The 115,343-nt window shown below is 74.0% G+C and carries 75 protein-coding genes (2 of these 75 cut by a window edge); 58 read left to right on the top strand and 17 right to left on the bottom strand.

Going from position 1 to position 115,343, the window contains the following annotated elements:
- The 7 genes from SVTN_RS03660 to SVTN_RS03630 form a co-directional block, all read left to right on the top strand.
- Positions 1-1,444, top strand: the 3' portion of a protein-coding gene (locus SVTN_RS03660) for an amidohydrolase (RefSeq protein WP_041127777.1). The gene continues 203 nt to the left of window position 1, outside the view; the window shows 1,444 of its 1,647 coding nt (coding positions 204-1,647); its start codon lies beyond the left edge, outside the window; it ends in the stop codon at positions 1,442-1,444.
- Entirely contained in the window at positions 1,441-2,475 is a 1,035-nt protein-coding gene (locus tag SVTN_RS03655; protein ID WP_245727432.1) for an ABC transporter permease, read from the top strand. The genes SVTN_RS03660 and SVTN_RS03655 overlap by 4 nt, the downstream gene beginning before the upstream one ends.
- Entirely contained in the window at positions 2,472-3,344 is an 873-nt protein-coding gene (locus tag SVTN_RS03650) for an ABC transporter permease (protein WP_041127776.1), read from the top strand. Before SVTN_RS03655 ends, SVTN_RS03650 begins: the two co-directional genes overlap by 4 nt.
- A complete protein-coding gene (locus SVTN_RS03645) occupies positions 3,341-4,363 on the top strand; it encodes an ABC transporter ATP-binding protein (RefSeq protein ID WP_041127775.1) in 1,023 nt (340 codons plus the stop codon). Before SVTN_RS03650 ends, SVTN_RS03645 begins: the two co-directional genes overlap by 4 nt.
- Entirely contained in the window at positions 4,360-5,166 is an 807-nt protein-coding gene (locus SVTN_RS03640) for an ABC transporter ATP-binding protein (RefSeq protein WP_041127774.1), read from the top strand. Before SVTN_RS03645 ends, SVTN_RS03640 begins: the two co-directional genes overlap by 4 nt.
- A 14-nt stretch (positions 5,167-5,180) precedes the next feature.
- The gene (locus SVTN_RS03635; protein WP_041127773.1) at positions 5,181-6,836 is read left to right on the top strand and encodes an ABC transporter substrate-binding protein; all 1,656 of its coding nucleotides are present in this window, start codon (positions 5,181-5,183) and stop codon (positions 6,834-6,836) included.
- A 327-nt stretch (positions 6,837-7,163) separates the two neighbouring features.
- On the top strand, positions 7,164-7,853 hold the full coding sequence (locus SVTN_RS03630) for a hypothetical protein (protein WP_041127772.1): 690 nt from the start codon (positions 7,164-7,166) through the stop codon (positions 7,851-7,853).
- An 84-nt stretch (positions 7,854-7,937) separates the two neighbouring features.
- Here SVTN_RS03630 and SVTN_RS03625 read toward each other — a convergent pair whose 3' ends face one another.
- Positions 7,938-8,513: a pyridoxamine 5'-phosphate oxidase family protein gene (locus SVTN_RS03625; RefSeq protein ID WP_041127771.1), complete on the bottom strand. Its 576-nt coding sequence runs from the start codon at positions 8,511-8,513 to the stop codon at positions 7,938-7,940.
- 559 nt (positions 8,514-9,072) lie between these two features.
- Here SVTN_RS03625 and SVTN_RS03620 point away from each other — a divergent pair.
- The 12 genes from SVTN_RS03620 to SVTN_RS03565 all read left to right on the top strand — a co-directional run bounded on the left by SVTN_RS03620 (position 9,073) and on the right by SVTN_RS03565 (position 22,660).
- Positions 9,073-10,743, top strand: coding sequence for a condensation domain-containing protein (locus SVTN_RS03620; RefSeq protein ID WP_041127770.1), 1,671 nt, complete (start codon positions 9,073-9,075; stop codon positions 10,741-10,743).
- 20 nt (positions 10,744-10,763) lie between these two features.
- Positions 10,764-11,636 carry a diiron oxygenase gene (locus SVTN_RS03615; protein ID WP_041127769.1) on the top strand — a complete coding sequence of 291 codons (873 nt, stop codon included), beginning with the start codon at positions 10,764-10,766 and terminating at the stop codon, positions 11,634-11,636.
- A 152-nt stretch (positions 11,637-11,788) separates the two neighbouring features.
- A complete protein-coding gene (locus SVTN_RS03610) occupies positions 11,789-12,652 on the top strand; it encodes a class-II aminoacyl-tRNA synthetase family protein (protein ID WP_041127768.1) in 864 nt (287 codons plus the stop codon).
- A 38-nt stretch (positions 12,653-12,690) separates the two neighbouring features.
- Positions 12,691-13,671 (top strand): NAD(P)H-dependent flavin oxidoreductase, encoded by a 981-nt coding sequence (locus tag SVTN_RS03605; RefSeq protein WP_052498930.1) that lies wholly within the window; start codon positions 12,691-12,693, stop codon positions 13,669-13,671.
- Positions 13,672-13,705: 34 nt separating this feature from the next.
- Positions 13,706-13,939 (top strand): hypothetical protein, encoded by a 234-nt coding sequence (locus SVTN_RS03600; RefSeq protein ID WP_041127767.1) that lies wholly within the window; start codon positions 13,706-13,708, stop codon positions 13,937-13,939.
- Between the two features lie 11 nt (positions 13,940-13,950).
- A complete protein-coding gene (locus SVTN_RS03595; protein WP_063782237.1) occupies positions 13,951-15,846 on the top strand; it encodes an ABC transporter ATP-binding protein in 1,896 nt (631 codons plus the stop codon).
- Positions 15,843-17,618 (top strand): ATP-binding cassette domain-containing protein, encoded by a 1,776-nt coding sequence (locus tag SVTN_RS03590; protein WP_041127766.1) that lies wholly within the window; start codon positions 15,843-15,845, stop codon positions 17,616-17,618. The genes SVTN_RS03595 and SVTN_RS03590 overlap by 4 nt, the downstream gene beginning before the upstream one ends.
- Positions 17,619-17,645: 27 nt before the next feature.
- Positions 17,646-17,906 (top strand): acyl carrier protein, encoded by a 261-nt coding sequence (locus SVTN_RS03585; protein WP_041127765.1) that lies wholly within the window; start codon positions 17,646-17,648, stop codon positions 17,904-17,906.
- 58 nt (positions 17,907-17,964) lie between these two features.
- Positions 17,965-19,113 carry an FAD-dependent oxidoreductase gene (locus tag SVTN_RS03580; protein WP_041127764.1) on the top strand — a complete coding sequence of 383 codons (1,149 nt, stop codon included), beginning with the start codon at positions 17,965-17,967 and terminating at the stop codon, positions 19,111-19,113.
- Positions 19,114-19,361: 248 nt separating this feature from the next.
- Entirely contained in the window at positions 19,362-20,936 is a 1,575-nt protein-coding gene (locus SVTN_RS03575) for an amino acid adenylation domain-containing protein (RefSeq protein WP_052498929.1), read from the top strand.
- Between the two features lie 87 nt (positions 20,937-21,023).
- Positions 21,024-21,938, top strand: a complete 915-nt coding sequence (locus SVTN_RS03570) for a beta-ketoacyl-[acyl-carrier-protein] synthase family protein (protein ID WP_041127763.1) — start codon at positions 21,024-21,026, stop codon at positions 21,936-21,938.
- Positions 21,935-22,660 carry a 4'-phosphopantetheinyl transferase family protein gene (locus tag SVTN_RS03565; RefSeq protein ID WP_041127762.1) on the top strand — a complete coding sequence of 242 codons (726 nt, stop codon included), beginning with the start codon at positions 21,935-21,937 and terminating at the stop codon, positions 22,658-22,660. The genes SVTN_RS03570 and SVTN_RS03565 overlap by 4 nt, the downstream gene beginning before the upstream one ends.
- On the opposite strand, the gene SVTN_RS03560 is transcribed toward SVTN_RS03565, so the two are convergent.
- Positions 22,585-23,451, bottom strand: coding sequence for an alpha/beta fold hydrolase (locus SVTN_RS03560; protein ID WP_041127761.1), 867 nt, complete (start codon positions 23,449-23,451; stop codon positions 22,585-22,587). The two genes, SVTN_RS03565 and SVTN_RS03560, sit on opposite strands and share 76 nt — an antisense overlap.
- A gap of 163 nt (positions 23,452-23,614) precedes the next feature.
- On the opposite strand from SVTN_RS03560, the gene corA reads away from it, so the two are divergent.
- Positions 23,615-24,697 carry a magnesium/cobalt transporter CorA gene (gene corA / locus SVTN_RS03555; protein WP_041133514.1) on the top strand — a complete coding sequence of 361 codons (1,083 nt, stop codon included), beginning with the start codon at positions 23,615-23,617 and terminating at the stop codon, positions 24,695-24,697.
- Positions 24,698-24,785: 88 nt separating this feature from the next.
- Here the strand turns inward: corA and SVTN_RS03550 are convergent, their stop codons facing one another.
- A complete protein-coding gene (locus SVTN_RS03550; RefSeq protein WP_041127760.1) occupies positions 24,786-25,349 on the bottom strand; it encodes a dihydrofolate reductase family protein in 564 nt (187 codons plus the stop codon).
- An 88-nt stretch (positions 25,350-25,437) separates the two neighbouring features.
- Positions 25,438-26,163, bottom strand: coding sequence for a DUF4097 family beta strand repeat-containing protein (locus SVTN_RS03545; protein WP_052498928.1), 726 nt, complete (start codon positions 26,161-26,163; stop codon positions 25,438-25,440).
- A gap of 227 nt (positions 26,164-26,390) precedes the next feature.
- Between SVTN_RS03545 and SVTN_RS44130 the strand changes: the two genes are divergently transcribed.
- Genes SVTN_RS44130 through SVTN_RS03505 form a run of 8 tightly spaced genes read left to right on the top strand, consistent with a single transcriptional unit; the run spans position 26,391 to position 37,295 of the window.
- Positions 26,391-28,220, top strand: a complete 1,830-nt coding sequence (locus tag SVTN_RS44130) for a fatty acyl-AMP ligase (RefSeq protein WP_041127759.1) — start codon at positions 26,391-26,393, stop codon at positions 28,218-28,220.
- Positions 28,214-29,944 (top strand): acyl-CoA dehydrogenase family protein, encoded by a 1,731-nt coding sequence (locus SVTN_RS44125; protein WP_052498927.1) that lies wholly within the window; start codon positions 28,214-28,216, stop codon positions 29,942-29,944. The genes SVTN_RS44130 and SVTN_RS44125 overlap by 7 nt, the downstream gene beginning before the upstream one ends.
- A 31-nt stretch (positions 29,945-29,975) precedes the next feature.
- The gene (locus SVTN_RS03530) at positions 29,976-30,254 is read left to right on the top strand and encodes an acyl carrier protein (protein WP_052498926.1); all 279 of its coding nucleotides are present in this window, start codon (positions 29,976-29,978) and stop codon (positions 30,252-30,254) included.
- Positions 30,254-33,232 (top strand): type I polyketide synthase, encoded by a 2,979-nt coding sequence (locus SVTN_RS03525; protein WP_041127758.1) that lies wholly within the window; start codon positions 30,254-30,256, stop codon positions 33,230-33,232. The genes SVTN_RS03530 and SVTN_RS03525 overlap by 1 nt, the downstream gene beginning before the upstream one ends.
- 22 nt (positions 33,233-33,254) lie before the next feature.
- Positions 33,255-34,316 (top strand): 3-oxoacyl-ACP synthase III family protein, encoded by a 1,062-nt coding sequence (locus tag SVTN_RS03520; RefSeq protein ID WP_245727431.1) that lies wholly within the window; start codon positions 33,255-33,257, stop codon positions 34,314-34,316.
- A 5-nt stretch (positions 34,317-34,321) separates the two neighbouring features.
- Positions 34,322-36,217 carry an HAD-IIIC family phosphatase gene (locus SVTN_RS03515; protein ID WP_041127757.1) on the top strand — a complete coding sequence of 632 codons (1,896 nt, stop codon included), beginning with the start codon at positions 34,322-34,324 and terminating at the stop codon, positions 36,215-36,217.
- Positions 36,214-36,450, top strand: coding sequence for a phosphopantetheine-binding protein (locus SVTN_RS03510; protein WP_041127756.1), 237 nt, complete (start codon positions 36,214-36,216; stop codon positions 36,448-36,450). Before SVTN_RS03515 ends, SVTN_RS03510 begins: the two co-directional genes overlap by 4 nt.
- The gene (locus SVTN_RS03505) at positions 36,447-37,295 is read left to right on the top strand and encodes a 4'-phosphopantetheinyl transferase family protein (RefSeq protein WP_041127755.1); all 849 of its coding nucleotides are present in this window, start codon (positions 36,447-36,449) and stop codon (positions 37,293-37,295) included. Before SVTN_RS03510 ends, SVTN_RS03505 begins: the two co-directional genes overlap by 4 nt.
- A 21-nt stretch (positions 37,296-37,316) precedes the next feature.
- Here SVTN_RS03505 and SVTN_RS03500 read toward each other — a convergent pair whose 3' ends face one another.
- On the bottom strand, positions 37,317-38,351 hold the full coding sequence (locus SVTN_RS03500) for a LuxR C-terminal-related transcriptional regulator (protein ID WP_041127754.1): 1,035 nt from the start codon (positions 38,349-38,351) through the stop codon (positions 37,317-37,319).
- A 186-nt stretch (positions 38,352-38,537) separates the two neighbouring features.
- On the opposite strand from SVTN_RS03500, the gene SVTN_RS03495 reads away from it, so the two are divergent.
- A complete protein-coding gene (locus SVTN_RS03495) occupies positions 38,538-38,747 on the top strand; it encodes a hypothetical protein (RefSeq protein WP_041127753.1) in 210 nt (69 codons plus the stop codon).
- A gap of 67 nt (positions 38,748-38,814) precedes the next feature.
- Here the strand turns inward: SVTN_RS03495 and SVTN_RS03490 are convergent, their stop codons facing one another.
- A complete protein-coding gene (locus SVTN_RS03490; RefSeq protein ID WP_041127752.1) occupies positions 38,815-39,486 on the bottom strand; it encodes a 4'-phosphopantetheinyl transferase family protein in 672 nt (223 codons plus the stop codon).
- A 409-nt stretch (positions 39,487-39,895) separates the two neighbouring features.
- Between SVTN_RS03490 and SVTN_RS03485 the strand changes: the two genes are divergently transcribed.
- Both SVTN_RS03485 and SVTN_RS03480 read left to right on the top strand, forming a co-directional pair.
- On the top strand, positions 39,896-42,634 hold the full coding sequence (locus SVTN_RS03485) for a helix-turn-helix transcriptional regulator (RefSeq protein ID WP_078908173.1): 2,739 nt from the start codon (positions 39,896-39,898) through the stop codon (positions 42,632-42,634).
- A 257-nt stretch (positions 42,635-42,891) separates the two neighbouring features.
- Positions 42,892-43,857 (top strand): polyprenyl synthetase family protein, encoded by a 966-nt coding sequence (locus SVTN_RS03480; RefSeq protein ID WP_245727430.1) that lies wholly within the window; start codon positions 42,892-42,894, stop codon positions 43,855-43,857.
- Positions 43,858-43,884: 27 nt separating this feature from the next.
- On the opposite strand, the gene SVTN_RS03475 is transcribed toward SVTN_RS03480, so the two are convergent.
- From SVTN_RS03475 to SVTN_RS03460, 4 genes are read right to left on the bottom strand one after another with little or no spacing between them, the layout of a single operon-like run.
- On the bottom strand, positions 43,885-45,723 hold the full coding sequence (locus SVTN_RS03475) for an AMP-binding protein (protein WP_245727429.1): 1,839 nt from the start codon (positions 45,721-45,723) through the stop codon (positions 43,885-43,887).
- Positions 45,720-48,011 carry an ATP-binding protein gene (locus SVTN_RS03470; RefSeq protein ID WP_245727428.1) on the bottom strand — a complete coding sequence of 764 codons (2,292 nt, stop codon included), beginning with the start codon at positions 48,009-48,011 and terminating at the stop codon, positions 45,720-45,722. The genes SVTN_RS03475 and SVTN_RS03470 overlap by 4 nt, the downstream gene beginning before the upstream one ends.
- Positions 48,008-50,704 (bottom strand): BTAD domain-containing putative transcriptional regulator, encoded by a 2,697-nt coding sequence (locus tag SVTN_RS03465; RefSeq protein WP_041127751.1) that lies wholly within the window; start codon positions 50,702-50,704, stop codon positions 48,008-48,010. Before SVTN_RS03465 ends, SVTN_RS03470 begins: the two co-directional genes overlap by 4 nt.
- Positions 50,705-50,714: 10 nt before the next feature.
- Positions 50,715-51,725: an AfsA-related hotdog domain-containing protein gene (locus SVTN_RS03460; protein ID WP_099055156.1), complete on the bottom strand. Its 1,011-nt coding sequence runs from the start codon at positions 51,723-51,725 to the stop codon at positions 50,715-50,717.
- A 244-nt stretch (positions 51,726-51,969) separates the two neighbouring features.
- Here SVTN_RS03460 and SVTN_RS03455 point away from each other — a divergent pair, with 244 nt between their 5' ends.
- Positions 51,970-53,355, top strand: coding sequence for an MFS transporter (locus tag SVTN_RS03455; RefSeq protein ID WP_078908172.1), 1,386 nt, complete (start codon positions 51,970-51,972; stop codon positions 53,353-53,355).
- 53 nt (positions 53,356-53,408) lie between these two features.
- On the opposite strand, the gene SVTN_RS03450 is transcribed toward SVTN_RS03455, so the two are convergent.
- Positions 53,409-54,398, bottom strand: a complete 990-nt coding sequence (locus tag SVTN_RS03450) for an AIR synthase-related protein (protein WP_052498925.1) — start codon at positions 54,396-54,398, stop codon at positions 53,409-53,411.
- A 187-nt stretch (positions 54,399-54,585) separates the two neighbouring features.
- Between SVTN_RS03450 and SVTN_RS03445 the strand changes: the two genes are divergently transcribed.
- From SVTN_RS03445 to SVTN_RS03330, 24 genes are all read left to right on the top strand, one after another.
- Positions 54,586-56,133: an MFS transporter gene (locus SVTN_RS03445; RefSeq protein WP_052498924.1), complete on the top strand. Its 1,548-nt coding sequence runs from the start codon at positions 54,586-54,588 to the stop codon at positions 56,131-56,133.
- 192 nt (positions 56,134-56,325) lie between these two features.
- Positions 56,326-56,754 carry an ester cyclase gene (locus SVTN_RS03440; RefSeq protein WP_041127750.1) on the top strand — a complete coding sequence of 143 codons (429 nt, stop codon included), beginning with the start codon at positions 56,326-56,328 and terminating at the stop codon, positions 56,752-56,754.
- Between the two features lie 17 nt (positions 56,755-56,771).
- Positions 56,772-59,012 (top strand): acyltransferase domain-containing protein, encoded by a 2,241-nt coding sequence (locus SVTN_RS03435; protein WP_159026411.1) that lies wholly within the window; start codon positions 56,772-56,774, stop codon positions 59,010-59,012.
- The gene (locus tag SVTN_RS03430) at positions 59,009-65,599 is read left to right on the top strand and encodes a non-ribosomal peptide synthetase (RefSeq protein WP_041127748.1); all 6,591 of its coding nucleotides are present in this window, start codon (positions 59,009-59,011) and stop codon (positions 65,597-65,599) included. The genes SVTN_RS03435 and SVTN_RS03430 overlap by 4 nt, the downstream gene beginning before the upstream one ends.
- Positions 65,592-68,645 (top strand): type I polyketide synthase, encoded by a 3,054-nt coding sequence (locus SVTN_RS03425; protein WP_078908168.1) that lies wholly within the window; start codon positions 65,592-65,594, stop codon positions 68,643-68,645. Before SVTN_RS03430 ends, SVTN_RS03425 begins: the two co-directional genes overlap by 8 nt.
- Positions 68,642-73,066 (top strand): non-ribosomal peptide synthetase, encoded by a 4,425-nt coding sequence (locus SVTN_RS03420; protein ID WP_052498922.1) that lies wholly within the window; start codon positions 68,642-68,644, stop codon positions 73,064-73,066. Before SVTN_RS03425 ends, SVTN_RS03420 begins: the two co-directional genes overlap by 4 nt.
- 51 nt (positions 73,067-73,117) lie before the next feature.
- Entirely contained in the window at positions 73,118-74,017 is a 900-nt protein-coding gene (locus SVTN_RS03415; protein WP_041127747.1) for a class I SAM-dependent methyltransferase, read from the top strand.
- Positions 74,014-74,220, top strand: a complete 207-nt coding sequence (locus SVTN_RS03410) for an MbtH family protein (RefSeq protein ID WP_041127746.1) — start codon at positions 74,014-74,016, stop codon at positions 74,218-74,220. The genes SVTN_RS03415 and SVTN_RS03410 overlap by 4 nt, the downstream gene beginning before the upstream one ends.
- 49 nt (positions 74,221-74,269) lie before the next feature.
- The gene (panD, locus tag SVTN_RS03405; RefSeq protein ID WP_041127745.1) at positions 74,270-74,686 is read left to right on the top strand and encodes an aspartate 1-decarboxylase; all 417 of its coding nucleotides are present in this window, start codon (positions 74,270-74,272) and stop codon (positions 74,684-74,686) included.
- Positions 74,683-75,489 carry a thioesterase II family protein gene (locus SVTN_RS03400; protein WP_078908167.1) on the top strand — a complete coding sequence of 269 codons (807 nt, stop codon included), beginning with the start codon at positions 74,683-74,685 and terminating at the stop codon, positions 75,487-75,489. The genes panD and SVTN_RS03400 overlap by 4 nt, the downstream gene beginning before the upstream one ends.
- A 104-nt stretch (positions 75,490-75,593) precedes the next feature.
- Complete coding sequence (locus SVTN_RS03395; RefSeq protein WP_052498921.1) at positions 75,594-76,436, top strand: 2OG-Fe(II) oxygenase family protein; 843 nt, start codon at positions 75,594-75,596, stop codon at positions 76,434-76,436.
- 2 nt (positions 76,437-76,438) lie between these two features.
- Positions 76,439-77,179 (top strand): SDR family NAD(P)-dependent oxidoreductase, encoded by a 741-nt coding sequence (locus SVTN_RS03390; RefSeq protein ID WP_041127744.1) that lies wholly within the window; start codon positions 76,439-76,441, stop codon positions 77,177-77,179.
- A gap of 89 nt (positions 77,180-77,268) precedes the next feature.
- A complete protein-coding gene (locus SVTN_RS03385; protein ID WP_041127743.1) occupies positions 77,269-78,081 on the top strand; it encodes a phytanoyl-CoA dioxygenase family protein in 813 nt (270 codons plus the stop codon).
- Complete coding sequence (locus SVTN_RS03380; protein ID WP_041127742.1) at positions 78,078-79,181, top strand: zinc-binding dehydrogenase; 1,104 nt, start codon at positions 78,078-78,080, stop codon at positions 79,179-79,181. The genes SVTN_RS03385 and SVTN_RS03380 overlap by 4 nt, the downstream gene beginning before the upstream one ends.
- 251 nt (positions 79,182-79,432) lie before the next feature.
- Positions 79,433-88,012 (top strand): type I polyketide synthase, encoded by an 8,580-nt coding sequence (locus tag SVTN_RS03375; protein WP_052498920.1) that lies wholly within the window; start codon positions 79,433-79,435, stop codon positions 88,010-88,012.
- Positions 88,013-88,026: 14 nt separating this feature from the next.
- Positions 88,027-94,617 carry an SDR family NAD(P)-dependent oxidoreductase gene (locus tag SVTN_RS03370; protein ID WP_342669645.1) on the top strand — a complete coding sequence of 2,197 codons (6,591 nt, stop codon included), beginning with the start codon at positions 88,027-88,029 and terminating at the stop codon, positions 94,615-94,617.
- 17 nt (positions 94,618-94,634) lie between these two features.
- Entirely contained in the window at positions 94,635-97,541 is a 2,907-nt protein-coding gene (locus SVTN_RS03365) for a type I polyketide synthase (protein ID WP_052498919.1), read from the top strand.
- Positions 97,538-97,786 (top strand): acyl-CoA carboxylase epsilon subunit, encoded by a 249-nt coding sequence (locus tag SVTN_RS03360; RefSeq protein ID WP_041127741.1) that lies wholly within the window; start codon positions 97,538-97,540, stop codon positions 97,784-97,786. The genes SVTN_RS03365 and SVTN_RS03360 overlap by 4 nt, the downstream gene beginning before the upstream one ends.
- Before the next feature lie 55 nt (positions 97,787-97,841).
- Positions 97,842-99,050, top strand: coding sequence for a methionine adenosyltransferase (gene metK, locus SVTN_RS03355; protein ID WP_041127740.1), 1,209 nt, complete (start codon positions 97,842-97,844; stop codon positions 99,048-99,050).
- 3 nt (positions 99,051-99,053) lie between these two features.
- Positions 99,054-100,037, top strand: coding sequence for a carbohydrate kinase family protein (locus SVTN_RS03350; protein ID WP_041127739.1), 984 nt, complete (start codon positions 99,054-99,056; stop codon positions 100,035-100,037).
- Entirely contained in the window at positions 100,034-103,534 is a 3,501-nt protein-coding gene (gene metH / locus SVTN_RS03345; RefSeq protein ID WP_041127738.1) for a methionine synthase, read from the top strand. Before SVTN_RS03350 ends, metH begins: the two co-directional genes overlap by 4 nt.
- Positions 103,531-104,418 (top strand): methylenetetrahydrofolate reductase [NAD(P)H], encoded by an 888-nt coding sequence (metF, locus tag SVTN_RS03340; RefSeq protein ID WP_041127737.1) that lies wholly within the window; start codon positions 103,531-103,533, stop codon positions 104,416-104,418. The genes metH and metF overlap by 4 nt, the downstream gene beginning before the upstream one ends.
- Positions 104,396-105,805 carry an adenosylhomocysteinase gene (gene ahcY / locus SVTN_RS03335; protein WP_041127736.1) on the top strand — a complete coding sequence of 470 codons (1,410 nt, stop codon included), beginning with the start codon at positions 104,396-104,398 and terminating at the stop codon, positions 105,803-105,805. The genes metF and ahcY overlap by 23 nt, the downstream gene beginning before the upstream one ends.
- A gap of 70 nt (positions 105,806-105,875) precedes the next feature.
- Positions 105,876-106,691, top strand: coding sequence for a methylmalonyl-CoA mutase family protein (locus SVTN_RS03330; protein ID WP_078908165.1), 816 nt, complete (start codon positions 105,876-105,878; stop codon positions 106,689-106,691).
- Positions 106,692-106,707: 16 nt separating this feature from the next.
- Here the strand turns inward: SVTN_RS03330 and SVTN_RS03325 are convergent, their stop codons facing one another.
- The 6 genes from SVTN_RS03325 to SVTN_RS03300 all read right to left on the bottom strand — a co-directional run bounded on the left by SVTN_RS03325 (position 106,708) and on the right by SVTN_RS03300 (position 113,354).
- Positions 106,708-107,994, bottom strand: a complete 1,287-nt coding sequence (locus SVTN_RS03325) for an MFS transporter (protein ID WP_041127734.1) — start codon at positions 107,992-107,994, stop codon at positions 106,708-106,710.
- The gene (locus SVTN_RS03320; protein WP_041133495.1) at positions 107,991-108,530 is read right to left on the bottom strand and encodes an ArsR/SmtB family transcription factor; all 540 of its coding nucleotides are present in this window, start codon (positions 108,528-108,530) and stop codon (positions 107,991-107,993) included. Before SVTN_RS03320 ends, SVTN_RS03325 begins: the two co-directional genes overlap by 4 nt.
- 112 nt (positions 108,531-108,642) lie before the next feature.
- Positions 108,643-109,593 carry a slipin family protein gene (locus tag SVTN_RS03315; protein WP_078908164.1) on the bottom strand — a complete coding sequence of 317 codons (951 nt, stop codon included), beginning with the start codon at positions 109,591-109,593 and terminating at the stop codon, positions 108,643-108,645.
- A 143-nt stretch (positions 109,594-109,736) separates the two neighbouring features.
- A complete protein-coding gene (locus SVTN_RS03310; RefSeq protein ID WP_041127733.1) occupies positions 109,737-111,125 on the bottom strand; it encodes an FAD-binding oxidoreductase in 1,389 nt (462 codons plus the stop codon).
- A gap of 97 nt (positions 111,126-111,222) precedes the next feature.
- On the bottom strand, positions 111,223-112,692 hold the full coding sequence (locus SVTN_RS03305; protein WP_041127732.1) for a multicopper oxidase family protein: 1,470 nt from the start codon (positions 112,690-112,692) through the stop codon (positions 111,223-111,225).
- A 227-nt stretch (positions 112,693-112,919) separates the two neighbouring features.
- On the bottom strand, positions 112,920-113,354 hold the full coding sequence (locus tag SVTN_RS03300; protein WP_052498918.1) for a hypothetical protein: 435 nt from the start codon (positions 113,352-113,354) through the stop codon (positions 112,920-112,922).
- Positions 113,355-113,504: 150 nt separating this feature from the next.
- On the opposite strand from SVTN_RS03300, the gene SVTN_RS03295 reads away from it, so the two are divergent.
- Positions 113,505-114,773, top strand: a complete 1,269-nt coding sequence (locus SVTN_RS03295; RefSeq protein WP_041127731.1) for a sensor histidine kinase — start codon at positions 113,505-113,507, stop codon at positions 114,771-114,773.
- Positions 114,758-115,343, top strand: partial view of a response regulator transcription factor gene (locus SVTN_RS03290; RefSeq protein WP_041127730.1) — the 5' portion only. The gene runs 62 nt beyond the window's last position; 586 of the gene's 648 nt are visible here — the first part of the coding sequence; it begins with the start codon at positions 114,758-114,760; its stop codon lies beyond the right edge, outside the window. The genes SVTN_RS03295 and SVTN_RS03290 overlap by 16 nt, the downstream gene beginning before the upstream one ends.

Below are 115,343 nucleotides of genomic sequence, written 5' to 3'. Positions count from 1 at the left end.
CGACGGCCACGCCCACGTGATCGGCACCGGCGAGGCCGCGGCCCGGGTCGACCTCTGGGCCGCCGACTCGGTGGAGGAGATCCAGCGCCGCATCGGCGAGTGGGCGCGCGAGAACCCGGACGCACCCCGCGTGCTCGCCACCGGATGGAAACACGGCGACATCCCGGGCGGCGCCCCCGACCGCGGCATGCTCGACGCCGTCGTCGCCGACCGGCCCGTCTACGCGCAGGCCTACGACTTCCACTCGATCTGGCTGAACACGGCGGCACTCGACGAGGTCGGCATCGACGACGCCACCGCCTCGCCGCCCGGCGGCACCGTCCACCGCGACGAGCGGGGCGCGGCCACCGGCCTGGTCGACGAGACCGCCATGCACCACCTCGTGTGGCCGGTGCTCGACGGCTTCACCACCGACGCCGACCGCGACGAGGCCCTCGCGGTCGCCCTCGCGGCGTACGCCGAGTCCGGGATCGTCGGCTCGACCGACATGGCGCTGGGCGAGGACGACTACGCGGCGATGCGCCGCGCCGACGCGGCGGGAGCCCTCACCACCCGCATCGGCGCGTTCTGGCGGGTCCAGCCCACCGGCGACGAGGCGAAGAACCTCGCCCAGGTGGAGCGCGTCGTCGAACTCGCCGCGCACCACTCGACCCCGTTCCTGCGCGTGACCGGCATCAAGGTCATGGTCGACGGCACCGTCGACGGGTGCACCGCGTCCCTCGGCAAGCCCTACGCGGACGGCACGAACGCCGACCCGATCTGGAGCCTCGCCGAACTCGCCCCCGTGGTGGCCGCGGCGGACGCGGCCGGCCTGCAGGTGGCCATGCACGCCATCGGCGACGAGGCGACCCGCGTCGCGATCGGCGCCGTCGAGCACGCCGTCACGGTCAACGGCCCCAAGGAGCGCCGCCACCGCATCGAGCACCTCGAAGTCGTCGACGCCGCGGACATCGACCGCCTGGCGGCCCTCGGCATCACGGCGAGCATGCAGCCCGTGCACGCCGATCCCGCCCTACAGGACAACTGGCGACGCGTGCTCGGCGACGAGCGGGTCGACCGGGGCTTCCCGTGGCCCGAGATGACCGACGCCGGAGCCACCCTCGTACTCGGCACCGACTCGCCGGCCTCGCCGCACGCCCCGCTGCCCAACATGTTCATCGCGGCGACCCGGCGCTCGGCCCTCGACCCGTCGCTGCCCGCCAACCTCGCGCACTACGCCCTGCCGCTGGCGGACGCCGTCGTGCACGCCACGCGCGACGCCGCCTGGGCCAGCCGCTCCGAGCACCTGCACGGACGGATCGCCGAAGGGCTCTACGCCGACTTCATCGTGCTCGACCGGGACATCTTCGCCCGGCCGCTCGAGGAACTGCTCGACACGCGCGTGCTGCGGACGGTCGTGGGCGGCCGCGTCGTCCATCACGCACAGCCGGAGGCGAACCGATGAGCGACGTGATCATGACGGCGCCCGTGCCGTCGGAGGAGACGGAGCCGGGGGAGACGAAGCCGAAGAAGCGGCCCGTCGGGGCGATCGTGCGGTTCGTCGCCGTGCGCGTCGCGGGGCTGGTGGCGACCCTGCTCATCGCGAGCCTGGTCGTCTTCGGAGCGCTCTACGCCGCACCGGGCAGCCCCCTCACCTATCTCACGCACGGTCGCACGATGAGCCCCGAGGCCATCGCCTCGATCAAGACCGAGTACCACCTCGACGACTCCGTCGGGCAGCAGTACCTGAGGTGGCTGGGCGGCGTGCTGCACGGCGACCTCGGCACCTCGATCATCTACAACCAGCCGGTGTCCTCGCTGGTCGGCAGCCGCACCTCGGTGACCACGCTGCTCGTCGTCATGGCCGCGGCGATCGTCCTCGTACTCGGTCTGCTCATCGGCACGCTCGCCGGCCTCAAGCCCGGCCGGCTGTCCCGGTCGGCCATGGCCGGCGCGACGGGCGTCATGGCGGTGCCCACCTTCGTCGGCGCGGTCGTGCTGATCGTCGTCTTCGCCGTCCAGCTGGAGTGGTTCCCGGTGTTCGGCGCCGGCAGCGGCGGATTCGACCGGATCCACCACCTGGTTCTCCCGTCGCTCGCCCTCGCGCTCGCGTCCGTCGCGTTCGTCGCACGCCTCGCCCAGACCGCGGTCCGTGCGGAGCTTTCCGCCGATCACGTGCAGACGGCGATCAGCCGCGGCCTGCCCCGCCGGACCGTCGTGCGCCGGCACGTGATGCGCAACGCCGCGATGCCGGTGCTCACCGTCGCCGGGCTCACGATCGCGGGCCTGATCGCCGGAAGCGTCGTCGTGGAACAGGTCTTCCAGCTCGGCGGACTCGGCCAGTTCCTCGTCGGATCGGTCCAGCAGAAGGACTTCCCCGTCGTCCAGGCGATCTGCCTGGTGTACGTCACCGCCTTCATCGTGCTGAACACCCTCATCGACATCGCCTACACACTGCTCGACCCGCGCGTGTCGATCGGGAAGAAGGACTCATGAGCGCAACAGCGGCGGTTCGCCGCATCGGAGCCCGCAAGGCCGGCCGGCGCGCACGCGGCACCCGGGGCATCGGCCTGTCCGGCTGGGTCGCGCTCGGGCTCCTCGGGCTCGTCGCCGTCTGCGCCCTGCTCGCGCCGGTCGTCTCGCCCCAGGCCCCGAACGCCGTCGACCTCTCCGGCGCGTACCAGGGTTCGAGCGGTGCGCATCTGCTGGGCACCGACGCGAGCGGACGCGATCTGCTCTCCCGGCTCGTCACCGGCTCGCGCACCGCGCTGATCGGACCGTTCCTCGTCGTGACGCTCTCGACGCTCCTCGGGACGGTCCTCGCGCTCGCGGCCGTGTGGTTCGGCGGCTGGTTCGACCAGATGGTGGTGCGCGTCGTCGACGCCGTGTTCGCCTTCCCCGGTCTGCTCCTCGCCATCCTCGCGACCGCCCTGTTCGGCTCCGGTCTGCCGGCCGCCGTCGTGGCGCTGTCCGTCGCCTACGTCCCGTACATCGCACGGATCGTGCGCAGCGCGGCGCTGCGGGAGCGGAACCTGCCCTACATCGCGGCGCTGCGGGTCCAGGGCGTGCACGGGCTGCGGATCGCGCTCGGGCACATCCTGCCCAACGTGAGCGGGCTGATCGTCGCCAACGCCACCCTCGCCTTCGGGTTCGCGCTCATGGACCTCGCCGGTCTCTCCTTCATCGGCCTCGGGGTGCAGCCGCCGACCTCGGACTGGGGCGCGATGGTCGGCACCGGCATGGCCGGGGTGCTCCAGCAGCACCCGCAGGAAGCGCTGTACGCCGGCGCGCTCGTCGTCCTCACGGTCGGAGCCGTCAACGTGCTCGGCGACCGGCTCACGGAGCGCTGGGAGGCACGCTCGTGAACGCACTTCTCGAAGTCGAGGGCCTGACGGTCCGGTTGCCGGTCGCGGGCGAGCCGCGCACCGTGCTGCGCGACGTCTCGTTCTCGCTCGACCGCGGCAGCACGCTCGGCCTGGTCGGCGAGTCCGGCTCCGGCAAGTCGATGACGGTGCGCACCCTCGCGCGCCTGCTCCCCGACGGCGCCGACGTACGGGGCGGTGTCCGCTTCGACGGCGCCGACGTGTTCGACCTGCGCGCCGAGGCCCTGCGGTCCTACCGGGCCGAGGACGTCGCGATGATCTTCCAGGACGCCCGGGCCCACACCAACCCCGTCCGCACGATCGGCGACTTCCTCACCGAGGCGATGCGCGTCAACGACAGGATGCCGAAGGCCGCCGCCCGCAAGCGCGCGCAGGAACTGCTCGCCGAGGTCGGGATCCCGGACCCGGAGCGCCGGCTGCGGCAGTATCCGCACGAGCTCTCCGGCGGTCTCCTGCAGCGCGTCATGATCGCCGCCGCGGTCGCCGCACGCCCCCGGCTCATCCTCGCGGACGAGCCGACGACCGCGCTCGACGTCACCACCCAGGCGGAGGTGATGGCGATCCTGCGGCGCATGCAGCGCGAGTACGGCATGGCGATGCTCTTCATCACGCACGACCTGGAGCTCGCCGGCGCCGTGTGCGACGAGACGATCGTCCTGTACGCGGGCCAGGTGATGGAGCGTCAGACGTCGAGGCGACTGCACGAGGACCCGCTCCACCCCTACACCGCCGCACTGGTGCAGGCGCGCCCCGAGATCGACCGGCGCGTCGAGCGGCTGCCCGCCATCGCCGGTCACCCCACCACCGCGTACGAGGCGCCGGACGGCTGCGCGTTCGCCCCGCGCTGCCGCTTCGCCGAGGAAGAGTGCACGGCGGGGGTGCCGCCCCTGCTGCAGATCGGCGAGGGACGGACCCGGTGCGTCCGGATGCCCGGGCTGCACGGCCGGATGACGCCGCCGGCGCCCGCCGTCACCGCTTCGAACGAGGAGGTCCAGCGATGACCGAACCCCTGCTCGTGGTCGAGCACCTGACCAAGACGTTCGGTCAGGGGCGTGCCCGGGCGACCGCGGTCGCCGACGTGAGCTTCTCCCTGGCCCCGGGCGGGTCCCTCGGCATCGTCGGCGAGTCAGGCTCCGGCAAGACGACCACGGCCCGGATGATCATCGGCCTCGAGCGTCCCTCCGGCGGCCGCATCACGGTCCGGGGCGAGGACCGCACCCGGCCGGCGCGTTCCGCCCGCAGCCGCCGCCGGCGGGGCCGGGACGTCCAGATCGTCTTCCAGGATCCGTACACCTCGCTCGACCGCCGCCAGCGCGTCGGCGACTGCCTCGCGGAAGTCGTCGGCGTGCACGCCCGGCTCGGCCGCGAGGAGACCAGGAAGCGGGTGAGCGAACTCGCCGGGCTCGTCGGACTCGACGACCGGCAGCTCGCGGCACTGCCGAGGGCACTGTCCGGAGGGCAGCGCCAGCGCGTCGCCATCGCCCGCGCGCTCGCCGCGGATCCGGACGTCCTCATCCTCGACGAGGCCGTGTCCGCCCTGGACGTCTCGATCCAGGCGCAGATCCTCAATCTGCTCTCGGACATCCGGCGCGAGCGTGGCGTGAGCTACCTGTTCATCAGCCACGATCTCGCCGTCATCCGCCAGGTCACCGACGACACGATCGTCATGCGTCATGGCGCCGTCGTCGAGCAAGGGCCCACCGCCGACGTGCTCGACAACCCCTCGCACCCCTACACCCGCCTGCTGCGCGACAGCGTCCCGCGCACCGGATGGGACCCCGAAACCCTCACCGCCCGACACTGACCAGGAGTCGCGCCATGAACGCACCCCGCCCGCGCAGACGGACAGTCGCACTCGCCGTCGTCGTCACCAGCGCCCTCGTACTGTCCGGCTGCTCCGGAGGAGGCGGCACCACCGGCACCGGGGGCACCGAGTCCTCCGACGCGCTGACCACCTTCACGCCGCAGGGCAAGGGCTCGGTGGACAAGATCACCTGGAACGTCTTCCAGGGCGAGCCGCAGACCGTCGACCCCTTCCACGCGGCCGACTACACGCCGAACATGATCAACTCGAACATGTGCGAGACCCTGTTCGTCCAGACGCCCGACTTCAGGATCAAGCCCAATCTGGCGACCTCGTACACGAACCCCGACCCGAAGACCTGGGTCTACGAGCTCCGCGACGGCGTCACCTTCTGGGACGGCTCGCCGATGACCGCCGACGACGTCGTGTGGAGCATGAACCACAACCTGACGGACAGGACGGGCTTCTACGGCTACCTGTACCGGAACGTCGCCTCGATCGCGAAGACGGGCGCCGCGGAGGTGACCGTCAGGCTCAAGCAGCCCGACCACCTCTTCAACGACGAACTGGCGAGCTACGCCGGTGTCGTCGTCCAGAAGAAGTTCTACGAGCAGCACGGCAAGAAGGTCGGCACGCCCGACGTCGGCGTCATGTGCACCGGCCCCTACAAGTTCGCCAAGTGGACGCGGGGTCAGTCGATCAGCGCGAGCCGCTACGACGGCTACTGGAACAAGGAGCTGCCGCTGAAGGTGAAGAACATCGACTTCACCTTCCTGACCGACGACTCCGCGATCACCTCCGGCCTGCTCTCCGGCCAGATCGACGGAACGTACCAGCCGCCGACGGCCGCGCTGGCGCAGCTGAAGGCATCCCCGGCGGGCAAGCTCCACTCGGGTCCCGCGCCGCTCGCCGTCACGCTCGTCGTCGCGAACACGAAGGGCGCGATGGGCAACGCCGACGTGCGCAAGGCGCTCCAGACGGCCATCGACTGGAAGGGCATCGGCAAGCAGGTCTACGGCGGTGAGGGCACCCCCGCCTCGCTGCAGACCGTCCCGGCCGTCTACGGCTTCGCGAAGGACGAGCTGACCACGTACGCCGACTCGGTCAGGACCGACGGCACCCCGAAGCTCGAGGAGGCGAAGAAGCTGCTCGCCGGCGTTCCGGCCGACGTGAAGGCGAAGCAGATCAGCCTCGTCGTTCCGCAGCAGGCGGAGACGCAGCAGCTCGGCGTCGGAATCAAGGACGCGGCCGACAGGATCGGCCTGAACTTCAAGCTGAACGTCGTCCCCGCGACCGGCTACTCGAACTACCTGTACGACCCGGCGACGCGCGGCGACACCGACCTGCTGTACACGCAGTTCTGGCCGAACATCCCCAACCCGCTCGACTGGCTGGGCATCACCGCGGTGTCCGGCGGCTCCTTCAACCAGTCGGGCTACAGCGGCATCGACGACCTCTACGCGAAGGCGGTCGCCGAGAAGGACGACAAGACCCGCGCCGGGCTGGTCGTGCGGATGGAGAAGAAGCTGCACGACGAGACGACCCCGATGTTCTCCGGCATCCAGCTGACGAACGACGTGTGGCTCGGCAACAGGATCACCGGCGCGCCGGCGGCGTTCGACTACGTCTACTACCCGTGGGCGGCGCACCTGGGAGGAACGGGCAAGTAGCCCCTCTCGACCGTCGTAGGAGTTTCGTCCGCCGTGGCCGTCCCGAGAGGGGACGGTCACGGCCTGCGGCGGCCCTCCGTGGCCGGTTCGGCGTGCTTCCTCCCTCCCTCGGCGCTAGCCTGAAGGAAGGACACATCCATGGCACAGAGCGAACCAGGAAAGAGCCCGTCGCGCGGGTGGAACGGGCGCGGCGTGGACCGGGCGCCCTGGTCGCCTTCTCCGCCCTCCCCGCCAGCTCGCCACAGGGCGCCGCGACTACGGACCGCACTCCACCGGGATCCTTGTTCGTCCTCACCAGCAGTGCTTTCCCGGCAAGGAGGGAAACGCATGAACCGGCACCTTCGCTACACACTCCTCACGCCCCTCGCGGTCGCCTCGGTGGCCCTGGCCCCGGCCCTGGCCCACGCCGCCTCGGCCGAACAGGTCTCCGACGCGCCGGCAGCGGCTCCGCTGGCTCCGGCCTGCAAGCTGGAGAACGGCTCGAGCGCCAGTGAGTACGACATCATCCTCACCGGGTTCACGCCGAACCAGAAGGTGAAGATTGTAGGTGCGGAGAACATCAACACCGCCGTCGACCAGCAGGGCGCGTTCACCGAACAGGACGTCAAGAAGGGTACGTACCACGTGGAGTTCGGCGGGGGAAAGAAGAACAAGAACCAGCAGTCGGTCAACTGCACCAAGCCGGCCCGCGTCACACCCGTCCACATTTCGGATGTGGACATCACGAGCGCGTCGACCACGCCCGCCGTGGACGTCGACTGTTCCGTGGCGCAGAGCGTCACGTTCAAGGCCACGCTCACCGGGACCGGAACCGGGGACACAACGGTCAGGTGGAGTTCCTCCACCAAGTCGAGCAACCCCGTGGTGAAGTTCACGGCCCCCACCACCGAGACGACATTCGTGGCGAAGTCCGCCCCGCGCGCGGCGGCCACCGCCCCCGCTCCGAAGGTGTTTGCGAGCGTGGTGGCGGGCGACGCCTCGGACACCATGACGTTCACGCTCAAGTGCAAGCCCTGACCTGTATTCGTTCGGCTCCCGCCGCCGTACCTTGTGCCCGACGCCCCGTCGGGCACAAGGTACGGCGGCGCCACCCGGCCCCGCTCAGGAGTGGACCGTCGCCGGGTCGGTCTCGCCCGCGGCGAGGCCGGGGATGCCGTCGATGCTGGTGCGGTTGTGCTTGGCCCGGTAGTCGCGCGTCTTCTGGACGTCCTGCCGCACGGCCCAGCGGTCGAGCGTGCTGCGCTCCTCGTCGAGGGACATCCGGGGGACGCCCCAGCCGCAGGAGTCGGAGATCCGCTCGCAGTCGACGACGATGACCGAGCGCACCCCGGGGTGGGGGCCGAACCGGGCGAGCAGGTCCGGGAATTCGGCGTCGTGCGGGGTGACCACGCGGCCGGTGCCGTAGAGCCGAAGGATCAGCGCGCGCCGGTCGAAGCTGCAGAACATCACGGTGATCCGGCCGTTCTCGCGCAGATGGGCGACCGTCTCGATGCCGCTGCCGTCGAGGTCGAGGTAGGCCACGGTGCGCTCGTCGAGGACGGCGAAGGTGTCGGAGTAGCCCTTGGGGGAGACGTTGACCCGGCCGCCCTCGGCCGGTGCGGTGGCCACGAAGAACATCGGCTGTTTCTCGATGAACGCACGCAGGTCGGAATCGATCTGTTCGTATACCTTGCCCATGGGATTCGTCCTCCGCGCGGCCTGCTGAAAAGGCCGGGAATGGCTGGGGAGAAGGGTGTGCCATTCCGCGGAAAGGGATGCCGCAGGTGCTGTGCGCACGACTCGGCGCCGCCCCCGTGGTCGGCCGGGTCAGCCTGCCAGTCGCTCCGGCGGCGGGGCAAGGGATCTCGGGAAGTGTTCGGATGATGAGACGTCAGTTCGCTTGATCGGGGCGAGGGATGGCTGATCAGGGATGATCGGCGACTCCAGATTGGTCTAGACAAAGCCGTGAGGGGCTTGCTAGCTTGCTCGCTGGAAGCTGATCATCCAACGGGGGCTGCTCGGCGATTTCCGTGAAACTCGACCGTCCGCCGGCAGGGAAGCGGACCCTGTGGTCGAAGGTGCCTTCGAGTCGTGCCGTACGGGCCTCATAAAGGCCGTTGCGACTCCGCACCGGAAGTCTCTCGCACTGCTCCACGATTCATTCCCGAAACTCCCCACGCCTCCCGGGTCCACCGCCCGGGAGGGGAATTCGTCGTGTCCATACGAGGTGCCGATGCCGAATTCATCCGAACAGCACGTGCGTACAGAAGGAGTACGTTTCCACGGTCTCCGCTCCGGAGCCACGCCCCTCACCTGGGGGCAGCACGCCATCTGGAAGTCCATCAAGTGGCTGGGCCCGGACGACCACTACTTCAACATCCCCCGGGCGATCCCCGTACCGGCCGGCCACACCACCGAGCAGGTGGTGGCCGTCATCAGCGCGCTGGTCCACCGGCACGAGGCACTGCGCACCACCTTCGCCGACGGTCCCCGGGGTCCGAGCCAGCGGGTCCACGGCGAGGGCGAGGTGTCGGTGGACGTGCGTCCTGCCGGAGGAGACCTGACGCATGCTCAAGCACTTGAGCAGGCCCAGGCGTTGGCCAATCGGTCGTTCGACCACGCGGCCGAATTCGGCATGCGGTACGCGGTCCTCGAACACGACGGCGGGCCGGCCTGGCTGCTCCTGGTGATCTCCCACCAGACCACCGACTTCTTCGGCATCCGCGTCCTCGAAAGGGAGTTGACCGAACTGTTCGCCGGCGGCCGGCTCGACCCGGTGGACTGGTTCCCGCTCGACCAGGCACGGTTCCAGCAGGAGGGCGAGGGCGCGGCCCGCGGCCGGGCCTCGCTCGACCACTGGCGGCGCACGCTCACCCAGGTGCCACGCTCGCACTTCGACTTCCCGCGGCGGCCCGGCGTCGAGGAGCAGGAGGACCCGGAGCGGTTCGTCCGGCTGCGCCTCGACTCCCCGGCCGCCGCGGTGGCGGCCGAGGCGCTCGCCACCCGCTGCGAGGTGAGCACCAGCACCGTGCTGCTCACCGCCGCCGCCGCGGTGATCGCCGCCCACTCCGGGCACGACACCGCCGTGCTCCAGCTGATCGCGGGCAACCGGAACGAACCCCGGCTGCGCGACATGCTGGGGGCGCAGACCGAGAACGCCCTGTTCGTCCTCGGCCTGGCCGGCGGCACCTTCGAGGAAGCCGTCCGCCGCTGCTTCCTGCCGAGCATGTCCGCCTACCGCTACGGCGAGTACCACCCGCCGTCGATGGACCAGGTGCACACCGAGGTGCAGCACGACCGCGGCGTGGCGCTCGACCTCTCCTCCTTCTTCAACGACGTGCGGATGAAGGACCGTTGGGAGGCCCTGCCGGAGACCGACGGATCACCGGAGCAGCTCCGCGAGCTGGCCCGGCGCAGCACGGTCGAGTTCATCGGGGCCTGGCCCCGGCAGGACGCCAAGTACTTCGTCCACGCCACCTACGCGCCGGACACCCTGCACCTCTACCTGATGGCGGACACCGCCTTCCTGCCCCGGCCGGTGATCGAGCGGCTGCTGCTCGCGATGGAGCACCTGCTGGTGGAGAGCGTGCACGGCGCGGTGGACGTGCGGGAGGCGGCCGAGGCGGTGGCCCGGCCCGAAGGCTGGACCTTCCTCGACGCCTGCTGGTTCGACCGGACCGCCGTCGTCGAGCTGGTGGCCCGGGCCGCCGGCGGCAAGGCGACGGTCACCGTCGCGGAGGAGGGGCAGGACGCCCCCCGTCTGCTCGCCGAGGTCGAGGTCGAGCCCGAGGCCGCCACCGCCGATCCGGCCGCCCTGCACCGTGCCGTGGTGGCCGCCCTGGCCGGCCGGACCGACGTCATCGCCCCGCACCACTACCGCATCCGTACCCCCGACGGTGACCTGCTCGCCGAGGGCACCGGTCGCTGACCACCGAGAGGAACTCGCGCATGTCGTCCGCCCTGCTCTGGGACCGTGAGGTCGAGGCCGCGGTCGAGCGGCTCACCGAAGCCGCCGAGAACGAGTACTACAACCCCTACAAGACCTTCGACTGGCCCGAGGCGATCGAGCCGGGCGCCAAGTGGATGAGCGACGAGCTGCTCAGCCTGCACGGCACCGGCCTGGCGGAGGAACTGACCGAGGACCAGCTGCGCGAGCTCGGCAGGTGGGAGAGCGTCAACTTCTACAGCCTGAACGTGCACGGCATCCGGGAACTGATCCTGGAGGTGGTCAACCGCATCCACCAGCCGGGCTTCGAGGTGCCGACCCGCTTCTTCCACCACTTCGTGGGGGAGGAGAACGAGCACATGTGGTTCTTCGCAGAGTTCTGCCTGCGCTACGGCGGCCGGATCTTCCCGGACCTGACCATGGCCTTCCCGCGCGGAGCGGAACTGTCCGCGGAGTTCGAGAACTTCATCGTCTTCAGCCGGATCCTGATCTTCGAGCAGATCGTCGACCACTTCAACGCCAGGATGGCGGCGGACGACTCGCTGCCCGAGACGATCCGGGCGATCAACCGCATCCACCACCAGGACGAGTCCCGGCACATCGCCTTCGGCTGCCAGCTGGTGCGGGCCTTCCACGACCGGCTGCTCGCCAACGGCGACCAGAAGGAGCTGACGGCCGCGGCCGAGTACGTCCAGGGGTACATCGACCTGACGCTCCAGCAGCTCTACAGCGTGGAGGCGTACCGCTCGGCCGGCGTCCCCGACCCGCTGGGCTTCCGGGCCCGGGTACTGGCCCACCCGTCCCGGGCCGAGGCACACGCGAAGATCGCCGGCCGCACCTACAGCTTCTACCGCCGGATCGGCGTCCTCGCCTGAGACCGCGCTGCCCGCTCGCCGACCTGCCGTTCTGAGACCGCGCCTCTCACTCGCCGACCTGCCGTCCTGAGACCGCGCCCCTCGCTCGCCGACCTGCCGTCCCGAGACCGCGCCTCCCGCTCGCCGACCCGCCGTCAGGAGACCCGTACACCATGACCACGACGCTTCCCACCCCCACCCTGCGCGACCCCGGCCCCGGCCTGGTGGTCCTCGACCCGGACCGGGCCCGGCTCTTCCAGGAGCTCGACCAGCTGTTCACCACGATCGCCGACGAGCTCTCCGGCCAGCCGGTGCTCGGCCCGCCGCTGCTGCCCGCCCAGGCACTGGCCCGGCTCGACTACTTCCGCAACTTCCCGCACCTGGGCATCGCGGCCGCCCGGTTCGACGACGCCGCGGTGACCGCGCTGTCCTCCGGCACCGACGTGGGGCAGCTGCCCGCCGACGCCACCCCGGCCACCGGCTACATGCTGCCCTCCGCCACCTGCTACGGCCTGCTGCTCTCCCTCGAGGGCGCCGAGGTCGGCGAGGGCCTGCGGCTGACCGCCGTGGGCCGGTGCTTCCGCAACGAGACCCACTACGAGGGCCTGCGCCGGCTCTGGGGCTTCCACATGCGCGAGGTGCTCTACGTCGGCACCCAGGAGGGCGCCCGTGAACACCTCGACCGTTCCAAGGAGCTGATCCTCGGCCTGGCCGGGCGGCTCGGCCTGGAGCTCGGCTTCGAACCGGCCAACGACCCCTTCTTCGACAAGGACGGCTCGCGGGCCAGGCTCACCCGGCTCGACCCCGTGAAGTACGAGTTCACCGCGCCGGACGGCACCGCGATCGCCTCGGTCAACCGGCACCGCAACTTCTTCGGCGAGCGCCTCGCGCTCACCTCGGCCGGAGCCACCGCGCACAGCGCCTGCACGGCCTTCGGGGTCGAGCGCTGGGTGCACGCCATGCTCCTCGCCCACGGCGACGCCGACCGCGCCCTCGAGCGGGTGCGCACCGTGCGGGCCGAGCACCCGGAGCGGTGAGCGGGGCCGCCGGAGCGGTGAGCCGAGCGCCCGGATCGATGAGCCGGGCGCCCGCCGCCCGGCTGGCCATCGGGGCCCGCGCACTCGGCGTGGACTTCCCGGTGGTGCAGGCCGGGATGGGCGGGGTGGCCGGGCCCGCGCTGGCCGCCGCGGTCAGCGAGGCCGGCGGCCTCGGCACCGTCGCCTGCTACCGCTCGGCACCCGGGCAGGTGGCCCGGCTGGTCCGGGAGACCGCACGGCGCACCCGGCGCCGGTACGCGGTCGGCCTGGTGCCCGAACTGATGGGCCCCCGGCTGGCCGGACAGCTCGCCGCCGCCCTCGGAGCGGCCGACCGGCCGCTGGTGGTGAACAGCTTCGGGCTCCCGCCGGCCGACGCGGCCGCCGCCGTCCGGGCCGCCGGGCACCTGCTGCTCGTCCAGGTCGGCAGCGCCGCCGAGGCGGCCGCCGCCGCCCGGCTCGGCGCCGACGTGCTCGCCCTGCAAGGGGTGGCCGCCGGTGGCCGCCACCTGGGCGGGACGACCACCCGCGACCTGCTCGCCCGGGTCCGTGCGGACGGTCCGTACCTGCCGCTGCTGGTGGCGGGCGGGGTGGCCGACGGCCGTCGGCTGCGCGAGGCGGCGGCGGCCGGTGCGCACGGCGCGCTGATCGGCACGCTGTTCGTGGCGGCCGCAGAGTCCGACGCCCACCCCGACTACCAGCGCGCCCTGGCCGCGGCCCGGGCCGAGGACACCCTCGTCACCGACCGGTTCGGCCTCGGCTGGCCCGGTCGCCCGCACCGGGTCCTCGCCGGACCGGTCACCTCGGCGGCCGACCCGCCGCCGAGGGCGGTGGTCGCCTGGCTGACCGAGGACGGCGTCCGCCACCCCGTGGTACGCGGCGCGGCCACCGCCCCGACCGTCCGGACCACCGGCGAGATCGGCCACCTGGCCCACTACGCCGGCACCGGCTGCGGGGCCGTCCGCGCGGTGCGGCCCGCCGCCGAGCTGCTGGCCCGCCTGCGCGCGGACGCCCAGTACTGACCCCACCTCAACACCCCGTCAACGGAGGAACACCATGCAGCGCATCGTCGAGTGGATCCGGCAGAAGAACCCCGAGCTCGACCAGGAGCTCCTGCCCGACACCGACCTGATCGAGGCCCGACTGATCAGCTCCCTCGACTTCCTGGAGTTCATCTACCTGCTGGAACAGGTCTCCGGCCGCCCGGTCGACCTCGACCAGGTGACGGTGGACGACTTCCGCACCCTGGCCCTGATCGAGCGCGGCTTCGCCCCGGCCACGGCCGCCTGAGGGGACCGGAGTTGACCACACCCCCGTCGGGACCCGCGTCGAGCGGCTTCCTCGGCCGGCGGGCCCACCGCTGGCTGCCGGTGCTCCGGCTGCTGCCCCGGGCCGGACTGCCGACCGTCACGCTCACCGTCCTGTTCAACGCCGCACTCGGCCTGCTCCCGCTCGGCTTCGTCTACGGCACCAGCCTCGCCCTGGACCGGCTCCCGGACGCGCTGGGCGCCGAGGGAGCCGGCTGGAACGGGGTCGCCGAGGCGTTCGCACTGGCCCTGGGCGCGTTCGTGCTCCAGCAGGTGCTGGCCCCCTTCCAGAAAGTACTGAGCGAGCTGATAGCCCGCCGCGTGGACGGCTACTGCGTCCGCCGCCTGATGGCCCGCTCGGTCACCGAGGCCCCGCTGGCCGCGCTGGAGGAGCAGCGGACGCTGAACCTGCTGAGCGACACCCGGACCGCCTTCGACCGGGTCACCTCCACCCCCGGCGACGCGGTGGCCGGCACCCTCTCGCTGCTCGCCCGCTACGCCCAACTGGCCGGGGCCGTCGCCCTGGTGGGCCTGGCCCTCGGCCCGGTCGCCGGGCTGCTCGCCGGGGTGACCGCGCTGGTCATCCGGTTCGGCCAGCGCGGTTCCCTCGGCCGGTTCGCCGGGCTGTGGAAGGGGCTGGCGGACAACCGCCGCGAACTGGCGTACCTGCGCACGGCCGCCTCCGGCCCGGCGATGGCCAAGGAGATCCGGGTGCTCGGCCTGATCGGCTGGTTCGTCCGGCGGCACGACGCGGAGAGCCGGGCCTACCTCGACCGGCTGTGGGAGGGGCGGCGGCGCATCCTGTTCTGGCCGTTCGTCGGCTTCACGCTGGCCGGTCTCGCCGGCGGCGCCGGGGTGTTCCTGATCCTGGCCGGGGCCGCCGGCGAAGGGCGGCTGAGCCTGCTCGGTCTCGCGCTCGCCGTCCAGGCGGTGCTGATCCCGATGCGGTTCGGCGTGTACTTCCCGGAGAGCGACACCCAGACCCAGTTCGGCGTCCAGGCGTACCACTCGATGCTGGAGTTCGAGCAGCTGGTCTCGGGACCGGCCGCACCGCCCGAGGGCGGCGAGGGGCCGGAGCCGACCGGGACGGTCCGCTTCGAGCAGGTCGACTTCCACTACGGCGAGGCCGGGCGGCCCGTGCTGCGCGGCCTGGACCTGGAGATACCGGCCGGCACCTCCACCGCCGTGGTGGGCTTCAACGGCGCCGGCAAGACCACCCTGGTCAAACTCCTCACCGGCCTCTACACCCCGGTCGGCGGCCGGATCACGGTCGGCGGCGTCGAGCCGACCGGTGGCCGGCGGAAGGCCTGGCAGCGCCGGATCGCGGCGATCTTCCAGGACTACGTACGGTACGAGCTGACCGCCCGCGACAACATCGTGCTCGGCGCCCCGGGCCGGCTCCACGGCGCCGAGGCCGCGGCCGCGGTCGAGCGCGCGGTCGACCGGGCCGGGGCCCGGGAGGTGGTGGACGCGCTGCCGGACGGCCTCGACACCGTGCTCAGCGGCCAGTACGAGGGCGGCCAGGACCTCTCCGGCGGCCAGTGGCAGCGCCTCGCGCTGGCCCGGGCGCTGTACGCGGTCGAGGCCGGGGCCGAGCTGCTGATCCTGGACGAGCCCACCGCCCAGCTCGACGTCCGGGCCGAGGTCGACTTCTTCGACCGCTTCCTCACCACCACCGCCGGACTGACCAGCGTGATCATCTCGCACCGCTTCTCCACCGTCCGGCGGGCCGACCGGATCGTGGTCCTCGAAGACGGCCGGGTGGCCGAACAGGGCAGCCACGACGAACTGCTGGCGGCCGGCGGCCGGTACGCCGAGCTGTTCCACCTGCAGGCCCGCAGGTTCGCGGACCGGGCCGAGGACGACACCCTGCTGGAGGCGACCGGATGAGATCCACCGCTGCCCTGCTGCTCGGCATGGCCCTGCGCGGCAGCCGGGGACGGCTGTTCGGCGCCATGGCCCTGCTCCTCGCCGGCTACCTGGCCACCCCCGCCGTGGCCCTGGTGCTGCGCGGCTTCACCGACGCCGCGCTCGGCCACGATCCCGGCACCGCCGCCCGGCTCGCCCTGGCGGCGATCGCCCTGCTCCTCGCCGAGCTGATGCTCGGCCACTTCGCCCACCTGCTCTACTTCGAGCTGGGCGAGCTGGAGGAGGCCGCGCTCCAGGCCGAACTGCTGAAGCTCTCCAACGGCACCCAGGGCCTCGAGACCTTCGACAGTCCGGAGTTCGCCGACACCCTGGTGCTCGTCCGGGAGGACCTGCCCCGCACCCGGGCCGCCCTGGAGGCCCTGCTCCAACTCGGCGGCCTGGCGGTGCAGACCGTGGTCACCACCGCCATCCTGGCCACCCTCGACCCGTGGCTGGTACTGCTCCCGCTGGCCGCGGTGGCCCCCGTGCTGCTCGGCCGCCGGGCCCAGGACCGGGTGGAGCGGGCCAAGGAGCGGACCGCCCCCCGGATCAGGTTGACCCGGCACCTGCTCACCCTCGGGACCACCGCCACCGCGGTCAAGGAGCTGCGCCTGTGCGGCACCGAGGAGGAACTCCTCGTCCGGCACCGGACCGCCTGGCAGGCCACCACCGCCGAGCTCCGGCGCGGCCACCTGAGCGGAGCGCTGCTGCGCGCCGCGGGCCAGCTGGTCTTCGCGGCCGCCTACGGCGGCGCCGTCCTGCTGGTCCTCCGGCAGGCCGTGGACGGCCGGGCCGGCGCCGGTGACGTGGTCCTGGTGATCACCCTGGCCGTGCAGGTGAGCGTCCAGGTGGCCAGCGCGCTCGGACTCCTCACGGTGCTCCAGGGGGCCGGACGGATGGCGGAACGGATGGCCGAACTGCGCGGCCGGTCGGCGGCCATGGTCCGCCCCGGCGGCGACGGGACGGTCCCGGCCCGCCTCGAACGGGGCATCCGCTTCGAGTCCGTCGGGTTCCGCTACCCCGGCAGCGACCGCCCGGTACTGGACGGGGTGGACCTGCTGCTTCCGCCCGGCGCCACCGTCGCCCTGGTCGGGGAGAACGGCGCCGGCAAGAGCACCCTGGTCAAGCTGCTGTGCGGGCTCTACCGGCCCACCAGCGGCCGGATCCTGGTGGACGGGGTGGACCTGCGGGAGCTCTCCGCCGAGCAGTGGTCCGCCCGGGTCGCCCCGCTCTTCCAGGACTTCGCCCGGCTGGAGCTGCTGCTGCGGGAGAACGTCGGGGTCGGTGCGCTCGCCGCGCTCCACGACGACGCCGCACTCACCGCCGCGCTGGCCAGGGCCCGGGCCGAGCGGATCGTCGAACAGGTGCCCGGCGGCCTGGACGGGCTGGTCGGCCGCAGCTACGGCGACGGCGCCGAACTCTCCGGCGGCCAGTGGCAGACCCTCGGTCTCGCCCGCTGCCTGGTCCGGCCGGAGCCGTTGCTCATGCTGCTCGACGAACCGGCGGCCGCCCTCGACGCCGCCGCCGAGGCCGCACTGTTCGAACGGTTCGGCGACTCCGCCGGACAGGCCGCGCGCGAGCGGGGAGCGGTCACGCTGTTCGTCTCGCACCGCTTCTCCACCGTGCGCTCGGCCGACCTGATCGTGGTCCTCGAACACGGCCGGGTCCTCGAGGCGGGCAGCCACACCGAACTGATGGCCGACCGGCGCACGTACCGCGAACTCTTCGAACTCCAGGCCCGCGCCTACCGCTGACACCACTTCACCCACGGAGGAAAACCCATGACCCGCGACGAGTTCTACACCCGGTTCACCGCCCTGCTCCAGGAGGTCAAGCCCTTCGAGGGGCCCGACCCGGAGCCCACCAGCCGGCTCTGGGAGGAGGGATACGTCGACTCCCTCGCGCTGCTCGACATCGTCAGCTTCCTGGAGGACCTGGCCGGCCACGAGATCGACCTCTCCGGCGACGCGATCACCCACTTCTACACCATGCGGGCCATGTACGACGGCTACCTGGCGGTGGCCGAGCCGGCCGCCGGCTGACCCCAGGCCCCCACCCGGCCGCCGGGCGGCATCGGACGGAACCACGAAGGAGAGAGCGATGGACGCGGACGTACTGGTGATCGGTGCCGGCATCGCCGGACTCACCACCGCCGCACGGCTGTTGGCCCAGGGCCTGCGGGTGACCGTGATGGAACGGGCCGAAGGGCTCCAGGCGGCCGGGGCGGGCATCATGCTGCACCCCAACGCGCTGGCCCACCTGGACCACCTCGGCCCGGAGCTGTACGCCACCGGCACCGGGATCGCCCGGCAGGTCACCACCGACCCGGACGGCACCGCCACCACCCTGGACTGGGCGGCGGTCTGGGGCGGCCCCCGGCTGCCCCTGGCCGTACAGCGCATCCGGCTGGCCGAGCTGATGCTCCGCCACCTCCCGGAGGGCACCGTCCGCTGGTCCACCGAACCGGTCGCGCTGCACCAGCGGCCCGACCACGTGGAGGTGGAGTTCGCGGGCGGCCGGCGGCACGAGCGGTACGGCGTGGTGATCGGGGCCGACGGGGTCAACTCCTGGGTCCGGCGGCAGTACGTGGACCCGGCGGCCGAGCCCCGCTACCTCGGGCACGTCTACTGGCGTACGACCGTGCCCTCGCAGGCCCCGTTCGACTTCACCGACTGGCGGATCTGGCGGGCCGGCGGACACTTCTTCGGCGGCATGCCGATCGGCGGCGGACGCCACCACGTCTTCCTCCAGGCCGACCTGGACCGCCCGGTCAGGGTCCCCGCCGACCGCGCCCACCCCGAACTGGTCGCGCTGGCCGCGGAGATGGGCCCGCGGGTGGGCGCCCTGGTCGCGGCCCTGGACCCGGCGGACAGCTACAACGTCCGCCCGGCGCTCGGCCTGAGCGTGCAGCGCTGGACGGCCGACCGGATCGCCCTGCTCGGCGACGCGGCACACTCCTTCTCCCCGGCCACCACCCAGGGCGGCGCCATGGCCGTCGAGGACAGCGCGGTGCTCGCCGAGGAGCTGGCCCGCTCCGGCGTGGGCCCGCGGGCCCTGGCCGACTACGAGGCCCGCCGGCTTCCCCGGGTCCGGGACTTCACCCGGCTGGCCCGGCTGCACGGAGTGCTGTCCTCCAGCATCCAGCACGGCCCGGCCCTCGCCGCCGCGCCCGGTGCCGCCCCACGGCCGGCGCCGAGCCCGACCGCGTGGTTCCGACGCCTGTACCGCCCGCTGATGGACGCGGCCTGACCGGGCCACGGCCCCGCCTGCCGGGCTTGCACGCGCCTGGCCCGCCCGGGCCACGGCCCCGCCCGCCCGGCTTGCACGCGCCTGGCCCGACCGGGCCACGGCCCCGCCCGGCTTGCCCGCACCCGGCCTGACCGGGTCCCGCCCGGCCACCCGGCTTGCCCGCGCCCGGCCTGGCCGGGTCCCGCCCCGATCGCCCAGCACGCCCGTACCCCCCTGTACGTCCCCACCCCTGCCCAGAGGAGAGCTCGATGACCGGCCAGACCGGCCAGCCCACCGGTGTCCTGGCGGGAGCGGTCCGCCCGCTCGACGCGCACAGCATCGTCGAACTGATCCGCCGTCAGTCCAGGCGCCGCCCCGACGCCACCGCCCTGGTGCACGGGGACCGCCGCTGGAGCTACGCCGAGCTGTGGCGCTGGAGCGCCGCGCTCGCCGACACCCTCGCGGAGGCCGGGGTCGGCCCCGGCGACAGGGTGCTGCTCTGGGCGGACCGCACCCCGGCCACGGTCGCCGCCGCACTCGCGGTGATGGCCCTGCGCGCCGCGTACGTCCCGCTCGACCCCGCCTTCCCCGTCCAGCGGGTGCGGGCCGTGGTGGAGGCCGCCGACCCGGTCCTGCTGCTGCACGACTCGGCGGCGGCGACCATCACCCCGCCCGAGGTCCGGGTGCCCGCCGTCGACCTGGCCGGACTGCCCGGGAGCGGCCCGGCGCCCCGCGAGCGGGAGCTCCCCGAGCCGACCGACCCGGCCTACGTGATCTTCACCTCCGGCTCCACCGGCACGCCCAAGGGCGTGGTGATCGAGCACGGCTCACTGGCCAACTACGTCCAGTGGTGCGGCGCGGTGACCGGCCTGGCGGCCGGGGCGGGCAGTCCGCTGTTCGGCAGCCTCGGCTTCGACCACGCGATCACCTCGCTCTGGCCGGCCCTGGCCCACGGCAGCCGGCTCACCCTGTTCGCCGGTGTCTGGGACCAGCAGGCACTTTTCGAGGGCCTGGAGCAGCCGTACGAGCTCCTCAAGGTGACGCCCTCCCACCTGCGGTTCTTCGAGCGCACCGCCCGGCCCGACTACCGCCGCACCACCCGGCTGCTGATGTTCGGCGGCGAGGCGCTGGACCCGGCGCTGATCGCCGGGATCGGCGAACGCCTGGAGGGGGTACGGATGATGAACCACTACGGCCCGACCGAGGCCACCGTCGGCTGCTGCCACCTGGAGTTCGACCCGGCCGCCGTCCAGGGCCTGCCCAGCGTCCCGATCGGCCGGCCGATCTGGAACACCCGGGCCTACCTGGTGGACGACCGGCTCCGCCCCGCCCGTCCCGGTGAGGCGGCCGAACTGGTCATCGCGGGCGCGGGCGTGGCGGCCGGCTACCTCGGCCGCCCCGAGGCCGGGAACAACTTCCTCGACGAGGCCGAGCTGGGCGGCCCGTCCGGCCGGGCCTACCGGACCGGGGACCGGGTGGAGCTGCTCGCCGACGGCACCCTGCTCTACCTCGGCCGAGGCGACAGCCAGTTCAAGGTCAGCGGCTACCGGATCGAGCTGGGGGAGCTGCGCAGGCACACGCTCGCGGTGCCCGGGGTGTCGGACGTCGCGTTCGACGTGCTGCCCGGGGCGGTGGAGAGCCTGGAGGCGCTGCTGGTGCTCGCCCCCGGTGCGGACGGCTCGGCCGAGCAGGAGCAGGACGCCGTCCGCGCGGTGCGTGCCGCACTGTCGGCGGCCCTGCCCGCCGCGCTGGTGCCCCGCCGGATGAAGGTCGTCCCCGAGCTGGTGTTCAACACCAACGGCAAGTGCGACCTGGCCGCCACCAGGGCGGCTGCGGGCCGCTGACCCACGCGGTCACGCGCCGCCGCCCCTCCGCCCTCACCGGCGGTAGGCCCACCCCCACCCCGACCACCCACCGAACCAGGACCCCCGATGCCCCCTCAGCTCCACCTCTCCGCCATCGCGGTCGAGCTCGGCGACGCCGTGCCGCTCGCCGACGTCGCCGGCGATCCCGAACTCGCCGCCCAGCTCCCGGCCCTGGCCGAGGGCGGCATGGCGCACTGCCGGGTCTCCGGCCGGCCGGTCACCGACCTGGCCGCCGCGGCCGCCCGGGCGGCGCTCGCCGTGGCCGGTGACCCGGCGGTGGACTCCGTCGTCTACGCCACCGACTCGCCGTACGAGCAGACCGCCACCAAGGACCTCTGGCAGCTGCTCACCGCGGCCGGTCTCCCGCAGGCGCCCGGGGTGGTGGTCGGCGGCAGTGCCTCGGCCAACCTCGCCCCGGCCCTGCGCACCGCTCACGGCCTGCTGGCCGCCGAGCGGTCGGAGGCCGTGCTGCTCGTCACCGCCGACCGGATCACCGACACCACCCGGTACCAGCCGGTGGGCGTCACGGTGCTCAGCGACGGCGCGGCGGCCTGTCTGGTCGGGCCCGAGCCGCGCGGGCCCGGGTACCGCCTGCTGGCCTCCGCGACCGTGGTCCGGGCCGACGCCACCGAGGTCAGCAACTCGATCAAGGCCGCCAGCCTGGTGAAGACGGGGGTGACCAGGGCGCGCGCCGAGCTCGACCGGCGACTCGCCGACCCCGGGCGGCCCTTCCGGCACCTGGTGACCGGCAACTACAGCCTCGCCACCCGGACCTTCCTGGCCCGGCTCTGCGGCTTGGACCTGACAGCCAACCACGCCCCCGACGTGGCCGGGACCGGGCACGCCTTCTCGGTGGACCTGCTGGCCGGTCTCGCCGACCTCCAGGAGCGGAAGCTGGTGGACCCGGGGGACCGGGTACTGGTGCTCGCGACCAGCCCGCGCTCCTGGTCGATGCTGGCCTTCGAGTACACCGAAGGATGACCGGCATCGTCCTGGTGCGCTACCTCGACCTGGACCGCTGCGGCGACGGCCCGGCCCAGCGCCGCCTGCTCGACGAGGACGAGCTGGCCCGGCTGGGCCGCATCGCCGTACCGCGCACGGCAGCGCGTTTCGTCGCCGCGCACGCTGCGCTCCGGCTGACCGTCGCCCGGTACTGCGGCGTACCGCCCGGCCGGGTGCGCTGGACCAGGACCCCGAACGGCATGCCGCTGGTGGCGGCCCCCGATCCGGAGGTCCGGGTGAGCCTCAGCCACACCGGCCGCCACGCCGCGGTCGCGGTCACCCGGGGCCGCGGCATCGGCATCGACCTGGAGGGGGCCGGCGAGCCGCGCCGACTCCCGTCCTCCGTCCGGGGGATGCCCGTGGGGCCGGGTGGTTTCCCGGCGGCCTGGACCAGGATGGAGGCCTGCGTGAAGGCGGTGGGCGGGCGGCTGACCGAGGGTCTTCCGCTGCTCACCGCCGCCCCCGGCGTGGTCCGGGCCGAGCACGGGGCTCTGGCCGGAACCACCTGGTACGTACGGCAGCTGGCCGCGCCACCGGGGTGCGCCGCCGCCCTCGCGGGGGTCGGCCCGGCGCCGGTGGCCGTGGACCTCGGGCGGTTCCGGCCGCCCGTCGCCTGGCGCTCCGGTCAGCCCGGGACGTCGGAGAGGAAGCCCGAGACCAGCTCGGTGAAGCGCTCCGGCTCCTCCACCCACGGCCGGTGACCGGACCGCTCCAGTACTTCGAGCCGGGCGTCCGGGTAGCAGGCCGCGGCCGCCCGGGCCGGGGCCGTCCCGATCATGCCGTCCGAGGCTCCGGCCAGCACCAGGACCGGTGCCTTCACCGAGGCCAGCCGGTCCAGCCGGGCGTCCCGCGTGGCCGGGCCGGCGGAACCGGCGTAGAACGCCTCGCGCAGCCAGGCGTGCGGCGAGGCGTGCTCGGGCCGGTGCTCGGCCCGCCGGGCGTCGTCCCAGTGGTGCCAGAAGAACGGCGTGATCCGCCGGTGCAGCGCGGCGAGCTCGGCCCCGGTGGCGCCGCCCGCCACGATCAGCCGGTACGCCTCGGCCGCGTCCGGGTACCACGCCTCAGCCGTGCGCCGGGCCCGCAGCTCCGCCAGCTCGCTCTCGTCCGGCTCCCGCGAGACCCGCCCCACCGGGGCGACCAGCACCAGCCGCCGTACCCGCCCCGGGTACGCCGCCGCGTACTCCTGCGCCGTCAGGCACCCGGCCGAGTGACCAAGCAGGTCGATCCGGTCGAGCCCCAGGTGCGCACGCACCGCCTCGATGTCCCGGGCCTGTTCGGTGAAGGCCACCGTCCTCCGGTCCTCCGGCACCCCGGAGCGCCCGGAGGCCCGGGCATCCACCACGACCAGCCGCGCCCTCCGGTCGAGTCCCCCCAGATCGGCCAGGTAGCGGAGGTCCATCCCCGGCCCGCCGGGCAGGACCACCAACGGCGGCCCTTCACCGAGGAGTTCGTACCAGATCGCGGTCCCGTCATACGAAGTGATCGTCGGCATCCCGACACCCTCACACAGGCGGCCACCGGTTGGCATTATTGGTCCAGACCTTGGACGTCCGGTCCCGGCCCGGCCACAAGTCGTCACCGGCGATTGCGCGGCCCGGTTCGGCCGGGCTGGTGGCAGACTGGCCGGCGGTCTGCCGAAGGAGCACCTCGTGTCGATGATCCACCGTCTGCGCAGCGCCGTCCGCCGGACGTACCGGCGTGCCGTGGACCTCAGCCACCCGGCGCGTTCGCCGCTCGGCAGCGCGGTGGTCAACTGCGTGGTCTACCGGGACGGCGTACGGCAGGACGGGGTCCGGTCGGTCGAGGAGGCCGTGCGGCGCGTGCGGAAGTCGGGCGACGGGTTCGTGTGGATCGGTCTGCACGAACCGGAGGAGAAGGAGTTCGCGGGTCTCGCGGAGCTGTTCGGGCTGCACCCGCTCGCGGTGGAGGACGCCGTCCACGCCCACCAGCGGCCGAAACTGGAGCAGTACGACGACGTGCTGTTCGCCGTCTTCAAGACGGTGCGTTACGTGGAGCACGACGAGCTCACCGCCACCAGCGAGGTGGTGGACACCGGCGAGCTGATGGCCTTCACCGGGCCCGACTTCGTCATCACCATCCGTCACGGGGGACACGGTTCGCTCGGTCCGCTCCGCGAGGCCCTGGAATCGGAGCCCGAGCAGCTCGCGAAGGGGCCCTCCGCGGTGCTGCACGCGATCGCCGACCACGTCGTCGACGACTACCTCGCCGTCACGGAGGCCGTGCAGGACGACCTGGACGCGATCGAGACCGCGGTCTTCTCCGAGCAGGGCCACCGCGACGACGTCGGCCGCATCTACCAGCTCAAGCGCGAGCTCCTCGAACTCAAGCGGGCCGTGGCGCCGCTGGGCCGGCCGCTCCAGCGGCTCGCGTCCGAGCCGGTGCCGACCGTCGCGGCCGAGATACGCGCGTACTTCCGTGACGTGGTCGACCACCTGGCGCGGGTCACCGAGCAGGTCGCCTCGTACGACACGCTCCTCGACTCGATCCTCCAGGCCCACCTCGCGCAGGTGACCGTCGCCCAGAACGAGGACATGCGCAAGATCACCGCCTGGGCCGCCATCATCGCGGTCCCGACGATGGTGTGCGGCGTCTACGGCATGAACTTCGAGCACATGCCCGAGCTGCGCTGGACCTACGGCTACCCCCTGGTCCTCGGCGTCATGGCCGTCGCCTGCTTCGTCATCCACCGCGGTTTCCGCCGCAACGGCTGGCTCTGATCCCCGGGAAAACACGACGGCCCCCGGGAGGGGTCCGCTCCTCCTCCGGCGCCGCGCACCCGTCCGAGAGCCTTTGCCGGGACACCCCCTAGCGCACCACGCGGTGGCGGAGGTAGACGACCTTCGAGCCGAAGGTGCGGGTCTCGACGAGTTCGAGGTCCACCCGGCGCTCGTCCCGGGGGAAGAAGGGAATGCCGCCGCCGACGAGCACCGGGTGGACCATCGTCCGGTACTCGTCGATCAGATCCGACGCGGCCGCCTCGGCGGCGAGCGTCGCGCCGCCGATCGCGATGTCGCCGTCGCCCGGCTCGGCCCGCAGCCGCTCGATCTCCTCCGCCAGGTTGCCGGAGGCCAGGCGGGCATGGCCCTGCACGGTCGACAGCGTGGTGGAGAAGACCACCTTGGGGAGCGGGTTCCAGAGCGAGATCCACTCGCGCGTGGAGTCGTCGAGCGAGGGGTCCTGGTCGGCGGTCTCCCAGTACAGCATCGTCTCGTACAGACGTCGGCCGAGGAGGTGGACGTCGACCCCCCGGATCTCGTCGATCCAGAAGCGGAAGACCTCCTCGTCGGGGACGGTCCAGTCGAAGTTTCCGTCCGGCCCGACGATGTAGCCGTCGAGCGAGACGCCCATCGAATAGGTCACGTCGCGCATCGGAACTCCTCCTCGGTCACGGGGTCGACGGTACGGCCGACGGGCGCCGGAGGGCGTGCGGCTCGCGGGGTTCCCCCGGACCGGATTCTCAGGCGACGGGAACCACCCGCACGTCCCCGCCCTTCGAGTACACCTTCACCTTGTGCGGCGAGGCGGGCGCGTGCGCGACGCCGACCGTGCGGGAGCCGGCCGCCGTCGCGACGTCGAGGGAGTACGGACCGCCGGGCAGACGGACCGAGACGTCCCCGCCGTCCGTCGTCGCCGAGAGGCGGTCGGGGGCCGTGGTCATGCGTGCCGCGATGTCGCCGCCGGAGGTGTGCGCGACCAGGCTGCGGGCGGAGCTGTCCTCGACGGTGACCGAACCGCCGCCCGTGGTGGCCTCCGTGGCCGCCGACAGCTTCCGTACGAGGATGTCGCCGCCGTCCGTGTCCAGCTTCACCGGCACGCCGTCCGGGACCTCGATGCGGAAGCGGACCCCGCACGCGCGCGCCCCGGTGTCCCCGCAGCCGGACGCGGTGATGTGCAGGTCGCCGGACACGAGCTCGTGGCCGGTCGTCGGCTTGTGGGCGGTGTAGTCCAGGATCTCGGTCACGCGGACGGCGGTGCCCGAGCCCGCGGACACCTCGATGTCGCCGCCGGCGTTGTGCACCGTCAGGTTCCGGACCTGCTCGGACACGGTGTACGAGCGGGTCTCCGTCCGGGGGTCCGCGGTCGCGGAACAGCCCATGAGCAGACCGGAGACCGTCACGAGCGAGGCGATCAGCGGCACGGGACGCAGGAGGGGTGCGGAGGACATGAGGGGTGCGGAGGACATGCGGGATTTCCTTCGGTCGGGGGGTGGGGTTTCCGACCGGGAGGCTAGGCAGTCCGGCGGGCCGCCATGCGCCGGCAGGGGCAAGTCAGGGGGTGGCAGGGGGGTGACAGGGGGGTGTGCGCCGCGACTTCAAGCGGATCTTTAGGGCCGCTGCCGAGGATGGGGTCCGGCCGGGGCCCGGATGCGCGGGGCCGTCGGCCGTTCGATCACCGGCGCGAGGGGGAACGATGCCGAACCCGTCCACATTCACCGATCTCGTACGCGAGCGCACCGAGGCGCTGGCGGAGGCCGACGCCCACATCGAGCTCCGCCACCGGGGCGCGGGCGTCTCCGCCCGGCACCTGACGTACGGGGAACTGGACCGGCGGGCCCGTCGCATCGCCTCGGTGCTCCAGGAGCGCGGGGCCGCCGGCGCGCCGGTGCTCCTGCTGTACTCCTCGACGGCCGACTTCCTCGCCGCGTACGTCGGCTGCCTGTACGCGGGAGCCCTGGCCGTGCCCGCCCCACTGCCCGGCGGCGGACACCGGGCCGGCCGGACCGACCGGGTGGCCTCCGTCCTGCGGGACACCGGCGCCCGGCTCGTCCTCACGGAGTCGGCGAACGCCCCGGAGGTCTCCCGCTGGCTCGCCGACGCCCTCGTCGACGGCGTCGCCTGCCTGGCGACGGACCTGCCCGGTCTCGGCGATCCGGACGCGTGGCGGCCGGTGCGGACCCGGCCCGACGACCTGGCGTTCCTCCAGTACACCTCGGGTTCGGTGGCGGACCCGCGCGGAGTCATGGTCTCCCACCGCAACCTGATGGCGAATCAGGAACTGCTGGGGCGGGTGCTCCGCACCACGCCGGAGGACCGGTTCGGCGGCTGGCTCCCGCACTTCCACGACATGGGTTTCATCGCACACCTCCTGCACCCGCTCTGGCTGGGCAGCCACTCCGTGCAGATGTCCCCGGTGTCCTTCGTCAAGCGACCGCTGCGCTGGCTGCGGGCCGTCCAGGAGTACGGCGTGACCGTCGGCGGCGGCCCCAACTTCTGCTACGACCTGTGCACCACCCGGATCACCGACGACGAGATCGCCGGACTCGACCTCTCCCGCTGGAGGCTCGCGCTCAACGGCGCCGAACCGGTGCGCCCCGCGACCCTGGAGGCGTTCGCGCGGCGGTTCGCCCCGGCCGGGCTGCGGCCCGAGGCGCTTTACCCCTGCTACGGCCTGGCCGAAGCCACCCTCCTCGTCTCCGCCGGCACCCCCGGCGCCCCGCACGCGACCACCACCGCCGACCCGGCGGCCCTGGAGCACGGCCTGCTCACACCGTCGCCGAGGACCTCCGCCGAGGGCAGGGTGCTCGCCGGCTGCGGCCCCGCCACCGGATACGACCTGCGGATCGTGGACCCGGAGAGCGGGCGGGAGCTGCCGCCGGGGGCCGTCGGCGAGATCTGGCTGCGCGGCGACAGCGTCGCCCAGGGCTACTGGCGCCGTCCCGCCGAGACCGAGGAGACCTTCCGGGCCACCCTGGACGACGGCGAGACCGGCTTCCTGCGGACCGGGGACCTGGGCGCGACCGAGGACGGGCACCTGTACGTGACCGGCCGGCTGAAGGAACTGATCATCCTCAACGGCCGCAACCTCTACCCGCAGGACGTCGAGTACGCCGTGCGCGGCCTCGCCCCCGCCCTGAACTCCGGTGTCGGCGCCGCCTTCTCGGTCGACGCCGGCGGACGCGAACAACTGGTCCTCGTGCAGGAGCTGAAGGACACGGACGGGGACCGCGACGACGAGACGGGCCGGCGCGCCCTGGTCCGCCGGATCCAGGAGACGGTCGGGGCCGAGTTCAACGTGCCGCTCGCCAACGTCCTGCTCGTTCCGGCCGGCACGGTGCGCCGCACCACCAGCGGCAAGATCCAGCGGTCCCTCATGCGCGCGCTGTTCGTGGAGGGCACCCTGCGGGCCCGCCACGAGGTGCTCGACCCCGCCGTCGAGGCCCTCGTCCGTTTCCGGGGCACCGCACTCGGCGACGACCTGCTGAGCCCGGAACCGGCCGGCGGGGGGAGCGGCCGGTGGTGACCGCGCTCGCCGCCCGCGGGACCCACGCCCGGGCGACCGAGCTGGAGTACGCGCTGGGCGACCCCGCGGACCCGGCCAACCCGGTCGGGTACGCCTCGCTGCTCGCCGCCGACCGGGCCGCCGAGCGCTTCACGGCGGGCGAGGAACTCCTCGACGACGAGCGGGTGTTCGCCGAGTTCGTGCCCACCGGACTCGGCGGGCGCCTGGACTCCTTCGAGGAGCTGGTCGCCGTCATGCGCCCCGTGTTCCGCCGGGACGTCGGCCTCGCCATGGGCTACGGCATGATGAGCTGGATGGCCGCGTCCGACGTGTGGACGACGGGCACGGGGGAGCAGCGGCGCCGGCTGGCCGGCATCCTGCTGTCGGGCGGCAAGGCCGCGATCGCCCAGCACGAGACGGCGCACAGCAACCAGTACGTACGCAGCCAGGTGACCGCCGGGACCGTCGGCGACCGGCTGCTCCTGAACGGCGCCAAGCCGCTGATCAACAACCTGGAACGGGCCCGCGCGCTCGTCCTGTTCTGCCGTACGGACGCCGACGCCGGCAGCCGCAGCCACTCGGCGCTGCTGCTCGACCCCCAGGCCCTGCCGGCGGACCGCGCGACGCTGCTGCCCCGCCACGTGTCGGTGGGGCTGCGCGGCTGCCGCTTCGCCGGGCTCGACTTCCGGGACTGTCCGGTGCCCGCCTCGGCCCTGCTCGGCCCGCTCGGCAGCGGGGTGACGACGGCCCTGAGGTCCTTCCAGATCAGCCGTACCGTCATCGCCGCGCTCGCGGTCGGAGCGGTGGACACCGTGCTGCGCACGGCCGTCGGGTTCGAACGGTCCGAGCGGTCGCACCCCCGGCACGTGTCGGACCCCGACACCGACCGCGCCTCGGCCGCGACCACCGGTGCCTTCGTCGACCTGCTGCTGTACGACAGCCTCGCCACGGTCGCCACCCGGGCCCTGCACCTGCTGCCCGAGCAGACCAGCGTGTACTCCGCCGCCCTCAAGTACCTGCTGCCGAAGGTGCTCACGGAGACGATGTACACCCTGTCGACGGTCCTCGGCTCCGGCATCTACCACCGCGAGGGCACCCTCGGCATCTTCCAGAAGCACATCCGCGACGTCCCCGTGCTCAGCCTCGGGCACGCCGGGTCCGCCGCCTGCCAGGCGACGATCCTGCCGCAGCTGCCCCGGCTCGCCCGGTCCTCGTGGTTCCTGGAGGAGGCACCGCCCGCCGCCCTGTTCCGCACCGGCGAGCCGCTGCCGCCGGCCGCCGCGGAGCGGCTGGACATCGCCTCGGGTCGCGACGCCCTGAGCGCCTGCCTTCCCCTCATCGCCTCGGACATCACGGGCGACGGACCCGGGGAACGGGCACTGGCGGCGATCGCCGCCGTGCTCGTGGACGAGTTCCGCGACCTGCGGGACCGGGTGCGGGCCCTGGAGCGCGCACAGCCCCACGACCTCTTCCCCGTGGCCGGATTCGCCCTGGTCGACCGCTACGCCCTGCTGCTCGCCGCCTCCGCGGTCCTCGGGGTGTGGCGCCACGCCGGGGACGGCGGCGACCCGTTCCTGGCCGACGCCTCCTGGGCGGCGGCCGCCCTGCACGTGGTGGCCCGCAGGCTCGGGGCCCGCCCGCCCGACCTGCCGCCCGAGTGCGCGCGGCGCGTCCGCCAGGAGATGCTGCTGCGCTTCGGCGCCCAGCTCGGCTTCGACCTCTACAACACCCCCGTGTGCGGCTGACCGCCGGCGGCGCACCGCGAAGGAGTTCCCCATGACCGCTCCCACGAGCAGCCACCCGTCCGACCCCGACGTCCCCCTCGACGTCTGGCTCCTGGACCGTGTCGCGGCGTATCTGCACCGACCGGCCGACACCATCGAGCCGGACGTGCCGCTCGCCGAGTACGGCATGGACTCCGTCATGGCCATGAGCCTGTGCGGAGACCTGGAGGACGAGCGGGGCCTCGAGGTCGAGCCCACCCTGCTGTGGGACCACCCCACGATGGACGCCCTGCGGTCCCATCTCGTACCGTCCGCCGGGAGGAGTCGCTGATGGGCGACATCGCGGTCGTCGGCATCGACTGCGTGTTCCCGGGCGCCCGTGGCGTGGACGCGTACTGGGACCTGCTGATGCGCACGCGCGACGCCGTCGGGGAGCTGCCCGACGGGCGCTGGGACCGCGCCGCGTTCCCCGGTGTCTCCCGGGGCGGGTTCGTCGAGGACATCGACGCCTTCGACCACGGCTTCTTCTCCGTGTCGCCCCGCGAGGCGGCGGCCATGGACCCGCACCAGCGGGTGCTGCTGCCCTGCGCCTGGCGGGCGATCGAGGACTCCGGGACGTCGCCCACCGCGCTGGCCGGCACGGACACCGGGGTGTTCGTCGGCGTGATGGGCGGCGAGTGGGGCCGGCTGACGCTGTCCGACCACGACGCGGTGACCCCCCAGCTCGGCGCGGGCAGCAGCGCCGGAATGATCGCCAACCGGGTCTCGTACCACCTCGACCTGCACGGACCGAGCCTCGCCGTCGACACGGCCTGCTCCTCCTCGCTCGTCGCGGTCCACCTCGCGGTCAACGCGCTGCTCGCGGGCGAGTGCGCGACGGCCCTCGCCGCGGGGGTGAACCTGGTGCTCTCCCCGACCCTCGGCCTGGTGTACCGGCAGCTCGGCCTCGCGGCCCCGGACGGCCGGTGCAAACCGTTCAGCCGGGAGGCCGACGGCATCGGACGGGCGGACGGCGTGGGCGTCGTCGTCCTGCGGCGCCTGGAGGACGCGCTCGCCGACGGCAGCAGGATCTACGCGGTGATCCGGGGCAGCGCCGTCAACCAGGACGGGCGCAGCAACGGCGTCACCGCCCCCAGCCGCTGGTCGCAGCAGAAGGTGCTGGAAGCCGCGTACCGCCGCGCCGGGGTGTCCCCGGACGAGGTGCGCTTCCTCGAGGCGCACGGCACGGGCACGGCGCTCGGCGACGCGATCGAGTGCGCGGCCCTGGGCTCCGTGCACGGGGTGCCCCGCGACGAGCCGTGCGCCATCGGATCGGTGAAGGGGAACCTCGGCCACACCGAGGGCGCGGCGGGCATCGCGGGGCTGATCAAGACCGCCCTCGCGCTGCACCACCGGATCGTGCCCGCGAGCCGCTTCGCCGACCGCGAGAACCCCCGGCTGCGTCTCGCGGAGCGCGGACTGCGGCTCCTCAAGTCCCCCCTCAGGCTGCCCCGCCACGGGACCGTGGCCGGGGTGAGCAGCTTCGGCATGGGCGGCACGAACGCGCACGTCGTGCTCGCCGGCGCACCGCGGCCCACCGCCCCACCCGCAGCGGCGGCCCGGGCACACGACCGACGGGCGCCCGCGGCGGGCGTGTTCACCCTCACCGCTGACTCGCCCGACGCACTGCGCCGCAACATCGCCGCGCAGGCGGAGGCGGCGGGCCGAGGGCCGCGCACCGGGGCGGCGGCCCTGTGCCGGAGCAGCAACCGCGTCAAGACCGGGCTGCCGTACCGCTTCGCCGTCACCGCCCGCGACACCCGGCAGCTCGCCGCGGCGCTGCGCGCGGCGGCCGAGGCCGAGCCGACGGCCCGTACGCCCCGCCGGCCGCGTTCGGAACCGGTCGTCGCCCTCCTCTTCACCGGCCAGGGCAGCCAGTTCGCCGGCATGACCGCGGGCCTCCACCGGGAGTCGCCCGCCTACCGGCGCCACCTCGACGAGGCCGACGCGGCACTCGCCCCGTACACCGGGACGTCCGTACGCGAACTCCTGCTGTCGGGCGACGAGCGGGTGCACGAGACGCGCCACGCACAGCCGGCGCTCTTCGCCGTGGGCTACGCGCTCGCCCGGACCCTGACCGACCTGGGCGTGCGGCCGGCGGCCGTACTCGGGCACAGCGTCGGCGAGTTCGCCGCCGCCGTGGTGGCGGGCGCCCTCGGACTCGCGGACGCGGCACGTCTGGTCGCGCGCCGGGGCACGCTGATGGGCGAGCTGCCTCCCGGCGGGGCGATGCTGTCCGTGCACGCCGGGCAGGACCGGATCACCGAGCTCCTCGCCGAACTCGACGGGGCGGCACCGGGAGTCTCGCTCGCCGCGGTGAACGGTCCCCGGGACGTGGTGCTCGCCGGTGACGCCGGGGAACTGCGGCGCCTCGACGGGACCCTGCGCGGACAGGGGCTGCGCACCCGGCTCCTCGACGTGTCCCACGCCTTCCACACCGCCGCGCTCCGCCCCGCCCTGGAGCGGTTCGGGACCGAGGCGGGCACCGTGCGCCCGGCACGGCCGCGGATCCCGTTCGCCTCCACCCGGTACGGCCGCATGCTGGGGAACGATCCCCTCGACGCCGCGTACTGGGTCGCGCAGGCCGCCGAGCCCGTACGGTTCGGGGCGGCGCTGGCCGCGCTCGTGGGCGACACGGCGCCGACGCATCTGATCGAACTCGGGCCCCGCCCCCAGTTGCTGCCGCTGGCCGGGCGGTCGGGACTCGCGGCCGGTGTCGACTTCCTGCACCCGGCACCCGGCGCCGACGCGGCGGGTGCCGAACTCGCCGAGACCGTCGCGGCGCTGTACCGGGCCGGCCTCGACCCGGACTGGGACGCCCTGTACGCGCCGGGGGACCGCAGGACCGAGCGCCTGGCCCCGTACGTCTTCGACGGGAGCAGCAGGTTCCCCCGCGGCCACCGGGACCCGGCGGCGGCCGTGCCGCCGGAGGAGGACCTCGTCCCCGCCCGTGGGACCGAGGCGGGCCCCGTCCCCGTCGCCGAGGCGGCCACGGCGACGGCGCGCCGTCCGGCGGGCTCCGTGCTCGCGGCCGTCGTCGACGCGGTGACCGAGGTCGGGGGCTATCCGCCGGGCGAGATCGTGCCGGAGGCCCGCTTCTACGAGGACCTCGGCTTCGACTCCGTCATGATCATGCAGCTCAAGGACCGGATCGAGGCGGGGCTCCCCTCCCTGGGGGAGCTCTCCGTCCCGCGCATGCTGCCGGCGCTGCGCTCGGTCGCGTCGCTGGCCGACCACCTGAACGACCTGCTCGTCGCCGAGGCGGCGTGAGAGCGGGATGAGGGAGACCACCATGGAACGCACCACCATGGAACGCACCACCATGGAACGCACCACCATGGAACGCACCGCGTTCATCGCCGCCACCGGAACGGCCCTGCCGGGCGAGCCGATCGGCAACACCGAACTCGGAGCCGCGCTGGGGGTGAGCGACGAGTGGATCGACGTGTTCGTCGGCACCAGGACCCGGTACTTCGGACGGGACCTCGTCACCGGGGAGATCCGCGACACGCTCGCCGACCTGTGCGCCGAGGCCGCAGCGGAGGCGCTGGAGCGCAGCGGCCTGGAGACCGGGGACATCGAGTTCCTCGTCCTGGCGACCGCGACCCCGGACCGGCTGCTGCCCACGACGGCGGCGCAGGTCGCCGACCGGCTCGGCCTCGACCACCTGCCGGTCTACCAGCTGCAGGCGGGCTGCTCCGGCGCCCTCCAGGCGGTGGAGCTCGGCCAGAAGCTGCTCGCCGCGGGCGCGGGCGCCGGACTCGTCGTCGGCGGTGACGTCACCCACCGGCACCTCGACCTGCGCGGCCGGGTGGCCCGGCTGCCCACCCAGGAGCTCGTCAACTACGTCCTCTTCGGCGACGGGGCCGGCGCCGCCGTCCTGACGGCGGAACCGGCCGGCGACGCGGTGGCCGTGCGCGGGCTCGTCCACCGCATGGCCGGACTGGGGCGCGAGCCGGGCCAGTTGATCGACTGGTACGGGATCACCGACCGCGACACCCCCCGGCCGCTGCTCGCCGAGGACTACAAGGCGATCGAGGAACACGTGCCCGGCATGGCGGTGGAACTGCTGTGGGACGTCCTCGGCGAGGCCGGATGGCAGCCCGAGGACGTCGACCACCTGCTGCCCCCGCAGCTGTCGCGGCGGATGACCGAGCGGATCGCCGAGCGGCTCTCCCTGCCGGACGCCCACGAGGTCAGCTGTGTCACCGACACGGGCAACACGGGGAACGCGCTGCCGTTCCTGCAGATCGACCTGCTCCTGCAGAAGATGGCGCGGGGCGAGCGGGCCGTGGTCCTGGCGGTGGAGTCCAGCAAGTGGATCAAGACCGGGCTCGGTCTGGAGAAGGTCTGAGGCACATGGAGACGAACGCTCTCGACCAGCTGCGCGAACTGCGGGCACAGGGCGGCCTGGAGGCCGCCTACGACTCCGTGGCCGCCCTGCTCGGACGGGCCGAGATCGAGGACGACGCCGTCGCGCTGCGGCGGGTCGGACGGCTGCTCGCGGGAGTGGACCCGCGGCGGGTGCTCGCCCGTCATCCGGCGACGCCCGTCGTCACCGTGGCGATCACCGGACAGTCCACGGTGGCCCCCGTCGTCGATCCGCTCACGGCGGAGCTGGCCAGGCACGGCATCCTGCTGCGGCCGGTCCTCGGCGACCACGGTGCGTACGTCCACGACCTGACGGACCCGGCGGGCCGCTTCGCCGGAGCCGGCCACGACCTGGCCCTGTGCCTCCTCGACGCCGAGACCGTCCTCGCCCGGGTTCCCGAGGTGTGGCGGCCCGAGGACGTGGAGCGGGCGGCGGACGAGGCGCTGCGCCTCCTCGCCGACGTCGCCGCCGCCCACGCGGCGCTGTCCGGGGGCACCCTCGTGCTCAACACGGTCCCCCTGCCGCGCTCCTGGAGCCACCAGCTGGTCGATCACCGCTCCAGGGCCGAACTCGGGTCCGTGTGGCGCGACTTCAACAGCAGGCTGCTGCGCATGTCCGCGACGGCACCCGGGCTCGTGGTGATCGACCTCGACCCGCTCGTCGCCGAGGGCGGCCCCGTGCACGACCTCCGGCTGGCCCACTACGCGGGGGCCCGCCTCGGGACCCCCTTGCTGGCCGCCTACGCGCGGGAGGCGGCGCATCTGGCGCGCTCGCTGCGCGGGGCGACCCGCAAGTGCCTGGTGCTCGACCTGGACCACACGCTCTGGGACGGCGTGCTCGCCGAGGACGGACCCGACGGGGTCGCGGCCGCGGGCACCGACCGCGGCGAGGCCTTCGGGGCCTTCCAGCGCGTCGTGAAACAGCTGGCCTCGCAGGGCGTCCTGCTCGCGGTGAGCAGCAAGAACGACCGGGACGAGGCGGTCGCCACCCTCCGCGACCATCCGGACATGCGGCTGAGGGACGGCGACTTCGTACGGATCGACGCCGACTGGGAGCCCAAGGACGGGCATCTCCTCGACATCGCCGGGCACCTGGGCCTCGGGACCGACGCGCTCGTGTTCGTGGACGATTCCGCGGCGGAATGCGCGCGCGTACGGCGGGCGGTGCCGGAGGCGGCCGTCGTACGGCTCGACGACGAACCGGCGGCGCACGTCTCCCGGCTGCTGCGCGACGGCTGGTTCGACCGCGTGAGCCTGACCGAGGACGACCGGGACCGGAACCGTCGCTATCGCGCCGAGGAGGGACGCCGTGAACTGAGGCTGAGGACCGGAGCGGCGGAGGACTTCCTGCGGGACCTCGGGATCGAGGTGGAGGTCGGCCCGCCGCATAGACACGAACAGGCCAGATTCGCCCAACTCACCCAGCGCACCAACCGGTTCAATCTGGCCGGACGGAGGATGACGGAGGCCGAGGTCTCCGCGGCGGCCTCCGGACACGATGGCAAACTGCTGCTCGCGGTCCGCTCGGCCGACCGGTTCGGGGACAGTGGCCTGGTGGGCGCGCTGCTCGCCCGCCGCACCGGGGACGCGCTGGACGTCGAGAACGTGTGGCTCAGCTGTCGGGTGCTGGCGCGGGGGATCGAACAGGCGCTCCTGGGGCACGCCCTGGAGCTGGCCCGCGCGTCCGGCTGCACGGAGGTGAGGGCCCGGTACGTGCCCACGCCCAAGAACGGGCGGGCGGCGGACTTCTACCCCTCGATGGGATTCGCAGAAGTGTTCCGCCGGCCAGGAGAGACGGTCTTCGCGCACGACTTGATCATGATTCCGGCCATGCCCGCACACCTCCGCACACGATCGAATCCGGCCGGGGGAGGAGCGGCGTGAATCCACGGAACCTCGACGACTTCCTGCTTCTGCTCCATGATGAGTTCTCCATTGACCTGCGGGAACGAGGAGCAGGTACGTACCTGGCCGACGTGCCGGAGTGGGACTCCGTGCTGCTGCTGCAACTCGTCACCGTGCTGGAGGAGGAGACGGGACGCCGGCTCCCGGTGCGCCCCCTCTTCGAAGCCCGGACGTTCGAACAGATCTATGCCTTAGTGAAGGAGCAAGGATGACCGTCCCCGGAGGCGCGGCCGTGGGGCCGCCGCTCACCGTCCCGGTGGAGGTCGCCGACTGTTCCGACGCGGCCTGGGAGCAGGTGCGGCAGGACCTGCGGCAGAGCGGCTCGGCGCTGCTGTGGGCCCGGCTCTCGGGCCTCGGGGCGCGGGTCCCGGAGGGCGAGGAGCTGCGCGAGCTCCTCGGCCGCGACTGGTCCCGCTATCTCGAACTGGCGCACGCCGAGGTCCGCCGGCGTTACGCGGCCTCGCGGATCCTCCTCAAGTGCGCGGCGGGCGCCGTGCTGCGCAGCGCGCCCGAGCAGCTGGAGCTGGCGTACGGTCCGACCGGCCGGCCCTATCTGCGGGGCTGCGACCAGGTCGACATCAGCCTCAGCCACACGGGCGACCTGCTCCTGGTCGGCCTCACCACGCGCGGACTCATCGGCGTCGACGCCGAGCGGGTGGACCGGCAGATGTACGGCGGCGGTCTCGGGCGCCATGTGTGCACCCCGTACGAGCTGATCACGCTGGCCCAGCTGGACGAGCCGGAGCGCAATCCCAGCCTGGTGCGCCTGTGGACCCTCAAGGAGGCGTACAGCAAGGCGATCGGGCAGGGGATGAACTTCCGCTTCACCGAGTTCGGCTTCGGGCCCGACGGCCGTCCCGTCCAGGTGCAGCGCCCGGACGGCACGACCGGGACCGGGGACGAGTGGGGGTTCAGGACCTTCGTGATCGACGAGGAGTACTGCGTGAGCGCCGCGGTCTACGACGCGGGATTCGGCTCCTCGGCGGACACGGACATCACGACGATGCTGGACCGGGACTGCGCGGAGGCCGTCGTCGAGGCCCTGGGGCCCGCGTAGCCGGGCGGGGCGGGCGCACCCTCAGAGCAGGTCCCCGATGCTGTTGAGCATCCCGGACATGGCGACGTTGAAGCCCGCCTGGAAACGGCTGGTCGCCTCCAGCTCCTCGGTGATCTCGGCGATGTGGCGCCGGCAGGTGCGGACGGACATGCCGAGCCGCCGAGCGACCATCTCGTCCTTGTACCCCTTGGACATGAGCCGCAGGATGGAGTGCTTCACCCCGTCGTCGGTGGTCGGCGTCCTGGACATGTCCGGCACGAAGGGCGTGGCGCCGTCCCAGAGGTACTCGAAGACCGAGCAGAGGAACGACACCAGCGTGGGCTCGCGCACGACGGCGGCGCCGGGCGTCTGCTCCTGGCAGTCCACGCGCTCCGGGAGGAAGGCGATCTCCCGGTCGTAGATGAAGATGCGGTCGATCACCTCGTCGGCGGTGCGGACCTCGGCGCCCGCCTCGGTCACATCGCGCACGTACGCCCGGGTGGGCAGGTCGCTGCGGGCCGTGTGCTGGTAGAGGGTGCGCAGCCGGACGCCCCGGTCGAGCATCTCCTGCGCCGCCTCCCGCGCCGCGGGCAGCACCTCGGCGGGGCGGGGGCCGCCCGGCTGGATGATGAGCAGTTCGCTGCGGCACTGCTGCCGGCGCTCGTCGATCATCGACTGGACGAGTCCCGGGTCGCTGATGAGGTCGAAGGCCTCCACGCGGTTCCGCTCGCGGCGGCCCTCGAAGTAGAGGGGGGTCAGGGACAGCAGTTTGGTGCGCACGTCCGTCACGGCGTGCTGGAGGTCCCGTATCTGACGCTCGGCGGCGCCGACCAGGTCGGCGGCGGCCACGTCCGGTCCGACCGGCACGAGGACCGAGGGGTCGCCCGGCATGGGCTGGAGGAGCTTCAGATGACGGAGTATCTGCTCGGTGCGGCGGATCTCCGCCGGGCCGAGAGCGAGGTGCTCCGCGATGGCCTCGTGGTCGAACATCCCGATGCGGACGGCCTGTCCGTAGGCGCTGGCGCTGATGTCGTCCAACTCGGCGAAGCCCGAAGCGGAATCCTCTCTTCTGCCCATCTGTACCGCTCCCCCGGTCCGGCGAATTTGTTGTCATGCAACTTTACGCCACCGTCTCGAGCTTGGTCATCGAGGTGATCGCAGGGCAAGGTGATCTCCGACGGACGGGGCGGCGATCCAGGGTTCATTAGTGGACCATTCAATCAATGCCTCTTTGAATACTCTTGACCATTTGGGGGAGAAGACATGGGGATTTCCGTGCAGAGGATCGGGCAGCGCGTCATGGGTGCGGCGGTCGTGGCGGTCATGGCCGGCCTCTTCGCGGCGGGCGGCGCGCAGGCGGCGACCTCCTCGGAGTCCGTGCTCGCCGACGTGACGGCGGGCGTGCAGATCGACCTGTCCGGCATCGGCGTCTCGTGCACGGCGGCCCGCCCGGAGGACGACCGCTGGACCTGATGTCCCGCCCCCGCAAGGGCAGATGAGACGAGAGGCTCTCCGCAGTGACCGCGCGGGGAGCCTCTCGTCATGCCGGGACCAGCACGTCCGCGGTGTGCGCGATCGCGGTCACCAGGACACCCCCTTCGGCGGCCCACCGGCCGGCGAACGCGCGCGGAGCGTCCCCCAGCGGGCCGGCGTCCGCGAGGAGGCGCACCCGGAAGGACCCCTCCACCGGATCCAGGGTCACCAGTGCCTCCTCGAAGCCGAGTTCACGACCCGTCAGGGGATACCAGGTCTTGAAGACCGACTCCTTGGCGCTGAACAGGAGCCTGTCCCAGGACGTCCCGGGACGCGTCCGAAGGAGCCCGGCCACCTGACGGTGCTCCTCCTCCAGCGCGATGACCTGCAGGATCCCCTCGGGCAACGGCTCGTCGGGCTCCGCGTCGATGCCCACGGACGCGACGTCGGAACGCCGGGTGAGGGCCGCCGCCCGGTATCCGGCGCAGTGCGTCATGCTGCCGGCGAGCGACGGAGGCCAGCCGGGAGCACCCCGGTGACCGGGGACGACCGGAGCCGGCGGCAGCCCGAGACGGGCCATCGCCACCCGCGCGCACCAGCGGACCGCGGCGAACTCGGCCCGGCGCTTGGGGACCGCGTCACGGACGCAGTCCTCCTCCTCGGGATAGAGCGCGAAACCCGCCGGGTCGCTTCTGACTTCGACGGCGGCGACCTGGGGCGGCAGCAGAGAGGCGAGCATGGAGTCCCCGATTCCTCGACGTGACGGACGTTCTCCACGCTCGCGGCACCCCGCCCGCCCGGCGAGCGGCGACAGGGCCCGCGACCACCACCACCCGCCGTCGGGGGCCGGATCCGCCACCCCGCTGCCATGCCCCGCGCACGGACCGACCGCTCCTGCCGCGCACCGGGCAGCCGGCCGGCCGGACCTTGCCATGGGGTTGTCATATGCGGCCCCGGCAGCCCATTCCCACCGGGTGAAAAGCGGGGAGGCCGGGCGGCGGGCAATTGCTGCCGTGCAGCTTGCGGCCACCGTCCGGAGCCAATGTCCGGCCGTGGCCGAATCGCATAATTCCGAGGTGACGCATTAACGGCCGGAGAGGCCGGTCAATGCGATCCGACCGGTAGTTGTGTGATAGCGGGGGCGCTTCATGAATCTTGTGGAACGAGCAGCGGAACACGAAGCACTGGAATCCGCGCTCGCCGACTGCGCGGCAGGGCGCGGGACCACGGTCCTCGTCGAGGGACCCGTCGGATGCGGCAAGAGCGAACTGCTCGCCCTCACGGCCGAACGCGTCGCCTCGCACGGCGGCATCGTGCTGCGCGCCACGGGATCGGCCGCCGAATCCGACCTGCCGCTCGGCGTGCTCAGCCAGCTGGCCGCCGGGGCACCTCCCGGCGCGCTCGACCCCCGCCAGGACGGGGCGGGCGGACTCGGCGAGTCGATGGAACTCTTCAGCGCCGCCGTACGCCGACTGGCCGCGACGGGCCCGGTCGCGATCTGCGCGGACGACTGGCAGCACGCCGACCACCTGTCGCGCCAGTACCTGCTGCACCTCGCCCGGGCCGCCGGGACGGCGGGAGTCCTGGTGGTCCTCGCCCGCCGCCTCGACGGCCGGGACATCGACCCCCTGCTCGGCACCGAACTGATACGGCTTCCACGACTCGTACGCCTCGCCCTCTCACCCCTGAGCCGCGACGCGGTGGGCGAACTGCTGCGGGGCGAAGGCATCGAGGCCGAGGAGGAGGCGGCCCGGCTGCACCGCGCCGGAGGCGGAAACCCGCTGCTCCTGCGGGCACTCCTGCAGGACCTCCGCGGAGCGGGGGAGGACCGGGAACCGCGACCGCACGGAGCCTTCGGCCACGCGGTACTGGCCTGCCTGCAGCGCAACGGCCCCGGAACCGTCCGGCTGGCGAACGCGCTCGCCGTACTCGACGAACCGGCCACCCCCGACACCGCCGCACGGCTCCTCGGGGAACCGGTCGCCCACACGGCCCGGGCGGCCGAGGCCCTCGCCGCCGCCGGCCTCCTGGACGGCACCCGCTTCCGGCACCCCGCCGCACGGGCCGCCGTGCTCGACCGCATGACGCCGGCCGAGCGCACCGCCCTGCACCGAAGGGCCGCGGCCGTCACCCGCGACGCCGGCGCGGCCGCCCCCGTCGTGGCCGAACACCTCGTCGCGGCCCGGGACACCACCCCGGACTGGGCCGTACCGCTCCTGCAGAGCGCCGCCGCACAACTGCTCTCCTCGGGACGGGCACGCAGCGCGCTCGCCTGCCTGGAACTGGCGGGGGAAGGCGTCGTCGGCGCCGACGCACACCTCGACAACCGCCTGCGCCTCGCCGAGGCCGCCGCCCGGATCGACCCCGGCGACGCGGAACTCCGGACGACCGAGGCCCTGGAGACCGTCCGCTCCGTCCGGCCCGGGCCGGGCCGGATCGGCGCCCTGGCCCGGCTGCTCATCGGCCAGGGCCGGCTCGACGAGGCCGACGAGGTCCTGGGACTGCTCGACGCCACCGACCGGCAGGCGGCCGGGACCTGGTCCCAGGCCCGCCGGACGCCGCCCGCCGGCGGCGCGGACACCGACCCGACGGACGGCCTCTCGGCCTTCCCCGGGCGGACCGGCACCCGCGGGCACCGGGCCCCGTCGGAGGAGGACGGAGGACCCGGGCTCCGGGAGGCGGCACGGGAACCGGCCGGACCGCCCACGGCCCTCTGGCACCTGCCCGAAGGCGGTCCGGCCGCGGCGGCCGCCGCCGAGGCCTTCCTGCGGGGCGCCGCCTCCGGCCGCGCCACCATCGAACCCACCGTGCAGGCCCTGAGGACCCTGCTCTACCTCGGCGGCGCCGCCAGGGCCCTGCCGTGGTGCCGCGACCTCGTGGCCGAGACCGAACGGCACTCCGCCCCCGGCTGGGCCGTGCTCCTGCGCGCCCTGCACGCCGAAGCCCTGCTGCGCCAGGGCGACCTGGACGGAGCGGAACGGGAGGCGCTCGCCGCACTGGGAGCGGTGCCCCAGTGGCCCGGCAGCGCCCTCACGAGCGGCGTCGCCGGCACCCTGATGCGGGCCCGGCTCGCCCTCGGCCGTACCGACAGCGTCGCGGCGGAGCTGGCCCGCCCGCTGCCGGACACCGCCCTCGACAGCGTGCACGGACTCTCCTACCTGCGCGCCCGCGGCCAGTTCCACCTCGCCACCAGCCGCTACCACGCCGCCCTCGGCGACTTCCTGGAGATCGGCCGGCGCATGCGGCGCTGGGGCCTGGACCGGCCCGTCGTCCTGCCCTGGCGCACGGACGCCGCCGAGGCCCTCCACCGGCTCGGCGAGGACGCCCAGGCCGAACGGTTCGTCACCCAGCAGCTCGCCACCCCAGACGCGGCCGACCCCTGGGTGCAGGGCATCTCCCTGCGGCTGCGCGCGACCGGCCAGGAACCCAGGAGACGGCAGGCGATCCTCGCCCGTGCCACCGAAGCCCTGAGACGCTCCGGCGACCGCTACGAACTGGCCCGCGCCCTCGGCGACTTCGGCGCCTGCCTGCAGGAGGGCGGGGAATCGGCCCGGGCCGCCATGGTCAACCGGACGGCCTGGCACCTCGCCGACGAGTGCGGCGCCCATCCGCTGCGCAACACCATCACCCTCGTCGGCGCCCCGCCGGCCCCGGCGCCCCCCGCGGTCACCGCCTCGCACGCGGAACGGGCCGAGCAGCTCAGCGACTCGGAGCGGCGGGTCGCCGCCCTCGCCGTGCGCGGCGACACCAACAAGGAGATCGCCGGGAAGCTCTTCATCACGGTGAGCACCGTCGAGCAGCACCTGACCCGGGCCTACCGCAAGCTCGGCATCACCCGCCGGCAGGACCTGCCCGTGGAGCTCCAGCTGATCGCCGCCGAGGTCTGACGGCCTGCCGGCCCGGCCCGGCGCCGCGTCCCGGCCCGCCGCCGCAGGGCGCCCGCCGTCGTACGACAAGCCGTGCGACAAGCCGTATGGCAAGGGGATGGCAAGGCGACCGGCCGGGCCACGGCGCACCGGCCGGTCCCTGCCCCTCCCGCCCGCCACGGCCCGCGGACCGCCCCGCGCGGACGCCCCTCGGCTGGGCCGCGCCACCCCGCCCCCGCAGGCTGGGTCATGAGCGCAGCCCAGTGAGGGGAAGCACCATGACGCAGCAACGGCCGGCCCGGCACACCACCGCACCCGTGGCACCCACGACGATCCGCGACCGGGTGCTCGACCGGGTCGAGACGAGGATCGGCGACCTGCTCACGGCCGAGCACCGGCACTGGGCCGTCGCCGACCGGCACGCGGCGGCCCTGATCAGCGACGTCGCGACGATCGTCCGCGGCAGCGGCGACCGCATCCGCCCCGTCCTCCTCCTCACCGGCTACCTCGCCGCCGGAGGGGACCCGGACGCCCCGGCGGCCGTGGACGCGGCGGCGGCCCTGGAACTCCTCGACACCTGCTGGACCATCCGCGGCGACACCCGCGACGGCGCCGTGCTGCGCCGGGGCCTGCCCACCCTCCACGTGAGCCACGCCGCCGAACACGAGCGCAACGGCTGGCAGGGCGAGTCCCGGCGGTTCGGCGTGCACACCGCCGTCCTCGCCGGCGACCTCGCGCTCACCTTCGCCGACCGGCTCGGCGCCACCCTGCCCGCGCCGGCCAGGACCAGGTGGGAGCGACTGCGCACGGAGCGCGTGCTCGGCGCGCACGGCGCCTCCGCCGCGCGGGCCGCCTACCGCGACGACCCGTGGCCGGGATCCTGCGTCGCCGGGAGCTGCGCCGGCGGCTGCGCGGCGGGCTGGTACGCCGTGGCCCAGCCCCTGCTGCTCGGCGCGGAACTCGCCGGACGCCGCGACCTCGCCGAGGCCTACGGAGCCTACGGCGCGAAGGTCCACGCCGCCTGGCGGCTGCACGGCTTCCTCACGGGCGGACCGGACTTCGGCGACGGCGCGGACCTGATGCGGGAGCTGCTCTTCGACGACCGGCAGCGGCGCGAGGCGCGCGAGCTGGCCGCGGAGCTGGCCACCGCCGCTGGAGCCGTCGCCCACCGGGCCCCGCTCCCCGTCGCCTGGCGCACCGAACTCGCCTCCCTCGCCACCCGCGCGTCCGGCACCGCGGCCTGACGACCGGCCGGCACCGCGGACCCTTGCCTACGCCCCCGTCGGCACCGTGCGCGGCTGCCCCGGCCGCAGGCGTTCCAGCCAGGAGCGGAGCCAGTCCCGGCGTACCGCTCCGAGTTCGTCGCGCGGCAGCGAGCCGACCAGTTCCAGGCGGGTCGGCAGGGAGGCCTCGCCGGTGCCGAGGGCCGTCAGGTGCCCGCGCAGCTCGAGGAGCGAGGGCGGTGCCTCCTCGACGGCGGGGACCACGACGGCGCAGGGCCGCTCACCGAGCTCCTGGTCGGTGTGGCCGACCACCGCGACCTCCGCGACACCGGGGTGCGCGAGCAGGTCCCGCTCCACCAGGTCCACCGGCACCATGAAGAGCGCGCCCGTCCGGGTCCCGGCCCGTCCGGTCACCTGGATGCCGCCGAGCCCGTCGGGCCGCGCGAGGTCCCCGGTGTCCAGCCAGCCCCCGGAGGCGCCCCAGGTGGCCACCGGCGCGGGATCGCCGTGCCGCCAGGTCGCCAGGCAGACGTGGGGGCCGCGCACCCGGAGCGCCGACGCCCCCGGGGACGGCTCGCCGCGCCCGGGCAGCGGCGAGACCTCCAGGCCGGCGAGGGGCATGCCGTCGCTCGCCCCTTCGCGTTCGGCGGGGATGTCGCCCCTGGTCAGGGTCCCCATCCCGAGCTCCGGCGCACCCCACACGACGCGTACGGAGGCGCCGAGCGCGTCGGGGAGCCCGGCCAGCAGGTGGTCCGCCGTGCCCGTCCGGCCGCCCGAGAGGACCAGCCGGAGGGAGTCGAGCGCGCGGGGGCGACGGCGCTGGGTCGCGAGCACCTCGGCCCAGTGGGCGGGGGAGGCGTACGCCTGGTCGACCCGTGCCGCGTCCATGAGGTCCAGGCAGCCGCCGGGCGTCCACACGTCCTCGTGGACCCCGGTGCCGCCGACCGCGAGGGGCCAGCACACGGTGTAGAGGAGGGAGGCGAGGGAGGTCAGGGGCAGCGCCGAGTAGAAGACCTCGCCGGCCCGCCGGCCGGGTCCGGTCCGGTCGTCCTGCGTACTGATCGTGGCGTACAGGGTGTTGGCCGTGTGGCAGACCGTACGGAAGGACTCCCCGGTCCCCATGACGGTGACCATCAGGCAGATCCGGTCGGCGGCCCGGTCGTCGGGGGACACGGACCGCCGGCCGTGGGGACCGCGCTCGTGCGGGGTCCGGAGGAAGTACGCCTCGAAGTCGATCGCACCGGCCGGCCGCGGGACCCCCGGTGCGTCCGCCCCGCCGGCGACCACGCGGTGGCGCAGCCAGGGCAGCTCCGCGGCGCTGTCGGCCAGTGCCTCCGCGTGGGCGTAGCCGTCCCAGACCTCGGGCACCACACAGATCCGCGCCTGGGTCGCCTCCAGGACGCGCCGCAGCCCGCGCGCCCGCACGGTCGGCAGCACGGGGACGGCCACGGCACCCAGGCGCAGGCAGGCGAGGAAGAGGGCGGCGGTCTCCCAGCGGTTCGGCAGCTGGTAGGCGACGGGGTCGCCGGCCCGGATCCCGAGCGAGGCCAGTGCCGTGGCGAAGCGGTCGACGTACAGGTCGAGCTGTCCGTAGTCCAGCGTCGTCGTCCGTCGTCCGGCGGGCCGGTGGGTGCGGTGCTGCACGATCGCGGCCCGCCGGGGGAACCGGGCCGCCGCGCGCCGCAGGTCGGTGGCGAAGGTGTCCGTACGCCACCATCCGTGCGAGCGGAACGCGTTCGCGACGTCCTCCGGCGGGACGAGCGCCGCGAGGGCGCTCCGCACGTCGCCGGGTGCGCTCCGCACGTCGTCGGGAGCGCCGCTCAGGCCGCCAGGGGTGCTGTTCGTGTCGGCAGAGGTGCTGTTCATGCCGCCGGGGGCGCTGTTCATGCCCACTTCCCGATGGCCCAGGCGACCTGGACGCGGGAGGAGCAGTCGAGGCGTCGCATGACCTGACGGACGTGGTTGACCACGGTCCACTCGGACAGGCCGAGCCTCGCGGCGATCTGGCGGTTCGTCAGCCCTTCCGACACCAGCATCGCCACCTGGATCTGCCGGGGCGTGAGCGACTGCTTCTCGGCGGCGGGCGTGTCGTCCGACCCCCGCGCGGGGGCCGGAGCCGACAGCGCCTCGCGTACGGCAGCGTCGGCGTCCAGCGTCAGGCCCTCCGCCCGGGCGGTGGAGAACGCGGTACGGCCGAGGCGTGCGCGCAGCCCGTCCAGGGCTTCCCGGAGCGCGGCCCGACGAGGCTCCGGGGCGCGGGTGCCCAGGCGTTCCCGCAGGCCCTCGGCCCCGGCGATCAGCCGGACCACCCGCGGCTGCTGGGCCGGGCTGGTGTCCAGGACGTGCAGGGCGAAGAGCTCCAGGACGTACGGGAGCAGGGTGAGCTCACCGGTCTCCGCGCACAGGGACAGGGCCTCGCGGAGGAACCCGTCGGCGGCACCCCGCCGCTCCGGTCCCGTGCTCAGTTCGGCCGAGCGGGCGAGCGCTTCGACGAGGCCCCGCCCGTCGCCCAGACGCCGCAGCTCCTCGCGCGCCCGGTCGAGCGTCTCCCGTGCCTTGCGGCTGCGGCCCAGGGCGTGCAGGGCCCCGGCCAGCGGGACGGCCGTGCGGGCGGCGGGCCCGGCGGCGCCCAGCGACTCGAGGGTGGCCGCCGACGGCTCGAGGGCGGCCAGGGCGCCGTGCGCGTCACCGTCCGCGAGCAGCGCGGCTCCCAGGCGGGCGGTGACGAGCGCCGTCTGCCGGCGGTCGCCGAGCCGCTTGCACAGGGCGAGGGCGGAACGGTGCCGTCGTACCGCCTCCGACGCGTCGCCGCGGGCGGCGGCGAGCTCGCCGGACAGGTCGATCAGACGGGCCGTCGTCGCCTCGGGAACGCCCCGGCCGTCCTGCGCCAGGCGGTCGCACCGGGCCGTCCCCTCGCGCAGCAGTCCCCGCGCGAGCCAGACCTCCCGGAAAGCGACGGCGGTCGCCGCGGCCGTCCCCTCGTCGCCCCGGTGGCACAGCCGGTCGAGCGCGGCGAGCACATTGGGGGTCTCGGCGGCGAGGACGCCGAGCCAGTGCGCCTGGTCGGTGCCGCCGAGGCGCGGTGCGGCGGCGGAGACCAGGCGGGCGTACCGGTCCGCGTGGTCGTCCGCCGCCGTGTCGAGCCGGCCCTCCGCCTCCAGGCTGTCGCGGCCGTACGACCGGTACGGCTCCGGCACGGTGTACCCGGGCTCGCCGGGGCGTCCGTCCGGGACGAGCGCGAGCACGCCCCGGTCGAGGAGGGCGTCCAGGTGCTCCTCGTCCGGCCGGTCGAACGCGACCGGCCCGAACCCCGGCTCGTACACGGAAAGCCGTCTCAGCAGGGCATGCTGACCCTGCGTCAGCCCGTGGCAGCCCCAGGCGGCCAGTGCCGCGAGGGACCGGTGCCGCTCGGGTGCGGTGGCCGGACCGCCGGAGAGCGCGACCGGACGCCGCCGGATGCGGGAGAGCAGCGAGCGCGGCGGGTACGACCGGCAGCGGGCGGCGGCGAGTTCGAGCGCGAGGGGGAGGCCTTCGAGGAGGACGCACAGATCCGCGACGTCCCCGGCGTTCTCCTCCGTCAGGGCGAACCCGGCCCGCGCCTCGGCGGCGCGCCGCAGGAACAGCTCCATGGACGCCACCCGCGCGAGGGCGTGCGGATCCTCCCGGTCGGCCGGCCGGGGGACCGGGAGCGGCGCCACCGGTACGAGCTGCTCGCCGTACACCCCGAGCGGTTCCAGCGCGGTGGCCAGCACGGTGATCCCGGGCCCGCCGTCGAGGAGCGCCGCCACCGCGTCGGCGGACGGCCGCAGTTCGTGGTCGCAGCCGTCCAGGACGAGCAGCGAGCGCCCGGGGGCACGGGTGAGTTCCGCCACCGCGTCGGCGACGGACCCGGGATCGGCCGGATCGGGTGTCCGTACGGCGTCGAAGACGTCGCCCGGCACGGGCGGGGCGCCGGGCGAGGTCACCGCGTGGGCGGCCGCGGCGGCCAGACGGCTCTTGCCGACCCCCGCCGGACCGATGAGCGTGAGCAGACGGACGCCGGGATCGCGCAGACGTCCTTCCAGGGCCGCCAGTTCCTCGGCCCGGCCGACCAGCGCACCGCCCCGGCCCTGCGGCCGGTGTGCGTCGACGGTCGCCGTGGCCCGCTCCGACAGCAGCATCTCGTTCCCCCTCATCGGACCCACCGTCGCCGGTCCCGTCGCCACCGCCACACTCCCGGCCGCACTTCCAGCGGGCCCGGCGGGCCGTCGAGACGGCGCAGGGCCCGGCGCGCGTACGCCTCGCGACGGCGGTCGCCGAGGACGGTCGCGAGGGCGAGGCAGTCCGTGAGCGGCCCGACCGCTGCGCCCGCCCCCTCGGTCTCGATCGCCACCAGGGCCTGGACCCGGTGGGTCTCGTAGCGGCCCGCCGCACCGCCGGCGGCCGCCGCGTCGAGGGCGCTGCGCACCAGCTCGGCGGCGCGTTCCACCCGGCCGCCGTCCAGGCGGAGTTCGGCGAGACCGGCCAGCGACCGGGCCCGCTCGTCGGCCTCGCCGGCCTCCTCCGCCCGCCGCGCGGCCTCTCCGTACAGTTCCGCGGACCGCTCGACGGCACGCTGCTGCCAGGCGAGGTCGGCGAGCTTGCGCAGCATCCGCGCGTGCGCGGCACCGTCGTGCGCCCGGTGGGCGGCGTCCAGGGCCAAGGTGTGCGTCTCCTCCCAGAGGTCCCAGGCGGCGGTGCGCTCCAGGTCGTCCGTCAGCGCGTCGGCGAGCCGCACGACGAGGGGCCAGAGACCGGCGCCGTGCGCCGTCCGCACGATCCGCGCCGGCGCGTCCAGGTCCTCGGCGGTGAGCGGCGGCGCGGCCGGCGTCCCGAAGGACTCCACGGAGGCCTCGCACATCCGCACCCTCGCCGCACGGATCGACTCCTCGGGGTCCTCCGCCGCGAGGAGTTCCGCGGCGAGGAGCCGGAGCAGCTCGGGAAGCTCGTACGTGTCCGGGGCGGGGGCCGTCAGCAGATGGTGGTCCACCAGGCACTCCACCAGCGGGGCGGCGGCCCCGGGCCCCAGACCCAGGACGGCGGCGGCCGTGCGCGGCCCGAACCGCCCGGGGGGCAGGACGCCGAGCAGTCGGAACGCGGCACGCGCCGTCGCGGGAGCCGTCTCGTACGCGCTCGTCAGGCGCTGCCGTACGTCCAGTTCGCCGACGCGCAGGACGTCCAGGCGGGTCGCCTCGTCCCGGAGCCGCCCGGCGAGCGTCCCGCCCGTCCAGTGGGGGCGGGCCGAGAGCTGGAGCGCGGCGGCCCGCAGCGCCAGGGGGAGCCGGCCGCAGAGCCGCGCGATCTCCGCGGCGGCCGTGGGGCCCGCGGCGGCGAGCAGTTCCTCGGCCTCCGTCTGTTCGAGCGGGCCGAGGCGCACGGAGCGGAGCCCCGACGAACCGTCCGGCAGGAACCGCCCGGTGACCAGGGCGGTGCTGCCCGCGCCGGTGGGCAGCAGGGGCCGCACATGGGCCACGGACGGGGCGTCGTCCAGGACGAGGAGCACGCGGCGCGTCGCTGTCAGGCGGTGCAGCGCCTCCAGCGGGTCGGCCGCCGGGTCGACCGCCGGGTCGACCGGCACCCCCGCCAGGCGCAGCAGCCGGGCGGCCGCCTCGGCGGGGCCGAGAACGGGACCGAGAGCGGGGCCGTGGGCCGGGCCGAGAGCGGGGCCGTGGGCCGGGCCGAGAGCGGGGCCGAGAGCGGGGCCGTGGGCCGGACCGAGAGCAGGGCCGAGAGTGGGGCCGAGAGCGGGGTCGTGGGTCGGACCGGCCGCAGGGGCGAGGGCAGGGTCGAGGGCCGGGCCGCCGTCCGGCCGCAGACCGAGGAAGAGCACCCCGTCGGGGAACGCGTCGGCCGCACGCCGGGCCGCCGCCACCGCGAGGGCCGTCTTGCCGGAGCCCGGCGGGCCGGTCACGGCGGTCCACCCGCCGGAGCGGGACTCCGTCAACGCCTGCTCCACGAGGGCGAGTTCGTGCTCGCGGCCCACCCACCCCTCGTCCGGCGCCGGCAGCCCCCGCAGCACGGCGGTCCGCGGCGAGGCGGAGGCCGTGAGCGGGCGGAGCGTCGCCGTGGCGGGCGGAAGCGGCTCGTCCTGGGTGCTCAGGAGCTCCTGATGGAGCCCGCGCAGCCGGGCGCCCGGTTCGGCGCCGAGCTCGTCGACCAGCCGGCGGCGCACCTGCGCGTAGGCGTGCAGGGCCTCCGCCAGCCTGCCGTCGTGGTGGAGCGCGGTGATCAGCAGGGCGTGGAGCTCCTCGCGCAGCGGATGCTCGACGGTCAAGGACCGCAGTTCGGTGACGAGTTCCCGTGCGCGGCCGAGGTGGAGGTCGGCCCGGACGCGCTGCTCGACGGTCTCCAGACGGGCTTCCTCGAGCCGGGCGGCCGTGGCCTCCAGGAGCGGGCCGCGGGGCGTGCCGCTCAGGAACGGGCCGCGCCAGAGCTCCTCGGCCCGCCTCAACAGGGCGGCGGCGCGGGCGTGGTCGCCGTCCCGGAGCGCGTCGCGGCCCTGCTCGCGCAGGCCCTCGAACACCGCCAGGTCGAGTTCGCCGGGCGCCGTGTGCAGGACGTAGCCGGGCCGCCGGGTCTCCAGGACCTCCCGGCCGTCGCGCGGCCCCGCGGCGGACAGCGCCTTGCGGATCTGGGACACGTACACGTGGAGGGTGGTCAGGGCGGTGCGCGGCGGGCCGTCCGGCCACAGCTCGTCGACGAGGCCGTCGACCGGCACGATCTCCCCGGTCCTGGCCAGCAGGGTGCCCAGGACGGCACGGACCTTGGGGGGACCGGGCGTACGCGCTCCCGCGGAGGCCGGGCCCGGGTCGCCCACGACCTCGAGGGGGCCCAGGATCCGGAATCTCATGGATGGTCCCTCACAGGTCCTGGACCACGACCGTGCGTGCTTCCGCGACGGCCTTGCGGTCCTGGGTGAGCGTGAGCGTGACGGGCAGCGACGGCCGGCCCGCCGGGTCCCGCTCCAGCGGGCCGGGCACGGCGACGCAGCGCAGCGGGGCGCCGGTCGCGGCGGAGCCGCGGAACTGGACCTGCGAGGCGGCGAGGGTGCTGCGCCCCGCCACGAGCCCGTGGGCGCGTCCTGCGGCGAGCAGGGCGGTCTGGCGCAGCGACTCCAGGAGGTGCAGTCCGGGCAGCCGGCCGTCCGCCCCGGCGAAGACCGCGCCGAGCCCCTGGGTGAGGATGCGGGCCGACAGACGGCCTCCCGAGAGCTGTTCGGCCTCGCCCACGAGCACGTTCCCGGGGTCGGAGCGGCCGACCGACGCGGCGTCGGCACGCACCGGGGGCCGGTGCGGCGCCCGGTCCTCCTCCGGCGGCGCGGCCTCGGCGGGGCGGGCGTACCCGAGCTGGCTGCGGTAGAGCGCGGGCGCGAGGAAGACGACGCCGGCAGATCCGGTGCCGCAGCGGCGGCCGTCGATGCTCACCTCGACGTGGAACGTCAGGCCGCGGGGCACCCCGTTGATGACGTGGACGGGGGTCGCCCGCAGCCGGGTGGTGAGCCGGCTGCCGCCGTCCGGGCCGGTGCGCCAGGCGGAGAGGTCGGTGAGGTCGAGGCCGTACGCGTGGAAGAGGCCGGGACGCTCCGGCGGCACGCCGAAGTAGCGGTGCCCGACGAACTCGCCGATCTCCCGCACCGACTCGGTGACGACCTGGACGTCGTGGAACGAACCGGGCCCGTCGTTGAACAGGGGGTGCCCGTCGGGGAGGTGGTCGGCGATCACGAAGTGCTCCTCGCCGACCCCCGGTGCGTCCAGACAGCGGTCCCACGACAGCGGGCAGTGGATCAGATGACGGGTGGTGCCGAACGGTGCGGCCTCGTTCCCGTGGGTGTACGTCGCGGGCCTGTGCCCCGCCGTCATGGCGTCCGTCATGGTGCCCCCTCGATACGGCGTCGAACGCGCTCTCGATCAAGGGTGCGCGGGCGCCGAGCCGCCCGCCAGCACGGCACGGTGGCAGCAAGCTGCACGACCGGTTCTGCCGGGTCCGCGCAGGCCGGGGCGCCGCGCTCTTTAGCGAAACCCAACCGCACCGCCGGACAGTGGGGTGCAGGCCCCGCCCGGGAGATTCCCCCGCCCCCCGGGCGGGCCCGCGCGAGTCGAGGAAAGGCGGAGCCAGATGACCACCGCAGCTGTCGAGGGCGCCCAGGCGCCGGCCCGGCCGGGCGTCCCGCCCGCGGCGGACCCCGCCCACCCGGGTGCAGGGGCCGGACTGCCCCGGCGGGTGAGCACCGGATACGCCGTCGGCGCCCTCGCCTCGGGCACCTTCACCACCCTGCCGGGGCTCCTGCTGCTGCCGTACTTCACCGACACCCTCGGGGTCGCGGCGGCCGCCGCCGGTCTCGCCGTGCTCCTGCCCAAGGCCTGGGTGGCCGTGCTCAACCCCCTGGTGGGCAGGGTCAGCGACCGGACGCGATCGCGCTGGGGCGCCCGCCGCCCGTACGTCCTGTGCGGCGGCCTCGCCATGGCCGCGGCGTTCGCGCTGATGTTCTCCGGGCTCGCGCACGGCACCGCGGGCGCCTGGCTGACGGAGGGCGGCTTCCTGCTGACGGCCACCGCGTTCGCCTTCTTCCAGATCCCGTACGCCGCGATGCCGGCCGAACTCGGCGCGCACCGCCGGGACCAGGTACGGCTCGCCGCGGGCCGCGTCGCGGTGATCGGCATCGCCGCGCTCGTCGCCGGCTCCGTCGCGCCCGCGCTCGTCGAGGCGGGCGGCGGGGGAGTGGCGGGCCACCGCTGGGCGGGGCTCTTCGGCGCGGCGGTGATCGCGGCCGGGGCCCTCGGCGTCTTCCTCGGCACCGCCGGCGCCCGGCCGGGACCGGTCCTGGCGAGCGAACCGAGCCTCCTGCGCCAGCTGCGGGTGGCGCGGGGCGACGCGCCGTTCATGGCGCTGCTGCGGGCGGCCACCGTGCAGACCGTCGCCACCGGAGTGCTGCTCGCCGGCGCGCCGTACCTCGCCCGCCAGGTCCTCGGCGGCGCGGGATGGACCGGCGCCCTCGTCGCCTGCTTCGTCGCGCCGAACTTCGTCTCGACGCCCGTCTGGTCGCGGCTCGGCGTCCGGCTCGGCGGCCGCCGCGCCTACACCGCCTCCTGCATGCTGTTCTCGGCGGGATGCGTGCTCGTCCTCGTGGCGCCGGTGCTGCCGGTGCCGGTTCCGGTGGTGCTCGCCGGGATGCTCCTCGCGGGGACCGGACACGCGGGACAGCTGCTGTTCCTGTACGCCATGCTGCCGGAGTGCATCGCCCGCGCGGCGGAGCGCACCGGCACGCGCGGCGGAGGCCTGCTCGCCGGGCTGTTCTCCACGGGCGAGGCCGTCGGCCTGGCCGTGGGTCCGTTCCTCTTCGCCCTGGTCCTGCAGGCCTTCGGCTATCTGTCCTCGGACAGCGGCCGGGCGGTCGAGCAGACGTCCCTGGCCGAACTGGGCATCCTGGTGGGGATGGCGGTGGTCCCCGTGCTGGCGACGGCGATCGCGGCGGTGTCGCTGCGCGGATACCGCAGCAACTAGAGCGGATACCGCGGCAACGAGAAGAGCCGACGCGCCCGATGGGCCTCCGGCGCCTAGAAGAGCCGCCGTGCGGGCGCGTTCACCGGCGCCGGCAGGGCGCGCGCCGTGCCGTCCGCGTCCCGTACCTCCACGGGCCCGGCGAGCCGCTCCGCGGGGGCGGTGACACGGCCGACGAGCGCGGCCCACCTGCCGTACCGGTGGGAGCGCAGCGCGGCCAGGACGCCGGCGGCGGCCTCCGGGGAGACGACGAGACAGAGGCTGCCCGGGCTCGCCGCGTCCCAGGGGGCGATGCCGAGGGTCTCGAGCGCGACCCGCGTCTCGGCCCGCACCGGCAGCGCGTCCCCGTCGATCCGGATGCCGGCGCGTCCCCGGGCCCCGAAGGACCGCAGTACGGAGGCGAGTCCGCCCTCGTTGAGCTCGGCGGCCGCCCGTACCGCACCCTCGTACCCGCCCGCGCGGACGGTGTCGAGCAGACCGGTCAACGGCGCGCAGCCACTGGCCACATGGTGTTCGAAACCCAGGCCCGCGCGCAGCGACAGCAGATGCGCCTCGTGGTCCCCGAGGGGGCCCGTCACCAGGACCCGGTCGCCCGGCCGGATGCCCGGACGTGCCCCGTCCGGCGGGCAGGGGGCGGCGGTCCCGATTCCGGTGGCCGTGACGTAGACCCGGTCGGCGTCCCCGGCCCGTACCACCCGCCCGTGGACGGCCGCGACGGTGACCCCGGACTCATGGACGGTGTCGCGCAGCGACTCGGCGAGCCGGCGCAGCAGTTGCCGCGGCAGCCCCGCCTCCACGGTCAGCGCGAGGGCCACGGTCCGCGGCCGTGCTCCGGCCGCGGCCAGGGAGTTCACCACGCCGCTCACCGCGAGCCGGCCGACATCGGCGCCGCCGAAGAACGGCGGATCGCACACGTACGTGCCGGTGACGACGGACGGGGCGAAGCCCGTCGGTGCGGCGGGTGCCGCGCCGACGAGGCCCCCGAGCTCCTCGATGACCAGGGCTGCGGGATCGTCGTCGAGCCCCGTCTGCCGATCGTGCGCCATGGGGTGGTCTCCTCCTTCGCCGGGCGCCCGAGGGTACGGTCCGCCGCCGCGGAACCGGCGCCCCCGCACCCGGGATAGGGGACCCCTAATCACCCCTTTCCTCGTTGTCGCCGGTCGGGGGCCGCCCCTACGTTCGACACGTACCTTCCGTCGTAGAGCGGCGCACACGGCCGCGCGAGGAGTTGTGGTGGACAAGAGGGAGCACCCGCGCAGGTGGGCGATTCTGGCCGTGCTGGCGGTCGCCGTGTTCGTCGTGTCGATCGACTCGACCGTACTCAACGTGGCGCTGCCGACCCTGGGCAGAGAGCTGGACGCGGGTACGAGTGAACTCCAGTGGATGGTGGACGCGTACTCGCTCGTCCTCGCGGGCCTGCTGCTCCTGGCCGGCAGCCTGTCCGACCGGTTCGGCCGCAAGCGGCTGCTGATCATCGGTCTGCTGCTGTTCGGCGCGGCGTCGGTGGCCGCCGCCTTCTCCACCGAGTCCTGGGAGCTGATCGCGGCCCGGGCGCTCATGGGCGCCGGAGCCTCGGCGTTCATGCCCGGAACGCTCTCCATCCTGGTGCACGTCTTCTCCGAGGAGGAGCGCCCCAAGGCGATCGGCGTCTGGGGCGCGGTGACGGCCCTCGGCGCCGTCACGGGACCGCTCATCGGCGGCGCCCTGCTCGACCACTTCTGGTGGGGCTCGCTCTACCTCGTCAACGTGGTCGTCGTCGCCGCCGCCGTGCTCGGCGCGGCCGTCCTCGTGCCCGAGTCCACCGACCCGGGGTCCCACCCGCTGGACCCGCTCAGCACGCTGCTCTCCATCGTGGGCGTCTCGGCGCTCGTGTACGGCGTCATCGAGCAGCCGCGGTTCGGCTGGTCGTCCCCCGAGGTCCTCGCCGGGCTGATCGGAGGCGCGGTCGTGACGGTCCTGTTCTTCGTGCGGCAGGCGACGGCGCGGCACCCGATGATCGACCTGGCGGTGGTGCGCAACCGGAGGTTCCTGGGCTCCAGCGGCACCATGGCCGTCCTCATGTTCGCCCTCACCGGCAGCCTGTTCGTCCTCACGCAGCAGTTCCAACTGGTCCTCGGCTACTCGCCGTTCGCTGCGGGCGCCGCCATCCTGCCCCTCGCGGTGGCGCTGATGATCTGCTCCCCGCTCTCCCCGGTCCTCGCCAAGGCCCTCGGCGTGCGCAACACCGTCGTCCTCTCGCTGCTCGTCCTCGCCGCCGGATACGCGGGCTTCGCCCTCTTCACCGAGGAGTACGGATACGGCGCCATGGTCGGGGCGATGGCCCTGGTCGGCGCGGGCATGGGGCTCTCGCAGCCGCTCGTCAACGACGTCCTCATGACGGCGGGCCCCCCGGAGAAGTCCGGTCTGCTCTCGTCGATGAACGACACCGTGCAGGAGATGGGTGCCGCGTTCGGCGTCGCGGTCGTCGGCAGCGTGCTCGCCGCCCGGTACGCGGCCGCGTACACACCGGACGGGCCGGAGGCCGCCACGCACTCCCTCGACCAGGCGCTGGAGGCGGCGAAGACGCTGCCCGACGCGACGGCCCGGGCGACCGTCGACGCCGCCAAGTCGGCCTTCTCGCAGGCGTTCTCGGCCTCGGCGGCGGTGTGCGCGGGCGTGGCGGTCCTCGGAGCCGTGGCCGCCGCCGTCCTGCTGCCCGGGCTGCTGGGCGGCCCCGAGACCGACGACACCCCGGAGGCGGCCGCCGCCGAGGCGCCGGCCACCCGTCAGAGCGTCGCCTGACGCCCCCTCACCACCCCCCCATGAGCAGGCCGCCCACGCGTTCCCCCACGCGTGGGCGGCCTGCTTTTCCGCTGCCCGGACCCCGGCCGCGGTCGGGGTGGGGCGGGCAGCGGTAGGGGACGGATAGGGGTGCCCTCGAATCGAACGGATGCGTAGCGTTTTCACGTAGACATCCGTTCGAAAGGGAATTCCGTGACCCAGACCCAGGAAGAACTCGAAAAAGTCCTGCACCGCTACATCGACGAACTCCTCAACGGGCACAAGGACGAACTCGTCGAGGAATTCATGCACCCTGAGTTCCGTCATTTCACCGACGAGAGCGCGCTCGCCCTGGAGAACGACGGGACCGACCTGGAGGGCATCAAGGCCGGTCTGATCGAGGTCCGCGAGAAGCTGGCCCCGCACTACAGCGCCGAGATCGTGCGCTGGGAGGGCGACATCGCCCACCTCGCCTGGAAGACGACCGTGACCCACCAGGGCTACATCTTCGACCGCGAGCCCACCGGAAAGACCTTCACCCTCACGTACACGGGCAAGACCCGTTTCAAGGACGGAAAGATCTACCAGGCCCAGAACTACTGGGACCCGCAGCAGGCCCTTTCCGTCATCGACGGCGACTGAAGGGCCGGAGCGCACCAGTGACGACATCGACTCGGGCCGGCCACGCGACGGTGGCGGCCGACGCAGCGCGCGCCCACGGCACGGGCCGCACCGCCCTCGTCTTCTCCGGACAGGGCAACCAGTGGCCGGGCATGGGGCAGGGCCTCATCGCCCACGAGCCGTCCGCACGGGCCGTGCTCGAGGAGGCGGACGCCGTCCTGCGCCCCGCCACCGGATGGTCGCTCCTCGGCGAACTGGCCGCATCCCAGGAGGAGTCACGGCTTGAGGACCCGGCGGTCCTCCAGCCCACGCTGGTCGCGCTGCAGATCGCCCTCGCGCGGCTGCTGGCCGAACGGGGCGTCGTCGCCGACGTCTTCGTCGGCCACAGCCTCGGCGAGATCGCCGCCGCTGCCGCCGCCGGAGCCCTGGACCTGGCCGACGCGCTGCGCCTGGCCAGGCTCCGCGGCGAACTCATGCGCCGGGCCGTGGGCACCGGACGCACCGCGCTCCTCGGCGTCGACGCCGAGACGGCCGCGGCGCTCATCGCCCGCCACGGCGGCGGAGCGGACATCGCCGCCTGGAACGCGCCCGGCTCCACCCTCGTCGCGGGAGAGGCCGCGACCGTGCGGGCCATGGTCGACGAGCTGGCCGCGCAGGAGGTGTTCGGCCGGCTGCTGCCGGGCGACATCGCCTTCCACAGCCGCTTCCTCGAGCCCCTGCGCGAGGAGTTCGCCGCGGCGGCGCCGGGCATCCGGCCGCGCGCCACCACCGCCACCCTCGTCTCCACGGTGACCGGCGAGGTCGTCGAGGGCCCGGCCCTCGACCACGCCTACTGGGCCGACAACCTGCGCCGCCCCGTCCGCTTCGTCCAGGCCGTCGACACCCTCGTCGACCTCGGCTGCCGCACCTTCGTCGAGGTCGGCGCGCACCCGACCCTGTCACCCTCGCTCACCGAGTGCTGCACGGCACGGGGCGTCGACCCCCTCGTCCTGCCCACGCTGCGGCGCGGCGAGGGCGAACAGGAGAACGTCCTGCGGACCGTGTGGGAACTGCGCCGGACCGGCGCGGCCCGGACGCACGGCGCGGGCAAGGTCCGGTTCCTCGCGGCGGCCGGCACCGAGGCCCCCCGTATCGCCCTGCGCGGACGGGCCGCCCAGTTCGCCGCCGGCGTCACGGCCACCGCCATGACCGCCCTCGAAACGGCGGGCGGGGCGACGGCACCGGCGGACCCGGAGCGGCGGAGCGTCTCGGTCGACTGGGACACGACCGAGGACCTGGCGCCCGCGGAGGCGTCCGTCGTCGCAGGGCCCGTCGCCCCGGGCGCCGCCACCGTCGCCGCGTACGGCCGCACCACCGGATCCGGCTGGACCCGGCTGCTCACCGCACGGCACGAGGCGCCCGCCCCGGCGGACGCAGGACCGCCGGACCTCGCCGAGCTGACCGGACGCTGCACCACCCCGCGCACCGTGGCCGACACCGCCGCCGACACCGCCTGGCACGCCGGGGACGAGGTCCTCGTACGGCTGCGCCGGGGCATCGCCCCCGGGCGGCGCTCCGCGCTCGACGTGGCCTTCCGGATCACCGCCGCCGTACTCGGTGCCCACGCGCCGCTCTCCGCCCGGGGCATCGAGCCGTACGACACCGAGGCCGGGCCCCGCTGGGTGCACATCGCCCGGACCGGGGACGGCACCGCGACGACCACGGTCATGGCCGAGGACGGCGGCCCCCTCCTGCGCATCGCGCGGTCCGCCTGGCGCGACCGGACGCCCGGCGGCAGCCCGACGGAAGAGGCACCCTCCGCCGCGCGGCAGGACACGGAGGAGAAGGTCGACCCGAGCACGCTCGCGGCCGCCGACCCCGCCACCCGTGTCGCCCTGCTCACCGAGCGGGTGCGCCGGGTCGCCGCCGCCGCGCTGCGCACCACCGTCGACCGGATCCCGGCCCAGCGGCCCCTGAGCAAGCTCGGCATGGACTCGGTGATGGGCCTGGAGCTGCGACGCACCCTCGAAGCCGACTTCGGCGTCGAGATCGGACTCGTCCGCATCCTGCGCGGCGCCACGGCCGCGGACCTCGCCGCCGACATCGCCGACGGGCTCGCACCGCAGCCGACGCCCGGCACGACACACGACCAGCGGGAACCCGGCCACGGCCCGGGACTGCCCGACCTCGACGACCCCGCGGACATCGAGCGGCTCCTCGCCGACCTCGACGCGCTCTCCCCGGAGGAGGTGGACTCGCTGCTCGGCCGACTGGCCGGTGACGCAGCGGGCGAGATATGACGACACACCAGGCCCCGCCCGCGACGGGCACCGCCGCCGCCACCCCGGACGAGCGACGCGCCCTTCTCCGCGCCGAGCTGCTGCGCCGGGCCGCCGCCCGGCCCGCCGCCGCCCCGCCCACCACCCACCCGGTGTCCGAGGGCCAGCGCGCCCTGTGGCTGTTCGAGCAGATGCACCCCGGCAGCCCCGCCTACCACCTCTGCTTCGCGGCCCGCGTCAGCGGACCGCTGGACGCGCCGGCCCTGCGCACCGCGCTGCAGGCCGTCCTCGACACCCACCCCGTGCTGCGCACGGCCGTCCTCCAGGACGGGGAGCGACTCGTCCAGCGCGTCACCACCGGCGCCCGGGTCGACTTCACCGAGGAGGACCTGACCGGCCGCGACGACACCGAGGTCGACGCCGCCGTCACCGCGTTCGTCGAGCGCCCCTACGACCTGGCCCAGGGTTCCTTCCTGCGCTGCCGGCTGCTGCGGCTCGGCGAGGACCGGCACGTGCTCCTCCTCGGCACCCACCACATCGCGGCCGACCTGTGGGCCTTCTCGCTGATCCTCCGGGACCTCCAGCAGGCCTACCCGGCGGCACGCGCCGGGCGCCCCGTCGCCCTCGCGCGGCCGGCCGCCGACTACCGGGAGTACGTCGACCGGCAGCGCGAGTTCGTCGACGGGGCCCGGGGCGCCGCGAGCGCCGCCTACTGGGCGGAGCGCCTGGCCGGCGAGGTCCCCCGCCTCGAACTGCCCGCCGACCGCCCCCGCCCCGCCCGCCCCGGCCACCGCACCGCCGTGCACGCCTTCACCCTCGACGCGGACGTCACCGCGGGCCTCCGCCGCGTCGCCCGCGAGACGGGCGGCACCCTCTACACGGCCGTCCTGTCGGTGTTCAACCTGCTGATGCACCGCTACACCGGCCAGGACGACATCTGGCTCGGCTCGGTCTCCACCGGCCGCGGCAGGGCCGCCTTCGAGGACGTCGTCGGCTACTTCGCCAACCTGATGGTGCTGCGCACCCGGATCGAGCGGGAGCAGACCTTCCGCTCCCTCCTGGAGCAGGTCCGCGAGACCGCGCTCGACGCCATGGAGCACCAGGACTACCCGTACCCGCTCGTGGCCGAGCAGGCCGCCCAGAGCGGCCGGGGCGGCGGCCTGTTCGACGTCGCCTTCTTCTACGAGTCCACCTCCTCGGCGTCCGAGCAGGGCCTCTCCCTCTTCGCCACCGGCGCCGCCGGAGCCCGGCTCACCGTCGGCGACCTCGTCATGGAGCCCCACCCGGTGCCCGTCCAAGGCAGCGAGCACGACCTGTCGGTCTTCGCCGAAGAGGTCGACGGCCGGGTCAGCTGCTCCCTGCGCTACGCCACCGACCTGTTCGACCCCGAGACCGCGCAGGGACTCGGCCGCCACTTCCAGGCCCTGGCCGCCGCCTGCGCCGCCCGCCCCGACAGCCCCCACGCCCTGCTGCCGATGCTCTCGGACGACGACCGCCGGCAGGTCCTCACCGACTGGAGCCGCCCCGGCGACCCGGCCGCCCTGGCCCACCGGGGCGTCCACGAGCTGGTCCTCGCCCAGGCCGCCCGCACCCCGGACGCCCCCGCCGTCGAGAGCGGCGACGAGCGGCTCACGTACCGCGAACTGGTGGAGCAGGCCGAGGCGCTGGCGCTCGTCCTGCGCGCCCACGGCGTCGGCCCGGAGACCAAGGTCGGCCTCACCGGCGACGGCACCCCCCGGCTCTTCGTCGGCCTCCTCGCCATCCTGATGGCGGGCGGCGCGTACATCCCCCTCGACCCGACGTACCCGGTCAAGCGCCTGGAGTACATGATCGAGGACTCCTCGGTGGCCCTGCTCCTCGCCCAGCGCGCGGTGCTCGGCAGGCTGCCGGCGGTGGACGTGCCGGTCCTCTGCCTCGACGACGAGCACGAGCCGCCCGTGCCCGCCCCCGCGCTCCCCGAGCCCGACGGCGGCCGCCTCGCGTACGTCATCTACACCTCCGGGTCGACCGGCCGCCCCAAGGGCGTGATGGTCGAGCACGCGGGCCTCGTCGACTTCGACCTGGCGCACCGCGAGTCGATGCCGCCGCGGCCCGGCCGGCGCGTCCTGCAGAACGCCTCCATCAGCTTCGACGTCAGCACCTGGGAATGGATGATGGCGCTCACCACCGGAGGCACCCTGGTGGTCGCCCCGCGCGAGGAGCTCCGCCCGGGCCCGCCGCTCGTCGACACCATCCGGCGCGAACGCGTCACCACCCTCAGCGCCACCCCGTCCGTCCTCGCCACGATGGACCCGGCCGACCTGCCGACCGTCACCGAACTCACCTCGGTCGGCGAGGCCGTCTCGGCCGAACTCGTCCGGACCTGGTCACCGGGGCGGCGCATCGTCAACGCCTACGGCCCGACCGAGATCACGGTCTTCTGCACCACCGAGGTCTGCGTCCCCGACGGCACCCTCCCGCCGATCGGCCGCGCCCTGCCCGGCACCGAGCTGTACGTCCTCGACGCGGACCTGCGCCCCGTACCGCCCGGCGTCGTCGGCGAGCTGTACCTCGGCGGCACCGGCGTCACCCGCGGCTACCAGAACCGGCCCGACCTGACCGCCGACCGCTACGTCCCGCACCCCTTCTCGGACGTCCCCGGGGCCCGCGTCTACCGCACCGGCGACCGCGTCCGCTTCGACCGCCACGGCACCCTGCACTACCTGGGCCGGGCCGACCACCAGGTCAAGATCCGCGGCGTACGCATCGAACCGGCCGAGGTGCAGGACGCCCTCGAAGCGCACCCCGGCGTCCGGGAGGCGGTCGTCATGGCCCGGCCCGGCCGCGACGGCCGGCTGATCCTCGCCGGATACGTGCTGAAGGAGGCGACCGCGCAGGAGCCCCCCACGGTCGGCGCGCTCCGCTCCCACCTGGCCGAGCGCCTCACCTCCGCGATGATCCCCTCCCACCTGTTCGTCATGGACGCCTTCCCGCTGAACCCCAACGGCAAGGTGGACCGGGCCCTGCTCCCCGCCCCGGAGGACCTGCCGGACGACGGCACCCCGGAAGCACTGCCGCCCACCACACCCAGCGAGAAGACCGTCGCGGAGGTGTGGAGCGAGCTCCTCGGCGCCGAGCGGATCGCCGCCGACGCCAACTTCTTCGAACTGGGCGGCCACTCCCTCCTCGCCATCCAGGCCGCCTCCCGCCTCCACGAGGCCACCGGCGTCGAACTCCCGCTGCGCGAGCTCTTCGACGCCCCCGTCCTGCGGGACGTCGCCGCACGCATCGACGCGCTCGCCGACGCCGGCCGGGCCGCGACCGACCCGGCGGCCAGGACCGAACCGATCCCGCGCCTCGAGCGCGGACCGGAGGGACTGCCCCTCTCCTCCGCCCAGCAGCGGATGTGGTTCGTCGAGCAGCTCGCACCGGGCGGCCTCGCGTACCGCATCGCCGGCGAGCTCCACCTCGAAGGACCCGTGGACCCCGAGGCCCTGCGCGCGGCGCTGACCGAGGTCGTCGCCCGCCACGAGGCGCTGCGGACCGTGTACGTCGCCGTGTCGGGCGAGCCGCGCCAGGTCGTCACCGAGGGCCTGCCCGACGGGATCCTGCCCGAGACCGACCTCTCCGGGCTCGCCGCCGACGCCCGGGAGGCCGCGCGGAAGGAGCACACCGCCTCCTTCAACCGGCGGCCCTTCGACCTCACCCGCTCCCCACTCCACACCCAGCTGATCAAGCTGGCCGAGGACCGGTACGTGGTGCAGCTGTCCGTGCACCACATCGCCGCCGACGGCTGGTCGATGCGCCTCGTCGTCCGCGAACTGTCCGCCCTCTACGCGGCCTTCGCGCAGGGCGAGCGGGACGCATCCGCCGTGCTCCCCGACACGGTCGTGCAGTACGCGGACTTCGCCGGGATGCAGACGCGGCACCAGAACGGCGCCGACGGGGAGGCCGAACTCGCGCACTGGACCGAGGTGCTGGCCGGCGCCCCCGCCGCCCTCGACCTGCCCACCGACCGCCCGCGCCGGGACCGGCAGGACCGGCCCGCGGCCCGGGAGCGGCGCACGGTCGCCGCCGGCCTGGCCGAGCGGCTGCGGAGCCTCGCCGGCGAGGAGAACGCCTCGCTCTCCATGGCGCTGCTCACCGCGTACAACGCCCTCCTGTCGCGGTGGTCGGGCCAGGACGACGTCGTCGTCGGCATGCCCGTCGCCGGCCGGGCCCGCAAGGACCTGGAGCACAGCGTCGGCCTGTACGTGAACACCGTCGCCGTCCGCACCGACACCTCCGGCGCCCCCGCCTTCCGCGAGCTGCTGCGCCGGGTCAGGACCAAGGCCCTGGACGCCGACGCCCACCAGGGAGTGCCCTTCGAGCGGATCGTCGACCGGCTCGCCCCGGACCGGGACCTCACCCGCACCCCCGTCTTCCAGGTGCTGTTCAACATGCTCAACCTGGACGACTCCCACCCGCCGATCCCCGGCGTACGCACCCGGCTCGTCGGCACCGAGGACCTCAGCGCCCGCTTCGACCTGACACTGTACGTCCGGCCCGCGGCCGACGGCTCGCTCGGCCTCGACCTGGTCCACGACGCCTCGCTCTTCGAGGCCCGGACCGTCACGGCCTTCCTCGACCAGTTCGAGGCGCTGCTCGCCGCCGTCGTGGCCGAGCCCGAACGCCCCCTGGACGAACTGGTCCCGCCCCGGCCGGCCACGCTGCCCGACCCCGGCCGGCCGCTGCCGCCGGAGCCGTGGACGGCCGCGGTCCACGAGCGGTTCGCCGCCACGGCCGCCGCACGGCCCGGCACCGTCGCCCTCCGGCACCGGGGCACGGAGCTGACGTACGGCGAACTCGCCGGCGCCGTCGACTCCCTCGCCGCCGAACTGCACGCCGCGGGGACCGGCCGGGGCGACGTCGTGGCCGTGCACGCCGAGCGGAGCCCCGCCCTGGTGGTCGCCGTCCTGGCCGCGCTCCGCTCCGGAGCCGCCTTCTCCGTCCTCGACCGCACCCACCCCGCGGAGCGGCGGGAGCAGTGCGCACGGCTCATCCGCGCGAAGGCCTGGCTGGAGACGCGGGCGGGAGAGCCCGAGGTCCTCGGCCCGCCGCCCGTCCTCGTCACCACGGCCACCACCACCGCCACCGGGACGCCGCACCCGGCGCCGGCACGCGTGCCCGCGCTCCCGGCCGACACCGCGTACATCGCCTTCACCTCGGGAACCACCGGCGCCCCCAAGGGAGTCGTGGCGAGCCACGCCCCGCTCGCCCACTTCGTCGACTGGTACACCCGCACCTTCGACGTGAGCGCTGCCGACCGGTTCGCGCTCACCTCGGGCCTCGGCCACGACCCGCTGCTGCGCGACCTGTTCGTCCCGCTGTCGATCGGCGCCCGGCTGCACGTACCGGACGAGGAGGACCGGGCGACCCCGGAGGCCTTCGCCGCCTGGCTGGCCGCCGAGGAGATCACCGTCCTGCACCTCACCCCGCCGATGGCGCGCTTCCTCGCCGGCCTTCCCGACGGCTCCCTGCCGTCGCTGCGGCTGGCCTTCTTCGGCGGCGACGTGCTCACCGGCCGGGAGGCCGCCACCCTGCGCCGCCTGGCGCCGGGCGTCCGGCTGGTCAACTTCTACGGCGCCACCGAGACGCCGCAGGCCCCGGCCTGGCACCCGGTGGGCGAGACCGCCCCCGACGAGGCCGTGCCGCTGGGAACGGGCATCGACGGGGCCCAGCTCCTGGTGATGCGCGGCCGGTTCCCCGCGGCGGTCGGCGAGCTGGGCGAGATCGTCGTCCGCACCCCGTACCTCGCCGAGGGCTACCTCGGCGGCGACGCGTCGGCCCGGTTCACCGCCGACCCGGCGGGCGGCCACGGCGAACGCCTCTACTTCACCGGTGACCTCGGCCGCCACCGGGAGGACGGCACCGTCGTCTTCGCGGGCCGCGCCGACCGCCAGGTGAAGGTACGCGGCCACCGCGTCGACCTCGCCGGCGTGGAGCACTGCCTGCGCGGCCACCCCGCGGTCACCGCGGCCGTGGTGGCACCGGTGTCCGACACCACCGGAGAGCTGTCGCTCGCGGCCTGGGTCACCGTGCAGACCGCCGCGGCCACACCGGCGGACGCCGACGCGCTGCGGACGCACCTGCTCACGCGGCTGCCCGCCGCGATGGTGCCGGGCGTCCTCGACGTGGTCGACGCCTTCCCGCTGACCGCCAACGGCAAGGTCGACGTGGCCCGGCTGCGGGCCCGGCGGCGCGCCGCCGAGCGGGCCGGCACGACCCGCACCCCGGTCACCCGCACCGAGGAACGCGTCCGCGGCCTGTGGCGGGAACTCCTGGACGTCGAGGACATCGGACGGGACGACACCTTCTTCGGCCGCGGCGGCCACTCGCTCCAGCTGGTGCCGCTGCAGACCCGCCTGAGGGAGGAGTTCTCCCTCGACGTACCGGTGGTCGACCTGCTCCGGCACCCGACCGTCGCCGCCCTGGCCCGTCATCTGGACCGCCTCGCCGGAGGCGGGGCCGAAGCGGGCGGGACCGCGGCACACACGAACGACCAGGCCGTACGCGACGAAGCGGCCCAGCGCGCCAGACGGGCCGCCGACCGGCGGCGCCGGATGAGAAGGGGACAGGGGGATGTCTGAGCTTGTGGAACGGCCGGACGCCGAGGCGGACGAGCCGGAGCGGATCGCCGTCGTGGGACTGGCCTGCCGGGTACCGGGGGCCGACGACGCCGACGGATTCTGGGACAACCTGGTACGGGGCGTCGAATCGGTCGAGCGCCTCGACCCGCCCGCCGACGCGCCCGACGGCTATGTGCCGGCCGTCGCCCGGGTGAAGGGCGCCGAGGACTTCGACGCCGCCTTCTTCGGCATGACCCCGCGCGAGGCCGAACTGGCCGACCCCCAGCAGCGGCTCTTCCTGGAGCAGTGCTGGACCGCCCTGGAGGACGCCGGGTGCGACCCGCAGCGCGTCCGGGGCCGGATCGGCGTGTGGGGCGGCACCTCGTTCAACGCGTACCTGGTGCTCAACGTCCTGCCGAGCCTCGACCAGGAGCGGCTGCTCGGCGAGTACCCGGCGGCCCTGCTGCACGGCAACGACAAGGACTACCTGACCAGCCGGGTCGCGCACCGCCTCGGCCTGACCGGCCCCGCCGTGACCGTGCAGACGGCCTGCTCGACCTCGCTCGTCGCGGTCGCCGAGGCCGCCCGGGCCCTGCTCGACTACCAGTGCGACATGGCGCTGGCCGGCGGCGCGTCCCTCAAGCTCCCCCAGGACCGGGGCTACGTGTACGAGACCGGGGGCATCCAGTCGCCCGACGGCTACTGCCGCGCCTTCGACGCGGACGCCGCCGGCACCGTCTTCGGCAGCGGAGTCGGCGTCGTCGCGCTGAAGCGGCTCTCGGACGCCCTCGCCGACGGCGACCGCGTCCACGCCGTGATCCTCGGCGCCGCCGTCAACAACGACGGCGCGCGCAAGACCGGCTACACCGCGCCGAGCGTCGACGGCCAGGTGCAGGTCCTCCACGACGCCTACTTCGCCGCCGACGTCAGCCCCGCGACGATCGGCTACGTGGAGGCGCACGGCACCGGCACCGCCGTCGGCGACCCGGTGGAACTCGCCGCCCTCGACGAGGTGTTCGGCGCCGAGGGCCTGGCCCCCGGCTCCGTGCCGATCGGCTCGGTCAAGACCAACATCGGCCACCTCAACGCCGCGTCCGGGGTCATCGGACTGATCAAGACGGTGCTCGCCGTACGCGAGGGGCAGCTGCCCCCGAGCCTCCACTACCGCAGGCGGAACCCGCGTACGGACGAGAAGTCGCCGTTCGCCGTCAACGACCGCCTGCGCCCCTGGCCCACCGGCGACGGACCCCGCAGGGCGGGCGTCAGCTCCTTCGGCGTCGGCGGCACCAACGCCCACGTCGTCCTGGAGCAGGCCCCTCCCGCCCCGACCGTCGCCCCGGCGGACGGCCGGGACCTCCTCCTCACGGTCTCCGCCCGCACCCCGGACGCGCTGACGGCATCGGCCGGCCGGCTCGCCGAGGCCGTCGAGACCGCCCCCGCAGGACGGCTGCCGGACATCGCGCACACCCTCGCCCACCGGCGCAGGCGCTTCCCGCACCGGGCCGCCGTGATCGCCGCCACGCCCGCCGAGGCCGCCGCCGCCCTGCGGAAGGCCGCCGCCGAACACGCCCCGGGCGACGCCCCGGCCGCCTTCCTCTTCCCCGGCCAGGGCACCCAGTACCAGGGGATGACGGCCGAACTCCTCCGCACCGAGCCCGAGTTCGCACGCCACATCGACGAGGTCGCCGCACTGCTCGCCCCGCACACCGGGATCGACCTGCGCGGCCTGCTGAGCGAACCGGCGGCCCCCGGCGCCGACGACCCGCTGGTCGACACCCGGCTCGCCCAGCCCGCGCTGTTCGCCGTCGAGTACGCCCTCGCGCGCTGGTGGCAGAGCCACGGAGTGCACCCCGCGGCGCTGCTCGGCCACAGCCTGGGGGAGTGGACCGCGGCCTGCCTGGCCGGCGTCTTCACCCTGGAGGACGCCGTTCGCCTGGTCGCCGTCCGCGGGCGCCTGATGGGCGAGCGGCCGCGCGGCGCGATGCTCGCCGTGGAACTGACGGAGGACGAGGCACGCGCCCTGACCGGGCCCGAGCTCGGCATCGCCGCGCTCAACGCGCCGCAGCGGCTCGTGCTCTCCGGCACCGAGGCGGCCGTGGCCCGGGCCGAGTCCGAGCTCGCCGCCCGCGGTGTGGCCGCGAAGCGGCTCGTCACCTCGCACGCCTTCCACTCCGCGATGCTCGACCCGATGGTGGAGCCGTTCGCGGCCGAGGTCGCCCGGGTGACGCTGCACGCCCCCCGCATCCCCTTCGTGTCCAACGTCAGCGGCACGTGGATCACGGACGCCGAGGCGACGGACCCGCGCTACTGGGCGGGCCAGGCGCGTGCCGCCGTACGGTTCGCCGACGGCGTCGCCGAACTCCTCGCCGCCGCCCCGGACGCGGTCCTCCTCGAACTCGGCCCCGGACGCGCCCTGGGACGGTTCGCCGCCCAGGTGGCGGGGGCCGGCCTGCGGCCGGTCAGCACCGTGCGCGGCGCCCGGCAGAACGGCTCGGACCGGCGCCATCTCCTCCAGGCCCTGGGGCAGGCGTGGACGCGCGGCGTCGACGTCGACCTCCCCCGGACCGACGGGGCCAGGGCCGTACCGCTGCCCGGACACCCGATGGAGCGCCGCCGCCACTGGATCGACGCGCGGCGGACCCCGGCGCGGACGGCGGCACCGGCACCGGCGACGTCGACGGAAACGAGCCCGGCGCAGGCTCCGGAGACCGCGACCGACGCCGTGACCGCCCCCGCGGCCGACGCCGTGACCGGCACCGTGTCCGGCGTGCGGGCCGTGCCCGCTGCGGCACCGGCACCCGAGGCGTCCGCCGAAGCCGGGCCCGTCGAGCGGATCACCGCGATCTGGCGGGAGCTGCTCGGCATCGCGGACATCGGCCCCGACGACGACCTGTTCATGCTCGGCGGTGACTCGCTCAACGCCTCCCAGCTCGTCTCCCGGGCCAACCGGCTCTTCCGGGTGGAACTCCCCCTGGAGGACTTCCTGGACGAGCCGACCGTACGGCGGATGGCCGAACTCACCGTCCGCGCACAGACCGACGACCCTGCCGAGGCGGTGGAGCAGTGACCATCCAGACGACCGAACCGCTGTCGTTCGCACAGCAGCGCATGTGGTTCATGGAAGAACTCGTGCCGGGCACCGCCCTTCAGAACATCCCCCTGGCCGTGCGGCTGACCGGCCCCCTCGACGTCGCGGCCGTCGAGGGCGCCTTCCGCGCGGTCGTACGCCGCCACGACACGCTCCGCGCCGCGTTCGGCGTCCATCGCGGCACCCCCGGGCAGGCCGTCCTGGCCCCCGAGGACGCGGAACCCGCCGTCGAGCACGTCGACTTCCGCCGCGGCACGGACACGGACGGCACGGGCACCGACGGCGCGAAGGAGCTCGCCGACTGGCTGACCGCGCAGGCGACCGCTCCGTTCGCCCTCGACCGGCCGCCGCTGCTGCGGATCGGCCTGGCCAGGCTCGCCGACGAGGAGCACGTCCTCGCCCTGACCGTGCACCACATGGTGTGCGACGGCTGGTCCCTCGACGTGCTCATCCGGGAGTTCAACCGGGCCTACACCGCCCTGGCCTCCGGAGGCGCCGGGGACGCCGGGGGCGGCGACCTGCTGCCCGAACCGCCGGTCCGGTACGCCGAGTTCGCGGCCCGCCAGCAGCAGCGGTTCGCCGACGGAGCCATGGACGCCGACCTCGCCTACTGGCGCGAGCGCCTCGCCGGCGACCTGCCGGCCCTGGAACTCCCCACCGACCGGCCCCGCCCCGAGGAGCCCGGCTACCGGGGCGCCCGCGTCCGCCGCGACATCCCGCAGCCGCTCGTCGAAGCCGTCGCCGCCCTCGCCCGCGGCCGCGGCGTCACCCCGTACATGGTGCTGCTCGCGTCCTACGGCGCCCTGCTGCAGCGCTGCGCCGGCCAGAGCGACATCATCGTCGGCACGCCGATCGCGGGCCGCGGCGACGTCGACACCGAGCAGCTGATCGGCCTCTTCGTCAACACCCTCCCGGTGCGCATCGACCTCACCGGCGACCCGGAGTTCGGCGAACTGGTGCGCCGCGTCCGCAAGAGCGCCCTGGGCGCCTACGCCCACCAGGGCCTGCCCTTCGAGAAGATCGTCGAGGACCTGCGCCCCGACCGGGGCAACCACCTCACCCCGCTGTTCCGGACCATGTTCGTCCTCCAGAACGCCACCACCAGCGCCCTCGACCTGCCCGGCCTGACCGCCGAGCCCGTCGAGACGCACAACGGCACCTCCCGCTTCGACCTCCAGCTCATCCTGGGCAGCCGCGCCGACGGCTGGGTCGCCACCCTCGAGTACGACAGCGACCTCTTCGACCGGACCACCGCCGAGCGCATGCTCGACCGCTACCTGGTGCTGCTCGAAGGAGCCGTCGCCGCCCCCGGCACCCGCCTCTCCCGGCTGCCGCTGCTCAGCGGCACCGAACGGCGCAGGGTCCTCGACATCGGCCGCCGGGCGCAGGACTTCCCCGTCGGGGAATGCCTCCACGAGACCTTCCGGCGCCACGCCCTCCGGCGGCCCGAGGCCATCGCCGTCAGCTGTGAGGGCGAGCACCTCGATTACGCCGAACTCGACCGCAGGGCCGAGGCATTGGCCGTACGGCTCCGCGCGGCGGGCGTGGGCCGCGAGTCGCTCGTGGGCCTGTTCCTGGAGCGCGGACTCGACACCGCCGTCGCCATCCTCGGCGTCTTCAAGGCCGGTGGCGCCTACGTCCCCATGGACCCGCTCTACCCGGCGGCCCGGCTGGCCCGGATCCTCGGCGACGCCACCCCGCACGTCCTGATCACCCACGCCTCACTGCGCGAGGCCCTGCCCGCGTACGACGGCCACCTCCTGGTCCTCGACCGGCCCGAGGAGCCCTTCCCCGATCCGGCCCGCCCCGTGCCCCCGCGGGACCCGGCGCCGCTCGCGCCCGACAACACCGCGTACATCATCTACACCTCGGGATCCACCGGCACGCCCAAGGGAGTGCAGGTCACCCACGCCACGGTGGCCCGGATGTTCGCGGCCATGCAGGCCACCTCCACGTACGACTTCGACGAGAACGACGTCTGGCCGATGCTCCACAGCTACGCCTTCGACGTCTCCGTCGTCGAGATGTGGGGAGCCCTGCTGCACGGCGGCCGGCTCGTCGTCGTGCCGCAGGAGACCGCCCGCGACCCCGAGGCGTACTACGCGATGGTCCGCGAGGAGGGCGTCACCGTCCTCAACCAGACCCCCTCCGCCTTCGTCCACTTCGCCGCCGTCGACGCCCGGCACGACCCGGACGACCTCCCGCTGCGCGTCATCGTCTTCGGCGGCGAGGCACTGGAGTCCGGCGTCCTCGCGAGCTGGTTCGAGCGGCACGGCGACCGGTCCCCGCGCCTGGTCAACATGTACGGCATCACGGAGACCATCCACGTCACCATCCGCGAGATGACCGCCGAGGACGTACGGCTCAACCGGCGCAGCCCCATCGGCCGACCCATGCCCGACATGGAGCTGTACGCCCTCGACGACCTGCTCCAGCCCGTACCCATCGGCGTCACCGGAGAGCTGTACGTCGGCGGTCCCGGCCTGGCGCGCTGCTACTTCCGCGACCCGCGGAAGACCGCCGACCGGTTCGTCCCCCACCCCTTCTCCGACCGGCCCGGCGAGCGCCTCTACAAGAGCGGCGACCTCGCCCGGCTCACCCCCCGCGGCGAGTTCGAGTACGTCGGCCGGGCCGACCACCAGGTCAAGATCCGCGGCTACCGCATCGAGACCGGCGAGGTCGAGGCCGCCCTGCTCGACCACGAGGACGTGCACGCCGCCGTCGTCGTCCCCCAGCAGGGGGCGGACGGCGAGACGCGGCTGTACGGCTACGCCACCCTGGAGCCCGGCGCACGCGCCGGAGAGAGCCCGGAGGACACGGCGGCCGTGCTGCGCGAGCACCTCGCCGAGCGCCTGCCCGCCTACATGGTGCCCACGGCCGTCGTCGTCCTCGACGCCCTGCCGCTCACCGTCAACGGCAAGGTGGACCGCAAGGTCCTGCCCGTCCCCGAGCCGGTCCGCACCGCCTCCGCCACCGCCTACGTCGCCCCGCGCACCGCCACCGAGGCGCGGGTCGCCCGCGCCTGGCGCGAGCTGCTCGGCCTCGACCGGATCGGTGTGCACGACAACTTCTTCGACCTCGGCGGATACTCCCTGCTCGCCACCCGGCTCGTCTTCCGGCTCCGCGAGGAGTTCGACACCGAACTGCCGCTGCGGGTCCTCTTCTCCGACCCGACCGTGGCCGGCATCGCCACCGTGCTCGACGAGGCCGGAGCGGGCGACGACATCCCCGCCGCACCCGTCGAGGCCATGCGCGCCGACATCCACCTCGGCGACGGCATCCACGGCTACACCGCCCACGAACGGCCCGGCGGCGAGAAGGACGTCCTCCTCACCGGAGCCACCGGCTTCCTCGGGGCCTTCCTGCTCGACGCCCTCCTGGAACACACCGACGCCACCGTGCACTGCCTGGTGCGCGCCCAGGACGGGCCCGCCGCCCGGCAGCGCCTGGAGCGGGTGCTCACCGGCTTCGGCCTGTGGGACGAGGCCCGCGCCCACCGCATCCACGCCGTCCCCGGAGACCTCGCCGCCCCCCGCCTCGGCCTCGACCCCGACACCCACCGGGAGCTCGCGGCCCGGATCGACGCCGTCTACCACTCCGGGGCGGCCGTCAACCTCGTGCTGCCGTACGAGGAGCTCAGCCCGGCCACCGTCGAGGGCACCCGCGAAGTGCTCCGGTTCGCCACCGCGACCGGCCGCGCGGCCGTCCACCACGTCTCCACCGTCGGCGTCTTCGCCGGCCCGCCGGCCGACGGCGGAGCGCTGTCGGAGACCGCGGTCACCGGACCGCCGGAGGAACTGCGCCAGGGCTACACCCAGAGCAAGTGGGTCGCCGAGCAGGTCGTCGCGCTCGCCCGGGCGGAGGGCGTCCCCGTGACCGTGCACCGCCCCGCGCGCATCGCCGGCCACACGGTGACCGGGGCCTGCCAGGCCGACGACTTCCTGTGGCGGGTCGTCAAGGGCTGCGTCCAGGCCGGCGCCGTCCCCGAGGGGATCACGGCCGAGGCGGACCTCGTGCCCGTCGACTACGTCGCCCGCGCGATCGTGGCCGTCGCCGCGCGCCCCGAGGCCCTCGGCGGCATCCACCACCAGGTCAACACCCGCCCGGTGCCCCTCGCCGACGTCCTCGACCACGTCCGCGACCACGGCCATCCGCTCGTGGAGAAGAGCCTCGGCGACTGGGTCGAGCTCATCAAGGCCGACCCGGACAACGCGGCCTACCCGCTGCTCAGCCTCTTCGACCCGGCCGGCGGCGGCTTCGTCGCCGTCCGCTTCTCCGACGACGACACCCGGGCCCACCTCGCCGGCACCGGCGTGAGCTGCCCGCCGCTCGACGCGGACCTGTTCCGCACCTACCTCGACTACTTCGTGCGCACCGGGTACCTCCCGGCGCCCCACTGACCACCACCCGACCCACCTGCCGAACCCCTACCGACGGAGACACCGAACCCCATGACCACCGTGACCCAGACCCCGCAGACCGACGCCTCCGAGGTCCCGGGCGCCGACCTGTCCCGCCCCTCCTCGTACTACAAGCCCGGCGAGCACCACGCGCCGGAGAACGAGATCCACCGCCTGCGCCAGCAGGTCGCCGCCTCCTGGCAGAAGGAGGTCCGCACCCTGCGCGAGTTCGGCCTCACCACCGACGCCGACGTCCTGGAGATCGGCCCCGGCCCCGGCTACATCACCGAGCGCCTCCTGGAGGAGATCCCGGACGGCACCCTCACCGCCCTGGAGCTGAACGAGGACCTGATCGAGCACGCCCGCGGCCACCTCACCCCGGCCCGCCCCGAGCAGCTCACCCTCGTCCAGGGCTCCGTCCTGGAGAGCGGCCTGCCCGACGAGAGCTACGACCTCGCCCTGGCCCGCCTGGTCCTCCAGCACGTCCCGCACACCCCCGACGCGCTCGCCGAGATCCACCGCACCCTGCGCCCCGGCGGCAAGCTCGTCGTCACCGACGTCGACGACGCCCTGTGGGGCCTGCTGCACCCGCAGCCCGACCTGCCCGAGTTCGACGAGGTCGTCAAGCTGCGCATCCAGCTCCAGGCGAGCCGGGGCGGCAACCGTCTCATCGGCCGCGAGCTCGGGCAGCTGATGAAGGCCGCGGGCTTCACCGACATCAAGGTCGAGGCGATCGCCATCTCCAGCGAGGAGGTCGGCCTCGACGTCCTCGCCCCGCAGCTGAACGTCCGCTCCCGCACCGCCGCCATGGTCGCCGTCAACCCGGCCGCCCAGCGGCCCTGCGAGGTCACCGCCGACGCCATGGACGAGTTCCTGGCCCGCCCGGACGCCTCGATGATGCTGGTGTTCTTCATGTTCTCCGGCACCAAGCCGGCCGGTGACGCCCGATGACCGCCGCGACCACCGCCCCCACCTGGTCCGTCGTCGTCAACGACGAGGAGCAGCGCTCCGTCTGGCCCTCCGACCAGGAGCCGCCGGCCGGCTGGCACACCGTCGGGTTCACCGGCACCCGCGAGGACTGCCTGGACCACATCGCCGCCGACTGGACCGACCTGCGCCCGCTCGGCCTGCGCCGCCGCATGGGCGAGCGCTGACCCCCTCCCGAACACCTCCCACCACCAGTCCTCAGGAGACGAGAAGACCGTGTACCGAACCATGTTCAAGTCCAAGATCCACCGCGCCAAGGTGACCCAGGCCGACCTCCACTACGTCGGCTCGGTGACCATCAGCGCCGAACTCATGGAGGCCGCCGACCTGCTGCCCGGCGAGAAGGTCGACATCGTCGACATCGACAACGGCAACCGGCTGTCCACGTACGTCATCGAGGGCCCGCGCGACTCGGGCGTCATCGGCATCAACGGCGCCGCCGCCCGCCTCATCAGCCCCGGCGACCTCGTGATCATCATCGCGTACGCCACCGTCACCGACGCCCAGGCACGCGAGCTGGAACCGCGGGTCGTCTTCGTCGACGAGCACAACACCGTCCGGCACCTGGGCTCCGACCCGGCGGAGACCCCCGAGGGCTCCGGGCTGTTCCGCGGCGACCTCGTGGCCTCGTGACCGCGACGAGCCCGTCCGCCACCGGCGGGCGCACCCTCCCGCTCGACCACCCCGGGCCGTGGCTGCGCCGCTACCACGGCACCCCGGCCCGGGCCGGCGCCACGCTCGTGTGCTTCCCGCACGCGGGCGGGTCCGCCAGCTTCTACTACCCGTACTCCGAAGCGCTGTCGGCCCGGTACGACGTCATCGCCGTCCAGTACCCGGGCCGCCAGGACCGCCACCGCGAACCCTGTATGGAGAGCGTCGGCGAACTCTCCCGGACCATCGCGGCGGAACTGGCCGCCCGCGTCCCCGCGGACCGGCCCCTGGCCTTCTTCGGACACAGCATGGGCGCCGTCGTCGGCTTCGAGACCGCCCGCGCCCTGGAACGCCTCGGCACGGGCCGGGCACCGGACCTGTTCCTCGCCTCCGGCCGGCGCGCCCCCGCGCTGAGCCGGGACGACGGCATCCACCGCCTCCCCGACCGGGCCCTCCTCGCCGAACTGCAGAAGCTCGGCGGCACCGACGTGCGCATGCTGGACGACCCCGAGCTGTTCCAGCTCGTCGTGCCCACGATCCGGGCCGACTTCGCCGCCGTGGAGACCTACCGGCCCGAGGCCGGCGCCCGCGTGAACTGCCCCGTGGTCGCCCTCATCGGCGACGTCGACCCCCGGGTCACGGCCGAGCAGGCCGCCGCCTGGCGGGACCACACCACGGCCGACTTCGCCCTGCGGGTCTTCTCCGGCGGGCACTTCTACCTCGCCGAGCGGCAGCGCGAGGTCATCGCCACCCTCACGGCACACATCGACCCCCTGAAGGCTTAGGGGCCGATAGGGGTGCAACGGGGCGACCGGCCCCTCGTACCGTCGAAGTCGAGGGAAACACGAGAGACAGACGGTTATTCCTCGAGCGATCATCTGGAGAACCTGTGGGAACAACCACCGTACCGACGCGTGAGAACGTCAGCAGCAATCAGACGCCCATCTACGTCCTCTTCGACGTGGAAACCGTCGAAAGCGCCGAGAAACTCACCCGCGACCACCTCGTCAGGCTGGCGGCCGGCACCCTCGGCGCCGTCCACATCAAGAACTTCGGCAGCCCCGAGGAATGCGGCAGCGTCCTGACCGGACTCGACAACTGCCCGATGGGATCCTACGACGAGGAGATCGTCGTCCCGCGCATCCCCAAGCTGGGCCCCGCGGCGTACGACCACTACGACGTCCACGGACTCGGCGACGCCTACTGGCAGGACGCCCGGGAGTCCGCCCTGCACCGCTCGACGCTGCTCGACGGCGGCGACCCGCTCGACACGGCCGTCGACCGGATCCGCGGGGCCTGGGGCGGCGAGATGCGGCCCGCGACCGCGGACGGCCGGCCCATGTACGCCGGCATGATCCGCGAGACGACCGGCGGCATGAAGATGCACTGGGACGAGATCGCCCGCGAACTGCCCGGCGCCCTCGACGAGCCGGTCATCGCGCAGCTCGGGTTCAACTGGTACCTGTCCATGCCCGAGGGCGGCGGCGCCACCCGGATCTACCGCCGCCGCTGGCAGCCCGGCGACGAGGACGTCCGCGACGGCTACGGCTACGCCGAGGGCCTGGCCGAGCGGGAACCCAGCGTCACCGTGCGCCCCGGCGCCGGGGACGCGGTCCTCTTCGACCCGCGCAACTACCACGCGGTGCGCGGCAACGAAGGCCCCGGCCGGCGGGTGGCCCTCTCCTTCTTCCTGGGCGTCACCGCGGGCGGCACCCTCCAGTACTGGTCCTGACGATGACACGACGCACAGCGGTGGTGAGCGGCGGCACCCGCGGGATCGGGCTCGCCCTGAGCCTGCGGCTCGCCGCCCTCGGCCACCACGTCTACGCCCTCTACCGCGACGACGAGGCCGCGGCGATGCGGGCGGCGGCCGAGAGCGAGGGGGCGATCGAGCCGGTCCGCATGGACGTCGCGCGCCCCCGGGACGTCGCGGAGGGCTGCGAGCGGATCCTCGCGGCCGGCGGCGCACCTCACGTCCTGGTCAACAACGCCGGCGTCAACCGCGACCGCCCCTTCCTCGACCTCATCGACGAGGACTGGGACCAGGTCCTGGCCACCAACCTCTCGGGACCGTTCCGGCTGACCAGGGCGCTCGCCCCGGCCATGGTCGAGGCGGGACGGGGGTCGATCGTCAACATCGGCGCCACCACGGGGATCCGACCCCGCGCCAACGGGGCGAACTACTGCGCGGCCAAGGCGGGGCTGCTCCACCTGACCCGGTGCCTCGCCCTGGAACTCGCCCCCGCGGTACGGGTCAACTCCCTCATTCCCGGATTCACGGACACCCCGGAAGTCGTGGAGCGCTACGGGCTCGACGACCCCGGGCGGCGCGCGGAGATCCTGCGCACCATTCCCTCCCGGCGAATCGGCACGGTGCAGGACATCGCCGATGCTCTGGAATTCCTGGTGAACGCCAAAAGCGGCTATGTCACCGGGCAGCAACTCATCGTCGACGGCGGGAATTTCATGGGATAGGCGCCCGGCCCACGAAAGCCGGGGCCCGTCCCCCTCCTTCCCCTTCCTCTCGCTTCCCGAAACGCCTGAAACGTCTGGAGAGAATTCGCATGCGTCTGACCCAGGAACAGATGGACCGCTATCAGGAGGACGGATTCCTCCTGCTCGACTCCGCGCTGGGGGACGACGAGATCGCCCGCCTCCGCGAGGCGTTCGACCGCGACTGCCGGGTCCCCGGCCCCCAGCGCGTCGCCGAGGAGGGACGCGACGAGGTGCGCGCCGTGTACGCCTCCCACCACCGTCAGCCGGAGTACGCCGGCCTGGTCCGCGACCCCCGGCTGCTCGTCCCGGTCCAGCAGCTCCTCACGGACGACGTCTACGTCTACCAGTTCAAGATCAACGCCAAGCCCGCCTTCGGCGGCGAGAAGTGGTCCTGGCACCAGGACTACGTCGCCTGGCAGATCGCCGACAACCTGCCCGCCCCGCTCCAGGTCAACGTCGCCGTCTTCCTCGACGACGTCGACGAGTTCAACGGGCCCGTCATCTTCCTCCCCGGCTCGCACCGCTCCGGCCTGGTCAACAAGGCCCGCAAGGCCACCGCGAAGTCCGCCCAACACCTCGACCCCGACGACATCGCCCTCAGCGAGGAGCAGCTCTCCGGGCTCGTCGCCGAACGCGGCATGGTCAGCCCCAAGGGGCGGGCCGGATCGGTCGTCCTCTTCTCGCCCGAGATCGTGCACGGCTCGGCCCCGAACATGTCGCCGTTCCCGCGCAGACTGCTCATCATGACGTACAACGACACCACCAACCTGCCCCGTTGGGACGGCGAGCCGCGCCCCGACTACGTCGTCTGCCGCGACACCGACCCGCTGCGCGCCCTCGACGCCCCGTTCCTCGACGCCCTCGAAGGAGCCGCGGCATGAAGCGCGCACAGGCCGTCGTCCTGGAGCGGTTCGGCGAGCCGCTGGAACTGAGGGAGTTCGACGTCCCCGCGGCCCCGGCCGGCGGGATGGTCGTCGCCTGCCGCCACGGCGGCGTCTGCGGCACCGACCTCCACCTCAAGGCGGGACACCTCCCCATCCCCACCCCGCTGGTCCTCGGCCACGAGGGCCTCGGCACTGTCGTCGAGCTCGGCCCCGGCACCCCGGGCCGTGACGCCACCGGCGCCGAACTGGCCGTCGGCGACACGGTGATGTGGGCCTCCTCCATCGCCTGCGGCACCTGCGTGCCCTGCCGGCTGCACCGCGAGCCGACCCTCTGCGAGAACCGTCGCACCTACGGCGTCAACCGGGCCCTCGCCGACGGCTCCCCGCTCGCCGGCGCCTGGGCCGAGGCGATCGTGCTGCACGAGGGCGCCACCGTCGTCCGCCTCGACGAGGGCATCGACCCGATCGCGGCCATGTCCTTCGCCTGCGCGGGCCCCACCGTCGTCCACGCCCTGTACGAGCGCCGCCCGGTGCGCGTCGGCGAGGTCGTCGTGGTCCAGGGCAGCGGCCCCGTCGGACTCGCCGCGGCCGCGCTCGCCCAGCTCGCCGGAGCGGCCAAGGTCATCGTCGTCGGCGGCCCGCGGGGCCGGCTCGACCTCGCGGCGAAGGCGGGCATCGGCGACGTGCACATCGACATCACCGGACCGGGCGGCACGGACGCCGCCCTCGACCGGGTCCGCGAGGAGACCGGCGGCCACGGCGCCGACCTGGTGATCGAGTGCGCCGGAGTCCCGGTGGCGGTCGCCCAGGGCCTCACCCTGGCCCGCAGGGGCGGCGCGTACCTGATCATCGGCCAGTACACGGACGCCGGGGACACCCTGCTCAACCCGCACCAGATCGTCCACCGGCAGCTCGACGTGATCGGGTCCTGGGCCTTCACCGGCGCCCATCTCACCGAGTACGTGAAGCTGCTGCCCGCGCTCAGCGCGCGGTTCGACCTGGCGAGCCTGGTGACCTCCTACCCGCTGGCCGACCACGAGGCCGCGCTCAGGTCCGTCGCGGACGGCACCACGCTCAAGGCCGTGCTCTCCAGCTGACACCGCCCCGGGGCCGGCCGGAGCCGGCCGGCCCCGACCCACCTGCCGGGCCTCCGACCCACCTGCCGGGCCCCCGATCCACCTGTCGGCCCCCCGGCCCACCTGCCAGGCTCTCGACCTGCCTGCCGGGCCCCCGGCCCGCCTGCCGGGCTCCCGACCTGCCTGCCAGGCCCCCGCCCCCCCCCCCCCCCCCCCCCCCCCCCGCCATGCCCACGACCCGCCATGCCCACGACGAGGGGACACGAGTTCACATGCGTTCAGAAGAGGGGACCGCGACCCCCGACCACGAGACCGCCGACGAGGCCGTCGCCGTCGTGGGCCTGTCCTGCCGGGTCGCGGGCGCCGATTCCCCCGAGGCGTTCTGGACCCTCCTGGCCGACGGCACCAGCGCGGTCACGAAGGACGAGCGCACCGGCAGGCGGGCCGGATTCATCGCGGCCAAGGACGAGTTCGACGCGGCGTTCTTCGGGATCTCGCCGCGCGAGGCCGCCGCGATGGACCCGCAGCAGCGACTGACCCTCGAACTCGCCTGGGAGGCGCTCGAGAACGCGCGGCTGGTCCCGGACCGCCTCCGCTCCACCCCCACCGGTGTCTTCGTCGGCGTGATCAACGACGACTACGCCACGCTGGTGCGCCGGACCGGGCCCGCCGCGATCTCCGGGCTCACCGCCGCCGGCCTGCACCGCGGCCTGATCGCCAACCGCCTCTCGTACCTCCTCGGACTGCGCGGCCCCAGCCTCACCGTGGACTGCGCCCAGTCGTCCTCCCTCGTCGCCGTCCACCTCGCCTGCGAGAGCCTGCGGCGCGGCGAGTCGACGGTCGCCGTCGCCGCCGGCGTCAACCTCATCCTGGCCGAGGAGAGCACGCTGGGCATGGAGCGCATGGGCGCCCTGTCCCCGGACGGCCGCAGCTACACCTTCGACGCCCGCGCCAACGGCTACGTCAGGGGCGAGGGCGGTGCCACCGTCGTCCTCAAGCGGCTCCGGGACGCCCTCGCCGACGGCGACCGCGTCCACTGCGTCATCCGCGGCGGAGCCGTCAACAACGACGGCGGCGGCGCCGGGCTCACGGTGCCCGACCCCGACGCCCAGGCGGACGTGATCCGCACCGCCCTGCGACGGGCGGGCGTCGCTCCCGGGGACATCGGGTACGTCGAGCTGCACGGCACCGGCACCCCGGTCGGCGACCCGATCGAGGCCGCCGCGCTCGGCGCGGCCCTCCGCGCCGACGGCGGGCAGCCCCTCGCCGTGGGCTCCGCCAAGACGAACGTGGGCCATCTCGAAGGCGCCGCCGGCATCGTCGGCCTCGTCAAGACCGCGCTCTGCCTGAGCCATCGGCAGCTTCCCCCCACCCTCGACCACGTCACCCCCAACCCCGCCATCCCGATGGACCGCCTGGGCCTCCGCGTCCAGACCGCCCTGACGGACTGGACCACGGAGCCGGGCCGGGCCCGCCACGCCGGGGTGTCCTCCTTCGGCATGGGCGGTACCAACTGCCACCTGATCCTCGGCGAGGCACCCGCCGGCGCCCGCCCGGCAGCCGTACGGACCGCGACGGCCGCGCCCCTCGGAACGACCCCGTGGGTGCTCTCCGGCCGCACCGAAGCCGCGCTGCGGGCCCAGGCCGCCCGACTGCTCGCCCACACGACCGCCCACCCCGACGCCACGGACGCCGACCTCGGCCACTCGCTGGCCGTCACGCGAACGGGCTTCCAGCACCGCGCGGTGGTGCTCGGCTCCGGTCGTACGGAGCTCGAGGCGGGCCTGCGCGTGCTCGCCGACGCGGGGGAGTCCGCCTCCGTCATCCGCGGTGAGACGAGCGGCCGGGCCGGTTCCGGCGCGGTGTTCGTCTTCCCCGGCCAGGGTGCCCAGTGGATCGGCATGGGCCGTGAACTCCTCGACACCGCACCGGCGTTCCGCGCGTCGATCGACGCCTGCGAAGCCGCCCTGGCGCCCTTCGTGGACTGGTCCCTCACCGACGTCCTGCGCGGCGCCGAGGACGCCCCGTCCCTTGACGACGTGGACGTGGTCCAGCCCGTCCTCTTCGCGGTGATGGTCTCCCTCGCGGCCCTGTGGCGCTCGTGGGGCGTGGAGCCGGCCGCGGTCGTCGGCCACTCGCAGGGCGAGATCGCCGCCGCGTACGTGTCCGGTGCGCTGTCCCTGGAGGACGCGGCCCGCGTCGTGGCCCTGCGCAGCCGGGCCATCGGCCGCCGGCTCGCCGGCCGCGGCGGCATGGCCTCCGTCGCCCTGCCCGCCGAAGAGGTCGCCCGGCGCCTCCGGGGCTCCTTCGCCCGCGTCGAGATCGCCGTCGTCAACGGCCCCTCGGCCACCGTGGTCTGCGGCGAACCCGACACCCTCGACGCCCTCGCCGTCGAACTGGAGCACGAGGGCGTCCGGGTGCGGCGCATCGCTGTCGACTACGCCTCGCACTCGGCGTACGTGGAGGAGATCGAGGACGACGTCCTGACCGCCCTGGCCCCGATCACGCCCCGCACCCCGGACGTCCCCTTCTACTCGACCCTGCTGGCCCGCAGGATCGGCGACGAGCCCCTCGACGCCGCCTACTGGTACCGCAACCTGCGCGGCACCGTCCGCTTCCAGGAGACCGTCGAGGCCCTGCTCGCCGACGGCCACACGGCCTTCGTCGAGTCCAGCGCCCACCCGCTCCTCACCTCCGCCGTCCAGGACGTCGCCGAGGCCCGCGCCATCCGCGTGGCGACCGTCGGCACCCTGCGCCGCGACGAGGGCGGCCCCGACCGGCTCCTGAAGTCGCTCGCCGAGGCGTACGTCCACGGCCTGCCCGTCGACCTCGCCGGCTGCTTCCCCGACGCGCACCCCGTCGACCTGCCGACGTACGCCTTCCAGCGCCGCCGCCACTGGCTGCCCGAACTCGACGCCGCCGCACCGGCCCCGGCCGCCACCACGGCTGCCACCCCCACCACGGCCGCCGCTTCCGCCGCCCCGCGCGAGGACCACGACACCGCCGACGAGGAGCCCTCGCTCCGCACCGAACTGGCGGCCCTGGACGCCGCCGCGCGCCGGCGCCGGGTGCTCGACCTGGTGTGCTCCACGACGGCCGTCGTCCTCGGCTTCGACGGCCCCGGCGCCGTCGACCCCGCCGTCGCCTTCAAGAACCAGGGCATGGAGTCCACCACCGCCCTCGAACTGCGCAACCGCCTCCGGGCCGCGACCGCGCTCCCGCTGCCGACCACCCTCGTCTACGAGCGCCCCACCCCCCAGGCCCTCGTGGACCACCTCCTGGCCGAACTCACCGAACCGGCCGAGGAGGACCGCCCCGCCGAAGCGGCCCGGGCGAGCACCGACGAGGACCCGATCGTCGTGGTCGGCATGGGCTGCCGGTTCCCCGGCGGCGTGGAGTCGCCGGAGGACCTGTGGCGGCTCGTCGCCTCGGGCACGGACGCCGTCGGCGCCTTCCCCGACGACCGGGGCTGGGACCTGGACGGCGTGTACGACCCCGAGCCCGGGAAGCCCGGCAAGTCGTACGTCCGCGAGGGCGGCTTCCTCTACGGCGCCGCCGGGTTCGACGCCGGGTTCTTCGGGATCTCGCCGCGCGAGGCGGTCGCGATGGACCCGCAGCAGCGGCTGCTCCTGGAGACCTCCTGGGAGGCCCTGGAGCGGGCCGGCATCGACCCGCACGCGCTGCGCGGCAGCAGCACCGGCGTCTACGTCGGCGCCATGGCCCAGGACTACGGCCCGCGCCTGCACGAACCGGAGCAGGGCGCCGAGGGCTACCTCCTGACGGGCGGCACCACCAGCGTGGCCTCCGGCCGCATCGCGTACACCCTCGGTCTCGAAGGTCCCGCGGTCACCGTCGACACCGCCTGCTCCTCCTCCCTCGTCGCCCTGCACATGGCGGTGCAGTCCCTGCGCGGCGGCGAGTCCACCCTCGCCCTCGCGGGCGGCGCCTGCGTCATGGCCACGCCCGGCATGTTCGTCGAGTTCGGCCAGCAGCGGGGCCTGGCCCCCGACGGCCGCAGCAAGGCCTTCTCGGCCTCCGCCGACGGCACCAGCTGGGGCGAGGGCGTCGGCATGCTCGTCCTGGAGCGCCTCTCCGACGCCGTACGCGCCGGACACACCGTCCTGGCCGTGCTCCGGAGCTCCGCGATCAACCAGGACGGCGCCAGCAACGGCCTCTCCGCCCCGAACGGCCTCGCCCAGGAACGCGTGATCCGCCAGGCCCTGGACCGCGCGGGCCTGACGGCCACGGACGTGGACGTCGTCGAGGCGCACGGCACCGGAACCCGCCTCGGCGACCCCATCGAGGCCAAGGCGCTCCTGTCCACCTACGGGCAGGGCCGGCCCGAGGGCCGCCCCCTGCTCCTCGGCTCGCTGAAGTCCAACGTCGGACACACCCAGGCGGCGGCCGGCGTCGGCGGGGTCATCAAGATGGTGATGGCGCTGCGCGAGGGCCTGGTCCCCAAGACGCTGCACGTGGACGAGCCGTCCCCGCACGTGGACTGGTCCGCCGGCGCCGTCGAGCTGACGACCGAGGCCGTCGACTGGCCGGAGACCGGCCGCCCCCGCCGCGCCGCGGTCTCCTCCTTCGGCATCAGCGGCACCAACGCCCACGTCATCCTCGAACAGGCACCGACGCCCGAGCCCCGGCCGGCCGCCCCGGCGCGCGACGCCGACGCCCCCGCGGCGCTCGTCCTGTCCGCGAGGTCGGAGAGCGCCCTGCGCGCCCAGGCCGCCCGGCTCGCCGAGCACCTCGAAGCGGACCCGCACCTGTCGCCGCTCGACCTCGGCTTCTCGTCGGCGGTCACCCGCACCGCCTTCGAGCGGCGTGCGGTGGTGCTCGGCGCCGGTCGTACCGAGCTCGAGGCGGGCCTGCGGGCGCTCGCCGACGCGGGGGAGTCCGCCTCCGTCATCCGCGGTGAGACGAGCGGCCGGGCCGGTTCCGGCGCGGTGTTCGTGTTCCCCGGCCAGGGTGCCCAGTGGATCGGCATGGGCCGTGAACTCCTCGATGCCGCACCGGCGTTCCGCGCGTCGATCGACGCCTGCGAAGCCGCCCTGGCGCCCTTCGTGGACTGGTCGCTGACCGACGTCCTGCGCGGCGCCGAGGGCGCCCCGTCCTTCGACCGCGTCGACGTGGTCCAGCCGGTGTCCTTCGCGGTGATGGTCTCCCTCGCGGCCCTGTGGCGTGCGTGGGGCGTGGAGCCGGCCGCGGTGGTCGGTCATTCCCAGGGCGAGATCGCGGCCGCGTACGTGTCCGGTGCGCTGTCCCTGGAGGACGCGGCCCGTGTCGTGGCCCTGCGCAGCCGGGCCATCGGTCGCCGCCTGGCCGGCCGCGGCGGCATGGCCTCCCTCGCCCTCCCGGCCCACGAGGCCGAGAAGCACCTCGCCCCCTGGGGCGACCGCCTCGGTATCGCCGCCCTCAACAGCCCCCGGTCCACGGTCGTCGCCGGCGAGCCCGAAGCCCTGGAGGCACTCGTCGAGGCGTGCAGGGCCGCGGGCGAACGCGCCCGCCTCATCCCCGTCGACTACGCCTCGCACTCGGCGTACGTGGAGGAGATCGAGGACGACGTCCTGACCGCCCTGGCCCCGATCACACCCCGCACCCCGGACATCCCCTTCTACTCGACCCTGCTGGCCCGCCGGATCGGCGACGAGCCCCTCGACGCCGCCTACTGGTACCGCAACCTGCGCGGCACCGTCCGCTTCCAGGAGACCGTCGCCCTGCTGGCCCGCGACGGCCACCCGTCCTTCGTCGAGGTCAGCGCCCACCCCGTGCTCTCCGCCGGGATCCAGGAGACCGTGGAAGCCGAGACCGGCACCGAACCCCTCCTGGCCGTCGGGTCGCTGCGCCGCGACGACGGCGGCCTGCGCCGCTTCGCCGCCTCCGCCGCCGAGGCGTACGTCCGCGGACTCCCCGTCGACTGGACCCGGCTCTACGAACTGCACGGCCCGCGCCGCGTGGACCTGCCCACGTACGCGTTCCAGCGCGAGCGCCACTGGATGGAGCCGGCCCGCCGCACCACGACCCCGGACGACCTGGGCCTGGCGGCGGCCGGGCACCCCTTCCTCACCGCCTGCCTCGACCTCGCCGACGACGGCCCCGTGGTCCTCACGGGCCGGATCGCACCGCGCGACCACCGCTGGCTCGCCGACCACGCCGTCCTCGGCACCGTCCTGCTGCCCGGCACCGCCTTCGTCGACCTGGCCCTGCACGCCGGCTCCCACGTGGGCCACGCCGACCTCGACGAACTCGTCCTGCACGCCCCGCTCGTCCTCACCGAGGACACGGCCGTCCGGCTGCAGGTCGTCGTCGGCCCCGCCGACGCCTCCGGCCGCCGTCCCGTCTCCGTGCACTCCCGCACCGAGGAGCCCGGCGACGGCCCGGCACGCCCCTGGACCCGGCACGCCGACGGCTGGCTCGCCCCCGGCGCCCCGGCCCCGGCCGGCGCCCCGGCCGACGCGGTCTGGCCCCCGGCCGGTGCCCGGCCCCTCGACCTCGGCGACCGCTACGGAGAACTGCTGGCGCAGGGGTACGAGTACGGCCCCGCGTTCCAGGGACTGCGGGCGGCCTGGCGCCTGGGCGACGAGGTGTACGCCGACGTGGTGCTGCCCGGACCCGGCACGGCCGGCGAGGACTTCGGCCTCCACCCGGCCGCCCTGGACGCCGCCCTGCACGCGATCGGCCTGCTCGACGCCGACCCGGCGACGGGCACGGCCCCGGCTACGGGCACGGCCCCGGCGACGACGGGCGGCCCCCTGCTGCCGTTCGCCTGGAACGGCGTCCGGCTCCACGCCCACGGCGCCACCACCCTCCGGGTGCGCCTCTCCCGCACCGCCGACGACGCCGTCGCCGTGTCGGTCGCGGACCCGGCGGGACAGCCGGTGGCCACCGTCGACGCGCTGGTGATGCGCCCGGTCGAACCGGAGCGGCTCGCGGGACTCGCCCGGCGCTCGGACACGCTCTTCGCCGTCCGCTGGACCCCGGTCCCGCTCGACGCGGCACCGTCCGCCACGGGACTCGGGACCGTCGCGGTCCTCGGCCTCCCCGGCGCCGTACCCGGCCTCGACACCGCCGCCGCCCACGAGGACCTGACCGCGCTGCTCGCCGGACTCGACGCGGGGGAGCGCGCCCCCGACCTGCTGGTCGTCCCCGTCGCCACGGACCCGGCCGACCCGGCCCACGCGGCGGCCGACCCCGCCCACGTGGCCGCCGATCCGGCGGCCACCGGGCACCGGATCGCCCGGGACCTGCTCGACACCGTCCAGCGGGCGCTCGCCGACGAGCGCCTGGCGGCCACCCGGTTCGCCGTGGTGACCGGGGGAGCGGTCGCCACCGCGCCCACGGCCGGCGTCACGGACCTCGCCGCCTCCGTCGCCTGGGGCCTGATCCGTACCGTGCAGACCGAGTACCCGGACCGGTTCGCGCTGGTCGACACCGACGCGGTCGCCTCCGACGACGCCTCCGCCGCCGCCCTCCCCGCCGCCGTGACCACCGCCTTCGCCCGCGCCGAGCACCAGCTCGCCCTGCGGGCGGGACAGGCCCACGCGCCCCGCCTCGTCCACGCCGAACCCGCGGCGGACGCCTCCCGGCGCCCGCTGGACGAGAACGGGACCGTACTGATCACGGGAGGCACGGGAACGCTCGGACGTCTGGTCGCCCGCCACCTCGTCACCGCACACGGCGCCCGCCACCTCCTCCTGACGAGCCGCCGGGGCGAGGCGGCAGCCGGATCGGCCGAACTCGTGGCGGAACTCGCCGCACTCGGCGCCGAAGCCCGCGTGGCGGCCTGCGACGCCGCCGACCGCACCGCCCTCCGGGCCACGCTCGACGGCATCGACCCCGCCCACCCGCTGACCGCCGTCGTCCACGCCGCGGGCCTCCTCGACGACGCCACCGTCGAGGCCATGACCCCCGAGCAGGTGGACCGGGTCCTGCGCCCCAAGTCCGACGCGGCCTGGCACCTGCACGAGCTCACCCGCGACCTGGACCTGGCCGCGTTCGTCCTCTTCTCCTCCGTCGCCGGCACCCTCGGCCTCGGCGGCCAGGCCAACTACGCCGCCGCCAACGCCTTCCTCGACGCCCTCGCCCACCGGCGCAAGGCCCAGGGGCTGCCCGCCGTCTCCCTGGCCTGGGGCCTGTGGCGGCAGGCCAGCGGAATGACCGGCGAACTGACGGACACGGACATCGCCCGCATGGCCCGCTCCGGCGTCGCACCCCTCGCCTCCGACGAGGGACTCCGGCTGCTCGACACGGCCCTGGCCGACGCGGCGCCCCTGCTCGTCCCGGTCGCCCTGGACACCACGGCCCTGCGCGTCCGCGCGGCCGGCGAGGGCATCGCACCGCCCCCGATGCTGCGCGGCCTGGTCCGCGTACCGGCCCGCAGGACCGAAGCCGCCCAGGCGGCGGCCGGCGCCCCGCAGCACCCTGACGGACTCGCGCAGCGGCTGGCCGGCCTCGATCCCGAGGAACGCCGGCACACCGTTCTCGAACTCGTCCGCCAGTGCGCCGCGGTCGTCCTCGGCCACGGCACCCCCGAGGCCGTCGAACCCGAACGCGCCTTCTCCAAGCTCGGCTTCGACTCGCTCACCTCGGTCGAGCTCCGCAACCGGCTCAACGCCGCCACCGGACTGCGCCTGCCGACCACCCTGCTGTTCGACTGCCCCACCCCGGCGGCCGTCACCGACCGGGTGCTCGACCGGCTCGCCCCACCGGAGCCCGCACAGCGGCCCCAGGACCCGCGGCACACCGCGCCCGACGCCGAGCCGCTCCGGGACGAACCCGTCCTCGCGGCCATCGAGTCGGCCAGCGACGACGAAATCTTCAGCTTCATCGAAAGCGAACTCGGCATCTCATGAGGAGTGTTGGTCGAATGTCCATGTCCAACGAGGACAAGCTCCGCGACTATCTGAAGAAGGTCACGACCGACCTCCACACCACCCGGCAGCGCCTGCGGGAGATCGACGAGCGCAGCAGCGAGCCGATCGCCGTCGTCGGCATGGGATGCCGGTTCCCCGGCGGCGTGGAGTCGCCGGAGGACCTGTGGCGGCTGGTCGCCACCGGCACCGACGCGATGGGCGGATTCCCCGTCGACCGCGGCTGGGACGTGGAGAACCTGTACGACCCCGAGCCCGGGAAGTCCGGCAAGTCGTACGTCCGCGAGGGCGGCTTCCTGCACGGCGCCGCCGGGTTCGACGCCGGGTTCTTCGGGATCTCGCCGCGCGAGGCGGTCGCGATGGACCCGCAGCAGCGGCTGCTCCTGGAGACCTCCTGGGAGGCCCTGGAGCGCGCCGGCATCGACCCGACCGGACTGCGCGGCACCGACGCCGGCGTCTTCGTCGGGCTCATGTACCACGACTACACGGCCCGGCTCGGCCAGGTGCCCGAGGAGTACGAGGGCTACGCGATCACCGGCGGCTCGTCCAGCGTGGCCTCCGGCCGCATCGCGTACACCCTCGGCCTCGAAGGTCCCGCGGTCACCGTCGACACCGCCTGCTCCTCCTCCCTGGTCACCCTGCACATGGCGGTCCAGTCGCTGCGCCGCGGCGAGTGCGGGCTCGCGCTGGTCGGCGGCGCGGCGATCATGCCCACCCCGACGATCTTCCTGGAGTTCTCGCGCCAGCGGGGCCTGGCCCCCGACGGCCGCAGCAAGGCCTTCGCAGCCTCCGCCGACGGCACCAGCTGGGGCGAGGGCGTCGGCATGCTCGTCCTGGAACGCCTCTCCGACGCCGTACGCCACGGACACCGGGTCCTCGCGGTCGTCCGCGGCTCCGCCGTCAACCAGGACGGCGCCAGCAACGGCCTCACCGCCCCCAACGGCCCCTCCCAGGAACGCGTCATCCGCCAGGCCCTGTCCGACGCGGGCCTCGCGCCGCACGAGGTCGACGCGGTCGAGGCGCACGGCACCGGCACCACGCTCGGCGACCCGATCGAGGCGACCGCCCTGATCGAGACGTACGGGCAGGACCGCCCGGCCGACCGGCCGCTGCTGCTCGGCTCGCTGAAGTCCAACATCGGACACACCCAGGCGGCCGCCGGGGTCGGCGGGGTCATCAAGATGGTGATGGCGCTGCGCGAGGGCCTGGTCCCCAAGACGCTGCACGTGGACGAGCCGACTCCGCACGTGGACTGGTCGGCCGGCGCGGTGGAGCTGGTGACCGAGTCCGTGGACTGGCCCGAGACCGGACGCCCCCGCCGCGCCGCGGTCTCCTCCTTCGGCATCAGCGGCACCAACGCCCACGTCATCCTCGAACAGGCACCCCAGCAGGAGCAGCAGGAGCAGCAGGAACAGGACCTCCCCACCCCGGTCCTCACCTCCGCGCCCCTCGTCTGGCCCGTGTCCGCACGCGGCGACGAGGCCCTGCGCGCCCAGGCCGGCCGCCTCCTCGACTACGGCACCGGCCACCCCGACGCGGACCCCGCCGCCGTCACCCGGGCCCTGGTCACCACCCGGGCCGCCCTCTCCCACCGGGGCGTCGCCATCGGCGCCGACCGCGCGGGCCTGGACGAGTCGCTGCGCGCCCTCGCCGCGGGCGAGGAGGCCCCGCACCTGGTGCGCGCGGTGGCGTCCGGAGGCCGGGCCGTGTTCGTCTTCCCCGGCCAGGGCGCCCAGTGGGAGGGCATGGCCCGCGAACTCCTCGACGCCTCCCCGGTCTTCCGCACCACCATCGAGGCGTGCGAAGCGGCCTTCGCCCCGTACGTCGACTGGTCCCTCACCGACGTGCTGCGCGGCGCCGACGGCGCCCCGCCGCTGGAGCGCGTGGACGTCGTCCAGCCCGCCCTGTTCGCCGTGATGGCCGCCCTCGCCGACGTCTGGCAGGCCGCCGGCATCCGCCCCGCCGCCGTCGTCGGCCAGTCCCAGGGCGAGATCGCCGCCGCGTACGTCTGCGGCGCGCTCACCCTCGACGACGCGGCCCGCGTCGTGGCCCTGCGCAGCCTCATCACCCGCGACCGGCTGGCCGGCACCGGCGCCATGGCCTCCGTGATGCTGCCCGCCGACACCGTCGAGCGGCTCCTCGCGGAGACCGAGGAGGCCGGAGACGTCTCGATCGCCTCCGTCAGCAGCCCCACCGCCACCGTCGTGGGCGGCTCGCCCGAGGCGCTCGACGCCCTGCTCACCGCCTGGGAGGCGGGCGGCGTCAAGTCCCGCCGCGTCGCCGTCGACTACGCCTCGCACACCGCGCACGTCGAGACGATCGAGCGGGAACTGCTCACCGCCCTCGCCCCGGTGACCCCGCGCCCGTCCCGCGTCCCCTTCTACTCCACCGTCACCGGCCGCCCGTACGACACCACGGGACTCGACGCCGCCTACTGGTACCGCAACCTGCGCCGGACCGTCCGCTTCACCGACACCGTCCGGGCCCTGCTCGACGACGGCCACCGCGTCTTCGTCGAACCGACCGCCCACCCCCTGCTGACCTCCGCCGTGCAGGAGCTGGCCGAGGCCGCCGAGCGCACCGCCGTCGTCCTGGAGACCCTCCGCCGCGACGACGGCGGGCCCGTCCGGCTCGCCACCTCCCTGGCCCGAGCCCACGCCCACGGCCTGCCCGTCGACTGGCAGGCGGTCCTCGGCACCTCCGGCCTGCCGCCGGCCGACCTCCCCACGTACGCCTTCCAGCACAGCCCGTACTGGCTCGACGCCCCGGAGCAGGCCGCGGACGCCGCCGGTCTCGGCCTCGAACCGCTGGACCACCCGCTGCTCGGCGCCGCCGTCGAGTCCGCCGAGGACGGCACCACCCTGCTCACCGGCAGGCTGTCCCTGCACAGCCACCCCTGGCTCGCGGACCACGCCGTGTCCGGCACGGTGCTGCTCCCCGGAACGGCCCTGCTCGAACTCCTCGTCCAGGCCGGCGACCGGGTCGGCTGCGACCTCGTCGAGGAACTCGACCTCGCCGTCCCCCTCGTGGTGCCCCCGCACGACGGCGTCCGCATCCAGGTGACCGTCGCCGCCCCCGACGCCGAAGGCCGCCGCACCGTCGGCCTCCACGCCCTGCGCGAGGACGCCCCCGACGCCGGCTGGACCTACCACGCCGGCGGACAGCTGGCCGCCGGCGGCGGGCCCACGGAGCCGGCCCCGGCCGTGTGGCCCCCGCACGGCGCCGAACGCATCGACACCGAGGGCGCCTACGACCGCCTCGCCGCCTCCGGCTACGCGTACGGCCCCGCCTTCCAGGGCCTGACCGCAGCCTGGCGACTGGGCGACGACCTCTACGGGGAGGTCGCGCTCGGCGACGACCACCACAAGGACGCCGCCGCGTTCGCCGTACACCCCGCGCTGCTCGACGCCGCCCTGCACCCGCTGATCGTCCCCGGCCCCGACGACGAGAGCCCCCGCGAGGTCGTCCTGCCCTTCGGCTGGGCGGGCGTCCGGGTCCACGCCGAGGCCGCCACCACCCTGCGCGTCCGGCTGACCCGCTCCGCGGCCGACACCGTGGCCCTGACCGCCTGGGACCCCACCGGGGCCGCCGTCCTCTCGGCCGACGCGCTCACCGTCCGCGCCCTGGCACCCGGCGCCCTCACCGCCGCCGACGGCCGGAACCGGCGCTCCCTCTACCTCGTCGACTGGACACCGGTCGACCGGCCGGAGACGAACGGCTCCCCGCAGCCGGTCGCCGTCCTCGGAACCGGCCACGGCCTCCAGGACCACCCCCACGCCACCCACCACGCCGACCTCCCGGCCCTCCTGGCGGCCCTCGCCTCCGGGACCCGGCCGCCGGCCGCCGTACTCGCCCCCGTCGCCGCCGACACGCCCGCGTCGCCCGACACCACCCCGGCCGACGCCGTACGCGCCGCGACCGACACCGTCCTCGCCCTGATCCGCGGCTGGCTCGCCGAGGACCGGCTCGCCGACGTCCCGCTCGTGTTCACCACCACCGGAGCCGTCGCCACCGGACCGCACGAGCGCCCCGCCTCGCTCACCGGCGCGGCCGTCTGGGGCCTGGTCCGCTCCGCCCTGCGCGAGCACCCCGGCCGCTTCGCCCTGCTCGACCTCGACGGTACGGAGGAGAGCCGGACGCCGCTCCCGGACGCCCTCCCCGAGCTGCTGCGCACGGAACCCGAACTCGCCGTCCGCGCAGGCCGGTTCCTCATCCCGCGGCTGGCCCGCGCCGCCGACGACCCGGCCCTCCCCGTGCCCGCCGGCGGCGACGCCTGGCGCCTCGTGAGCGAGGGCAAGGGCAGCCTGGAGAACCTCTCCCTCGCCCCGGCACCGGAGGCCGCCGCGGCACTCGCCCCCGGCCAGGTACGGATCTCCGTCCGGGCCGCGGGACTGAACTTCCACGACGTCGTCCTCGCCCTCGGCATGATCGAGGAGGACCGCGACCAGTTCGGCTACGAGGCGGCGGGCGTGATCGCCGAGACCGGCCCCGGCGTCACCGGACTGAAGCCCGGCGACCGCGTCATGGGACTGGTCCGTGACGGCTTCGGCCCGCTGGCCGTCGCCGACAGCCGGCTGATCGCCCCCGTCCCCGGGGGCTGGACCTTCGCCCGGGCCGCCTCCGTCCCGGTCGCCTTCCTCACCGCGTACTACGGCCTCGTCGACCTCGCCGGGGTCCGCCCCGGCGACACCGTCCTGATCCACGCGGCCGCCGGCGGCGTCGGCATGGCGGCCGTCCAACTGGCCCGCCACCTCGGCGCCGAGGTCTACGCCACGGCGAGCCACGGCAAGTGGGACACCCTGCGCGCCGCCGGCCTCGACGACGCCCACATCTACGACTCCCGCACCCTCGGCTTCGAGCAGCGGATCCGGGAGGCCACCGGGGGCCGCGGCGTGGACGTCGTCCTCGGCTCCCTCGCCGGCGACTTCGTCGACGCCTCGCTGCGCCTGCTCGCACCCGGCGGACGGCTCATCGAGATGGGCAAGACGGACATCCGCGAGCCCCACCGCGTCGCCGCCGCGTACCCCGGCACCGCCTACCACGCGTACGACCTGAACCTCGTCGCCCCCGAACGGGTCCGGGACATGCTCGCCGAGGTCCTCGCCCGCTTCGCGGACGGAACGCTCACCCCGCTGCCCGCCATGACCTGGGACCTGCGCCACGCCCCCGCCGTCTTCCGCCACATGTCCCAGGCCCGCCACACCGGCAAGCTGGTCCTGGACGTGCCCCGCCCGCTCGACCCGGACGGCACGGTGCTCGTCACCGGCGGCACCGGCACCCTCGGCGGCCTGGTCGCCCGCCACCTGGCCACCGCGCACGGCATACGGAACCTCGTCCTGACCAGCCGTCAGGGCCCGGCCGCCGCCGGGGCCGACGAACTGGTGGCCGCCCTGGCCGAGGCGGGAGCCCGCGCCACCGTCGTGGCCTGCGACGCCGCCGACCGCACCGCCCTCCGGGCCACGCTCGACGGCATCGACCCCGCCCACCCGCTGACCGCCGTCGTCCACGCCGCGGGCACCCTCGACGACACCGCCGTCGACCAGCTCACCCCGGAGCAGGTGGACCGGGTCCTGCGGCCGAAGGCGGACGCCGCCTGGCACCTCCACGAGCTCACCCGCGACCTGGACCTCGCCGCGTTCGTCCTGTTCTCCTCCGCCGCCGGCACCCTCGGCACGGCGGGCCAGGCCAACTACGCGGCCGCCAACGCCTTCCTGGACGCCCTCGCACACCGGCGCAGGGCCGAGGGCCTGCCCGCGGTGTCCCTCGCCTGGGGCCTGTGGGAGGAGACCAGCGCCCTCACCGGCACCCTCGACGACAAGGACCTGCGCAGGCTCGCCCGCACCGGCGTGGCCGCGATGCCCACCGCCGAGGCGCTCACCCTCCTCGACGAGGCCCTGACCGCGACCCGGCCCGCCCTCGTACCCGTCCGGCTCGACCTCGCCGGACTCACCACCTCCGGCGCCGAAGTCCCCGCCCTCCTGCGCTCCCTGGTCCGCAAGCCGGCACGCCGCCGCGCCCGGGCCGGCACCGCCGCCGGCGCGGCCTCGCTCGCCGACCGGCTCGGCCCCCTGCCCGAGGCCGAGCGCCGCAGGGTCCTCCTGGACCTCGTCCGCGAACACGCCGCCGTGGTGCTCGGCGAGTCCTCACCGGCCGCGATCGGCCCGAACCGCGCCTTCAAGGAGCTCGGCTCGGACTCGCTCACCTCGGTGGAACTGCGCAACCGCCTCAAGACGGCCACCGGACTGCGCCTGCCCGCGACGCTCGTCTTCGACCACCCGACACCGGCCGCCATCGCCGACTACCTGTACGGCGAACTCGTCACCGACGGCGCTCCGGGCGCCGCCGGCGCCGACGACGGCGGTCCCGACACGGCCGAACTCGACCGCCTGGAGGCCGGGTTCGAGGCGCTGCTCGCCGCCGCGCCCGACGCCACGACCCGCCAGGGCATCGGCACCCGCCTGCGCTCCCTGCTGCAGCGCTGGGAGCCCGAGGCGAGCGCCGACACGGGGGGCGGCGACCTGAGCACGGCGACGGACGAGGAGCTCTTCGCGGCCCTCGAAGACGAACTCGATCTTTTCCGCGACTGAGAAAGGCTGACGGTCCGATGGGGCACCAGAACGACACCGGCGACACGAACGGCACCGGCAACGCCGGCACCGAGGACAAGCTGCGCGACTACCTGCGCAGGGCGACGACCGAACTCCGCGAGGTCAAGCGCCGTCTCAAGGAAGAGGAGGAGCGCCGCGACGAGCCCGTCGCCGTCGTCGGCATGGCCTGCCGCTACCCGGGCGGAGCGACCTCGCCCGAAGCCCTCTGGCGGCTCGTCGCCGAAGGCCGCGACGTGCTGACCGAACTCCCCGACGACCGCGGCTGGGACACGGAGGAGCTGTACGACCCCGACCCGGACCGGCACGGCACCTCGTACGCGTACGAAGGCGGGTTCCTGCACGACGCGGGCGAGTTCGACGCCGAGTTCTTCGGGATCTCGCCGCGCGAGGCCGTCGCGATGGACCCGCAGCAGCGGCTGCTCCTGGAGACCTCCTGGGAGGCCCTGGAGCGCGCCGGCATCGACCCGCTCTCCCTGCGCGGCAGCGACACCGGCGTCTACGTCGGCGCCATCGCCCAGGAGTACGGGCCGCCCCTGCACCGCCCGTGGGAGGGCGCCGACGGCCACCTGCTCACCGGCACCACCTCCAGCGTCGTCTCCGGCCGCATCTCCTACGTCCTCGGCCTCGAAGGTCCTGCGGTCACCCTGGACACCGCCTGCTCCTCCTCCCTGGTCGGCCTGCACATGGCCGTCCAGTCCCTGCGGTCCGGCGAGACCGACCTGGCGCTCGCCGGCGGCGTCACCGTCCTGGCCACCCCCGGCGTCTTCGTCGAGTTCTCCCGCCAGCGGGGCATGGCCCCCGACGGCCGCTGCAAGGCCTTCGCGGCCGCCGCCGACGGCACCGGCTGGGGCGAAGGCGCGGGACTGCTGGTCCTGGAGCGCCTGTCCGACGCGGTACGCAACGGGCGCCGCGTGCTCGGCCTCGTCCGCGGGACCGCCGTCAACCAGGACGGGGCCAGCAACGGCCTGACCGCGCCCAACGGCCTGTCCCAGCAGAAGGTCGTCCGCCAGGCCCTGGACCGGGCGGGACTGCGCCCGGCGGACGTGGACGTCGTCGAGGCCCACGGCACGGGCACCCGCCTCGGCGACCCGATCGAGGCGCAGGCACTCCTCGCGACGTACGGGAAGAACCGGCCGGCCGACCGGCCGCTGCTGCTCGGCTCGCTGAAGTCGAACATCGGACACACCCAGGCGGCGGCCGGCGTCGGCGGGGTCATCAAGATGGTGATGGCGCTGCGCGAGGGCGTCGTGCCGAAGACGCTGCACGTGGACGAGCCGTCCCCGCACGTGGACTGGTCGGCCGGCGCGGTGGAGCTGGTGACCGAGGCCGTGGACTGGCCCGAGACCGGACGCCCGCGCCGCGCCGCGGTCTCGTCCTTCGGCATCAGCGGCACCAACGCCCACGTCATCCTCGAACAGGCCCCACGGACCGAGCGGACGCCCGAGAACCCCGGGCCGGCTCCCGAGGCCGCCGCTCCGGCTTCCGAGGGCGTCGAGCGGGCTCCAGGGTCCGTCAAGCGGGTTCCCGGGTCTGCCGAGCGGGTTCCCGGGTCCGTCGATCCGGCGCCCGCACCGACCCCCGTGCTCGCCTCCCCGTTCCTCGTCTGGCCGGTGTCCGCCCGCGGCGAGGCGGCCCTGCGCGACCAGGCCGCGCGACTCCTCGAATTCAGCACCGCCCACCCGGAGGCCCCCGACACCGCCGTCGCCCACGCCCTGGCGACCACCCGCGCGACCCTGACCCACCGCGCCGTGGTCGTCGGCGAGGACCGGGACGAGCTGGAGCGGGGACTGCGCGCCCTCGCCGCCGGCGAGGAGTCCCCGCACGTGACCGTCGGCGTCCACACCGACGAGCGCGTCGGATACGTCCTGCCCGACCCGGACGGCCCGTGGCGCGCCATGGCCCGCGAGCTCGCCGACACCTCGCCGGTCTTCCGGGAGCACCTGGACGTCTGCGCCCGCGCCCTGACCCCGTACACCACCGCACCCGTACGCGACGCGGTCCTCGACCCGGCGGGACCGGACCGGCCGGCCGACGAACAGACCCTGCGCTGCGCGCTCTTCGCCGTCACCGTGGCCCTGGTCCGCACCTGCCGGGCCCTCGGCACCCGGATGGACGCCTTCGTCGGACACCCGGTGCACGAGGCCACCGCCGTCCACCTCGCGGGGGCCCTCACCCTCGACGGCGCCGCGCGCTGCGCCGCACTGGGCGAGAAGCACACCGCCGACCAGCCGTCCTGGCTCTGGTTCCGCCCCACGGAGCAGGCCGCCGCGGGCGGCGGCGGGGAAGACTACGCCGTCCTCGTGGACCTGGCGGGCGGGGCGTCCCTGCTCACCGGACTCGCCCGGGCGTACGTCAACGGCTCTCCCGTCGACTGGTCCGGCCTGCTGTCCCCCGCCGACGCGGCCCCCGTCGACCTGCCCACGTACGCCTTCCAGCGCCACCACTACTGGCTCGGCGCCCCGGAGCGCACCGTCACCGCACGCACCCTGCTGCACTGGCGGCCGGCGGACACCCCGACCGGTGCGGCCGCCGACACCTGGCTCGCCCTGGTGCCCGCCGGTTTCACCGACGAGCCCTTCGTGACGCGGGCCGTGGAGGAACTGGCCGCCCAGGGAGCACGGGTCACCGTCCGGAGCGTGGACCTGACGGACGCGGCGGACGACGAGGCACTGGGCCGGATCCTCACCGGGACGATCACGGAAGCGGCTCCCGCGGGGGTGCTCTCCCTCCTCGACGTCGACGGCTCCCCGTGCGGCGACGGCCTCATGGTCCCGCGCGGCACGCTCGCCGGCCTCGCGCTCGCCCGGGTGCTCCACGCCCTGCCCGAGGCACCTCGACTGTGGACGGCCACCGACGACACGGCCGACCACCCCGAGCCCGCCCCCCTGGCCTGGGCCGCATGACGGCCGTGACGACGGCCGCGCCCCCGACGGCCATGACCCCGCAGGAGCAGGCACACGTCCTGCGCTTCGTCCGCGGCCTCCCCGACGAGGAGCAGATCGCCGCCGCCACCCTGGCCGTGCTCGCCGTACTCCGCGCGCGGACACCGGCCGGCCGTGCCGCACCGGGTGATCCCGTCATCCCGGCCCCCACCTGGGGCTTCGACCGCACCTATCGAGCCCCGGGTTCCTGGGCCGCCGCGCGGTAGCCCCGCGCGAACGCCCGCCCCCACCGAAACCTGCCCGACAGAGAGAAGAGTCCCCATGTCCCGCCGCCTGTTCACCTCGGAGTCCGTCACCGAGGGACATCCCGACAAGATCGCCGACCAGATCAGCGACCGGATCCTCGACGCGCTGCTCGCCCAGGACCCCTCCTCCCGCGTGGCCGTGGAGACCCTGATCACCACCGGTCAGGTCCACATCGCCGGCGAGGTCACCACCGCCGCGTACGCGCCGATAGCCCAGCTGGTGCGCGACGCCGTCCTCGACATCGGCTACGACTCCTCCGCGAAGGGCTTCGACGGCGCCTCCTGCGGCGTCTCGGTGTCCATCGGCGCGCAGTCGCCGGACATCGCGCAGGGCGTCGACACAGCCCACGAGGTCCGCGTCGAGGGCGCGGGTGACGAGCTGGACGCCCAGGGCGCCGGCGACCAGGGCCTGATGTTCGGCTACGCCACCGACGAGACCCCCACCCTGATGCCGCTCCCCATCGACCTCGCCCACCGGCTCTCCCGTCGCCTCACCGAGGTCCGCAAGGACGGCACCGTGCCGTACCTGCGCCCGGACGGCAAGACGCAGGTGACCATCGAGTACGACGGGGACCGCCCGGTCCGCCTCGACACGGTCGTCGTCTCCTCGCAGCACGCCGCCGACATCGACCTCGACTCCCTCCTGACCCCGGACATCCGCGAGTACGTCGTCGAGCACGTCCTGAGGCAGCTCGCCGCCGACGGCATCAAGCTCGACACCGACGGCTACCGCCTGCTCGTGAACCCGACCGGCCGCTTCGAGATCGGCGGCCCGATGGGCGACGCCGGCCTCACCGGCCGGAAGATCATCATCGACACGTACGGCGGGATGGCCCGGCACGGCGGCGGCGCGTTCTCCGGCAAGGACCCGTCGAAGGTGGACCGCTCGGCGGCGTACGCGATGCGCTGGGTCGCGAAGAACGTCGTCGCGGCCGGTCTCGCCAAGCGCTGCGAGGTCCAGGTCGCCTACGCGATCGGCAAGGCGGAGCCCGTCGGCCTCTTCGTCGAGACCTTCGGCACGGGAACCGTCGACCAGCAGCGGATCGAGCAGGCCATCAGCCAGGTCTTCGACCTGCGCCCGGCGGCGATCATCCGCGACCTGGACCTCAAGCGGCCCATCTACGCGGCGACGGCGGCGTACGGCCACTTCGGCCGCGAACTCCCCGAGTTCACCTGGGAGCGCACCGACCGTGTCGACGCCCTGAAGAAGGCCGCGGGGGTGTAACGCGTGCGCATCGCCGTCACCGGGTCCATCGCCACGGACCATCTGATGGTCTTCCCCGGCCGGTTCGCGGACCAGCTCGTGGCCGACCGGCTGGAACACGTCTCGCTGTCCTTCCTCGCCGACCGCCTCGACATCCGCCGCGGGGGAGTGGCCGCGAACATCGCCTTCGGCCTCGGCCGGCTCGGCCTGTCTCCCCTGCTGGTCGGCGCGGTGGGCGACGACTTCGAGCCGTACCGGGTCTGGCTCAAGGGCCACGGCGTGGACACCGACTCCGTGCACGTCTCCACGGAACGGCACACCGCGCGGTTCGTCTGCACCACGGACGCGGACCAGAACCAGATCGCGACCTTCTACGCGGGCGCGATGGCGGAGGCACGCACCATCTCCCTCGCCCGGGTCGCGGCACGGTCCGGGGGCCTCGACCTCGTGCTCGTCTCCCCGAACGACCCGGAGGCGATGCTGCGCCACACCGCGGAGTGCCGCGAACTGGGCGCCCGCCTCGCCGCGGACCCGTCCCAGCAGCTCGCCCGCCTCGAACGGGACGAGGTCCGCACCCTGATCGACCACTCGGACATGCTCTTCACGAACGCGTACGAGTCCGTCCTCCTCCAGGAGCGCAGCGGCTGGACCGAACAGCAGGTCCTGGGCCGGACCCGCCTCTGGGTCACGACGCTCGGCGCCGACGGCTGCCGCATCCAGCGGGCCGGCGCCCGCACCCTCGACGTCCCCGCCGTGCCGGCGACCTCGGTCGCCGACCCGACGGGCGTCGGGGACGCCTTCCGCGCCGGATTCCTCGCGGGCGTCGCCTGGGGAACGGACATCGAGCGGGCGGCCCAACTGGGCAGCGCGCTCGCCACGACCGCCCTGGAGACGGTCGGCACGCAGGAGTACGAGCCGGAGCGGGACGACCTGCTGCTCCGACTGTCCGAGGCGTACGGGCCGACGGCGGCGGACGCACTGGCAGCACACCTGTCGAGGGCGCTGTGAACGAACAGAAGAACGAACAGAAGAGCGAACAGAAGAACAGAGCCGCCGCGCTGCGCGAGGCCTTCGCGGTCCGGGTCGTCGTCGCCGACGGCGCCATGGGCACCATGCTCCAGGCCCAGGACCCCACCCTGGAGGACTTCCAGCAGCTGGAGGGCTGCAACGAGATCCTGAACGTCTCCCGGCCGGACATCGTCCGCTCGGTCCACGACGCCTACCTCGCCGTCGGCACCGACTGCATCGGCACCAACACCTTCAACTGCAACTTCGCCGCGCTCGGCGAGTACGACATCGCCCACCGGATCTTCGAACTCTCCGAGGCCGGCGCCCGGATCGCCCGCGAAGCCGCCGATGCGTCCACACGGAACACCGGACAGCAGCGCTGGGTCCTCGGCTCCATGGGCCCCGGCACCAAGCTGCCCACCCTCGGCCACGTCGACTACGCCACCCTCCGCGACGCCTACCAGCAGAACGCCGAGGGCCTCCTCACCGGCGGCGCCGACGCCCTCCTCGTCGAGACCACGCAGGACCTGCTGCAGACCAAGTCCTCGATCATCGGCGCCCGGCGGGCACTCGACGCCCTGGGTCTCGACGTCCCGCTGATCTGCTCGGTGACCGTGGAGACCACGGGCACGATGCTGCTCGGCTCGGAGATCGGGGCGGCCCTGACGGCCCTGGAGCCGCTCGGCATCGACATGATCGGCCTGAACTGCGCCACGGGCCCGGTGGAGATGAGCGAGCACCTGCGTCACCTCGCCCGCCACTCCCGCATCCCGCTCTCCTGCATGCCGAACGCCGGCCTGCCCGTGCTCACCAAGGACGGCGCGCACTACCCGCTGTCGCCGCCCGAACTGGCCGACGCACAAGCGGAGTTCGTACGGGAATACGGCCTGTCCCTGGTCGGCGGCTGCTGCGGTACGACCCCCGAGCACCTGCGCCAGGTCGTGGAGCGCGTACGAGGTCTGACCCCGTCGGCGCGTGAGCCGCGACCGGAGCCGGGCGCCGCCTCCCTCTACCAGACCGTGCCGTTCCGGCAGGACACCTCGTACCTGGCGATCGGCGAGCGGACCAACGCCAACGGTTCGAAGAAGTTCCGCGAGGCCATGCTCGAGGGCCGGTGGGACGACTGCGTGGAGATGGCCCGGGACCAGATCCGTGAGGGCGCGCACATGCTCGACCTGTGCGTGGACTACGTGGGCCGCGACGGCGTCGCCGACATGCAGGAACTCGCCGGCCGCTTCGCCACCGCCTCCACCCTGCCGATCGTGCTCGACTCCACCGAGGTGGACGTGCTGCGCGCCGGCCTGGAGAAGCTCGGCGGCCGCGCCGTGATCAACTCGGTCAACTACGAGGACGGCGACGGGCCGGAGTCCCGCTTCGCCAAGGTCACCCGACTGGCCCAGGAGCACGGCGCGGCGCTGATCGCGCTGACCATCGACGAGGAGGGCCAGGCCCGCACCGCCGAGCACAAGGTGGCCGTCGCCGAGCGGCTGATCGCCGACCTGACCGGCAACTGGGGCATCCACGAGTCCGACATCCTCATCGACGCCCTGACCTTCACCATCTGCACCGGGCAGGAGGAGTCCCGGGGCGACGGCATCGCCACCATCGAGGCGATCCGCGAGCTCAAGCGCCGCCACCCGGACGTGCAGACCACGCTGGGCCTGTCGAACATCTCCTTCGGCCTCAACCCGGCCGCCCGCATCCTGCTCAACTCCGTCTTCCTGGACGAGTGCGTCAAGGCGGGCCTGGACTCGGCGATCGTGCACGCCTCCAAGATCCTGCCGATCGCCCGTTTCGACGAGGAGCAGGTCACCACCGCCCTCGACCTGATCTACGACCGGCGGCGGGAGGGCTACGACCCGCTGCAGAAGCTGATGGCCCTGTTCGAGGGCGCGACGGCGAAGTCCCTGAAGGCGGGGAAGGCGGAGGAGCTGCTCGCGCTGCCGCTGGAGGAGCGTCTGAAGCGGCGGATCGTCGACGGCGAGAAGAACGGCCTGGAGGCCGACCTCGACGAGGCCCTCGTGGACCGGCCGGCCCTGGACATCGTCAACGACACCCTCCTGGACGGCATGAAGACGGTCGGTGAGCTGTTCGGCTCCGGCCAGATGCAGCTGCCGTTCGTGCTCCAGTCCGCCGAGGTCATGAAGACGGCCGTGGCCTACCTGGAACCGCACATGGAGAAGTCCGACGCCGAGGGCAAGGGCACCATCGTGCTCGCGACCGTGCGGGGCGATGTCCACGACATCGGCAAGAACCTCGTGGACATCATCCTGTCCAACAACGGCTACAACGTCGTCAACATCGGCATCAAGCAGCCGGTCTCCGCGATCCTGGAGGCCGCCGAGGAGCACAACGCCGACGTCATCGGCATGTCCGGCCTGCTGGTGAAGTCCACCGTGATCATGAAGGAGAACCTGGAGGAGCTGAACGGCCGCGGGTTGGCCGCGAAGTACCCGGTGATCCTGGGTGGGGCGGCCCTGACCAGGGCGTACGTCGAGCAGGACCTGCACGAGCTGTACGAGGGCGAGGTGCGCTACGCCCGCGACGCCTTCGAGGGCCTGCGGCTGATGGACGCGCTGATGGGCGTGAAGCGGGGCGTCCCCGGAGCCGTACTCCCGGAGCTGAAGCAGCGCAGGGTGCCCAAGCAGCCGGTGGTGCTTCCGGAGGTCCGGGAGCCCGAGCCGGCCGGCCGCTCCGACGTGGCCGCCGACAACCTCGTACCCGAGCCCCCCTTCCTCGGAACGAAGGTCGTCAAGGGAATCCCGCTCGCGGAGTACGCGCCTTGGCTGGACGAGACCGCCCTATTCAAGGGCCAGTGGGGGCTGAAGGACAACGAGACGATCGACTCGGAAGGCCGGGCACGTCTGCGCGGTTGGCTGGATCGGCTGCAGACGGGCCACCTGCTCGAAGCGGCCGTCGTCTACGGCTACTTTCCCTGTGTGTCCAAGGGCGACGACCTGATCGTCCTGGACGAGCACGGAAGCGAGCGGACCCGCTTCTCCTTCCCCCGTCAGCAGCGGGGCCGCCGCCTCTGCCTGGCCGACTTCTTCCGTGCGGAGGAGTCCGGCGAGACCGATGTGCTCGCCCTGCAGATGGTCACGGTCGGCTCGAAGATCGGCGAGGCCACGGCCGAGCTCTTCGAGTCCGACGCCTACCGCGACTACCTCGAACTGCACGGCCTGTCCGTGCAGTTGGCGGAGGCGCTCGCCGAGTACTGGCACGCCCGGGTGCGCACAGAGTGGGGCATCGGCGGGAAGGACCCCGCCGCCATGGAGGGCATGTTCCGCACCGAGTACCAGGGCTGCCGCTACTCCCTCGGCTACCCGGCCTGCCCGGACCTGGAGGACCGGGCCAAGATCGCCGGACTCCTCGGGCCCGAGCGCATCGGAGTCCAGCTCTCGGAGGAGTACCAACTGCACCCCGAGCAGTCCACGGACGCCTTCGTGGTCCACCACCCGGAGGCGAGCTACTTCAACGCGGGAGGCCGACGGCTGTGAGCCCCACCTTCTCCTTCGAGTTCTTCCCGCCGAAGACGGACAAGGGCGAGCAGACCCTGTGGGACGCGATCCGGCGCGTGGAGGCGTTGAAGCCGGACTTCGTGTCGGTGACGTACGGGGCGGGCGGCTCGTCCCGTCACCGGACCATCGAGGTCACGAAGCGGATCGTCACCGAGACCACCCTGCGACCGGTCGCGCACCTCACGGCCGTCGGGCACTCGGTCGCCGAACTGCGGCACATCATCGGGCAGTACGCCGACGCCGGAGTCCGTGACGTGCTGGCCCTGCGCGGCGACCCGCCGGGCGATCCGCGGGGGGAGTGGACCCCGCACCCGCAGGGCTTCACCCACGCTCACGAACTGGTCCGGATGATCCGTCGGTTGGGGGACTTCAGCGTCGGTGTCGCGGCCTTCCCGGAGCGGCATCCGCGTTCCTCCGACTGGGAGAGCGACATCAGGCACTTCGTCGCGAAGTGCCGGGCGGGTGCGGACTACGCCATCACGCAGATGTTCTTCGACCCCGAGGACTATCTGCGGCTGCGGGACCGGGTCGCCGCCGCCGGCTGCGACACCCCGATCATCCCGGAGATCATGCCGGCCACCGACGTACGCCAGATCAGCCGCTTCGCCGAGCTGTCGAACGCGGCCTTCCCGGAAACACTCGCCAGACGACTGGACGCGGCCCGCGACAACCGCGATGTTGCGTACGAGATCGGTGTCGAGCACGCGACGGAGATGAGCCGTCGCCTCCTGGCAGAAGGCGCCCCCGGGCTTCACTACATCACCCTGAACCGTTCCACCGCGGCCCTGGACATCCATGCCAACGTCCTGGGCCTCGACCTCAAGTCCTACGGAGAAACACATGAGTTCGCTGGCGCCCGCTGACTTCACCGATTACAAGGTTGCCGACATCAGCCTCGCGGAGTTCGGCCGGAAGGAGATCACGCTGGCCGAGCACGAGATGCCCGGCCTGATGGCGATCCGCCGCGAGTACGCCCAGACCCGGCCGCTGGCCGGGGCCCGGATCACCGGCTCCCTGCACATGACCGTGCAGACCGCCGTGCTCATCGAGACCCTCGTCGCGCTGGGCGCGCAGGTGCGCTGGGTGTCGTGCAACATCTACTCCACCCAGGACCACGCGGCCGCCGCGATCGCCGCCGCCGGGATCCCGGTCTTCGCCTGGAAGGGCGAGACCCTGGAGGAGTACTGGTGGTGCACCGAGCAGGCCCTGACCTGGCCCGGCGCCGAGGGCCCCAACATGATCCTGGACGACGGCGGCGACGCGACCCTCCTGGTCCACAAGGGGGTGGAGTACCAGAAGACCGGCGTGCTGCCGGAGGCCTCCAACGAGGAGCTGGCGGTCGTCCGCGCCCTGCTTGAGTCCACCACCCTGGACTGGGCGGCGATCGCGGCCGGCATCCGGGGCGTGACGGAGGAGACCACCACGGGCGTGCACCGGCTGTACGAGATGCACCGCGAGGGCGCCCTGCTGTTCCCGGCGATCAACGTGAACGACGCGGTGACGAAGTCGAAGTTCGACAACAAGTACGGCTGCCGCCACTCGCTGATCGACGGCATCAACCGCGCCACCGACGTCCTGATCGGCGGCAAGACCGCGGTGGTCTGCGGGTACGGGGACGTCGGCAAGGGCTCGGCGGAGTCGCTGCGCGGCCAGGGCGCCCGGGTGATCGTCACGGAGATCGACCCGATCTGTGCGCTGCAGGCGGCGATGGACGGCTACCAGGTCGCCACCCTGGAGGACGTGGTGGAGACGGCCGACATCTTCATCACCACCACCGGCAACAAGGACATCATCATGGCGTCCGACATCGCCCGGATGAAGCACCAGGCCATCGTCGGCAACATCGGTCACTTCGACAACGAGATCGACATGGCGGGTCTGGCACAGATCCCGGGGATCGTGAAGGACGAGGTGAAGCCGCAGGTCCACACCTGGACCTTCCCCGACGGCAAGGTCGTCATCGTGCTCTCCGAGGGCCGGCTGCTGAACCTGGGCAACGCGACCGGGCATCCCTCGTTCGTGATGTCGAACTCCTTCGCGGACCAGACGCTGGCGCAGATCGAGCTGTTCACGAAGACGGCCGAGTATCCGGTGGGGGTGTACACGCTGCCCAAGCAGCTGGACGAGAAGGTGGCGCGGCTGCACCTGGACGCGCTGGGCGTGAAGCTGACGACGCTCCGTCCGGAGCAGGCGTCGTACATCGGGGTCCCGGTGGAGGGACCGTACAAGCCGGACCACTACCGCTACTGATCCGGACTGATCCGACGAAGAGTGAACGTGGCGGCTCGACCGCGAAGGCGGGAACGGAAGAGGTGATCGGATGAGATCGGCCGTGATGGACACTCCGGGCCACTCCACTGTTCCTGGAGCCGCCACGGAGTACAACGCCCACCTCAAGGCCGCGCTCGCGCGGGGTGCGAAGGACCTGACGGTCGTGTTCGACTGGCCGACCCGCCGCGGGTACGACAGTGATTCCCCTGTCGCGCGGGGAAGGGTCGGCGTGGGCGGGGTGGCGATCGATTCGATCGACGACATGAGGGTCCTCCTGGCGGGGATCCCTCTGGGCGCGGTCGCCCCGACCCTGACGATCGACCCGCCGGGCGTTCCCCTGCTCCTCCTGTACCGGCTGGTGCAGGAGGAGCAGGAGCAGGGCCGGGTGGCGGGGCGCTTCTCGGTCGTCCTTCGCCGACCGGGCCCGACCAGCCGCTACGAGGAGCGCCTCGTCGGATGTGTGCGCGCACTCGGAGCGTCGGTCGGCCTGCGTGTCGAAGTCACCGGTACGCATGTCTCCGTCGGCTCCGGAAGCACCGAGCCGTACCCCTCCGCGCCGTCCACCGTGTCGCCCTCCGCGCCGTCCGCGTCGCTGGCCGTCCGGCAGGCCGAGCGACTGGCCAAACTGCGCGCCTGGCGCTGCCAGGACCGGGTGGACACGGCGTTGACCGTGCTCCGGTGGGCCGTCAAGACCGACGGCGACGTCGTCTCTTCCCTGACGGACGCGCTCTCCGCCGGGGCCACGGTCGGCGAGGTGTCCGCGATCCTGCGGGAACTCTGGGATGCCGACGGAGCCGACGGAGCCGACGGGGCCAACGGGGTCAACGGGGTCAACGGGGCCGATGGGGCCGACTGCCCCACGTGACCGGGCTCGCGGAGCCCTAAACGGCGCCCTCCTGAACGGGATCCCGGGATTCCTGGCGATCTGGAACGTCGGCCGGGGCGGCGGCACGCAGCGCCGCCTCGACCCGGCGGTTGCTGGTCATGGTCGCGGTGACGGCGGTCATGGTGAGGAGGAGGCCGGCGGCGGTGTAGAGCGGGGTGCGTACGTCGTAGGTGGTGGCCAGCCAGCCGCCGAGGAAGGCGCCGAACGGGGCGGCGCACATGGAGAGCATGCGGGAGGTGGAGGCGACCCGGCCCATCAGGTGGGCGGGGACGATCGCCTGCCGGAGGGAGGGGCCGAGCACCATCGTGGCACCCACGCCCGCTCCGCAGACGGCGAGCGCGAGGCCGGCGACGTACGGGTTCGGGGCGGCGGCGAGGCCCAGGACGGCGAGCCCCTCGACGGTGGCCGTGCAGGTCAGCGCGGCGCCGGTGCCGAGTCGTCGGCCGAGGAAGGAGGCGATGCCCGCGCCGAGCAGACCGCCGGCGGCCTCCGCCGTGAGGAGCAGGCCGAAGCCGAAGGTGCCGATGCCGAGACGGTCGTGCGCGAAGAGGGCGAGCACCGTGTCCACGGCGATGAAGGCGACGTTCCCGATCGCCGGACGCAGCGCGAGCCCGAGCAGCAGCTGATCCCGGAAGACGTACGAGGCGCCGGCCCGCGCCTGCCGCAGCAGCGACTCTCGGGCCTCCGGTACGGGCCGGGGCATGGCGGGCAGCGACCGTACGAGCAGTGCGGAGAGCGCGAACGAGATCGCGTCGGCGAGCAGCGGAACCGCCCGCCCGAGCGCGAGCAGGGCGCTGCCCGCGGGCGGTCCGGCGAAGCCGGACGCGGCGGTCTGGGTGCCGCGCAGGCGGGAGTTGGCGCGCTCCAGGAGCGCGGGGTCGCGGCCGAGCAGATCCGGCAGATAGGCCGTGGCGGCCGTGTCGAAGAAGAGTCCGCCGAGGCCGAGGAGGAAGGCGACGGCCGCGAGCAGCGGAATGCTCAGCACGTCGAGCGCGGCCGCGGCCGCCGGTATCGCGAGCAGCACCGCACGCGCCGCGTCCGTGACCCACATCGTGCGCCGGCGGTCCCAGCGGTCCACCAGCGCGCCGCCGAGCACCCCGAAGAGCAGCCACGGCAGCGTTCCGGCGGCCGTGACGACGGCGAGCGCCAGCGGATCCCGCGTCAACGTCAGCGCGAGCAGCGGCAGCGCGGCATGCATCACCCCGTCACCGAGCGAGGACACCGTCTGCGCGGTCCACAGCCGTCCGAACCCGGCCGGCAACTTCCGAACGTCCGAGGTCACTTGGCGTCCCCCTCGGCCTGCTTGATCGCTGCCGGGTGGAAGAGCGCGAAGACGAGCGACGCGTCCGGAAGCGACGGATCGGACAGCTCCCGGTACTCGTCCGCCAGCGCGTGAAGCCGCGCCCCCAGCTCAGCGAACTGCTCCTCGGTGAGCCGCAGATGCGCCATCCGCACGTGCCGCTCGGCATCCGCCGGCGACGCCTCCAGGTCCGCCACCGCGTGCCGCATCAGCACGTCCGGGCCTCCCTCGCCCGGATCCGGCAGCACGATCGACCGCGCGGCCATGGCGTAGTACCGCTCGGTGACCCCCCGGACCTTCCGCGTCCGCACCACCTTCACCAAGCCGGCCCGCTCCAGCGTCCGTACGTGGTAGCTGGAACTCCCCTTCGCGAGGCCCACGCGCTCGGCGATCTGCGTGATCGTCGCGGGCTCGAAGCGGAGCACGGCCATGATCCGGTGGCGCGTGAGGTTGGAGACGGCGCGCAACTGCTCGTCGGTGGTGACGTGGAACGTCTCGGGAAGGTCATCGCTAGGCATGCCCCTAATGGTCAACACTTCTTGACCATTAGGCAAGGGGTTTTTGCTCGAATCTCCGCCGGAGGCTGGAAGTTGGAGCGGCGGATCGACTCGAAGAGCCCGCTCGCGCCGCCTACGAGGCCGGCGACTGGGTGCGCGGATCCGGGAGCTTCTCGCCGTGTACGGCGGGCGAACCGTGCGCGACGGGAGAACCGTCGGCGGCAGCCGAACTGCCGATGGCGGCCGAACCACCGGTGGCAGTCGAACCGTCGGTGGCAGTCGAACCGCCGGTGCCCGGCGCGTCGTCCACGGCGCCGGCGCCGAGGTTCCGCGCGGCCCGGTCGAAGTAGCGCAGCAGCTCCACCGGGAACGGCATCACCAGGGTCGAGTTCTTCTCCGCGGCCACCTCGACGACCGTCTGCAGCAGACGCAACTGCATGGCCTCCGGCGTGTCGGCCATGATCCGCGACGCGTTGGCCAGCTGCTGCGCCGCCTGGAACTCGCCGTCCGCCGTGATCACCCGAGCCCGCCGTTCCCGCTCGGCCTCCGCCTGCCGGGACATCGACCGCTTGAGCGACTCCGGCAGCTGGACGTCCTTGATCTCGACCCGGTCGATGTGGACGCCCCAGCCGGCCGCCGGGCTGTCGATCATCAACGCCAGCCCCTCGTGCAGCCGTTCACGGTCGGACAGCAGGTCGTCCAGGTCGCTCTTGCCGATGATCGACCGCAACGAGGACTGCGCGACCTGCCCGACGGCGAAGACGTAGTCCTGGACCTCGATCGCCGCCCGCAGCGGGTCGACGACCCGGAAGTAGACCACGGCGTCGACCTTCACCGAGACGTTGTCCCGCGTGATGCCCTCCTGCGTCGGGATCGGCAACGTGACCACCTGCACGTTCACCTTGCGCATCCGGTCCACGAACGGAACGAGGAAGGTGATCCCCGGCTGCCGGTGACCGGGCAGCGCCTTGCCGAGCCGGAAGACCACCCCCCGCTCCACCTGGTTGACGATCCGCATCCCACTGCGCAGTACGACGAGCACACAGACCACGAGGGCCACGAATCCTGTTACGGCGCCTTCCACGGCGGCCACCCTTCCCCGAACGGTGAGTAGAACACCGAAGATGACACCGTCCGGGGCCCGCCGGATCCCCGCTGGACGTCAAAGGGCCGTCAAGACTCGGCCGTCGACTCGGCCGTCAGGATCCGGTCGTCAGGACCCGGTCGTCAGGATCCGGCAGGGGTGATGTTCTGGTTGTGGTGGAAGACGTTGTCCGGGTCGTACGTCCGCTTCACCTCCGCCAGCCGGTCGTAGTGCCCGCGGTACGTGGCCCGCACCCGGTCATGGCCCTCGTCCGCGCCCATGAAGTTGACGTATCCGGCGCCCATCGAGTGCGGGTGCAGGGCCTCCCAGTAGTCCACCGCCCAGGTGCGGATCGCCTCCGCTTCGGACGGTTCGGGGCTGATGCCGCCGATCACGCCGGACCAGATCGCGTCCCGGTAGGCCCAGGCCGTGTCCATGGGGCCCACGCGGTGGGCCGCGGCGTCGACGGGGTAGAGGTGCATCGTCGACAGCTCGGTCGGGATGTTCTCCAGGAAGGTGCGGTGGACGTCGATCGCGTCCTCCGTGATCCGGTCGAAGAAGTCGCCGCGCCAGTACCACTGGAGGCCCTTCGGGATCAGCTCGTCGAACATCGACTGGAGGGCCGGGTACGGCATCGGCGTCGCGAAGTGGAAGACGGGCGGGGCCGGATCGGCGACGGGCGCGAACGTCTTCGCGAGGCTCTCCTCGTCCGTCGGGCCCGTGCTGCACCACACCACGCCGCACACCTTCTTGTGGTGGATCTCCTCCGGGAACGGCGGTCCGGGCGGGACGGTCAGCGTGGCGAAGAAGCCGTTCAGGTCGTCCGGTGCCGCCGGCAGGAACTCCCGGTACCAGCGCAGTACGGCCCCGATGTGCTCCGGATCCCACAGGGTGACGCCGACCCCGACGTCGTCCACGGGGTGCAGGGCGTACGTGAAGGAGGTCGCCACGCCGAAGTTGCCGCCGCCGCCGCGCAAGGCCCAGAAGAGGTCGGGGTGTTCGTCCGCCGACGCGGTGACGACCGAGCCGTCCGCGAGGACCAGGTCCGCCGCGAGGAGGTTGTCGATGGTCAGCCCGTAGGCGCGGGTCAGGTGACCGTGCCCGCCGCCCAGCGTCAGCCCGCCGACCCCGGTCGTCGACATGATCCCGGCGGGCGTCGCGAGCCCGAAGCCGTGCGCCTCGTGGTCCAGGTCCCCGAGCTGGCTGCCGCCGCCCACGAGGGCGGTCCGCGTCGCGGGATCGACCCGCACCCAGCGGATGCCGGACAGGTCGATCATCAGCGAGCCGTCGACCAGGCACAGGCCGCCGCCGCTGTGACCGCCGCCGCGGACCGCCAGGTCCATGTCGTTCTCCCGGGCGTACCGCACCGCCGCCCGGACGTCCGTGGTGTCCGCGCACCGTGCGATGACGGCCGGCCGCCGGTCGATCATCGCGTTGTAGATCTTCCGGGCCTCGTCGTATCCCGTGTCCTCCGGGCCGATCACCTCGCCGCGCAGCAACGCGCGCAGGCTCTCCACCGCCGTGCCGCCCATGACCACTCCTCCAGGGCACCCCTGCTGGCCGGCCGCGCTACCCCTTCAGTCTGCCCCCGCCGGGCGGGCTCCGCGACCAGCGGAGGCGGTGGCCGCCTCACCGGACCCGGAAGGTGGCCATCATGCCCATGGCCGAATGGTCGAGCATGTGGCAGTGGTACACGTAGTCGCCCCGGAAGGCGTCGAACGTCACGTGCAGTTTCACCGTCTCGCCCGGCGCCACCCGGACGGTGTCCTTCAGGCCCGCCTCGGTCGGGCCCGCGGGCAGTCCGCCGCGTTCGAGGACCCGGAACTGGACCAGGTGCAGGTGGAAGTTGTGCGCGATGCGCCTGTTGGTGTTGGTGACGTTCCAGATCTCGGACGATCCGAAGGCCACGGTGGTGTCGATGCGATCGGGGTCGTACAACCGGCCGTTGATGAACCCCCGGGGGTCGGGGCGCCCGTCCTCGTCCATGCTGAGTGCGATGTGGCGGGTGACGGCGGCCTTGGGCAGGGCGGTGGCCGGCGGCAGGGTGCGCAGCACCTTGGGGATGCTGCTGGGGTCGTCGGCCTTGCGGACGACGTCGAAGCGGAGCACCTTGCCGACCTGATCGGGCCGCCCGGGGCCGCTGTTCGTGAGCACGAGGCGGGTCCCGACGGGGTGGCGGGAGAAGTCGATCACCACGTCGGCGCGTTCGCCGGGCGAGAGGACGAGGGCGGGCACGGCGACGGGGCGTTCGAGCAGGCCGCCGTCCGAGCCGATCTGGGTGAGCGGAGTGCCGTCGGACAGGCCCAGGGCGAAGAGGCGCAGGTTGGAGGCGTTGAGCAGCCGGAAACGGTATTTGCGGGCCGCGACCTGGAAGTAGGGGGTGGGTTTGCCGTTGGCGAGGATGGTGGTCCGGTTGCGGTCGGACATCGTGTACGCCAGCTGCCCCTGCTCGTCGAAGCGGGCGTCGCGGATCGTGACGGGGACGTCGTACTGGCCCTTGGGCAGGGGGAGGCTCTGTTCGAGCTCGTCGGTGAGCAGGTACGTGCCGGTCAGCCCGCGGTAGACGTGCTCGGCCTCCATGTGGTGGGCGTGGTCGTGGAACCAGAGCGAGGCATGGGGCTGCCGGTTGGTGTACACGTACGTCCGCGAGGTGCCGGGGGCGAACACGTCCATCGGGTTGCCGTCGTAAGGGGGCGGGACGCTCGCGCCGTGCAGATGGACGGTGACGGGCATGTCGAGGTCGTTGTGGTGACGGACGAGGACCCGGCGCCCGGAGCGGGCTTGGATGACGGGGCCGGGGAAGTGCCCGTCGTAGGTCAGGACATCGGTGGCGGTGCCCGGGAGGATCTCGGCGGTGGACCTGCGGATGGTCAGCTTGTAGACGTCCACGTCGCCCGTCGAGGACAGGGGGCGCAGCACGGGCGGAACCGGCATGGCCGTGGTGAACGCGGGCGGCACGGGGTCTTGCGCACGGTGGGGGCCGGCCGGGGGCAGGGCCTCCGCCGCGTGTGCCTCGCCTCCGGCGGGGATCCCGGGGGCGAGGAGCGGCAGGCCTGCGGCGGCGAGGGCCCCGCCGAGCACGGTGCGACGGTTGATCAACGACTTCCTCCCGGGAGGTGGGCGGCACGTGATGCCGGACGAGTGGCTTCCGGCGGGCAGGCCGACACGCTGTGATCCAGGTCTAACCGAGAGCGGGAGGAACCGCACACGGCGGCGGCGCATCCGAGGCACGCGACACCTCGTCGGGGGCCGGTCCGTCCGGCGTGCCGCCTGGCGTGCGGGCCGTTCGGGCCGGCGCCGGGCCGGATACTCCGTGCGGGGAGGGTTCACCGGGAGAAGGCGGTCCGCAGGGCGGTGCCGCGGGTGAGGAACGCGAGGCGGATCACGGGCAGCATGCAGACGGCCTGCATCGCGGCGTACCACGGCGGGCAGACGCCCGGGATCAGGTCGACGCCGATGATCGCGACCGGCAGGACGACGGCGAGGCCCCGCACGCGCTCGAAGGCCCGCTGGGATCCCCGGGAGGCGGACACGGTCAGCCGGTGGACGAGGACGGCGACCAGGGGCAGCAGGACGGCCCGTACCCACATGAACGTGTTCACCGGATGACCGCCGGCCGCCAGCCCGGCGACCGTGAGGAGGGAGAGGGCGCCGAGTGCGCCGTAGATCTTGACGCTCGCCGTCGCCGTGGCGAAGGCTCGTCGGGTGTCGGCGCGGTCGAGCGGGGCGGCCGTGGACGGGGAGTTCAGGTCGGTTTCCATGTCACCGAGCCTGCCGGGCGCTCGGCGGGGCCGGTATCCGTCTGGGCGTACGAGGGGGTGGGGCCAGCCCCACTCCTCGGCCGACCGGGGGAGAGAGCGGCCGCGTCCGGTGCACAGTGGACGCACCGAACGGAAGACGAAGGCGGAGGCATGAGACAGCTGGGTACGTGGTCGGCACGCGTCGGCGTGGGGTTCTTACGGGCGTGCGCCGTGGTGGCCGTCAGCATGCTGATCCCCGCCGTGTGGGCCGCCGCCGTGGCGCTCGGCATCCGGTGGGGACCGGGCAACCCCTGGTCGTGGCTCGCACCGGTCGTCCTGGTGGGGGTGGGCACGCTCGCCCTGTCCCGGCCGGTCTGCCGGGCCGTCCGCCACCTCGTCGCCCGGTGGACGGGCACCGTGATCCCCGCCGGCTACCGGGAGGCCCCGCCGGTCACGCGGATGTCCACCGGCTACTGGTGGAACGGCTTCGGCTACGAACGCACCCGCCGCGACGCCCTCATGGACCAGAAGTGGCGCATCCGGTGGAACGACCCCGCCGACCGGCGCGACCTGCGGTTCACGGCCGTCGTGCCGCTCACCGCGGGCCTCGTCGCCTGCCTCCCGCCGGCCGGGCTGGCCGCGGCCGTCCTCGGACTCGGGACCGGCCGGTACGGGGCCCCCGGCCGCCTCGCCGGCGCGCTCGGCCTGCTGGTGGCCGTCGCCGTCGCCCCGTACGCCTGGCGGGCGCTCCCACCGGTCGCCGTGCGCTTCCTGCGCCCGTCGTCCGCGATGGCGCTGGCGGAACGGGTGGAGGAACTGACCGCCCAGCGCGCCGACGCGACGATCGCCCAGGCCGCCGAGATCCGCCGCATCGAGCGGGACCTGCACGACGGGGCGCAGGCCCGCCTGGTCGGCCTCGGACTGTCCCTGGCGACGGCGGAGAAGCTCATGGAGACCGACCCCGAGCGGGCCAGGGCGCTGATGCGGGAGGCGCGGGCGGGCGCCACCGCCTCCCTGACCGAACTCCGGGAACTGGTCCGGGGCATCAACCCGCCCGTCCTGAGCGACCGGGGGCTCGTCGACGCCCTCCGCGCCCTCGCCCTGGACAGCCCGCTCGACGTCACGGTCGACGCGGACCTCCGGCACCGCCCGGACCCCCCGGTCGAATCGGCCCTGTACTTCGCCGTCGCCGAACTGCTGAGCAACGCGGTCAAACACGCCGGGGCGACCCGGGTCCGCATCACCCTCGCGCGGGGCGACACGAACATCGTCATCGAGGTCCTGGACGACGGCCGCGGCGGAGCCCACGCCCGGGACGGCGGCGGCGGCCTCGCCGGGCTGCGCCGTCGGCTCGCCGCCTTCGACGGCACCCTGGAGATCATCAGCCCGGCGGGCGGCCCGACCCGCGCGACCCTGGAGGTGCCGTGCGCATCGTCGTAGCCGAAGACCTGTACCTGCTGCGCGACGGGATGGTCCGGCTCATCGAGGCCTACGGCCACGAGGTGGTGGCGACGGCGGCCACCGGCCCCGAGACGCTGCGGACCCTCCTCGAGTGGAAGCCCGATGTCGCCGTCGTCGACGTCCGCATGCCGCCGAGCCACACGGACGAGGGCCTGCGGGCCGCCATCGCCGCCCGCGCCGAACTGCCCGGACTGCCGGTCCTGATCCTCTCCCAGTACGTCGAGCAGCTCTACGCCCGGGAGTTGCTCGCCGACGGCTCCGGCGGCATCGGCTACTTCCTCAAGGACAGCGTGTTCGACGCCGACCAGTTCATCGACGCGCTGGAACGCGTCGCGGCCGGCGGGACCGCGATGGACCCGGCCGTCATCGCCCGACTCCTTGCCGGCGGGCCCTCGAACCGGCGCCTGGAGAAGCTCACCGAACGCGAGCACTCCGTGCTCGGCCTCATGGCCGAAGGACTGTCCAACCAGGTCATCGCCCAACGCCTCTTCCTCAGCGAGAGCGCCATCGGGAAGTACACGACCTCCCTGTTCGGCAAGCTCGGCATCG

It is taken from the genome of Streptomyces vietnamensis, from assembly GCF_000830005.1.
GTDB classification, from domain to species: Bacteria; Actinomycetota; Actinomycetes; order Streptomycetales; family Streptomycetaceae; genus Streptomyces; species Streptomyces vietnamensis.
The sequence above is the reverse complement of the archived record's forward strand: the minus strand, read 5'-3'. Positions and strand labels throughout refer to the sequence as shown.

Coding starts and splice junctions, on each gene's coding strand:
- SVTN_RS03415 (WP_041127747.1), top strand. CDS start 73,118: ATGACCACCGTGACCCAGACCCCGCAGACCGACGCCTCCGAGGTCCCG.
- SVTN_RS03520 (WP_245727431.1), top strand. CDS start 33,255: ATGGAACGCACCACCATGGAACGCACCACCATGGAACGCACCACCATG.
- SVTN_RS03530 (WP_052498926.1), top strand. CDS start 29,976: ATGACCGCTCCCACGAGCAGCCACCCGTCCGACCCCGACGTCCCCCTC.
- SVTN_RS03500 (WP_041127754.1), bottom strand. CDS start 38,351: ATGGGCAGAAGAGAGGATTCCGCTTCGGGCTTCGCCGAGTTGGACGAC.
- SVTN_RS03475 (WP_245727429.1), bottom strand. CDS start 45,723: ATGAACAGCGCCCCCGGCGGCATGAACAGCACCTCTGCCGACACGAAC.
- SVTN_RS03330 (WP_078908165.1), top strand. CDS start 105,876: ATGAGATCGGCCGTGATGGACACTCCGGGCCACTCCACTGTTCCTGGA.
- SVTN_RS03380 (WP_041127742.1), top strand. CDS start 78,078: ATGAAGCGCGCACAGGCCGTCGTCCTGGAGCGGTTCGGCGAGCCGCTG.
- SVTN_RS03375 (WP_052498920.1), top strand. CDS start 79,433: ATGCGTTCAGAAGAGGGGACCGCGACCCCCGACCACGAGACCGCCGAC.
- metK (WP_041127740.1), top strand. CDS start 97,842: ATGTCCCGCCGCCTGTTCACCTCGGAGTCCGTCACCGAGGGACATCCC.
- SVTN_RS03455 (WP_078908172.1), top strand. CDS start 51,970: ATGACCACCGCAGCTGTCGAGGGCGCCCAGGCGCCGGCCCGGCCGGGC.
- SVTN_RS44130 (WP_041127759.1), top strand. CDS start 26,391: ATGCCGAACCCGTCCACATTCACCGATCTCGTACGCGAGCGCACCGAG.
- SVTN_RS03485 (WP_078908173.1), top strand. CDS start 39,896: ATGAATCTTGTGGAACGAGCAGCGGAACACGAAGCACTGGAATCCGCG.
- SVTN_RS03630 (WP_041127772.1), top strand. CDS start 7,164: ATGAACCGGCACCTTCGCTACACACTCCTCACGCCCCTCGCGGTCGCC.
- SVTN_RS03470 (WP_245727428.1), bottom strand. CDS start 48,011: ATGAGGGGGAACGAGATGCTGCTGTCGGAGCGGGCCACGGCGACCGTC.
- SVTN_RS03310 (WP_041127733.1), bottom strand. CDS start 111,125: ATGGGCGGCACGGCGGTGGAGAGCCTGCGCGCGTTGCTGCGCGGCGAG.
- SVTN_RS03360 (WP_041127741.1), top strand. CDS start 97,538: ATGACGGCCGTGACGACGGCCGCGCCCCCGACGGCCATGACCCCGCAG.
- SVTN_RS03565 (WP_041127762.1), top strand. CDS start 21,935: ATGACCGGCATCGTCCTGGTGCGCTACCTCGACCTGGACCGCTGCGGC.
- SVTN_RS03570 (WP_041127763.1), top strand. CDS start 21,024: ATGCCCCCTCAGCTCCACCTCTCCGCCATCGCGGTCGAGCTCGGCGAC.
- SVTN_RS03585 (WP_041127765.1), top strand. CDS start 17,646: ATGACCCGCGACGAGTTCTACACCCGGTTCACCGCCCTGCTCCAGGAG.
- SVTN_RS03590 (WP_041127766.1), top strand. CDS start 15,843: ATGAGATCCACCGCTGCCCTGCTGCTCGGCATGGCCCTGCGCGGCAGC.
- SVTN_RS03560 (WP_041127761.1), bottom strand. CDS start 23,451: ATGCCGACGATCACTTCGTATGACGGGACCGCGATCTGGTACGAACTC.
- SVTN_RS03490 (WP_041127752.1), bottom strand. CDS start 39,486: ATGCTCGCCTCTCTGCTGCCGCCCCAGGTCGCCGCCGTCGAAGTCAGA.
- SVTN_RS03640 (WP_041127774.1), top strand. CDS start 4,360: ATGACCGAACCCCTGCTCGTGGTCGAGCACCTGACCAAGACGTTCGGT.
- SVTN_RS03600 (WP_041127767.1), top strand. CDS start 13,706: ATGCAGCGCATCGTCGAGTGGATCCGGCAGAAGAACCCCGAGCTCGAC.
- SVTN_RS03525 (WP_041127758.1), top strand. CDS start 30,254: ATGGGCGACATCGCGGTCGTCGGCATCGACTGCGTGTTCCCGGGCGCC.
- SVTN_RS03505 (WP_041127755.1), top strand. CDS start 36,447: ATGACCGTCCCCGGAGGCGCGGCCGTGGGGCCGCCGCTCACCGTCCCG.
- SVTN_RS03390 (WP_041127744.1), top strand. CDS start 76,439: ATGACACGACGCACAGCGGTGGTGAGCGGCGGCACCCGCGGGATCGGG.
- SVTN_RS03385 (WP_041127743.1), top strand. CDS start 77,269: ATGCGTCTGACCCAGGAACAGATGGACCGCTATCAGGAGGACGGATTC.
- SVTN_RS03300 (WP_052498918.1), bottom strand. CDS start 113,354: ATGGAAACCGACCTGAACTCCCCGTCCACGGCCGCCCCGCTCGACCGC.
- SVTN_RS03465 (WP_041127751.1), bottom strand. CDS start 50,704: ATGAGATTCCGGATCCTGGGCCCCCTCGAGGTCGTGGGCGACCCGGGC.
- SVTN_RS03575 (WP_052498929.1), top strand. CDS start 19,362: ATGACCGGCCAGACCGGCCAGCCCACCGGTGTCCTGGCGGGAGCGGTC.
- SVTN_RS03460 (WP_099055156.1), bottom strand. CDS start 51,725: ATGACGGACGCCATGACGGCGGGGCACAGGCCCGCGACGTACACCCAC.
- SVTN_RS03515 (WP_041127757.1), top strand. CDS start 34,322: ATGGAGACGAACGCTCTCGACCAGCTGCGCGAACTGCGGGCACAGGGC.
- SVTN_RS03550 (WP_041127760.1), bottom strand. CDS start 25,349: ATGCGCGACGTGACCTATTCGATGGGCGTCTCGCTCGACGGCTACATC.
- SVTN_RS03365 (WP_052498919.1), top strand. CDS start 94,635: ATGGGGCACCAGAACGACACCGGCGACACGAACGGCACCGGCAACGCC.
- SVTN_RS03410 (WP_041127746.1), top strand. CDS start 74,014: ATGACCGCCGCGACCACCGCCCCCACCTGGTCCGTCGTCGTCAACGAC.
- SVTN_RS03480 (WP_245727430.1), top strand. CDS start 42,892: ATGACGCAGCAACGGCCGGCCCGGCACACCACCGCACCCGTGGCACCC.
- SVTN_RS03655 (WP_245727432.1), top strand. CDS start 1,441: ATGAGCGACGTGATCATGACGGCGCCCGTGCCGTCGGAGGAGACGGAG.
- SVTN_RS03625 (WP_041127771.1), bottom strand. CDS start 8,513: ATGGGCAAGGTATACGAACAGATCGATTCCGACCTGCGTGCGTTCATC.
- SVTN_RS03430 (WP_041127748.1), top strand. CDS start 59,009: ATGACGACACACCAGGCCCCGCCCGCGACGGGCACCGCCGCCGCCACC.
- SVTN_RS03605 (WP_052498930.1), top strand. CDS start 12,691: ATGAGCCGGGCGCCCGCCGCCCGGCTGGCCATCGGGGCCCGCGCACTC.
- SVTN_RS03615 (WP_041127769.1), top strand. CDS start 10,764: ATGTCGTCCGCCCTGCTCTGGGACCGTGAGGTCGAGGCCGCGGTCGAG.
- SVTN_RS03370 (WP_342669645.1), top strand. CDS start 88,027: ATGTCCATGTCCAACGAGGACAAGCTCCGCGACTATCTGAAGAAGGTC.
- SVTN_RS03610 (WP_041127768.1), top strand. CDS start 11,789: ATGACCACGACGCTTCCCACCCCCACCCTGCGCGACCCCGGCCCCGGC.
- SVTN_RS03635 (WP_041127773.1), top strand. CDS start 5,181: ATGAACGCACCCCGCCCGCGCAGACGGACAGTCGCACTCGCCGTCGTC.
- SVTN_RS03320 (WP_041133495.1), bottom strand. CDS start 108,530: ATGCCTAGCGATGACCTTCCCGAGACGTTCCACGTCACCACCGACGAG.
- SVTN_RS03650 (WP_041127776.1), top strand. CDS start 2,472: ATGAGCGCAACAGCGGCGGTTCGCCGCATCGGAGCCCGCAAGGCCGGC.
- SVTN_RS03450 (WP_052498925.1), bottom strand. CDS start 54,398: ATGGCGCACGATCGGCAGACGGGGCTCGACGACGATCCCGCAGCCCTG.
- SVTN_RS03580 (WP_041127764.1), top strand. CDS start 17,965: ATGGACGCGGACGTACTGGTGATCGGTGCCGGCATCGCCGGACTCACC.
- SVTN_RS03425 (WP_078908168.1), top strand. CDS start 65,592: ATGTCTGAGCTTGTGGAACGGCCGGACGCCGAGGCGGACGAGCCGGAG.
- ahcY (WP_041127736.1), top strand. CDS start 104,396: ATGAGTTCGCTGGCGCCCGCTGACTTCACCGATTACAAGGTTGCCGAC.
- SVTN_RS03545 (WP_052498928.1), bottom strand. CDS start 26,163: ATGTCCTCCGCACCCCTCATGTCCTCCGCACCCCTCCTGCGTCCCGTG.
- SVTN_RS03295 (WP_041127731.1), top strand. CDS start 113,505: ATGAGACAGCTGGGTACGTGGTCGGCACGCGTCGGCGTGGGGTTCTTA.
- corA (WP_041133514.1), top strand. CDS start 23,615: ATGATCCACCGTCTGCGCAGCGCCGTCCGCCGGACGTACCGGCGTGCC.
- SVTN_RS03495 (WP_041127753.1), top strand. CDS start 38,538: ATGGGGATTTCCGTGCAGAGGATCGGGCAGCGCGTCATGGGTGCGGCG.